This window comes from Arthrobacter sp. CP30, assembly GCF_053470025.1.
The window spans coordinates 1-114909 of record NZ_JBQEMM010000001.1 but is presented as its reverse complement, the minus strand read 5'-3'; the positions used below and the strand labels follow the sequence as shown (position 1 = coordinate 114909).

The following is a 114909-nucleotide window of genomic DNA, read 5'->3' as shown; positions in this document are numbered from 1 at the left end:
CGGGGCGCAAACGGTCAGGTGCCCGCTGTGCTGCGGCGGCCGGTGAGGGTCCCGACGGACTGGACGAGGGACCAGCCCAGCAGCACGAGCCCCGACCCGACCCCCGAGACGACGCCGACGAGGACGGCGTCGCGCGTCGAGAAGGCCAGCACCAGCCCGATCACGCCGAGGGCTGTCATCGCCGTCGCGATCGCGACCAGCTGACGCCGGCCCTCCGGCCACAGCCGCGCCAGCGGGAAGAAGTGCACGCCCACCACCAGGGCGATCCAGCCCAGCGCTGCGGCGGGTTCCACCTGCCGGAGCACGGCGAGGCCACCGAAGAGCGCGAGGGCCTCGATCAGGACCACGAACCAGTAGAACCGGGTGAATCCGGCGGGTCGGGCGCGCCCGGCCCGCCGGAGGTCCTGTGCGGTCCGCAGGAACCCGAGGACCACGACGACGAACGCGGCCACGGCGGCGGCCCTCAGGGTGGTGGCGAGGACGACCGGCAGCCCGGTGGCGTTCACGAGGACGAACACCAGGCCGAACGATGCCCCGATGAGGTGGCCGACGAAGGTGGGGGAGCGGTAGGTCATGTGAAGTCCTGTACTTTCTTCCAGCCGGAATCGACGGCATGCCGGGCTGTGACGGATCGGCGGTCGCGCACGGCGATATCGAGGGCATCGCGCCCGTTCTGGTCCTCGGAGTCGGAGTAGAAGTGCAGGGTCCTGGCCCCCCTGGAGGTCTCCACCGCGACCAGCATCCCGCGGATGCCGAGGGACCTGACCAGCGTGTCCTCGAGTTCGTCGAGCCCGGCCACCGCTCCTGGCGCCGGGAGCCCCTGCTCGTCGGCGTCGAACACCGCGCGGACGGTGGTGTGCAGGTCGAAGCGAGGATGGTCGATCCACCGCAGGGGGCGCAGGACACGCACGGTCACCGGTGCGCCGCTCCCGTGCCGGCCCTGCAGGACGAGCCAACCGGGCTCGGGCAGGGTCCGGGCGAGATCCCGCACGCGTCCGGGCACCTCGGCGGCGGGGATGCTGTCGACGACGTCGTGCACGATGCAGTCCACGCGTCGCACCCAGCGCTCGACGTCGTCCTCGCCCAGCAGCCACTCGAGGAGCAGGACGCACAGTCCGTGCTCGTCGTCCCACTGGCCGGTGAACCCGGGGTGGTGGACCGACAGGATGAAGCCGTCGCCGGCCCGGGTCGCCGCAGCGTGGACGCGCGTGCGGCGCAGGTCGAAGGTCCTGCCGCGATAGGTGATGGTGGAGTCGAGCATGTCCGGCTTCGCGCTCCGGGCGGGGACGAACTCCCAGCGCCTGCCGGCCGGTGGCGATGCGCGGTACCAGCGCTCGGCCACGGGGCGGAGCGCCGCGTCACCGCCGCTCGAGACGCAGAGCGTGTGCTCCGCGTCCGTGCCCGTCCTGGTCTCCCACTCGAGTCCCCTGGCCATCGCCCGGACGCGACGCGTCATGACGTCCACGTAGGCGTCGAAGTCGCCGGCCCGGGTCGCGGTGGTCAGCAGTTCCTCGCCGTCGTCCGCCCACCAGTCCCAGAAGGCGCTGATCGCGTCCCCGCCGGCCCTCCGGCGGCTGAAAATACCCATGTCCCTGCGTCCCCTGGTCGGCGTCCGGGATCGTCCGGCTGCTCCAGCGAATCTACCCGTGTCCGGCGGGTGGCGGGGAGCCGGGCACGGCGTGTTGACCAGCGCGGCCGGTGCCCCGTGTCACCTGAGCGGATGTGCGCCGGGAGCTCCCCGCAGCGCGACGACGGCGAGGAGTCCCGCGGCCAGGCACAGGGCAGCGGCGAACCCGGCGACGCCCGGCCAGCCGTACGACCCGAAGAAGAGACCGCCGACCCAGCCGAGGACGCTCGAACCGGCGTAGTAGCCGGCGTTGTAGAGACCCGCGGCCTGGGCGCGGCCCGCGGTGGCGAGCAGCGGCGTCCACCCGGACGCGACGGAATGTGCGGCGAAGAACCCTCCCGTGAAGACCACGAGCCCGACGACCACGAGCGGGAGCAGGTCCGAGAGCGTCACGGCCAGCCCGACGAGCATCACGGGGAGCGCCGAGAGGAGGACGGGGAGGCGTCCGACACGGACACTGATGCCTCCCGCGAGACGGGACGTCGCGGTGCCGGAGAGGTACGCGAGGAACAGCAGGCTGACCAGCGAGGCGGGGAGCAGGAAGGGCGGAGCCTCCAGCCGGAAAGCCAGGTAGTTGTAGACCGCCACGAACCCGCCCATCAGGAGGAACCCCTGCGCGTAGACCGCCAGCAGGCGGGACGACCGGAGATTCACGAGGACGCGCGCGGCCAGGGACGGTCCCCGACCCCGCAGGACGGGGACGAAACCCCGCGCACGGGGCGCGAGGAGCACGAAGGCCGCCGCGGCAGCGCCGGCCATGGCGCTGACCGCGAGCACCCCCGCCCGCCAGCCGAGAAGATCCCCCACCGGCCCGGCGACCAGCCGGCCCGCGAGTCCGCCGAGCGTGGTTCCCGCGATGTACGTTCCCGCAGCGACGGCGGCATGCATCCGCTGCACCTCCTCGAAGAGGTAGGCGAGCGCCGTCGCAGGCACCCCGCCCAGCATGACCCCCTCGAGGAACCGGAGGACGATCAGCGCCTCGAAGGTCGGCGCCAGCGCGGCCAGGAGACCGAGGACGACGGCGCCACCGATGGCCCACGCCATGGTCCTGCGGCGCCCGGCCCGGTCGGCGACGGCCGACCACGGGATGACGGCGCCGGCGAGGCCGAGGGTCGCCGCCGACACGGTCAGTGCGGCGCCGGCTGCCGACACCCCGAACTCCGCGGCGACGCCGGTGAGCACGGCCTGCAGCGAGTAGAGCTGGGCGAAGGTCGCCAGCCCGGCGAACAGCAGGGCCAGGAGGATCCGCCGGTAGGCGGGGGAGTCCCTGGCGTGGCCCGCCCAGGCCCCATCCGTCATGCGCGACGGTAGGCGAGGTCGAAGACCATCCGTCCGGCCGCGATCGCCTTGTTCTCGAAGCTGGTCAGGGTGCGGCCCTCGAAGCGCGGGGCCCAGCCGCCACGCTCGTCCGTGCCCTCGTTGACGCCGGTGTTCCCGGTGCTCACCGGGTCCCTGCCCGCCCGGACGGGAGCACCGCCCACCACTGCCTCCACGCCGCTCGCCCACACCTGCGTGAGCGGGCTCTCCGGGCCCGTGCGCTCGCCGGCGTGCAGGTTCACGAAGTCCCCGCTCGCCTCCAGGACCTCGCGCATCTGGACGGCGTAGCTGGACCAGTCCGTGGCGAGCCGGAAGACGCCGCCCGGTTCGATGACGCGCGCGGCACGCTCCACGTAGTCCTCCTTCACCAGCCGGCGTTTGTGGTGGCGGGCCTTGTGCCACGGGTCGGGGAAGAAGGTCCACAGTTCCGCGACGGACGACGCCGGGATCATGCCGGTGAAGGCCTCCGCGGCGTTCACCTGCGCGGTCCGCACGTTGGTGAGGCCTCTCTGGCTGATGCGCAGCATGGTCTGGGCGAGCCCGGGACGGTACACCTCGAGGGCGAGGTAGTCGCGATCCGGATCGAGTTCCGCTGCATGCGTGATGGCCTCGCCGAGGCCGGACCCCACCTCGACGACCAGGGGAGCCGAGCGCCCGAAGGCGGCGGCGACGTCGAGCACGAAACCCGGTGCCACCGAGGTGTCGGCGTTCTCGATCCGCGGGACGTCGATGAGGAACGCCGCTGCGAGATCGTCCCATGCCTCGCGGCGCCTGCCCTGCAGGCGGGACCCCCGGCGGACGAAGGACACGGGTTGGGTGCGGTGCGGCTGGTCGGGGTTCTGTTCTCGAGGCTCCATCGCCCCCAAGGCTACCGGCTGCACCTCATACGGCCGGGGTCGGACGCCTCCCGTCCGAGGCCAGCCGGGAGATGGCGAGCTGGGCGTAGATCGCGGCGCCGTCGGCCAGGATGCCGTCGTCGAACACCGCGTACGGCGAGTGGTTGAAGGGCGAGCCGGACGGGTCGGCGCCCGGCGCGACGGCCGAGAGGAAGAGGAAGGAACCGGGTACCGCCTCGAGGATGCGGGAGAAGTCCTCCGAACCGCTCATGGGTTGCGGCATGGTGAGGTACCGGTGGGCGCCGAACAGGGCGCCCACCTGCGCCTCGGCGTGTGCAGTCTCGTCATGGTTCGTGACCGTCACCGGGTATTCGTGGAGGTACTCGATGTCCGCCTCGAGGCCGTGCGCGGCCGCGATGTGCCGGACGAGTCGCGGAGCGGCCTCGGTCATGCGATCACGGTTCGCCGCCGAGTAGGTCCGGACCGTCGCCTCGATCCGCGCCGTCTCCGGGATGATGTTCCGCTGCGTCCCGGCACGCAGCACGCCGACGGACAGCACCACGGGGTCGAACATGTCGAACTGCCGCGTGATCATGACCTGCAGCTGCGTGACGATCTCCGCCGCCACGGTCACCGGGTCCTTCGCCGAATGGGGCGAGGATCCGTGGCCGCCCGCCCCGCGGACGGTGACCAGGAGCCCGTCCGATGCCGACATCAGTGGGCCGCTGCGGCTCGCGAGCACCCCCGTGGGGAGCAGGGAGGACACCACGTGGATGCCGTAGGCGGCGTCGGGCTTCCTGCCGGCTGCGTCGAGGACGCCTTCGCGGATCATGACGCCGGCGCCGTCGTGCCCCTCCTCGCCCGGCTGGAACATGAGCACGACGTCGCCCGGGAGCTCGCTTCGCCGCTCGGCGAGCAGGGTCGCGGCGCCGGCGAGCATCGCGGTGTGCAGGTCGTGGCCGCAGGCGTGCATGGCGCCGTCGACCTCCGAGCTGAAGGGCACGCCCGTGGCCTCCTGCACCGGGAGCGCGTCCATGTCGCCGCGGAGGAGGACCACGGGTGCAGCACCCGCGGCCGCCCGGCCGGCTCCGCCGCGGAGGACGGCGGTGACCGACGTCGTATCCGTCCCGAGGGTGATCTCGTAGGGGAGTCCGTCGAGCGCCTGCAGGACCTTCTCCTGCGTCCGCGGGAGGTCGAGCCCCAGCTCGGGTTCGCGGTGGAGCCGGTGCCGGAGATCGGCGATGTCACCGGAGAGTGCCCGCGCGTCCTCGAGCAGGGTGTCTGGGGACAGGGTCATGGGTTCCTCCTGGCAGGGGCTGCGGCACTGGTGCTCCCACCCTCGCAGATGAGCGCACCGCTGGCGAGACGCCGGCTGCGCGGCTCACCGCGTCGGTGCACCGCCGGGGTATCGCGCCCCCGACGGCACACCGGTCCGGGCTCTCCCGCATCCGGTCGCGGGCACCTGTCAGGTGACCGGGACTTTTCGGGAGAAGAGTTTCTGCAGCAGGATGAAGGCCAGCAGCAGGGCGCCGATCACGATGCGTGTCCACCAGGAGCTGAGGGTGCCCTCGTAGGAGATGAACGTCTGCACGATGCCGAGGATGAGGACGCCAGCGAGGGAGCCGAGCACGTACCCGTAGCCGCCGGTGAGGAGCGTCCCGCCGACCACGACCGCCGCGATCGCGTCCAGTTCGAGCCCCGTGGCCGCGAGACTGTATCCGGAGAGGCTGTAGAAGGAGAAGAGGACGCCGGCGACCGCCGAACACAGCCCGCTGATCCCGTAGACGAGCACCTTCGTGCGGGGTACGGCCAGTCCCATCAGGAGGGCGGAGGATTCTCCGCCGCCGATGGCGTAGACGGTGCGTCCGAACCGGGTCTGGTGCAGGACGTAGAAGGCGAGGGCGACCACGAGGAGTGCGATCACGACGCCCGGGGAGATGAACATCCTTCCGCCGAGGGGGATGCGGGCCTGGGCCATGGCCGTGAAGAAGGGATCGGTGACGGTGATCGAATCGACGCTGATCACGTAGCAGAGACCGCGGGCGAGGAAGAGCCCGGCCAGGGTCACGATGAAGGGCTGGATCTCGAAGACCTGGATGACGAGGCCCATGAGGAGTCCGAAGGTTGCCCCGGTCAGGAGGACCAGCGCGATGACGGCGATCGGGTTCCAGCCCGCCTGCAGGAGGGCTGCGGCGATCATCATGGAGAGGGCGACGACGGACCCGACGGAGAGGTCAATTCCTCCGGTGAGGATCACGAAGGTCATGCCCACGGCGAGGACGATGAGGAACGTGTTGTCGACGAGGAGGTTGAGGAAGACCTGACCGGACAGGAAGCCGGGATACATGACCGCGCCGGCGGCGAACATCGCCAGGAACAGGCCTACGGTCGCCAGGGTGGGGGCGTAGCGCGCCTTGCCTTGGAGCAGGCTGATGCGGGTCCGGTTCAGCGGTGCGGGGGTCCGGGTGACGACGGACATCAGATGGCCACCTTGACGTCGGAGGTCGCGGTGACGGGTCGTCTGCGTTGCTTGAGCAGGGTCCGGGCCCGGCTCGACTGCAGCAGGCACACGATGATCACGACCAGGGCCTTGAACACCAGGGTGACCTCCGGGGGGATGCCGAGCGTGTAGACGGTGGTGGTCAGCGTCTGGATGATGAGTGCTCCGATCAGGGTGCCGACGAGGCTGTACCGACCGCCGGCCAGCGAGGTCCCACCGATCACGACGGCGAGGATGGCGTCCATCTCGATGTAGAGGCCGGCATTGTTGGCGTCCGCGGCCGTCACGTTGGAACTGATCATGAGGCCGGCGATGGCGGCGCACAGTCCGCTGAACACGTAGACCGCCATCGTGATGGTGCGCGCGTTCAGGCCGGCGAGGCGGCTGGCGACCGGATTGATCCCGACGGCCTCGATGAGGGTTCCGAGGGCGGTGCGCCGGGTCAGGAGCCCGGCGGCGAGGAAGGCCGCTGCGGCGATGAGGATGGAGATGGGCAGGCCGAGGACGAAGCCCGCCCCGATCGACTGGTAGGAATCGTTGGACACGGAGATGATCTGCCCGTCGGTGACGAGTTGTGCCAGACCCCGCCCGGCCGTCATCAGGACGAGGGTCGCGATGATGGGCTGGATGCCGACGACGGACACGAGGAACCCGTTCCACAGGCCGAGGACCAGCCCTGCCACCACGGCCAGGGCCACCGCGACCGCTGCGGCCCGCAGCGAGGAGGGGTCCGGGGACGTGTAGATGTAGGTGCAGGAGACGGCGCCCGCGATGGCGGCGACAGCCCCTACCGAGAGATCGATCCCGCGGGACGCGATGACGAGAGTCATCCCGAGGGCGATGAGGATGATCGGTGCTCCGTTGCGGAGGATGTCGATCAGGCTGCCGTACAGGTGGCCGTCCTGAAGGCGGACGGACAGGAAATCGGCGCGGAACACCTGATTCAGGAGGAGCAGGAGGACCAGGGCGAGGACCGGCCAGGTCAGGCGGTGCTTCAGCAGCGCGTTCATGCGGCTGATCCGGCGATGATCGTCATGACGTCTTCCATGGTGACTCCGTCGTTGGGTAGGTCGGCAACCATGCGTCGCTCCTTGAGGACGGCGATGTGGTCGCTCAGGCGCAGCACTTCCTCGAGTTCCGCGGAGATGAAGATGATCGACATGCCATCCCCGGCGAGGGTGCTGATGAGTTTCTGGATCTGCGTCTTGGCGCCGATGTCGATCCCGCGGGTCGGTTCGTCGAGGATGAGGAGCTTCGGGTTCGTGATCAGCCAGCGTGCCAGGAGGACCTTCTGCTGGTTCCCGCCGCTCAGGTTGCGGATCAGTGCGTCCTTGTCGGCGGGTCGGATGTCCAGCGCGCCGATGAACTTCTCGGTCAGCTGATCCTGCTGATGGGCCGGGATCCTCCTCAGCCACCCCTGGCTGGCCTGCATCGCCAGGACGAGATTGTCCCGGACCGAGAGGTCGCCGATCAGCCCCTCCTCCTTGCGGTTCTCGGAGGAGAACGCGATGCCGTGGTCGATGGCGGACCGGGGTGACCTCAGGGTCTGGGCGGTTCCCCTGATGGTGAGCTGTCCCTGGTCCGCGCGATCCGCTCCGAAGAGGAGTCGGGCGGTCTCCGTCCGGCCCGATCCCAGGAGACCGGCCAGACCGAGGATCTGTCCCTTGTACAGGGCGATGTCGACGTTGCCGACGGACCCCTTCCGGCCCAGCTTCTCCGCCAGGAGGAGCGGCACGGCGTCGGTCCTGTCCGGCCGCGTACGGACGTCCGATCGGTCGAGCTCCGTCAGGGCGTCGAGTTCCTTGCCCATCATCTTCGAGATGAGCGACATGCGGGGGAGCTCCCTCGTCATGAACTCACCGACGAGCCTGCCGTTGCGCAGCACCGTCATGCGGTCCGAGATCTCGTACACCTGTTCGAGGAAGTGCGAGACGAAGAGGATGGCGACGCCGTGGTCCCGCAGGGAGCGGATGACCGCGAAGAGCTGCTGCACCTCCTCCGTGTCGAGGCTGGAGGTCGGCTCGTCGAGGATCAGCACCTTCGCATCCACCTGGACCGAGCGGGCGATCGCGACCAGTTGCTGGATGGCGATGGAGTGCGAGGAGAGCACGGATCCGGGATCAAGGTGGCCGAGATTCAGCCGCTCGAGGACGGCCCTGGCCCTGCGGCGCACCTCCTTCCAGTGGATACCTCCCCTGCGGCGCGGTTCCCTGCCGAGGAGGATGTTCTCCTCGATCGAAAGATTCGGGCAGAGATTGACCTCCGGGTACACCGTGCTGATGCGCGCGTCCTGTGCTTCGGCCGGGGCGGCGAATCGATGCTGCTCCCCGAGGACGGTGATGGTCCCGCTGTCGATCGCGTACACGCCGGTCAGGGCCTTGATCAGCGTCGATTTGCCGGCACCGTTCTCTCCCATGAGCGCGTGGACCTCGCCCTGGAACAGTCGGAGATCGACGCCGTCCAGGGCCTTGACCCCCGGGAACTCGATGGAGATGCCGCGCAGGTCCACGACGGGGACGATCTCGTTCATTCAGCTGTCTTTCCCTTGCGGGATGCGGTGGGCGAGGCCCACCGCATCCCTGGTGTCGTCGACGTGTGGGTCCATGTCGTGGTGTCGGAGGCGGTCGGTTCAGTACTCCCGGCTGGCGAGGACTTCCTTCGCCTGTTCCGGTGTGAAGGCCGACTCCTCGGTCACGACCCGCTCGGGCACCTCCTCGCCCGCCACGACCTTCGCGGCGAGGTCCATCAGCTGCTCACCGAGCAGCGGGTTGCACTCGACGATGTAGTTGATCTTCCCGTCGGCCAGTGCGGTCATGCCGTCCTTGACGGCGTCGACGGTGATGATCTTGATGTCCTTTCCGGGTACTTTCCCGGCAGCCTCGATGGCCTCGATCGCGCCGAGCCCCATGTCGTCGTTGTGGGCGTAGACGACGTCGATGTCGGGGGTGTTCTTGAGGAACGCCTCCATGACCTGCTTGCCTCCGCTGCGGGTGAAGTCGCCGGTCTGGGACTGCACGATCGTGAGGTCCGGATCCGCCGCGATCGCAGCCTCGAAACCTTCCTTGCGGTCGATGGCGGGCGCCGCACCCGTGGTGCCCTGCAGCTCGACGATGTTGATGGGGCCGTCGGTCGACGCCGAGTCCTCCACGAGCCAGTCGCCGGCCTTCTTGCCCTCCTCGACGAAGTCCGAGCCGAGGAACGTCTTGTAGAGCGATGTGTCCGAGGAGTCGACTGCGCGATCGGTGAGGATGACGGGGATGCCGGCGTCCTTCGCTTCCTTGAGCACCGTGTCCCAGCCCGATTCGACGACGGGGGAGAAGGCGATGACATCCACCTGCTGCTGGATGTAGGAGCGGATCGCCTTGATCTGGTTCTCCTGCTTCTGCTGGGCATCGGAGAACTTGAGGTCGACGCCGGCCTTCTCGGCGGCGTCCTGCACGGATTTCGTATTGGCGGACCGCCACCCGCTCTCGGCTCCCACCTGTGCGAATCCCATGGTGATGCCGTCACTCGATCCGCCGCCGGCTCCGGTGCCGGCGTCGGTGCCGCCGCCGCAGGCGGTGAGGGCGAGGGTCGTCGCTGCGACGACCGTGACGAAAGTCTTCTTGAGCACTGCTGCCTCCTGGATCTGGGGACCACAGCAAGGGCATCTGCACCTTCATTGCTGCGCGGGGCTCCGTGCCCTGTGGTCGATTGTGAACGCTAACAATTCGACGGTCAAGTGATTTGTGTCACGTTTTGGACTCGTGCCGTCACGGCTCGCCCCTCCATCGATGTAGACCCCTCCAGCCTGTAGGGTCGGGTCAGAAATCGTGGGGCGGACGGAGGAAGGAGGTCCCGTGGCAGCGGCGACGACACCGCGGAGCCCCAGCCTGACCGATGTCGCCTCCCTCGCGGGTGTCTCCCACCAGACCGTGTCGCGGGTGGTCAACCGGAGGCCGAACGTCAGCGACGCCACCCGGCGGAAGGTCCATGCGGCCATCCTCGAGCTCGACTACCGGCCCAACGCTGCCGCCCGGTCACTCGCGACGGGCAGGACCCACTCGATCGGGGTCCTCGCGGGCGAACTCTCGCAGTACGGACCCTCGAGCGTCCTGATGGGGGTCCAGGACGCCGCGCGTCGTGCAGGCTATTTCCTGACCGTGGTCACCCTGAAGGACTACTCCGCGCCGACGGTGGACGAGGCGCTGAGTGATCTGCTCGATCACGGCGTGGAGGGCGTCATCGCGCTCACGCCGCACGTCTCTGCGCTGGAGGTGCTGGCCACGATGCAGTCGGGCATCCCGATGCTGACCGTCGGGGGAGGCGGTCATCGCGGCGGGGACGTGGCCCTGGACCAGGAGAATGCGGCTGCGAGTGCGGTCGAGCATCTCGTTGCGCTCGGACACCGGCGGATCGCGCACCTGGCCGGGCCCGCCGACTGGGTGGATGCGCAGCGGAGGCTCGCAGGCTGGCGGTCGGCGCTCGCGCGCCACGGGCTGGCTGAGGGGCCGCTGATCCACGGTGACTGGAGTGCACGATCGGGCTACGATGCGGGCCTCGGCGTGGAGCTCGGACGACTTCCCACGGCGTTCTTCGTCGGCAACGACCAGATGGCGCTGGGACTGTTGAAGGCCCTCAGGCAGCGCGGCTGTGAGGTGCCGCGCCAGGTGAGCGTGATCGGCTTCGACGACGTTCCCGAGGCCGAGTACTACGAGCCGTCCCTCACCACGCTCCGGCAGGAGTTCCACGATCTCGGTCGCCGCTGTATCGACGAGCTGCTCGGTGTGCAGGCGCTCGGTGCAGGAGGATCGCTCCAGCCCCGGCTGATCGTCCGGTCGAGTACAGGGCCGGTCCGAGCAGGCGACGACGGCGGTGGCCCGGAGCGGGTCCCCATGCAGGGGTGAGCCGGGAGTGCTGATAAACTGGACCTACTTGCCTGCGCACGGCGTACCATCAGCCAGTTCAGCGCGCAGCCTGCGTCGATAGAACGCATTCTTTTGTCCCGCACACAGCTCCCGGAATCGTGAGCGCGGTGGACACTGTCTGACTTTTCTTCGGCGAACCCCTGCGCCAACCGGCGCCGGGGAAGATGAGAAGAAAGTTCGTGTACTTCACATGACTACTTTTGCTGCCCTCGGTGTGCCCAAAGCGCTGGTCGAGAACCTCGCCGCGCAGGGGATCACCGAACCATTCCCCATCCAGGTCAAGTCCCTCCCGGACTCCCTCGCCGGGCGCGATGTCCTCGGACGCGGCCGCACCGGCTCGGGCAAGACCCTGGCCTTCGCCCTCCCCATGGTCTCCCGCCTCGCCGAGCAGGAAGCGGCGTACCGCCGCAAGCCGGGACGACCGCTGGCCCTCGTCCTCGCTCCCACGCGTGAGCTCGCCACCCAGATCAACGCTACCGTCGAGCCGCTCGCGAAGCAGCTCGGCCTCAACACCACCGTCATCTACGGCGGGGTGTCCCAGCAGCGCCAGGAGAAGGCCCTGCGCGCGGGCGTCGACATCGTCATCGCCTGCCCGGGCCGCCTCGAGGACCTGATGCGCCAGCGGCTCATCTCGCTCGAGTCCGTGGAGATCACCATCCTCGACGAGGCGGACCACATGGCCGACCTCGGCTTCCTGCCCGTCGTGAAGAAGCTCCTCGACACCACGCCGAAGGACGGCCAGCGCCTGCTCTTCTCGGCCACGCTCGACAACGGCGTGGACAAGGTGGTCAACCGGTACATGACCAACCCCGTCACCCACTCGGTGGACGACCCGCAGGCCGCGGTCACCACCATGGAGCACCACGTGCTCATGGTCGGCGACCAGACCCAGAAGAAGCAGCTCATCGTGCAGCTCGCCTCGGGTACCGGGCGCCGCCTGCTGTTCATGCGCACCAAGCACCATGCCCGCAAGCTCGCGAAGACCCTGACCGACGCCGGCATCCCGGCCGTCGACCTCCACGGCAACCTGTCGCAGAACGCCCGCGACCGCAACCTCGCGGAGTTCTCCACGGGCGACGTCCGCGTGCTCGTCGCGACCGACGTCGCTGCGCGCGGCGTCCACGTCGACGACGTCGAGCTCGTCGTGCACGTGGACCCGCCCACCGAGCACAAGGCGTACCTGCACCGCTCGGGCAGGACGGCCCGGGCAGGGTCCTCGGGAACGGTGGTCACGATCACCCTGCCCGAGCAGAAGTCCGAGGTCCACAAGCTCATGAAGGCTGCCGGGGTGGATGTCGCGTTCGAGACCGTGCGGGCGACCTCGCCGCTCGTGCTGACCCTCACGGGCGACATCGCCGAGAAGATCGATCCGCGGACGCGTGCGGCCCTCCTCGCCCAGCGCGAGACGGTGCGCGGCGAAGGCACCTCGACCGGCGCGAACGCCGAGCGGAAGCGCGCGCGTCGCGGGTCCGCGTCGCCGTCGGCCGGTGGACGCGGTGGTCGCGGTGGGCGCGGACGCGTCTCCGCCGAGCCGCAGTCGGCCCAGGGCAACCGGGCCGAGCGCCGTAAGGACCAGCCCCAGGCGCCGCGCTTCGGCTCCGATGCCGGTGCAGGGGCCAAGGCCGGGGGCTCGCGCCGCCGTTCGGAGGAGCCCCGTACGGCATCGGAGACGTCGACGCGCAGCCGGCGTCCCGCCTCCGGGCAGCGCGTGGGCGACGCCGTCCGCTGGTCCAGCACGTCCGCGCCCGCCGCGGGCGGCCAGCGCAGCCACGCGCCGTCCTCCGCCCCGCGCGCCGAGGGTGCCCGCCGTCCGGCCGGCTCCCGCAGGGCCAGCGCGCCGGCATCGAACGACCGCCGGACCCGCTAGCACCGGCCGCGCGAGGAGGGACCGTACCCACCGGGTACGGTCCCTCCTGCGTTCCGGGTGAGTGCGCGGCGTACCGTGTGCGGAACAATGGTGGGATGAACGCACTCCTGAACGTCATCTGGCTCCTGTTCGGCGGCATCTGGCTCGCGCTCGGCTACTTCCTCGCGGGGATCGTCTGCTGCCTCCTGATCGTGACCATCCCGTTCGGCATCGCCTCGTTCAGGATCGGCGTCTACGCCCTGTGGCCCTTCGGGCAGACCGTCGTCCACCGGGGCGGCAGGGTCACGGCCGTATCGAGCATCGGCAACGTGATCTGGCTGCTGGTCGCCGGGATCTGGATCGCCATCGGTCATGTGCTCACCGCCATCCCGATGTTCGTCAGCATCATCGGCATCCCCCTCGGGATCGCCAACCTGAAGCTGATCCCGGTGTCCCTCGCACCGCTCGGCAAGGTCATCGTCCCCTCGTCGGGAACCTATCTGCCGACCTACCGCTGATCCTGCGGCGGCGCGACGCCGGACCGATCGACGTGTCAGGTGCGGCGTGACGCGTGCCCTGCGGGACGTGGTCCGCGACGACCGTGCCGTCCATCACCTTCGACGGCCCTGACGTGCGGGTGCTCGTCGAACGACGAAGGGGCCGCTGCGCCGATGGCTGCAGCGGCCCCTGGCCCTGTCCTACTCCGCTCCGCTGACCGCCGAGGATCCGCCGGAGCCGTGCTGGCCGGGCTTGTCGGCGTTCTTGAGGAGATCGCCGAGCAGGCCGATGATGTCCAGCCCGGTGGTGTCCTTGACCATCTGGGTGGTCTGCTGGACGCCGCTCGTGACGTTCTTGCTGAGCTGGCTCGCGCCGTCGGTGGAGACGACGGTCATGGTGTCGATGGCGGACATCGGCGCCGCGATCTCCCGCGCCATCGACGGCAGGACCTCGAGGACCTTCGACAGGATGGCTGCCTGGTTGAACTGCTTGTAGGCCTCGGCCTGGGCCGCGATACCGGCTGCTTCCGCCTTGCCGCGTGCCTCCGTGGACTGCGCCTCGGCAGCACCGCGCGACGCGATGACCGCCGCCTCCGCGCGGCCCTTCGCCTCGTTGATGGCGGCCTCCGCGTTACCGCGCGCGGTGTTCGCGGCGGCGTCCGCCTCTGCCGCGACGCGGTCACCTTCGGCGCTGAGCTTCCGCTTGGCGAGGTCGACGCGTGCTTCGATCTCGGTGGCCTCCGAGGCACGGCGGCGCTCTTCGAGCTTCGCATCGGCCTGCTGGATGAGCCGGTACTTGTCGGCGTCCGCGGGCTTGCGGACCTCGGTGTCGAGCTCGCGCTCGCGCAGTTCCGCACGCCGCAGGGCGACCTGCTGCTCGCGGATGATGACCTGTTCGTTCTGCTCGGCCTGGGCCAGGGGACCGGCGGCGTCCGCACGTGCCTGGCGGGCGTCGGCGGCTTCCTTCAGTTCGGCCCGACGGATGGTCAGCTGCTGCTGCGCCAGGGCGACCTGCTCGTCGGAGATGGCGCGGGCCTGCTCCGATTCCTGCACCGAGCGGGCTTCGGCGATCTTCGCGTTGCGCTCCGCGGATGCGGCCTCGGGGCGCCCGAGGTTCTTCAGGTAGCCGGAGTCGTCGTCGACGGACTGGATCTGGAAGGTGTCGATCTCCAGGCCCTGGTTGTGCATGGAGTGCTCCGCCTCCTCCTTCACGCTCTTGGCGAAGGTGGCGCGGTCGCGGATGATCGACTCGACGGTCAGGGTTCCCACGATCGACCGCAGCGAGCCCGAGAGCGTCTCCTGGGTGTAGTGGTCGATGGCGTCCTGCTGGTTGAGGAAGCGCTGTGCGGCCTTGCGGACCGCGTCGGCGTCCCCGCCGACCTTGACCTGGGCCACGCCGGTGAGGTGCAGCTTGATCCCGTTGAGCGAGATGCCCTCGATGCGGAGGGACACCTGGCGCGACGCGAGCGAGAGCGGGTACGCGCGCTGCGCGAAGGGATTGATGAACACGCGGCCGAAGACGACGCGCTGGCTGTCGACGTCGGGCTGGCCCTTGTTGTCCTTGGACGAGATGATCAGCGCCTGGTCGGGACTGGCGATATGGAGAGCCATTTTCGCGAGGATCGCCACGACGATGAGGACGATGACGAGGACGATGGCGCCGATGACGAACGGTATGAAGGAGAAATCCACTGCGACCCTTTCAACGGTCAACTGCTGGAATTGCGGAAGGCGGGACACGACACCGCCGGGAACCTCAACCTATGCGATGCATGATGCTTCTCTGACCCCCAAGCCGTGAAAGTGGATAAACCGTTACCTGCCCGGGATCAGGACCCCGCGCCGGCCAGGAACGCCTGCATGAGCGGTCCGCCCGAGGTGGATCCGAGCTCGCCCTCCTCGACGAAGACGGCCACGGCGAGGTCGCCCTGGATCGCGACGACCCACGCGTGCGTCCGCGGCGGGGTCTCGCTGCCGAATTCGGCGGTACCCGTCTTGGCCAGGACCGGCTCCCCGGGGACGTCCTGGAGCAGTTGAGCGCCGCCCTGCTCCACGACGGCCGCCATGAGCGTCTTCAGGGTCGCCGATTCGGCGGCGGTGAAGGCGGAGGGCGCGGCCTCTTCGTCGGCGGAGGACGACGGCGGGGTGGCTGGAGGGTCGGACGACGGGGTACCCGACGCCCCGTCCGTCGGCGACACCGCGGCATCGGTCGGGGCGTCGGAGGCGGCCGCATCCGCCGACCCGGGATCGAGCTCCGTCGATTCGCCCTCCGCGAGCAGCGTGGGCGTCACGCGAACCCCGGCGCCGACGGACGCCGCCATGGTGGCGAGCGTCAACGGGGAGACGAGGACCTCGCCCTGGCCGATCATGGCAGCGGCGTGAGCGGTCCCCTCGGCCTCGGTGGGCACGGATCCGAAGAACGCCGGCGTGCCGATGGACGCCTCCACGCCGATCCCGAGGTCCGATGCCGCACTCGCGAGCTCCGCCTGCGTGATCTCGTCCCGCGCCGCGATGAAGCCGGTGTTGCAGGACTGCGCGAAGGTCTCGAGCAGCGGGATGGTCCCGATGAACTGCGCGGGGAACGTCCCCGCGTTGTTGAACCGGCGGCCGTCAACGGTCACCTCCTCGGAGCACTCCGTGGGTGACTCGGGCGTGAAGTCCTGCCGGAGCAGCGCGAGGCTCGTGGCGATCTTGAAGGTGGATCCCGGCGGGTACTGGCCGAGCAGCGCCGTCTGCAGGCCCTCGCTGCCCGGTCCGTTCGCTGCGGCGAGGATCTCGCCCGTGCTGGGCCGGACGGCGACGATCGACGACGCCGAGGGTTCGTCGGCGAGGACGTCCTCCCCGAGGCTCTGGAGGCGCGGATCGAGGGTCGTGGCGAGATCCTCCCCGTCGACGGCGGGCTTCTCGAAGAGCCGCTGCGAGGGGGTGCCGGGTGTCTCCGCCGGCACGGCGTCCACCGCGAGGCCCGGCGTGCCGGCGAGCTGCTCGTTGTGCTGCAGCTGCAGTCCGCCGAGGCCGGTGATGTCGCCTGCCCGGACGGCGCCGTCGGACTGCTCGACGAGCTCCTCCGTGGCCTCGCCGACGCTGCCGAGCAGTTCCCTGGCGAAGGTGCGGGTGGGTGCGAGTTCGAGGGTGTCCGCCTGGCGCAGCGCCCCCGGGACGGCGTCGATCTGCGCGTCGGTGACGGTGCGCGTGGCGTCGTCCCGCAGGACGAGGGCGACGACGAAGGCCTCCGCTCCCGCCTCCGCCACCTGCTGCTCGTAGGTCGCGGGATCGAGCTCCAGCAGGGTGGCGAGGGCCCGGGCCGAGGCCGCCTGCTCCGCCTCCGGTACCTGCAGCTTGTCGATGCCGACGCGGATCACGGGTCGCTGCGTCACGATGACCTCGCCGCCGGCCCCGGTGATGTCGCCGCGGTCACCGGGCACGCTCGTCAGGGTGAGCTTCTCGCCGGGCAGCAGGTCCGGGACGAAGACCCGCGGCTCCCACGCGGCCTGCCACACGTCCTCGACGCGCGTGAGGTCCGCCGTCGTGCTGTAGGTCCAGTCCTCGTCGCTCTCGTCGAGGTCCCACGCGTAGTCGAGGGTCGCCGTCGCGGTGTCCTCGCCCGTCTCCTCGACGCCGGAGACGGAGACCTGCGGTGCTCCCGGGGCGAATCCCTCGGTGATCGCAGCAAGCTGGCCCGTGATCTCGGCGGGCTGCGCGGAGGCGAAGGCGGACTGTGCGACGTCCAGCTGCGCGAGGCCGTCGGCGAGGGTGCGTGCCGCGTCCTCGGCCGTGGGGCGGTCGTCGGTGCAGGCTGCCAGCGTGAGGGCGAGGACTGCGGTCGTCAGGACGGCCGTGGCGCGGTGAAGGTTCCCCATCGGGCCCATTATGTCGGAGAAGCGCGGATGTGCCGTCCCGGACCTGCCGTACCGTCCTCGCGGCGGAGTGGTGGTCGACGCGCGACGGGGGAGCGCCGGGGTCAGCGGACGAAGGCCTCCGGTGCGCTACCTGCGGACGGGATCGGCACCGCGTCACCACGCAGCGCGAGGACGAGGGCCACCGCCGCGGGGACGACGACGAGCGCAGCGGCCAGCGCGAGGGTCACGGCGTCGGGCGCGACGACGGACTGGCCCCGCTGCGCCTGGACGAACAGCGTGACCATCAGTCCGAGATAGGCCGCCGCGGAGACGGCGACGATGTGGCGTTGCCGACGCACCGTCAGCTGCAGTACGCCGCGACCGACCAGCCACGCGAGGACGAGGGCGACGAGGGGGACGGCCTGCAGGGCGTGGAGGCCGACGAAATGGGCGACGCGGCTGTCACCGAACTCGGTCGACCAGCCCAGCAGGGGCAGGCCCGGACCTCCGTCGGTGGCACCGACGGTGTGGCCTCCCGTCACGGGCCCCGTCCCGGTCTGTCCGGGCCGGGGGCCGGTCATGACATATCCGCTCAGGGCGCCGACGGTCATGAGGAGGACGGCCAGCTGGACCGCGAGCCCGAGTCCGCCGTCGAGCCGCCGCCGCGCGAGGACGACGCCGACGATGATGACGCCGATGGAGAAGATGCCGATGCCTGCACCCATGGCGGCCCAGAGGGCGCTGTCCAGCGGTGTCGCGGTGTTGAAGTGGGAGGCCCTGCCGCGTGCGGCCTGGACCACGAGGATGGCCAGCTCGGCGATCAGGGCCCAGCCGAGCACCTCGAGCGCCGCGCGGGTGGGCCGGCCGCGCTCGATCCGCCCGAAGATCCAGAGCATCACGGGCGCGAAGGCGACGAAGGACAGGGCGAACTTGAGCGGCTTGTTCCAGGCGGGGACGCCGGCAACCAGCGTGGGATCGGCCACGGCGAGCACCGCGGCTACGGGCAGGACGACGACGGCGCAGGCGAGCAGGACCACCAGGGCCGGGCTGACCCGCCATCCGGCCCGCAGCAGGGCGGTCGACCTCACGGCGTCACCGGCTCCGGCAGGGCCGCGGTGCGGGTGTCGGTGCTCCGCAGCAGGTGGTGTTCCCGCCACGCCAGGAAGAGGGGGAAGGTGAACGCGATGGCGACGACGAAGCTCAGGGGGACGAGGAGCCAGACGGCCCGTGACATACCGAGCCGTCTGCCCTCGAGCACCATGAACATGCACGCGACGAACGCGACGACGATGACGTCGACGGCGGCCGACGAGGACGCGGCGCTCGCGAACCAGCCCGCCACGTAGTCCTCACCCGCCGCCATGGAGCGGAGGTTGAAGAACCAGGTGCCCGCGCCGCCGATGACGGCGAGGACCAGGTAGGGGGTGCGCATCGAGTCTCCTCAAGTCGGGTGAACACTGTTCACACAGAGTAGGGTGAACAGTGTTCACCACACAACCCCCAGAGAGAGGTTCCTCCTGTGGCGACCACGCCCCTGACCCTGGATGCCCTGGTGGCGACGAGCCGTGCCCTGCTGGTGGAAGGGGGGTCCGATGCGATCGTCGTCCGGGAGGTGGCGCGCCGCCTCGGCGTCACCGCACCCGCGCTGTACCGGTACGTCAGGGGGCGCGACGACCTGCTGACCCTGCTGATCACCGCGTGCACCGACGAGGCCACCGCGGCGTGCCTGGACGCACTCGCGGCCTGCCGACCGGACGACGTCGAGGGCCGGATCCGCGCCGCGACACTGGCCTTCCGCGCGTGGGCGCTGCAGCACCGGCCCGAGTTCGGCCTCGTCTACGGCACTCCACTGATGCACTACGCCGCGCCCGAGGGTGGCCCCACGGTGGATGCGGGGCGGCGCTTCGGCGGTCTGTTCGGGTCGCTCTTCGTCGACGCGCTGGCGGCGGGCCGGCTCCGCACGGTCGACGACGGCGTCCTGTCGCCGGGCGTGCGCGCCTCGCTCGCCGCGACCGCTGCCCGGCTCGACCTGCCCATGCGTCCCGGGGAGGTCCGTCCCTTCATCGTCGGCTGGCACCGGATGCTCGGGATCGTCTCGGTCGAGGTGGCGGGCCATCTGCGCTGGGTGTTCGGCGAGGACGCCTCGGCCTTCGCCGAGGAGCAGATCGAGGAACTCCTCGCCGACCTCCTGGTGCCCGGCGCGACCTGACGGGGAGGCTCGGGTCCCGTTCACCCACGGCGAAGCGTGCGGTGAAACCCCTGCCGGCCGAAGTTGAGTCGAGTACACTCAATGCAGTCCGGGGAACTGTACGACCAGGGGAGGAACCGCGCGTGGACACCAATTTCACCACCAAGAGCCGTGAGGTGCTGTCGGCGGCGGCCATGAACGCCTCCACGGCGGGCAACGCCCAGATCGACGCACCGCACTTCCTCAAGGCGCTCATGGACCAGCGCGACGGCATCGCCGTCGCGCTCCTGAAGGCCGCCGGCGCCGACCCGGACACCATCAGCGTGCAGGCGAGTTCCGCCATCAAGGCCCTGCCGTCGTCGTCCGGCTCCTCCGTCGCGCAGCCGCAGTTCTCCCGCGGCGCGCTGAATGTCGTCAGCGCAGCCCAGCAGGAGGCCGAGACACTCGGGGACCAGTTCGTCTCGACCGAGCACCTCCTCCTCGCCCTCGCCGCCGACGGCGGGGCCGCGGGGTCGATCCTCCGCGGTCTCGGACTCACCCGCGAAGCGCTCGCCTCGGCCCTGCCCGGCGTGCGGGGTGACCGCCGCGTCACCACCCCCGACCCGGAGAACACCTTCCAGGCTCTCGAGAAGTTCGGCGTGGACCTCACGGAGGTGGCCCGGAGCGGCAGGCTGGATCCCGTGATCGGGCGGGACGCCGAGATCCGCCGCGTGGTCCAGGTCCTCAGCCGGCGCACCAAGAACAATCCGGTGCTCATCGGCGAGCCCGGTGTCGGCAAGACCGCCGTCGTCGAGGGCCTCGCCCAGCGCATGGTCGCCGGTGACGTCCCGGAGTCGCTGCGTGGGAAGACCCTCATCAGCCTCGATCTCGGGTCGATGATCGCGGGTGCCAAGTACCGTGGCGAGTTCGAGGAGCGGCTGAAGGCCGTGCTCGACGAGATCCGCTCGTCCGGCGGCCAGGTGGTCACGTTCATCGACGAGCTCCATACCGTCGTCGGTGCCGGTGCGTCCGAGGGCTCCATGGACGCCGGCAACATGCTCAAGCCCATGCTGGCGCGCGGGGAACTGCGCCTCATCGGCGCGACGACGCTCGACGAGTACCGCGAGAACGTCGAGAAGGACCCGGCGCTGGAACGCCGGTTCCAGCAGGTGTATGTCGGCGAGCCGTCCGTGCCCGACACCATCGGGATCCTGCGTGGCCTGAAGCAGCGGTACGAGGCGCACCACAAGGTCTCCATCGCCGACTCCGCCCTGGTCGCGGCGGCCACCCTGTCCCAGCGCTACATCCCGGGCCGGCAGCTCCCCGACAAGGCGATCGACCTCGTCGACGAGGCGGCTTCACGCCTCCGCATGGAGATCGACTCCGCACCCGTGGAGATCGACGAGCTGCGTCGGTCCCTGGAGCGCATGCACATGGAGGAGATGGCCCTCTCCCGGGAGAAGGACGAGGCATCCGCCGAACGGCTCCAGGCGCTGCGCGCCGAGATGGCCGACCGCCAGGAGGAACTGGACGGACTCAATGCGCGGTGGGAGGCCGAGAAGGCAGGTCTCAACCGCGTGGGTGACCTCAAGGCCTCGCTCGACGACCTGCGCTCGCACGCCGACCGTGCCCAGCGGGAAGGCGACCTCGAGACGGCGTCGCGCATCCTGTACGGCGAGATCCCCCGGGTGGAGCGCGAGCTGCGGGAGGCCCAGGCGGCGGAGGAGCAGACGGCGAACACTCCCGATCTCATGGTCGCCGAGGAGGTCTCGGCGAACGACATCGCCGAGGTGATCTCCGCGTGGACGGGAATCCCCGCCGGTCGCATGCTGCAGGGCGAGAGCGAGAAGCTGCTCGCCATGGAGGAGGTCATCGGTGCCCGCCTGATCGGGCAGCGGACGGCTGTCGCGGCGGTCTCCGACGCCGTGCGGCGGGCCCGCGCCGGCGTGTCCGATCCGAACCGGCCCACAGGATCCTTCCTCTTCCTCGGTCCGACCGGCGTCGGCAAGACGGAACTCGCCAAGGCGCTCGCGGACTTCCTGTTCGACAACGAGCGGGCCATGATCCGGATCGACATGTCCGAGTACTCGGAGAAGCACTCCGTCGCGCGGCTGGTCGGCGCACCGCCGGGGTACGTGGGCTACGAGGAGGGCGGCCAGCTCACCGAGGCGGTCCGCCGCCGGCCCTACAGCGTGGTGCTGCTCGACGAGGTGGAGAAGGCCCACCCCGAGGTCTTCGACCTGCTCCTGCAGGTGCTCGATGACGGTCGCCTCACCGATGGTCAGGGCCGCACGGTGGACTTCCGGAACGTGATCCTCGTGCTGACCTCGAACCTGGGGTCGCAGTTCCTCGTGGATCCGTCCCTCGACGATGCCGCGAAGCGGTCGGGCGTGATGGCCTCCGTCAATGCCGCCTTCCGGCCCGAGTTCCTCAACAGGCTCGACGACGTCGTGATCTTCGATCCGCTGGGCCTCGATGAGCTCTCGCGGATCGTCGACCTGCAGGTCCGCGCGCTGGGTGACAGGCTGCGCGACCGTCGGCTCGAGCTCGAGGTCAGTGCCGCCGCGGGAGAATGGCTCGCCCTGACCGGGTTCGATCCGGCGTACGGAGCCCGACCGCTGCGCCGGCTCGTGCAGCGCGAGATCGGCGACCGGCTGGCGCGGGGCATCCTGGCGGGTGAGATCGTCGACGGCGACACCGTCGTCGTGGACCGCCCCGGGGCGGACGCCCTGGACCCGGACGGAGCCGAGGGCCTGGTGGTGCGTGCCGCCCGCTGAGCAGGGCGGAACCGGCCGAGCACGCAGGAGGGGAGGGACCGCAGGGTCCCTCCCCTCCTGCGTGCCGTGCCTAGGGGGCCAGGAGGCTCTGCTCGATCGCGTCGCCGTTCTCCACGACGGCGAAGCAGTCGACGCGCCGGTCCCCGTCCGCCCACGTCTCGGCAGTGGGGGTCGCCCGCAGCAGGGTGACCTGCAGATCGGCCGTGACGACGTCCGGATCGATGTCCTCCGACGCCGAGGCGCACGCAGCCTCCGCGCGGAGGCCGAGCTGGTCCCGCCCGGGGAAGTCGGCGTCCTCCGGGTACTCCTCGGTGGCCACGAGCTGTGCGTTGTGGGGCTCGGTGCACCGGACCAGCACCGCCTCCTCGGTGATCACGGTGAAGTCCGCGAGGCACTCACCCGCCGCGATCGACGACGGGTCCACACGGTCCTCGTCCTCGGACCCGCCGAAGAGGGCCACCAGTACCCACACCAGGAGGCCGAGGAGGACCACTGCGCCGCCGACGAGCAGGAGGAGGGGACGGCCGCCGCGACGTGAGCGTGTACGGTCGCGCTTCGGGTGCCCGTCCGTCCCGCCGTCCGGCGTCGTGGGGATCCAGGCCCTCGCGCCCCGAGCGGACCGGCCGCCGTCCGCTTCTCCCGAGGGCAGCCCGGCGGTGACTCCTGCGGCTCCCGCGTCTCCTGCGGCGGCTGCCGTGCTCACGGACGCAGGATCGGTGCCCGGATAGACGCCCGGATCGCCGAGGCCGACCTCGCCGCCGCGTGGGGCGAAGGCGTAGGGTCCGCCGACGGGATCCGTGTCCAGGGCCGCTTCCGTGCCCTGAGGATCGACCGCCGGCGAGCCTGGAGGCAGTGCTCCCGCGTCGGTGCCTGCGTCGCCGCCCTTTTCGACGTCTTGATCGCTGCCCGGACCGGTGCCCGGTCGGCCAGTCACCGCACCGTCATGTCCCGCGCCGGCCGAGGCCTCCGGCTCGTGGCCGGGACGCCCCGGTACCTGCTCCTCGTCACTCATGGTGGGTCGCTGTCTCCTCGTGGTTCCTTGGCTCGTCGTCGGGGCCCTCCGGCATCGATGTCGACTCTAGCGACAAACCCGCCGCCGTCACGGTCCTCGTCCTCCGCGGGACGCCCGCGGGCTCGTTCGGGGCAGGCCGGGGCATCGTGTCCGCGCCTCGACCGCCCGGCATGGGGGTGTCCTCGAAAGCATGTAACCTATACTTACGACAAATTGACCGAATACTCCGGGGCCTCGCTGCAGCCTTGGGCCTCGCGCCCCAGTGACCACCTCCGGATCGACGCAAAAAGGGGGTCACGCCATGGGGCGCGGCCGTCAAAAGGCAAAAGCTACCAAGCAGGCACGGGACATGAAGTATTTCAGCCCGTCCACTGATTATTCGGCACTGCAGCGAGAGCTCACAGGCCCGGGTAGTCGTGCTTCCACCCGACGTACCGAACCCATCGAGCCGGTCGAGCCTGACTACTCGGAATATGCGGACAAGTACGCCGACGAGGTCGACGACGACGGTGAGGGGAGCGGCACGCGCCGCACCGGCTGACCCGGCTCCGGCATCCATCGGTGAACCGCACACGGCGCATCAGCCCTGACGGGCGATGCGCCGTTCTGTGTGCCCGGAAAGCGACGAAGGGTGGCCTCGCGCTCCGGGCTCCACGCCGCGTCCGCGCACGCCGGTCCGCAAGGCACTGCCGCCGGGCAGACCGGGCGTCCTCGTCAGGCGGGTGAGGCGAGCAGGGGCTGGAAGGCCAGTTCGGCCGCCCCGACGAGGAGCAGCTCCGGCCCCAGTGCCGCGCGGCGGACGTCGACCCGTCCTGCCAGCGATGCCTCGTTCACCGCGTCCTCGAGGCGAGCGCCGGCGAAACCGACGAGTGAACCCAGGAAACCGCCGAGCACGATCAGCTCGGGGTCGAAGATGTTGACGAAGTCGACGAGGGCGACGGCGAGCAGCCCCACCTGCCGTTCCGCTTCGGCGAGGACCTCCTTGCCGGGGTCTCCGGACAGCAGGCGTTCCAGGGCCTCGATGCCTCCCCCGTCTGCTTCTGCAGCCTCCAGCAGGCGTTCCAGCCGCACCTCGGCGTCGAGGCAGCCGGACCGGCCGCAGTGGCAGGGCGATCCGCCCGGGCTGACGAGGGTGTGCCCCAGTTCGCCGCCGTACCCGCGGCTGCCGACCAGTTGCGCGCCGCCGGTCACGATCCCGCCGCCGATGCCACTCGCGCTCCCATTGAGGTAGACGGCATCCGCAACACCGAGGGCGGCGCCGAAGATGCTCTCGGCCAGCGATCCGAGCGAGGCATCGTTCGCCGCCACGGCCGGCAGCGCCAGTGCCGAGCCGAAGGGTCCGGTGAGGTCGGTGTCCCGCCAGCCGAGGTGCGGCGCCACGAGGACGCGGCCGGTCCCGGCATTGACCAGCCCGGGCAGGGCGATCCCCACCCCGAGCAGGCGGTCGAGGCCTGTGAGGACGGGTTCGAGATCGGCCACGATCTCCCCGGTGAGGCGGACGGTGTCGTCGAGGGTGGGCAGGGTGTCGGTCTCCCGCCGGACGCGAGCGTGCACCCGGCCGCCGAGCCCGACGACGCCGACCGTCAGGGCGTCGATGTCCGGATTGACGGCGAGGACGGCGATACCGGGGTTGGCCTCGACGATCGGGCTGGGCCGTCCCACGCGGCCGCCGGTGGGCTCCGTCTCGCGGACCAGGTTCTTCCCGGTCAGGGCGAGGACGAGGGCGCCGACGGTCGATCGGTTGAAACCCGTGCGCCGGGTCAGCTCCGAGCGGGAGAGGGGGCCGTGGCGGTGGACCATCGTCAGGATCTGGGACAGGTTCTGCGCGCGGAGACCCTCGGTACCGTTCAGTGTGCCGGGTGACGACCGCACGTCCTGGCCTCCTTCGCTCCGCAGGAGGCCTCCGCCCACCTGATCAGGCCCCATCGTATCCAGACCCTCGACGGAGCCGCTGCCCGGGTGGCGGTCAGGCGCGCTGCTGGGCGGCCGTCGTAGCCCGTGCCGACCCCTCGGACGGGGCCGCGGTGCTCTGGCGGACCACCAGGCTGGTCGCGAGGTCGAGCCTCAGGTTGTTGGGCCGCTCGCCGTCCCGCAGCCGGAGGACCATCCGCGTGGCCTCCTCCGCCATCTGGATGAGCGGCTGGTGGACGGTGGTCAGGGCCGGGCTGGACCACTGCGCCAGCTGCAGGTCGTCGTACCCGACGATCGAGAGCTCGTCCGGCACGCGGAGGCCGATCTGACGGGCGGCGTCGAGCACGCCGAGCGCCTGCAGGTCGCTGCCCGCGAAGATGGCGGTGGGCGGGTGCGGCCTGCGGAGCAGGGTGAACGCGTGGTCGCGTCCGCCGTCCACGTGGAAGTTGCCGTACCGGATGAAGCCTGGTTCGATCGGCAGGCCGGCCATGCCCATCGCGGACCGGTAGCCGTCGATGCGTGCGAGGGAGCACATCATGTCCTCGGGGCCGCTGATGGTGGCGATCCTCGTGTGGCCCAGATCGATCAGGTGGCGCGTGGCCATCATGCCGCCCGACCAGTTCGCCGACCCGACGGACGGGACGTCGGGGGAGGGGTCGCCCGCGGGATCGATGATGACGAACGGGATGGAGCGGGCTGCCAGCTTGGCCCGATAGTCCTGCGGCAGGTCGGAGAAGACGAGCACGACGCCGGCGGGACGGCGGGCCATCACGCCCTCGATCCACTCCGGGCCGGGGGCGTGCCGCGTCCCTGACTCGGTCAGGACCACGCTCATCCCGTGTTCGCGCGCCACGTTCTCCACCCCGCGGATCAGCTCCAGCGCCCAGGCGCTCTCGAGCTCGTGGAAGACGAGTTCCACCAGGGCGGACTGACTGGCGGACACGAGGCGGCGCCGGTACCCATGCTCCTCGAGGAGCTCCTCAACTTTCGATCGGGTTTTCGAGGAGACGTCGGACCGGCCGTTCAGCACCTTGGAGATGGTGGAGAGGGAGACGCCCGCCGCAGTTGCCAGCTGGGCGAGGGTGACGCGCGGTTCTTCCGCCGGGATCGACATGCGGGACAGCTTACCTCGGCGCCTGAGCGCGATGCAGGCGCCGCCAGGTGCGGAGTATGCCCCGCTGCGGAGAGGATCTCGTGCTGAGGCGTGACCGGCGGAAGCTCTCGGCACCACCTGGCTATCGACGCAGATGTCAAAACTTTCGGACGGCGTTCACCCAGGAACTTCTGACCCTGGCTGTCCCGCAGCGCCGGCGGACGCCGCGGTGGGCCGTCCGGCGCCCCGGTGAACAGGCGCGAATCCCGGCATCCGCGGTGGCGCCCGGTTCCGCCCCCGTGGTTATCTGGCTTCATGACCTCCCACGACGACACCCCGCTGCCGGACGAAGCCCGTCTCCGCGAAAGGGCGGACGCCCTGACACAGCCGGGGCGCTCCTGGGACTCCGACGAGCAGGGCTGGATCCGCGAGAACCTCCGCGAGGCGATCGACCACCTCGTGAGCGAGGGCTACACGGTCCGCGGTGGCCAGGGCCAGGATCCCGAGCTGATCGACCCCGGCGGGTCGGCCGTGGAGACCTGGCGTGAGGACTACCCCTACGACGAGCGCGTCACGCGACAGGCCTACGAGCTGGAGAAGTACCGGTTGCAGATCGAGCTTCTCAAGTTTCAGTACTGGGGGCAGGACCACGACCTGCGGCACGTGATCGTCTTCGAAGGCAGGGATGCCGCGGGCAAGGGCGGCACCATCAAACGGTTCTCCGAGCACCTCAATCCGCGTGCTGCACGGTCCGTGGCGCTGGGCAAGCCGTCGGACCGGGAACAGGGCCAGTGGTACTTCCAGCGCTACGTCCAGCACCTGCCGACCACCGGGGAGATCGTGATGTTCGACCGCTCCTGGTACAACCGGGCGAATGTGGAGCGGGTCATGGGGTTCTGCACGGACGACGAGTACGAGACCTTCATGCAGCAGGTACCCGGATACGAGAAGATGCTGGTGGATTCCGGGATTCATCTCACGAAGTTCTGGTTCTCCGTCACGCGTCGCGAGCAGCGGACCCGCTTCGCCATCCGGCAGATCGACCCCGTGCGCCGGTGGAAGCTGTCCCCCATGGACCTCGCGTCCCTCGATCGCTGGGACGACTACACGGCGGCGAAGGAGGCGATGTTCCTGCGGACGGACACCGATCATGCGCCCTGGATCACGGTACGGTCGAACGACAAGAAGCGCGCGCGGCTCAATGCCATGCGCTACTTCCTGGACCAGTTCGACTACGAGGACAAGGATCCGGACGTGGTGTACGGAGCGGATCCGCTGATCGTCCAGCGCGGCCGCGACGCCGTGGGTGACTAGCGCCCGTGCGGCTGATCCTGATCCGGCACGGCCAGACCCCGAGCAATGTGGTCGGAGCGCTGGACACGGCGTTTCCCGGAGCGCCACTCACGGCCCTCGGCGAAGCGCAGGCCGCGGCTCTTCCGGTGGCCCTGGCCCGTGAGCCGATCGTCGGCATCCATGCCTCGCCCTGCTGCGGACGCAGCTCACCGCGGCACCCCTCGGCGCTGCGCGGTCCCTGTCGGTGCAGGTGGTGCCCGGGCTCGAGGAGATCACGGCGGGCGCCCTGGAGATGCGCGCCGACGCGGTGGCCCGCCAGGAGTGCGCTGCCTGCCTGGTCGGCTGGATGCACGGTGACCTCGACCGGACGCTCCCCGGCGGGGCGGACGGGCACGGCTTCCTCGAACGGTTCGATGCCGCGATAGGTCGCCTCGCCCGGTCATACCGGGACCAGCACACCGTCGCCGTCGTCACCCACGGTGCAGCGATCCGCGTCTACACGGCCATCCGCTCCGGGATGCACGGCGATCGGGCCGCGCAGCTGGACATCCGGAACACGGGCGCCGAAGTTCTCGACGGGTGCCCGACCGTCGGCTGGCACCTGGAGGCATGGCACCCCGAACCGCTCGGTGGCCCGAAGCCGGCGGACCACTCGGCCACCGACGTGACAGGCGAGAGTGCGGAGCAGGTCGCCGAGGAGTCGCCGCACCCCGGCTGAGGCGGGAGGTGCGGGTAGCCTCGCAGGCAACGGCACTGCAAGCATGCCGACGGACCCTTGGCAAGCGGCACTGACGGCCGGATCTCGGCTGCGCTGCGGACAACGCCCTCCTGCGGCTGACGATCGGCGCGCAAGGACGCGCCGAGCGGTCCGTCCGGAGCGTCGTGCGGCTCGAAGGTGCACGGTGGGCAACTTAAGGAGCTTGCGCGGACCAGCACCACTGCGTCACGGTAGTAAGCAGACTGATCATCCCGATCCGGAGCAGGAGCCGGCCGGGCTGGTCATCCCTACTCACCAAGGAGCGCGAGCATCATGTCAACAGCAGAGAACACATCGGGTGCGAGCACCCCGAAGAGCCGGCGGAACGATGTCGTCGCGGCGGAGAAGGAGCAGTTCGGCGGCATCAAGTTCGGGTCGGCGTTCTTCGGGTGGCTGACGGCGATCGGCCTGACCGTCATCCTCAGCGCGTTGGCGACGGCGATCGGCGTCGGCATCGGGGCCTCCACCTCCAGCAGCGCGAACGAGGCGGCCGACCAGGCCCAGCAGAACGCCCAGACCATCGGGATCGTGAGCGGGATCGTCCTCGCCGTGATCCTGTTCATCGCCTACTACTGCGGCGGGTACGTGGCCGGCCGGATGGCCCGGTTCGACGGCGCCAAGCAGGGCCTCGCCGTCTGGCTGTGGGGCATCATCGTCGCGATCGTCCTCGCGATCCTCGCCGCGGTCGCCGGCGACCAGTTCAACGTGCTCTCGAACCTCAACGGTGCGCCCAGCATCCGCTTCGACCGGGACATGCTGACCGCCAGCGGCCTCATCGCCCTGGCCATCGCCCTCCTCGTCCCGCTCGTCGCGGCGATCCTCGGTGGCAAGGCGGGCATGCACTTCCACCGCAAGGTCGACCAGGTCGGTATCGACCACCAGACCCACCGGTAGGCTGCGCGGGCCTCGAGAGCAGAAAGGCACCCCCGGTCGGGGGTGCCTTTCCGCTGTGCGCGGGATGTCAGAACGAGAGCGACGCCAGGGCTGACCGGTACTGCTCGCGGATCACCGGCCGGTGGTCCGACGCACGGTCCTCGAGGGTGGCGACCGGCCAGGCCGGCCGTGCTCCGGCGAGGACCCACGCCGCCTGGACCGCCGCGCCCCGCGCCACGTACTCCCCGGGCGCCGGGATGCGGACGGGCAGGTCGAAGACCTGTGCGGCCACGTCCTGGACCGCTCCGTTCTGGGTGGCGCCGCCGATCAGCAGGAGGTGCCGGGGGACGACGCCGGCTGCGCGGACGGCGTCCAGTGCGTCGGCCAGGCCGCAGAGCATGCCCTCGATGGCCGCACGGGCCATGTTCCCCCGGGTGGCCGAGGCGATGCTCAGGTTGTGGAAGCTCGCCTTGGCCGTCGGCAGGTTGGGTGTGCGCTCACCCTCGAAGTAGGGGACGAGGACGACGCCCCCTGCCCCCGGTCCGGCGCTGCGGGCAAGCTCCGCGAGTCCGTCGTGATCGACCCCCAGCACGTTCGCGACGGACGAGAGGACCCGCGCGGCGTTGAGCGTCGCCACGAGGGGCAGGAACAGCCCGCTGGCATCGGCGAAGCCGGCCACGGTCCCGGACGCGTCCGCCACGGCGTCCGCGGCGACGGCGAAGACCGTGCCACTGGTCCCGAGGGACACGACGACGTCCCCCTCCTCCGCGCCGAGCCCCAGGGCGGCGCCGGCGTTGTCGCCCGCGCCGGGTCCGAGGACGATGCGCCGGTCGGCCGACGCGAGGTGGGCGGCGTGCACCGTCCCAGCTGCAGCGGCAGGTCCCAGCACGCGCGGAAGTACGACGGCGTCCGGGTCCCCGGCGTCCCCGGCCTGCGCCTCGCGGGCCGGGCGGCCCAGCATCTGCTCGAAGAGCGGGAGGTCGTAATCCCCGGTGGTCGGATTCCAGTAGGCGGTGCCGCTCGCGTCCGAGCGGTCGGTCACGAGTTCGTCGAGCACCGGTCCGAGCGGCGACCCACCGTCGGGTCCGAAGCCGCGCAGCCGCCAGGTCAGCCAGTCGTGCGGCAGGGCCACGGCGGCGATGCCCGGGACGACGTCGGGTTCGGCGTCACGGACCCACCGCACCTTCGTGCCGGTGAAGGACGCCACGGGCGCGGACCCGGTGCGGGCCACCAGGTCCGCGAGGCCGAGTTCGCCGATCAGGTCCTCGGCAGCGCCCGCGGACCGGGTGTCGTTCCACAGGAGCGCGTCCCGCAGGACCCTGCCGTCGTGGCCCAGCAGCACCATGCCGTGCTGCTGGCCGGCGATCGCCAGGCCGTCGACGTCGGAGCCGAGGCCGTCCGCCTCCTCCAGTGCGGCGAGCAGTGCCTGCCACCACGCTTCCGGGTCGACCTCCGTGCCCTCCGGGTGGAGGGCACGTCCGGTGCGGACCTCGGCGCCGGTCGCGGTGTCGACGACGACGACCTTGCAGCTCTGCGTCGAGGAGTCGACGCCGGTGACGAGGGCCATGGATCAGCGGGCCCCGAGGAGGTGCTCGATGAAGAGCTGCTGCAGCTTCACGAAGCCGAAGCCCTTGCCGTTGAAGTAGGCGTCGGCGTCGAAGTCCTCGTAGGCGGAGCGGTCGGCGCGCAGGGCCTCGTAGCCCTCCCCGCTGTTCAGCGTGGGTTCGTTGATCTCGGAGACGCGCGAGGCGGACAGTGCGGCCTGCACCTCGGGATCCGCACGGAAGGCCGCGGCGCGTTCCTTGAGCAGGAGGTAGGTCTGCATGTTCGCGGCAGCCGAGTCCCAGACGCCGTCCATGTCCTCGGTGCGGCTCGGCTTGTAGTCGAAGTGGCGGGGGCCGTCGTAGGCAGGGCCGCCGTCGGGCCCGCCGTTCTCGAGCAGATCCACGAGCGAGAAGGCGTTCTGCAGGTCGCCGTGGCCGAACACCAGGTCCTGGTCGAACTTGATGCTCCGCTGGCCGTTGAGGTCGATGTGGAACAGCTTGCCCTGGTAGAGCGCCTGCGCGATCCCGTGCGTGAAGTTCAGGCCGGCCATCTGCTCGTGGCCCGTCTCGGGGTTGATGCCGACGAGCTCGGGGCGCTCGAGGGTCTCGATGAAGGCCATCGCGTGTCCGAGCGTGGGCAGCAGGATGTCGCCGCGCGGCTCGTTGGGCTTCGGCTCGATCGCGAAGCGGATGTCGTAGCCCTTGTCGGTGACGTAGTCGCCGAGCAGGTTGACGGCCTCGCGGTAGCGCTCGAGGGCGCCGCGGATGTCCTTGGCGGCGTCGTACTCGCTGCCCTCGCGTCCACCCCACATCACGAAGGTCTTCGCGCCGAGCTCCGCGGCGAGGTCGATGTTGTCGAGGACCTTGCGCAGGGCGAAGCGGCGGACGCCGCGGTCGTTGCTGGTGAAGCCGCCGTCCTTGAAGACGGGGTGGCTGAAGAGGTTCGTGGTGACCATCGGGACGATCAGGCCCGTGGAGTCGAGGGCGCCCTTCAGGCGGTCGATCTGGCTCCGGCGCTCGTCGGCCGTCGAACCGAAGGGGAAGAGGTCGTCGTCGTGGAAGGTGATGCCGTACGCGCCGAGGTCGCTGAGGCGGTTGACGGCCTCGACGGCGTCGAGGGGCGGGCGGGTCGCGGAGCCGAACTGGTCCTGGGCTTCCCAGCCCACCGTCCAGAGTCCGAAGGAGAATTTGTCGTCGCGGGTGGGCTCGATCGCCATTGAGTGCTCCAGAGGGTGTGTGACGAATATGTTGTCGTTACAAACATATTAGCTTTTCGCCGGGAGTCAAGCAGCAATCCGACGTCAGGTTCCGGGCGCCTGGACGCTGGCGCGCTGGACGAGCCGGGTGGACAGCTCGATGCGGGGGCTCTCCACCGCGTCGCCGCGGATCAACCGGACCAGCGTCCGGGCGGCCAGCGTGCCCATGTCGGAGAGGGGCTGGCGGATGGTCGTCAGGGGAGGGGAGGCCCAGCCGGCTTCGGGCAGGTCGTCGAAGCCCACCACGCTGAGGTCGTCGGGGATGCGCAGTCCCTGCTGCCGTGCGGCCTCGTACACGCCGAGCGCCATCTGGTCGCTCGCCGCGAAGATGGCGCTCGGACGGTCCGGCAGCGCGAGGAGGGCGGTGCCGGCCCTGAAGCCGGAGGCGTAGTCGAAGTCGCCGTCCTGGACGAGGTCCGGGTCCACGGCGATGCCGGCCGCCTCGAGACCGGCGCGGTATCCGTCCAGGCGTGCCCGGCTGCACCAGATCCCCGGGCGCCCCGCCACGAAGCCGATGCGGCGATGATTCTGCTGGATCAGGTATTCCGTGGCGTTCACGGCGCCGGTCCAGTTCGTCGCGCCGATGGTCGGCACCTCCAGGTCGGGCACCCCGGCGGGATCGATCACCACGATCGGAAGGTGAAGCCGCTGCAACTCGGCGTGGAGGAAGGAGTCGAGGTCGGTCGTGACCAGGATGGCTCCGTCGCTGGGCCGGGCGCCCAGCGTGTCGAGCCACTTGCGGGTCGAGTCCGCGCTGCCGCGGCGGTGGATCGCCGAGACGACGACGGAGAGTCCCTCGCTGTTGAGCGCTTCTTCCACCCCGCGGATGATCTCCACCGCCCACGGGCTGTCCAGGTCGTTGAAGACGAGGTCGACCAGCCCGGACGGCGCGGCGACGACGGCACCACGGCGTCGGTAGCCGGACTCACGCAGCAACGCCTCGACGCGTTCGCGGGTGCCGGAGGCGACGTCGGACCTGCCGTTGAGGACGCGGGAGACCGTCGGTACCGAGACGCCTGCAGCGGCTGCGATGGCAGAGATGGTCACCGCGGGTTGGGCATTGTCCTGCACATCGTCCTCCCTGGGAACACCGAAGAGGCATCAGCGCACCCCCGTAGCCATCTTCGACAGCACCCTTGACGTTCCGGGTGCGATGTTCCTAACCTACAGCAACGGTCTTTCCGGAAACTTCCGGAAAATTCTGATCACAGTATCGGTAGCCGCACCTCAGGTACCTCAAAGGAGAGCTCATGCAGGTCCGTTCATCCATCGCCGCCGCAGTCCTCGCGTCGACCATGATCCTTCCCCTGGCACTGCCCGCCCACGCCGCATCCCAGCCCTCACGGTCCCCAGGGATCGAGAAGGGAATGGAGAAGCGGATCGGGAAAGGAGACGACAAGAAGGACACCCTGCGCTGGGTCGCGCCGAAGGACCTCAGGATCGGCACCGCCGTGGCGGGCGGCGGACACCACGAGACGCAGCCCTATCCCGACCCGTTCACCTTCGACCAGGAGTACCGCGGACGCCTCGCGGCCGAGTTCAACTCCGTCTCCCCGGAGAACCAGCTCAAGTGGGAGTTCGTCCACCCGGAACAGGGCACCTACCGGTTCGCCGAGATGGACGCCATCGTGCAGTTCGCCCAGGCCAACAAGCAGGTGGTCCGCGGGCACACCCTCTTCTGGCACAGCCAGAACCCGGAGTGGCTCGAGGAGGGGAACTTCACGAAGGAGGAGCTGCGGGCCATCCTGAAGGACCACATCCAGACCGTGGTCGGGCGCTATGCGGGCAGGATCCAGCAGTGGGACGTCGCCAACGAGATCTTCAACGACAACGGGACCCTGCGCACCACCGACAACATCTGGATCCGCGAGCTGGGTCCGGAGATCATCGCCGACGCGTTCCGCTGGGCGCACGAGGCGGATCCGAAGGCCAGGCTCTTCTTCAACGACTACGGCGTCGAGGGCGTCAACGCGAAGAGCAACGCCTACCTCGAGCTGATCCCGCGCCTGCAGGCCGAGGGCGTACCGGTGGACGGATTCGCCATCCAGGGGCACCTGAGCACGCGCTACGGCTTCCCGGGAGACCTGCAGGCGAATCTGCAGCGTTTCGACGACCTGGGACTGGAGACCGCGATCACGGAGATCGACGTCCGCATGGACGTCGCGGCCGGCACCGAGCCGACCGCCGCGCAGCTCGCCACCCAGGCGGGCTACTACCAGCGGGCCCTCGAGGCCTGCGTGTCGGTCGAGGAATGCAACTCCTTCACCATCTGGGGCTTCACGGACAAGTACTCCTGGGTCCCCGTCTTCTTCACCGGTGAGGGCGAAGCCACCGTCATGGAGGACGACTTCACCCGCAAGCCCGCCTACTACGTACTGCAGGACACGCTCGAGCAGGCGTCCCCGGGACGCGGCAACCGCTAGTCGAGCACTGCGGGGCGGGCGCGGAGGGGGACCGCGCCCGCCCCGCACAGGTATCACCCGCAGCACCCGTGCGTGACCATCGCACCCCCACCGCCGCGTTCCGCGGCTGCTGTCCGGTTCCCGCGGGGGCCGGACGCACGACGAAGGAGAACCATGAGACAACGACGTCTGATCGCAGGCGCCACGGCCTTCGGGCTGATGGCCGGGGCCGGAGCCCTCACGCTCCCGGCCGCGCAGGCCGCCGACCCCGATGAGCCCACCGTGATCCTCAGTGAGGACTTCGAGGACGGCGATCCCGGCCCCCTCGTGCAGAACGGTGCCGCCACCCTGTCCGTCGTCGAGGACGGCGGCGACAAGGCCCTCCTCGTGACCGGCCGTGCCAACGACTACGACGGCATCAAGACGCCTGCGAACCTGCTGCAGGCGGGCGGCACCTACACGTTCTCCGCGCAGCTGAAGCTGGCGTCCGCACCGGGTACGACAGCCTCGGCCCGCTTCGTCGTCGAACCCGCGTACAGCTGGGTCGGCAACACCACCGTCTCGGCCGACGCCTGGACCACGGTCTCCGGCACCTTCACCGCACCCGCCGGCGCCGATCCCGCCACGCTGCGGGCCTACCTCGGCACCGCGGACCTCGGCGCGCCCTACGACTACCTGGTGGACGACGTCGTGATCACCGGCACGGCGGCATCCGCCGACGGCGGCACCTGGCAGCCGACCCCTGACCCCGCCTTCGTCCCGGGCGGTGCGGGCAACCCCACGAGCACGCCCGTCGCCGCTGCGCGCGGCACCGGGAACGCCGTCGCCCTCACCTTCGACGACGGTCCCAATCCGGGGGAGACCAACGCCGTGCTCGATCTCCTCCGGGACAGCGGCATTACCGCGACCTTCTGCATCATCGGCCAGAACGTGCAGGCCGAGGGCGGCGCCGACCTGCTGCGCCGGATCGTCGCCGAGGGGCACACGCTCTGCAACCACGGGACGTCCTATGCGGACATGGGATCGTGGACCCAGGGCCAGGTGGAGACGGACCTCAAGGAGAACCTCCGCATCATCCGCGCCGCCGTCGGCGATCCGGCCCAGCCGGTGCCCTACTTCAGGGCACCGAACGGCAGCTGGGGTGCCACCGGCGAGGTGGCTGCCGCGCTCGGCATGCAGCCGCTCGGGCTCGGCAACGTCATCTTCGACTGGGACGGCAACGATCTCGGCGAGGAGACCCTGACGGCGAACCTCCGCGCAGCCTTCACACCCGGCGCGGTGGTGCTCGCCCACGACGGCGGCGGAGACCGGTCGAACACCGTTGACGCCGTGGCGACGGTCGTGGGCGAGAAGCTGGCCGAGGGCTGGACCTTCACGCTCCCGCAGGGTGGGGCAGCGGCTGCCACGGCGGGGATCACCTCCGGGTTCGAGACCGGCACGGACGGCTGGACCGCCCGGGGCGACGGCGTCTCGGTCACCACCGCGACCGATGCCCGCACCGGGACCGGCAGCCTGCTGGTCACCGGCCGCACGCAGCCCTGGCACGGTGCGGCGCTCGATGTCACGGCGGGCCTTCCCGTCGGCGTCGCCGTCGAGGTGTCGGTGTGGGCGAGGCTCGCGCCCGGGCAGCAGCCGGCCTCCCTCAAGGTCTCGGTGCAGCGCGACAACGGCGGCGGCAGTGCCTACGACGGCGTCGCCGGCGCGGGCGCGTCCGTCACGGCCGACGGCTGGACGGAGCTGAAGGGCACGTACACGCTCGGCGCTGCGGCCGACACGGCGCAGGTCTATGTCGAGGGCCCCCGCCGGGGTCGACTTCCTGCTCGACGACTTCAGCCTGGCACCGTTCGCCGAGACGCCGATCCAGGCGGACGTGCCGGCGCTGAAGGACGTGCTCGGCAGCCAGGGGATCGAGCACGTCGGCGTGGCGATCGACGCGCGCGAGACGGTGGGTGCCGCAGCCGACCTGCTCCGCAAGCACCACAACGCCTTCACCCCCGAGAACGCCGGGAAGCCGGAGAGCGTGCAGCCGGTGGAGGGGCGGTTCACCTTCACCCAGCTGGACCAGCTGCTCGATTTCGCGGACGAGAACGACGTCGAGGTGTACGGGCACGTCCTGGCCTGGCACTCCCAGACCCCGGCCTGGTTCTTCAGGGACGGTGACCGCGACCTCACGAACAGCCCGGCGGACCAGGCGCTGCTGAAGGCGCGCATGGAGGCCCACATCAAGGGGATCGCGGACCACATCGATGCGCGGTATCCCGACGGTGACAGTCCCATCTGGGCCTGGGACGTGGTGAACGAGGTCATCGCGGACGGCGACACGGCCAACCCCCACGACATGCGGGACAGCCGCTGGTTCCAGGTCCTCGGCGAGGGCTTCGTCGACGAGGCCTTCCGCCTCGCCGACCGGTACTTCCCCGACGCGGAGCTGTTCATCAACGACTACAACACGGAGATGCCCGAGAAGCGTGCCGACTACCTCGACCTCATCGGGGCCCTGCAGGCACGGTCCGTCCCGATCGACGGCGTGGGGCACCAGGCCCACGTCGATGTCGCCCGGCCCGTGCAGTGGCTGGAGGATTCCATCGAGGCCATCGAGGCCGTCGAGGCACTCGATCCCACCCTCCTGCAGGCGATCACCGAGCTGGACGTCAACGCTTCCACCGAGAACCAGGGAGCCGACGTCAGCGGTGCTCCGGTGGATCCGTACAGCCCCGCCTTCCGGGACGACGCCGATGCTGCTGCGGAGGTCGGCTACTACTATCGGGACCTGTTCGCGATGCTCACGGACCACGCCGACTCGGTGGAGTCCGTGACGTTCTGGGGCATCAGCAACGCGCGCACCTGGCTGCGGACGTGGCCGATGGCACGCCCCTGGGAGCAGCCCCTTCCGTTCGACGACGACCTGCAGGTCACACCGGCCTACTGGGGCATCGTCGATCCGTCACGGCTGCCGGCCCGCCCGGCCGACGTCCTGCCCCCGCGCATCGCGGTCTCCCCGGACGTCACGGCGGTGTCCAACGGCGCCAGCGGGGCGAAGGTGACCTACGCCCTGCCGTCCGCCATCGACACGCTCGACGGCGTGGTGCCCCTCGACTGCGCACCGGCGTCGGGATCCCGCTTCCGCATCGGCACCACGACGGTCACGTGCACGGCGACGGACGAGGCGGGGAACACCCGGACCAGCTCCTTCGACGTCGTCGTGACGCGCAAGGTGCCCGGGAAGCCCTGAGCCTGCCCGCCCCCGGCACGACGAAGCCCCCGTCCTCCTCGAAGAGGGCGGGGGCTTCGTCGTGAGCCGTGGCCGGCTTTCCGCAGGGTGCGCTTCCTCCCACCGGCGGAGGCCGGTGGGAGGAAGCCTCTCCGCCCAGCGACCGGAGCCGGTCGGTGGGCGGAACGGCGAGGCGGACCGGCCCCGTCGTCGGTGGGCGGAACGGCGAGCCGGACCGCCTGTACCCAGGGATCGGAGCTGGTTGGTGGGTGAAACGGCGAGGCGGAACGCCCTCGCTCGGATGCGCCGTTCCGCAGCGGATCGAGCCACGGACCGGCAGGTGCGTCAGGCGTAGGCGCCGAGCAGCCGCACCGATCCGCCGTCGACGCCCTTGGCTCCCTGCACGTAGTCGGGGCCGTCGGTACTCCCGCTGCCCGCGACCTGCACGCTGCCCATGACCCAGGAGGGCACGCCGGCTGCGCCGAGCTGGGCCAGCGCGGCATCGGCTCCGTCGGCGCCGACGATCGCGACCATCCCGACGCCGAGGTTGAGCGTGCGCTCGAGGTCGGGCAGGGGCACGGAGCCGAGCTGCGAGACCAGCGTGAAGACGGCGGGAAGCTCCCAGGTGGAGCGGTCCACCGTGGCTTCGAGCCCCCGGGGCAACACGCGCGCGAGGTTCGCGGCGAGGCCGCCCCCGGTGACGTGGCTGAACCCGTGCACCTGCGCGTCGTCGTTGCGGGCGAGCGCGAGGCAGTCGGCGGCGTAGATCCGTGTGGGCTCCAGCAGTTCCTCACCGAGGGTGCGGCCGAGCTCGGAGACCTGGCGGTCGAGCGCCCAGCCGGCCTGGTTGATGACCCGGCGGACCAGGGAGTAGCCATTGGAGTGGAGGCCCGAGGACGCCATGCCGATGACGACGTCGCCCGCCCGCACACGCTCCGGGCCCAGGACGCGGTCGGCCTCGACGACTCCGGTCGCCGCACCGGCGACGTCGTACTCGTGCTCACCGAGCAGGCCCGGATGCTCGGCCGTCTCGCCGCCCACCAGCGCGGTGCCGGCGAGGGAGCAGCCGGCCGCGATGCCGCGGACGATATCGGCGATCCGCTCCGGGACCACCTTGCCGCAGGCGATGTAGTCGGTCATGAACAGCGGCTCGGCACCCACCACCACGATGTCGTCCACGACCATGCCCACGAGATCGAACCCGATGGTGTCGTGGATGTCCATGGCCTGCGCGATCGCGACCTTGGTGCCCACGCCGTCCGTCGACGTCGCGAGCAGCGGCCGCGTGTAGGTGAGGAGCCGGGACACGTCGAAGAGCCCGGCGAAGCCGCCCACCCCGCCGATGACCTGCTCGCCGTGCGTGGCCCGCACCGCGTCCTTCATGAGCTCGACGGCGCGGTCACCCGCCTCGACGTCCACTCCGGCACTGGCGTACGTGATGGGGAGGCTCATACCCGTTCCTTCTTGTCTTCGGCGGTCAGGACGGCTTCGAACTCGGCGTCGGGCCCGGGATCGCAGCCGGTGGCGCCGGACTTGTCGGCGGGGTCCAGGCGCTCCAGGAGGTTCTTGCCGAGGCGGTCGCCGTCGGGCAGTTCGATGGGGTAGACCCCCGTGAAGCAGGCGGTGCAGAGGCGCTCCCGGGGCTGCTGCGTGGCGTCGATCATGCCGTCCTCGGAGATGTACGCGAGGCTGTCGGCGCCGATCGAGGCGCTGATCTCGTCGATCGCCGCGCCGTTGGCGATCAGTTCCGCGCGCGAGGCGAAGTCGATGCCGTAGAAGCAGGGCCAGCGCACGGGCGGCGAGGAGATCTTGACGTGGACCTCCGCGGCACCGGCCTCGCGGAGCATGCGGACGACGGCGCGCTGGGTGTTGCCGCGGACGATCGAGTCGTCGACGACGATGATGCGCTTGCCGCGGATGACGGACTCGAGGGCGTTGAGCTTCAGCCGGATGCCGAGCTGGCGCAGCGTCTGGCTGGGCTGGATGAAGGTGCGGCCCACGTAGGCGTTCTTCACGAAACCGTGGGCGAAGGGGATGCCGGACTCCTCGGCGAAGCCGACCGCGGCGGGGGTCCCGGACTCGGGGACGGGGATCACGATGTCTCCCGGGGCGGAGTTCTCGCGCGCCAGCTGCCGGCCCATCTCGACGCGGGACTCGTAGACCGACCGGCCCGCGATCGCGGCGTCGGGCCGCGCGAGGTAGACGTACTCGAAGACGCACCCCGCGGCGGTCGGGGTGGCGAAGCGGCTGCTGCGCACGCCGTCCTCGTCGATGGCGATGAACTCGCCGGGCTCGATCTCGCGGATGTAGCTGGCGCCGACGGTGGCGAGCGCCGCCTGCTCGGAGGCGACCACCCAGCCGCGCTCGAGCCGGCCGAGGACGAGGGGCCGGACGCCGTGGGCATCGCGCGCCGCGTACAGCGTGCCCTCGTCCATGAAGACGAAGCAGAACGCGCCGCGGATGCTCGGCAGGAGCTCCATGGCGGTCTCCTCGAGGGAGCGGCCGTCGTTCCCGCCGAGCAGCGCGGTCACCAGCGCCGTGTCGGTGGTGTTGCCCTGCGCCAGCTCGCCCGCGCGGGGCTTGCCATGACGGTCCAGCACCATCTGGTACAGCTCCGCGGAATTGGTGAGGTTGCCGTTGTGGGCGAGGGCCACGGTGCCGGCGGCGGTGGCGCCCAGGGTGGGCTGGGCATTGGCCCAGTGGGAGGATCCGGTGGTGGAGTACCGGCAGTGCCCGACGGCGATGTGCCCGGTCAGGGTGTTCAGGGTGGACTCGTCGAAGACCTGGGACACCAGGCCCATGTCCTTGTAGACGTTGATCCGCCGGCCGTCGCTGGTCGCGATGCCCGCCGATTCCTGGCCCCGGTGCTGCAGCGCGTACAGACCGTAGTAGGTGAGTTTGGCGACCTCCTCACCGGGCGCCCAGACGCCGAAGACGCCGCAGGCATCCTGGGGTCCTTTTTCGCCGGGGAGAAGATCGTGGGAGAGTTGTCCGTCGCCGCGCACCATGGGCCCATTCTCTCACGGCACGCAATGGCGCCCGCGCGGTGGGAAGGGGGCGTACGGCCTCAGGCGCCGTCGTCGTAGGTGCGCTGGGCGCGTGCCCGTTCCGCCCGCTTGACGCTGCGGCGATCGACGACCAGCACCAGGAGTGCCGCCAGGAGCACCCCCGGCAGGGCGAAGGCGATGGTGAAGAAGCCGAGGATCGATTCGCGCGTCAGCGTGGGATCGACCGGTCCCGTGTAGGCGACGACGAGGGCCGCTAGGAATCCGAGGATCGCCCCGACCGCCATGAAGGGCACGAACTTCGGCGCCCTGCGGACGGTCACCTCACGATAGGCGGGGGAACCGGGTGATGCGGGCGAGTCGGCCGATCCGGGCGAGGCCGTGGTACCGGATGCCCCATCGGGCTGCACGACCGGCGTCGCCTCGCGGTCGGCAGGGCTCGGCTGCCCGTCCGCCGGCACGGCACCGCGGGTCTCGGGCTGCTCTGGGGTGCCGTGCGGCGAGGGGTGCTCGGAGGTCATGCGTCAAGGCTAGCGGGCGTCAGCGCTGCCGCTCGACGAGCTGGTAGCCGGCCTCGTCGAAGACCGTCGTGTAGTCGGTGCCGGGATAGTGCTGCTCCGCGTGGGCCTCGGCGTCGGCCGGCCGGACGGGACCCCAGCTCCAGTCCTCGGCGTCGACGATCAGGTAGTCCGGTGCCGGGTTGGTGTTGCCGAGCCAGTACACCCGGGTGTCCGGGACGAGGTAGGCCATGAGGACCACGCCGGACTCGACCGTCGCGCCGCGGGGGATGAGGTCCATCATGCGGTGCGCCGGGTCCCAGCGCTCCGACTGCCGATAGGTGGCCGGTTCGGCGAGCACGGCGAACTTCTGCGTGGGCAGCAGGACCAGGGCGGCCGCGACGGCGCTGGGGACACCGATGAGCGCGATCGCCCGGACCCATCCGCGCCTGCTCCTGCGCAGCGTGTGCACGGCGTCGACGAGGGCCAGGAACAGGACCGGCATGAGGACGGCGCTGTAGTGCCACTCCGGCCCCCAGTAGCCCTCCTGGCCCGAGGCGAACCTCCACAGCAGGGTGGGGAGCAGGACCAGGCTCAGCGAGGACCGCAGGACCACGAAGCCACCGGCGAGGAGGAGCAGCAGGAGCGTCTCGTGCTTGGGCGCGCCGGACACGAGGTCGATGACGGCGCCGGCGGGATCGGCGATCATCCCGCCGACGTCGATCCGGTCCGAGTAGTCGTACTGGCCCGTCGCGTTCAGTGCGGGCAGGATCAGGCGGACCGAGATGATCAGCCACAGCGCACCCCAGACCGAGAGCCAGAGCCCTGCCGCCGTCCGCAATCGCCACGCGATGACGAGGCCCAGTGCGATCACCGTCAGGCCGAGATCCTCCTTCACGAAGACCAGGGTGCCGCCCCAGAGGACGGCCGGCAGCACGCGTCGCCGCAGCAGCGCCTCGAGGCTGAGGGCGAGGAGCGGCACTGCGACGGCGATCTCGTGGAACTGGGCGGCGACGGCCGACTGCAGGCCCCAGGACAGCGCATAGGCGACGCCCACGGCCATGCCTGCGAGGGGGGAGACGAGGCGCATGCCGGCCCGGGTGACCACGGCGACGGACAGCCCGAACAGGAGGTTCTGCACCATCAGCAGGGTGAGGCCCGACGGCGCCAGGGCGTAGGCCGGCGCGAGGAGCACGAGCAGGGGGTGGAAGTGATCGCCGAGGAGGTTGAACCCCTCGCCCTTGATCGGCACGATCGGGGCGTCGAGGCCCGCGTACGCCTTCGCGAGCTGCGTGAAGATCCCGAGATCCCACGACGGCGCGTCGAGCAGGTTCCACTGGGTGACGGAGAAGACGCTGTAGAGGACGGCGGCGGCCAGGCCGACGAGCCAGGCTCCGGGGGGCTGGCGGCGCACGGCGGAGGCGGCAGCGGTCCGGACGCGGCGGAGCCGGTCCCGGGGGCCGCCCGCTGCCGGTGCGTTCCGTCTGGCGATCGCGCCGGTCGGCGTGGCGCGTCCTGCGGTGGACGCCGTCGTGCGCCGGTCCTGCGTGTCGGGGCCCGGGCCCCCGCCCTGCACGGGGACGTTCATGCCTGGCGCCCGAAGAGCGGCAGCCACGCGCTCAGGTCTGCGCGCTGCCCCGACGCCGCGACCTTCCCGGCGGCGACGGCCTCGGGCCAGGTGACCGTCCCGCCCACGAGGGCCAGCCAGGTAGTGGCGTCGGTCTCGACGACGTTGGGCGGGGTCCCCCGCGTGTGGCGGGGGCCGGCGACGCACTGTGTCACGCCGAACGGCGGCACGCGCACCTCGACGCTGTTGCCGGGCGCCAGCTCGGCGAGCTCCTCGAGCGTGAAGCGCACCGCCGTGGCGAGCTCCGGCCTGCCGCCGGTCCCCGCCGCAACGGAGGCGAGGGCGTCCCGTCCGTCCTCGCCCGTGATGCGTCGCCGTGCCATGGTCCGGGAGCCCTAGTCGAGGAGAGCCATGACCGGGGCCGCGAGGCGCAGGCTGCCGACGGGCCGCCCGCCACCGAAGACCGGCGGGACGACCTTCTCGAGCACCGCGCCGACCTTCTCGGCGTCGATGGCTCCCGAGGCGGCGAAGAGCGTGAGGCCCACCAGGGTTGCGGCGCGGTTGTTACCGTCCAGGACCTTCAGGGCCAGCGATGCGCCTGTTCGCGCTCCGAGGACGAGGACTCCCTCGGCGCCGCTCTTGGCGACGACTCCGAGGTCCTCCATGACCACGGAGTTCTCCATGCCCTCGCCGTGGACCGCCCAGGGGTAGTCGAGCATGGCTGTCGCGATCGTCGCGGCGCGGGCATCGGCGTGCTTGTCCGACGGTGCCCGGGACACCTTCCCGATCCCGCGGGCGAGCCCGGTCAGCGAGACCGCGGCCACGGGAGCGCCGCAGCCGTCCACGCCCCAGGCCGCGACGGACTCCCCGGTGTACTCCTGGATGACCGAGGCCACGGAGCGCTGGAGCGGGTGGGACGGCTCGAGGTAGGTGGAGGTGTCCCAGCCGTTCTCGGTGCAGGCCCACAGGAAGGCCGCGTGCTTGCCCGAGCAGTTGAACGCGATGCGCTGCTTGCCTTTCCCCGCACGGACGAGGTCGTTGCGGGCCTGCTCGTCCTGCGGCCAGTCCTCGGGGCACTGCAGGTGCTCCTCGGTCACCCCGGCGGCGTCGAGCATGGTGCGCACCACGTCCATGTGCTCGTTGCTCGCGACATGGCTCGCGGCGGCGAGGGCCACCTGCGGGCCACGCAGCGGGACGCCCGCCTTCATGCTCGCGAGGGCCTGGAACGGCTTGAGCGTCGACCGCGGGAAGATCGGGCTGGTGATGTCCCCGAGTTCCGTCACCACGGAGCCGTCCGCAGCGAGGACGACGGCGGCACCCACGTGGCGGGATTCGATGAAGCCGTTGCGTTCGAGGACGGCGAAGTCCACGGCGTCAGCCGTAGTGAAGGTGGAGGGCATGATCCCAGTATTCCCTATCGCTCCGGCCGGTCGGCCGAGTCCGGCGGGGCGAACTGCGCCCACCGGAGGGAACGGTTCATCCGGTGGGCGCAGATCGTGTGGAGCGACGTGCTCCTGGCTCATGGGTGCCGGGTGGCCTAGGTGACGGTGAACTGGACCGACTGCCATCCGGACGCGCCGTTCGGTACCGTGTCCGCCCGTTCTTCGGTCTGCAGGCCGTCCACCGCGTCCGTGGCCCGCGCCTTGACGGTGTGCAGCCCCGATTCGAGCGTGAGTTCGTGCGACCACTGCCGCCAGGTGTCCACCGACGCCTCGGCAGCGAGGGTGACTTCCTCCCAGGCGCCGTTGTCGACGGACACCTCGACCTTCGTGATCCCCCGCTGCTGGGACCAGGCGACACCACCGATCATGACGGTGCCGGCCTCGAAGGAGGCGAAGGACTGCGGGACCTCGACGCGCGCCATGGTCTTGATGGGTCCCATCTCGGACCAGCCGCGGTCGGTCCAGTAGGCCGTCCGGTCCGCGAAGCGTGTGACCTCGAGGTCGACGACCCACTTGGTCGCCGAGACGTAGCCGTAGAGGCCGGGGACCACCATGCGGACGGGGAAGCCGTGTTCCACGGGCAGGGGCTCGCCGTTCATGGCGACGGCCAGCATGGCGTCGCGGTCGTCCTGGAGCACGGGCAGGGGAGTGGAGGCACTGAAGCCGTCGGAACTGGTGGAGAGCACCATGTCCGCGCCGTCGAGCGGCCTGGCCCGGGCGAGGACCTCACGGAGCGGGTAGCCGAGCCACTTCGCGTTGCCGGCGAGATAGCCGCCCACAGGATTCGACACGCAGGTGAGGGTGACATGGCGCTCGATCAGGTCGGCGTCGAGGAGGTCCTGGAACGTGAGTTCGAACTCCTCCTCCACCATGCCGTGCACGCGGAGCACCCAGTCGTCGGTGGTCAGCTGGGGCACGCTCAACGCGGTGTCGATCCGGTAGAAGTCGCCGTTCGGGGTGACGAAGGGTGTCACGCCCTCCACGGGTGACTGGACACCGGCCGGAAGTGCGGGTGCGGCGCTCGCGGGTGCGGGGAACTGCAGCCCGTCCCGAACGGCGGCGATGTTGTTGCGTGCGCCGGAGAGCAGCCGTCCGCCGCCGGCCGCCGCAGCGGCGATCACCGCGGTGATGCCGGCTGCGGCGAAGAAGCCGCGGCGCGACGTGCTGCCGGCCGTGCCACCGGTCGTGGGCCGTGCCGCGGTCGCGACGGAACCCCGGGCGCCGTCGTGCTCGGACGAGACCTCGCGGGCCTCCGTCACGGTGACGCCATCGCCCCGCGAGGAGCCCCGGGTGTCGGTCCCGGCCACGTCGGCCCTGCCCGTCGTCGGTGTGGCGGGAGCAGCGGCGTGGCGGAGCCGGGCGATCAGCCAGCGGAGCGCCAGCAGGCCCGCGGCCGTGCCGACCAGCGTGGGGACGGCATCCGGGAGTGAGGCTCCGGCCCGGGTGAGGACGCACGCGATGATGATCGCGCCCATGAAGGCCACGCCGGCGACCCCGAGGGCCCACCTGCGGAAGGCGAGGATACCGAGCACCGCCGCCAGCAGCGTGATGGTGACGCCCATGCCGACCAGCAGCGCCAGCTTGTCATTGGTGCCGAAGGTCTCGATCGCGAAATCCTTCATCCACGGCGGCGTGAAGTCGATGAAGGTGGACCCCATCGCGATGACGGGAGTGGCGCTGGCCCGGAAGAAGGCTCCGACGAGCTCGGCGACACCGAGCACCACGCCGGCCGCGATGATGCCGGCAAGCGCGGCGAGGAGGGAGAGGCCGCGGCGGGGCTTGGTGGAGTTGCTCATGTGAGGTATTCGGAGAGGGCGCTGGACAGTATGGGTAGGCGGGCCTCCCGTAACAGGGGCGACCCAGTGGGTGGGCCCGGACGCCTCCAGTACGCTGTCCTACTGTGAAGGTTCTAGTGCTGGGCCCCGGCGGCCGCGAACATGCCATCGTCCGGGCCTTGCTGGCCGATCCGTTCGTCCGCGAGGTGCATGCGGCTCCCGGCAACGCGGGGATCGCGGCGGACGTGCCCACGCACGACGTCGATGCCGGCTCGCCGGGAGTCGTCGTCGACCTGGCCCGCTCGCTCGGGTCGGACCTCGTGGTGATCGGGCCGGAGGCGCCGCTGGCGGCCGGGGTGGCCGATGCACTGCTCGACGCCGGCATCCCCGTCTTCGGGCCCACGAGGGCCGCGGCACAGCTCGAGGCGTCGAAGGCCTTCGCGAAGCAGGTCATGGCCGCTGCGGGCGTCCCCACCGCCATGGCGCGAGTCGCCGCGACCGACGAGGAGGCCGGCGAGGCGCTCTGCACGTTCGGTGCCCCGTACGTGGTGAAGGACGACGGCCTCGCCGCCGGCAAGGGGGTCGTGGTCACCGACGACCTCGACGAGGCCCGCGCCCACGCGTCCGAGTGCTTCCGTGCAGGCGGCACCGTGGTCATCGAGGAGTACCTCGACGGCCCCGAGGTGTCCCTGTTCGTCCTCTCCGACGGCCGGACCGTCGTCCCGCTCGCTCCGGCGCAGGACTTCAAACGCATCAACGACGGCGACCAGGGCCCGAACACGGGTGGCATGGGTGCCTACTCGCCCCTGGAATGGGTGCCGGCCGGTCTCGTCGACGAGGTCCTGACGCGCGTGGCGCAGCCGGTCATCGACGAGATGGCGCACCGCGGCACGCCCTTCGCGGGTGTCCTCTACGTGGGGCTGGCCCTGACCTCGCGCGGCATGCGCGTGATCGAGTTCAACGCGCGGTTCGGTGACCCCGAGACACAGGCCGTCCTCGCCCGGCTCACCACGCCGCTCGGCGGGGTGCTGCTCGCCGCGGCGAAGGGGACCCTCGACCAGATCGACCCCCTGAACTGGTCGCCGAAGACCGCTGTCGCCGTGGTCCTCGCGTCGGAGAACTACCCGGACACCCCGGTGACCGGTCGCCGCGTCCGCGGGCTGCGGAAGGCCGCGAAGGTCGACGGCGCCCACGTGCTCCACGCCGGCACGGCGGAGCGGGACGGCAAGGTGGTGAGCTCCGGGGGCCGTGTACTCGCCGTCGTCGGACTCGGGGACTCCCTCGAGGACGCGCGCTCCACCGCCTACGAAGGACTCGCACTGATCGATCTCGAGGGCGGGCAGTACCGGACGGACATCGCGCTGAAGGCGGCGCGCGCCGAGGTGTCCGTCACCGGACCGGCGGCGGCGACCGCATGAGCACCTTCGCCCCCGCGCACCCCGAGCTCCCGGGCTGGCGGCACGTCTACTCGGGCAAGGTCCGGGACCTGTACGAGCCCGAGGACGGGCGCGACGACGTCGTCCTGGTGGTCGCGAGCGACCGCATCAGCGCGTACGACCACGTGCTCGCCACGGAGATCCCCGACAAGGGCCGCGTGCTGACGCAGCTGAGCCTCTGGTGGTTCGAGCGGCTCGCGGGGATCCCGAACCATGTCATCGCGTCCGACGCCGCCGGGGGAGTGCCCGCCGCGGTCGAGGGGCGGGCCATGATCTGCCGGAAGCTCGCCATGTACCCCATCGAGTGCATCGCGCGCGGCTACCTCACCGGCAGCGGCCTGCTGGAGTACCGGGCGTCCGGGACGGTGTGCTCGCTGCCGCTGCCCGACGGCCTCGTGGACGGCTCGCGCCTGGAACCCGCGCTCTTCACACCGTCGGCGAAGGCCGAGGTGGGGGAGCACGATGAGAACATCACGTACGACGCCGTCGTCATGACCGTGGGCGACGACGCCGCGGCCGAGCTCCGGACCCTGACGCTCGGGATCTACACGCGGGCCGGGACGATCGCACGGGAGCGGGGGATCATCCTCGCGGACACGAAGGTGGAGTTCGGCCTGGACCCGGCCACCGGCGCCATCACCCTCGGCGACGAGGTCCTGACCCCCGATTCCTCGCGCTTCTGGGACGCTGCCCTGTACGCGCCCGGGCAGGCGCAGCCCTCGTTCGACAAGCAGTTCGTCCGCGACTGGCTGACGTCCGACGACGCCGCCTGGGACCGCTCCGGTGAGCCGCCCGCACTGCCCGCGGACGTCGTCGAGCGCACACGCGCCCGCTACATCGAGGCGTACGAGCGCCTGACGGGCCGCACGTTCGCCTGAGGCTCCTGACGGCGTCGGGCTCCGCGCCGGCTCTCCCCGGGCGACGCGCGCCGTCGTTCACGCTTCTTCCGGCTCCGTGCTGCCCAGGACGGCGTGCCGGTCAACGACACGCCCTCCACCCGCCGAGAGGTGTGGACGAGCGTCCGATCGTTGATGGGTCCGGGATGGTTCCCGGGGACGATGGCCGTGACCCGAGCGTTATGGGTGAGGACCGGCCACAGTTCCAGGACTGCGCCGGCGCCGGCGGCCGTCCCGGCCGTGGTACACGATGATGGCCGTCCACCGGACGGCCAGGACCCAGTCGACACAGCGCGGTGCGGTACACCCCATGGTCCGCCCGCGCAGAACCATCGAGGAGCACCGTGAACACCGATTCCCCCTCCACCCGTTCCCGCCGCCACGGCCTGGCCCGCGCCGCCGTCGCCGTCGTCGCGACCGGCGGCCTGCTGCTGCCCGCTGCCGGCGCCGTCGCCGCGCAGCCCGCGGCCCCACCTGCGAACGCCGCCTCGTCCCGGCAGCAGGGCGCCTTCATCCCGCTGCCCGGTGCGTCCGGTGCGGAAGGGATCGCCGCAGGCAAGGGCTCGACGTTCTACGCGGGCGACCTCGGCGACGGCGACATCTACCGCGGCGACGTCCGGAAGGGGACGGCGGACCTCTTCATCGACGCCCCCGAGGGCAGGGTCGCCGTGGGGCTGAAAGCCGACGTGCGGAACGACCTGCTCTTCGTCTCGGGTGGGCCGACCGGCCAGGCCTACGTGTACGACACCCGCACCGGAGCGCCCGTCGCGGACGTCCAGCTGGCCACGGGCGACGCCTTCATTAACGACGTCACCCTCACGAAGGACGGCGCCTGGTTCACGAACTCACGCAGCGCCGAACTCTACTTCCTCCCCGTCGGACCGAAGGGCGCCCTGGGCGAGGTCGAGACCATCACGCTCACGGGACCCGCCGCGCTCGTAACGCCCGGCTTCAACCTGAACGGCATCACGTCGTTCGACGGCGGTGACACCCTGATCGTGGCGCACTCCGCCAACCAGGCCCTCTACACCGTGGATCCCGCGACGGGCGCGAGCGCTGCCATCACGACGGTCCCCCTGCCGGCCGTGGACGGCATCCTCGCCCAGGGCGACACCGTCTACGCCGTGCAGAACCGGCTCAACCAGGTCAGCCGGATCAGCCTGTCGGAGGACCGCTCAAGCGGCGAGGTGGAGGATGTCATCACGAGTCCGCTCTTCGACGTGCCGACCACCGTGGCACTGTTCGGCAACACGCTGGCCCTCGCCAACGCGAAGTTCGGCGCCGTGGATCCCGACGGGTACGAGGTCGTGACGACCTCCGCGCGCTGATCCGACCCTCGACGCAGAAGGCCCGCCGGGTGACCGGCGGGCCTTCTGCAGATGTTCCTGTGGTCGGGGTGACAGGATTTGAACCTGCGACCTCGTCGTCCCGAACGACGCGCGCTACCAAGCTGCGCCACACCCCGGTGCCACCGGCGGGAGGGAGGACCTCCGGAACGGCAACTGTCCAAGAATAGCCGAGGATCAGCGGCGAGGAAAACCGGGCCCGAAGGCGCCTGCCCGCTCAGACCAGCGAGTCCTTCCACGCGGCGTGCAGGGTGGCGAAGCGCCCCGTGCCGCCGATGAGGTCCGCCGGCGTGCCGTCCTCGACGACCCGCCCGTCGTGCACCACGAGGACGCGGTCGGCGATCGCGACGGTGGAGAGGCGGTGCGCGATGATCAGTGCGGTCCGGTTGCCGAGGAGTTTCTGCAGTCCCTCCTGCACCAGGCGTTCGCTCGGGATGTCGAGTGAGGACGTCGCCTCGTCGAGGATGAGGACCGCCGGGTCGGCGAGGAAGGCGCGGGCGAAGCTGATCAGCTGCCGCTGCCCGGCGGAGACGCGGCCGCCGCGCTTGTTCACATCGGTGTCGAAGCCCTCGGGCAGCTCGAGGATGAACTGTTCGGCTCCGACGGCGCGGGCAGCCGCGATGATCTCCTCGCGCCCGGCCTCGGGCTTGCCGACGGCGATGTTGTCGGCCACCGTACCGCTGAAGAGGAAGGCCTCCTGCGTGACCATGACGACCGCGCGCCGGAGGTCCGCCGGCGCCAGCTCCCGGAGGTCGACGCCGTCGAGGGTCAGCCGGCCCGCCGAGACGTCGTAGAAGCGCGCGATCAGCTTGGCGAGGGTGGATTTCCCGGCACCCGTCTGGCCGACGAGTGCGACCGTCTGCCCGGCCCTGATGGAGAGGTCCAGCGTGGGCAGCACCACAGGGCCGTTGCCGTAGCGGAACTGGACGCCGTGGAAGTCGATGTCCCCCCGCGGGTCCGGCAGCGACACCGGGTTCTTCGGCGGACGGACGGTCGGCACTTCCTCGAGCAGCCCGGACACCTTCTCGAGGGCCGCGGCGGCGGACTGGAACGAGTTGTAGAACATGGCCATCTGGTCCACGGGCTGGAAGAACCGCTTGCTGTAGAGGAGGAGGGCCAGGAGCGCGCCGACCTCGAGCGAGCCGCCGAGCACGCGGAACCCACCGGACACCAGGACGACGGCGACCGTCACGTTGCCGATCAGCACGAGGCCGGGCTGGAAGACGCCGTTGAGGTTGATGGAACGCACGGTGACGGTGCGGTAGTCCTCCGCGAGGTCGTCGTAGCGCTCGGCGTTGACCGTCTCGCGGCGGAAGGCCTTCACGGCGCGGATGCCGGTCATGGTCTCGATGAAGTGCACGATCAGCTTCGCCGACACCACCCGGGACTCCCGGTACGCGATCTGGGAGTGCTTCTGGTACCAGCGGGCCAGGAAGAACATCGGGACCGCGGCCGCGAGGATCAGGAACCCGGTGCGCCAGTCGAGGGCGAAGATGGTGGCTGCGGTGAACAGCATGAAGATGGCACCCGAGGCCAGGGAGCTGATCCCCGAGTCGAGCAGTTCCCGCAGCGCCTCGAGGTCGGAGGTCTGGCGGGAGATGATGCGGCCCGACGTGTACTTCTCGTGGAACTCCAGGCTCAGTCGCTGCGTGTGCCGGAAGACCCGCACCCGGAGATCCAGGAGCATCGACTGGCTGAGCTGCGCGGTGGCCCGGACGTACCCGGCCGTCAGGACGGCGGCGAGGACGGCGGCCAGGAGGTAGGTGCCACCCGCCACCCAGAGCATGAGCGGATCGCCGTCGATCAGGGCCGGCAGGGCCCGGTCGATGCCGAACGCGATGATCGCCGGGCCGGCCACGCGCGCGGCCTGCGAGACGACGACGAGCAGGACGGTCCAGACGAACTGCCGCCGGTTCGGCCGGATGAGCGAGCCGAGCAGGCGGAAGGAGCGGGAGCGCACCGCCTTGCTCTGCGCGCGGTCGAGGAGGACGTCGTCCTCGTTGAGGACGCCGGCGGACGTGGAGCCCGGCTCCGCCGATGTCTCCTGTGCCTTCGGTGTCCGCCGGGGCCCGCGGTCCTTCGGAGCGCCGCCGGGCGTCGTCGTGGTGCGGCTCATGCCAGCGCCTCCTCGTCGTCGGGCACGGTCTGTCCGGTGACCGCGGTGCGTCCGAGCTGCGCGATCTCCTCGTCGTCCAGGCTGGCGATCACGTAGCGGTAGTGGTCGCTGCGCGCGAGCAGTTCCGAGTGTGTCCCGACGTCAGCGATCCGCCCGTCCCGCATGAGCGCGACGCGATCGGCGAGTGCCACCGTGGAGGGCCGGTGCGCGACGATGAGCGTGGTCGTGGAGCGGAGCATCGCGCGGAGGCCCTCCTCCACGCGTTCCTCCGTGGCGACGTCGAGGGCCGACAGCGGATCGTCGAGCACCAGGACCGTCGGCCGGGCCGCGATGGCCCGGGCGAGGGCGATGCGCTGGCGCTGGCCGCCGGAGAGGCTCAGCCCCTCCTCGCCGATGAGCGTGTCGACCCCGTCCGGCAGGTCGTGGGCGAACTGCGCCTGGGCCACATCGAGGGCTTCCGCGAGGATGCGGTCCGCCTCTGCGCCGGTCGCGTCCGAGCCCATGAGGACGTTGTCCCGCACCGAGGTGGAGAACAGGGTGGTGTCCTCGAAGGCGACGGCGACCAGGGTGCGCAGCTCCGTGAGGGTGAGGCTCCGCAGGTCGACGCCGTCGATGGTGATGGATCCGCCGGTCACGTCGTAGAGGCGGGGGACGAGCTGCAGCAGCGTGCTCTTGCCGCACCCGGTCACGCCGACCAGCGCCATGGTCTCGCCCGCGCGCAGGCGCAGGTCGATGCCGTCGAGTACGTCCCCGGCATCGTCCTGCGCGTCGGGGTAGCGGAAGTGCACGGCCTCGAAGACGATCTCCCCCTCCGGGGTGTCGAGGTGGACCGGCTGCTCAGGGTCGGCGATGGTGTTCTCCGACTCCATGACCTCGTAGTGGCGGTCGATCGCGGTCTTGGCCGTGAAGGTCATGGCGAGCAGGGGGCCGATGAACTCCACCGGACCGGCGACGGCCGCAGCCGTGGCGAAGAAGGCCACGAGGGCACCGATGGTCACCTCGCCGTTGGCTGCCAGGGTCACCCCGGCGACGAGCGAGGCCCCGAGCGCGAGTTCCGGTAGAAGGGTGACGATCATGGAGAAGGTGGCGAGCGAGCGGGCCTTGTGGATCTCGGTCCGCCGGAGTTCCTCGGCCTGCTCCTCGAAGTCCTCGAGGGCTTCACGGCTCCTGCCGAACGCCTTGAGGACCCGGATGCCGTGGACGGACTCCTCGACGGTCGTGGCGAGGTCGCCGGCCTGGTCCTGGCTCTTCCGTGACACGCGGCTGTAGGAGGCGCGGAAGCGGTAGCCGTAAATCATGAGGGGGATCGCCGCGGCGACGAAGATCAGGGCGAGGACCCAACTGGTGAAGAACATGATCACCACGCCCATCACCACCGTCAGCGACGTCACGACGAGCATGATCAGCCCGAACGCCATCCAGCGGCGCATGAGGTTGAGATCGCTCATCGCGCGGGAGAGGAGCTGGCCGCTGCCCCAGCGGTCGTGGAATTCGATCGTCAGGTTCTGGAGATGCCGGTAGAAGGACGTGCGCATGTTTGTCTCCACCGTCGTCGCCGGGGTGATGACGAACTGGCGGCGCAGGGCCACGAACGTGGCCTCGAGGACACCGAGGAGCAGGACGACGCCGGAGGCCACCCAGACGGTGCGCGCCGAGCCACCCTCGGCGAGGGCGTCATTGATGAGGACGCGCAGCACCTGGGGGATGGCCAGCGCCATCATGCTCGCACCGAGGGCGCAGAGCAGGCCGAGGACGAGGCGGGGGATGATGGGTCTCACGTGCGGGTACAGCCGTCCGAGCGATTCCCACAGGGTGTTCTGGTTCTTCATGGCCATCTCTTCGGTGATCGATGGTTGTTGGTGTCCCTCAGCAACAATCCTAGGGCAAGCCCGCTGTGACGCCGATCAGGTTCGTGAAGCGCGAAGAACCGGGAAATACCCGCTAGCGGGAACTCCTCGGGGTAAGGGTCAGCAGGACCGCCTCGGGGCGGCAGGCGAAGCGGATCGGAGCGAAGCGCGACGTGCCGATGCCTGCCGAGACATTCAGCGGCACCGTGCGGCCCTCGTGGTCCCACTCCGTGAGGCCCCGGGCCCGCCACGTCGGCAGGTCGCAGTTGCTGACGAGTGCACCGTAGCCGGGCACGCGGACCTGCCCGCCGTGGGTGTGGCCGGCGAGCATGAGGTCCGCGCCACCCGCCGTGAAGTAGTCGAGTACCCGCTGGTACGGCGCGTGCGCCACGGCGACGCGGATGTGCGGGGCCTCGGCGGACGTGCTGCTGCCCGACGGGTAGGGCACGTAGCGGTCACGGTCGAGGTGCGGGTCGTCGACGCCGGTGAAGTCGATGCGCATGTTGCCGAAGCCGATGGACTGCGACCTGTTGGTGAGGTCCACCCAGCCCGCCGCCCCGAACGCACTGAACATGTCGGCCCACGGCAGGTCCTGCGGCGCGGACTCCTTCGGGGCGATCGAGGGACCCGCGAAGTACCGTAGTGGATTCTTGACCACCGGCGCGTAGTAGTCGTTGGACCCGGGGACGAAGACGCCCGGTACACCCAGCAGCGGCTCGAGGGCCTCCAGCAGGGGCCCGACGGCTTTCCGGTGGCTCAGGTTGTCACCGGTGTTGACCACGAGGTCGGGGTTGAGGCGTGCCAGGCCGTGCAGCCAGTCCGCCTTGGATTTCTGTCCCGGCACCATGTGGATGTCCGAGAGGTGCAGGACCCGCAGGGGGGCTGCACCCGGAGGCAGGATCGGCACCGTCTCCTCCCGGACCCCGTACAGGGTCCGTTCGACCGCCGAGGCGTAGGCGAGGGTTGCGGCCGCGGCGGTCAGGGTGAGGCCCGCCGCCCAGCCGAGCGGTGCCCCGCTCCGGGATGTCTGAGTCGATGTCACGCTAGCCGTTTCCTCCGTTACCGGCACCGTTACCGTTGCCGTTGTTGCCGCCGTTGTCGGCCGCTCCTCCAGTGGTACCACCGGTGGTACCACCGGTGCCAGTTCCGCCGGTGTTGGTGCCGGGGGCCCCGGGTCCTCCCGGGCGGACCGGGGAGGTGGGCGTGGTGCCCCGCTGGGGACCGTTGATCATCGACGACGGCGGCGCGGTGAACGGCTTCCCGACGTAGAGTCCGGGGATCTGCTGCATGAAACGCGCCCAGGACGGGGCGGCGATCAGGGACCCGTCGATCTCGGGGTACACCTGGCCGCCGATCTGCAGGCCGCCGAGCGAGGCTTCCTCACCCTCGCCCTGCCAGTTACCGACCCAGGTCGCGGTGACCATGTCCGAGTTGTAGCCCATGAACCACGTCTGCGAACGGGCGTCGTTGGTGCCCGTCTTGCCGGCCATCGGGATGCCGCCGTACTGGAGCGTTGACCCGGAGCCGATCCGCATGACTTCCTGCGTCGCGTAATTGACGCCCCGGGCGACGTCGGCTTCGATCTTCCGCTCGCACGTCACGGGCGGCACTGGATAGCTGGTGCCGTCCACGGCGGTGACCTCCGTCAGCGCCCGCGCTGTACAGACCGTTCCCTCGTTGGCGAATCCGCTGAAAGCCGTGGCCATCGACATCGGGGCGGCCGAGACGGCGCCACCGATCAGCGCCGGCGGGTTGATGCCGGGAGGAGTCGGCGCGCCTTCGCTGCTGTTCGCGTTGTGCACCCCGAGATCGAAGGCGATGTCCCTGATGCGGCACAGGTCCAGCTGCCTGGCGGTCTCCATGGTGATCGTGTTGAGGGACTGGGCGAGCCCGTACAGCACGGTGTACGTGCCGTAGTTCTCGTCGCCGTAGTTCTGCGGCTCGTAGCCCTCGCCGTCGGGCGTGTTGATGACGTAGTTCCCGCCCGGCTCGCAGCTCGCGCGCCAGCGGTCACCCTCGGGGTAGACGCGCTTGCGTCCGTCGATCTGCTGGTTCAGGCTCTTGCCCGCCTCCACCCAGGCCGCCACGGTGAAGGGCTTATAGGTCGAGCCGGGCTGGAACCCGCCGCCGCCGCCGAGGCTCTTCGAGGGGTCTCCGCCGTCGAACTGGTCGACGTTGAAGTTCAGGACCGTGTTGCCCTGGGCCAGCTCGGGGTTGTACCGGGTGTTCTGCGCCATGGACAGGATGTTGCCCGTCTTCGGATCGAGGCTGAGCATCGTGTGGCCGACCTTGCCGTCGGTCGTGTCGGGGTTCGCGGTCTCGTTGACAGCGGTCTGTGCCGCGCCCTGCACGCGCGAATCCAGCGTCGTCTTGATGGTGAGGCCCGATCGGTACAGGACCTTCCGGCGATCCTCCGTCGTCTCGCCGTAGGCGGGATCGTTCAGGATCAGGTGGGTGACGTAGTCGCAGAAGTACGGTGCCTGCGCGGCACCGACGCACCCGCTGAGGGTCGGGGTGATGGCCAGTCCGAGGTCCGTGGCGATGGCCGCGTCGTGCTCCTCCTGCGTGATCTTCCCGCGCGTCAGCATGGCGCCGATCACGATGTTGCGGCGCTGCAGCGCGCCCTCCGGATTGAGCTCCGGGCTGTAGATCGTGGGGCCGTTGACCACACCGGCCAGCAGCGCGCTCTGCTGGATGTTGAGATCCTTCGCATCCACGTTGAAGAAGTACTTCGACGCGGCCTGCACTCCGTAGCTCGTGCCGTTGAACTGGACGATGTTGAGGTACCCCTCGAGGATCTCGTCCTTGGAGAGCTCCTTCTCGACGGCGATGGCGAGCTTCATCTCGCGCAGCTTGTCACCGACGGACTTGCTGCCGTTGAAGACGGCCGTGCCGTCGTTCTGGCGTGCCGTGTCGTTCAGCACGTTGGTGACGAACTGCTGCGTCAGGGTCGAGGCACCGCGCGTCGTGTCACTGGTGAGGTTGCTGGCGATCGCACCGAGGATGCCCTCCATGTCCACGCCGCCGTGGTCGTAGAACCGGTAGTCCTCGATCGCGATCAGCGCATCCTTCATGGACGGCGAGATCTGGTCGAGGGTGACGGGCTGCCGATTCTCCTCGTACAGCGTGGCGATGAGGGACCCGTCGGAGGCCACGATGGTCGTCGGCTGGGCGAGGGCCTCCCGCTCGAGCTCCGCGGGCAGCTCCTCGAAGAACTGGATCGAGGCGGAGGCTCCTGTACCGGCGGCGGCGGCCACGGGGACGAGGAGACCTGCGGCGAGCACGCCGGCCAGCCCGCTGATTCCGAGGAAGGCGACGATCTTGCCGAGAGTGGTAGCCGTGTCGAAGAGGGGTGATTTGCGCGCAGCCATTATTCCAGTTTACAAGCACCCGCTACGCTTTCCCCATGAAGAAATGGGAGTACTCCACGATTCCGCTCATCATCCACGCGACGAAGCAGATCCTCGATCAGTGGGGCGATGATGGCTGGGAGCTCGTGCAGGTGGTTCCCGGGCCGGACGGCAAGGGTCTGGTCGCCTACCTGAAGCGGGAGAAGAACTAGCAGTGGCAGCTCCCGAACCCGTGATTTCCGCGGTCGAGGCGCGTCTCGCGGAGCGCGGCATCACGCTTCCCGGCGTCGTCCCGCCGCTGGCCGCGTACGTTCCCGCCGTCGTGAGCGGCAACCACGTCTACACCTCCGGGCAGCTGCCCATGATTGACGGCAAACTCCCAGCTTCGGGGAAGGTCGGGGCGGCCGATGGCGGGGTCGATGCCGAGACCGCGACAGCCCTCGCGGCGACCTGCGCCGTGAACGCCCTCGCTGCGATCAAGAGCCAGATCGGGGACCTCGACCGCATCACGCGGATCGTGAAGGTGGTGGGCTTCGTGGCCTCCGATCCCTCCTTCACCGGACAGCCCGGTGTCGTCAACGGCGCGTCGGAGCTCCTCGGTTCCGTCCTCGGCGATGCGGGCGTGCACGCACGCTCGGCCGTCGGAGTGTCCGTCCTCCCCCTCGACTCGCCCGTCGAGGTCGAGGTCATCGCGGAGTTCATCTAGGCCGTGGACCGTCTCAGCACCAGGCTCTTCCCTGTTCACCCGGACCAGCGCACCGCGGCACTGAGCTGGATCGAGCACGGCCAGCGCACGCCGCTCAAGGCCCGGCCGGCGTCGTCCGTGGTCCTGCTGCGTGACAGCGCGATCGGCACCGAGACCTACCTGTCCTACCGGCGCGGCCAGTCACCGCTCGGGGTGATCGGGTTCCCCGGCGGGAGCATCGAGGAGTCCGACGACGACGACCTGCCCTGGTACGGCCCGACACCGGCCATGTGGGCGAAGACCCTCGGGCTCGACGACCACCGGGCAGCGCGACGGCACGTCCTCTGCGCGATCCGGGAGCTCTTCGAGGAGACGGGTGTCCTGCTGGCGGGACCCGATGCCTCCTCGCTCGTCGAGGGCACACAGGCCAAGGAGTGGATGAAGGCGCGCGAGGCCATCAACGAGGGCGAGTGCCGCTTCGCGGACATCCTCAGCCGCCGCGGGCTCGGTGTCCGCACCGACCTCATCAAGCCGCTCTCGCACTGGCTCACACCCGACTTCGCGCACCGGCGGTTCGACACCCACTACTTCGCGGCGGCGCAGCCCGTGAACCAGGAGCCGAGCATCCTCGACAGCAAGGGTGTGTGGGGGCAGTGGCGGTGGGCGGCGCAGGAGATCGCCGACCGCGACACCACCCGGCTCGGCGACGAGGTCGGACAGCCGAACACCGTGGGGCACGTCCTCAGCGAGCTGGCGGTCCCGGCGGTCGAGATCATCCTCGAGAAGATCGGGTCAAGCCGGGGCTGCATCGCCTACCTGTCCCACAAGCGACCGGTCAAGGTGTACTACCCGGAGCTCGCAGAGCAGGACGGCGACCTGATGCTCAAGGTCGAGTGCCCGAAACTCACCGAGGGCGGTTCGGTGCAGCGCGGCCGCTGATCCATCCGCACCCGACGGAGGCACCCGCCATCACATGACGAAGGCACCCGCCGTCCGGCGGGTGCCTTCGTCCTTCCCGGGCGGCACCCGGGGCCGCACGGATCAGCGGCTGCGCTGCCGCAGGCGCTGGATGTCGAGGATGACGACGGCGCGGGCCTCGAGGCGCAGCCAGCCGCGCTGCACGAACTCGGCGAGCGCCTTGTTCACCGTCTCGCGGGACGCTCCCACGAGCTGCGCCAGTTCCTCCTGCGTCAGTTCGTGCGCCACGAGGACGCCGTCCGTCGCGGGACGGCCGAAGCGGTCCGCGAGATCGAGCAGGGCCTTCGCCACGCGACCCGGGACATCGGAGAACACGAGGTCCGCGAGGGATTCGTTCGTGCGACGCAGGCGGCGCGCGAGCGCCTGGAGGAGCTGCGCCGAGACCTCGGGGCGCGTCTCCAGCAGCGTGCGCAGGTTCTCGTTCTTGAGCCCGGCGAGGCGTGTCTCCGACACGGCGGTCGCCGTCGCGGTCCGCGGGCTCGGGTCGAACAGCGCCATCTCGCCGAACAGCTCACCCGGACCGAGGATCGCGAGGAGATTCTCGCGGCCGTCCTGGGCCGTGCGGCCGAGCTTGATCTTGCCGGAGACGATGAAGTACAGCTGATCGCCCTGGTCGCCCTCGCGGAAGACCGAGGAACCACGCGGGAGGTCCACCTCGATGAGCTCGTCCGTCAGGGCGGCGAAGACATCGTCTCCCAGTGAGGCGAAGAGGGGCGCCCGGCGCAGTACTTCGATGTCCATGAATTCTCCTGATGCGTCTGTGGTGCGTCGTTCCGCGGCGGTACCCGCTGCCTTCTCCTGACCATCTTGCCGTACGGGAGCAGATGTGACGACTGATACACGCCCCGGGCAGCGCAATCCGCGTCGTCAGGGCGCAGGCGCCCCGGTTCTCCCACGCTCCTCCCATGCTTCGCCGCTAGAATCGCTCGCAGTGCCGGGAGGCCGCCCATGCTCCCGCCGTCCATAGCCAGGGGAGAATGTTCGTGCCGGAAGTCAATCTCGCGGGATTCACCCTCCTCGACCTCGTCCTGGTCGTGGTGCTGCTGGGCTACCTCGTCACGGGTATCCGCAACGGCTTCCTCGTGACGCTCGGCGGGATCGTCGGATTCGTGGCGGGCGCCGTCGCGGCGTTCTTCGCGATCCCCCTCGTGAGTGCCTGGGTTCCGGACAACCCCTGGCGGCTCATCGCCGTCATCGCGACCGTGATCGTCCTCATCATCATCGGCCAGGCCGTCGGCTCGGCGCTCGGCGCCTCGATCCGCAAGTGGTCGGACGTCCCGCCGCTGCGCGTCGTGGACCGCATCCTCGGCGGTGTGGTGAACGTCGTCGTCGCGGCGCTGGTCCTGTCGATGCTCGCCTTCGGCGTAGGGACCCTCGGCGTACCGTTCCTGTCCCAGCAGCTGGCGTCCTCCCAGGTCATCCGGGCGATCGACAGCGCGACACCCGGTCCCGTCCGCACCTGGACGGCGCAGCTCCGCACCATCGCGGTCGACGACGGCATCCCCACCCTCCTCGAGGGCGTCGGCCCGGCCACGCCGGCGGCCGTGCCCGACGCCTCGGTGGACACCCCCCAACTGGCGGCTGCTGCCGCGTCGGTCGTACGGATCACGGGCACCGCGTTCCAGTGCGGCCAGAACCAGACCGGGTCCGGCTTCGTCGTCGCGCCCGATCGCGTGATCACCAATGCGCACGTCGTCGCCGGTGTCGATCAACCGGTGGTGGAGGTACCCGGTGGCGGGGCCCTGCCCGGCAGGGTGGTCCAGCTGGACACGGCCCGGGACATCGCCGTGATCGCCGTGGACGGGCTGCAGGCCGCACCGCTCCCACTCGGCGACGAAGTGGCCGACGGGACGACCGTGGCCTTCGCCGGCTACCCGGCGGGCGGTCCGTACCGGATCCAGCCGGCCAGCGTGCAGAGCCTCTCGCCGGTGCTCGTGAACAACATCTACGGCGCCGATCCCCAGCCGCTGCAGGTCTACAGCCTCGCCGCGAACGTGCAGCAGGGGAATTCGGGTGGCCCGCTGCTGGACATGGACGGCCGGGTCGCAGGGGTGGTCTTCGCGAAGTCGACGGCGGATGCGCCGGTGGGCTACGCGCTGTCCCTCGACGAGCTCCGCCCGATCGCCGAGGGTGCGCCTGGTCTTCAGGACGCCGTCTCCGCCGGTCAGTGCACGCGCGGCTAGGCGCCTACGGGAGCCACTCGATCGACTGGCCGTGGGGCCCGGTGCGTGCCACCGTCCGCCCGTTGTGCTGCAGCACGAACCGCCCGTCCAGTTCCCCCGGCGCGCGCCCCATCGCCCCGTCCACCCCTGCCAGCGTCCCGTAACCCTCGTGCGAGAGCCAGTGCACCGGGCGGTCGCGGGCCTCGGCGAGCCGCAGCATGGTCCCGCGGAACCGGGTCCTGCCCTCCGCGTCGACATAGGCGAGCACGGCGCTGTGGAACACGACGACGACGGCCTCCGGGGGTGCCCGGTCCACGAGCGGCTCGATCTCCTCGGTGAGGTCCCCCCGGACGAGCAGGGGCGGCTCCGACCGGACCACGCCGAGGGCGGCGCGGAGCCGATCGAGCCGGAAGATGTGCTCGGGCCAGACGAGCGCCTCCAGCCAGCGGGCGTCGTCGCCGTCGTGGGCGTCCAGCGGGTTGAGGTCGATACCCGCCCGCCACACCACAGGGGGCAGGCGCTGCGGGAACGGGACCGGACCCGCCGTGGAGCAGTCGAGGGCGGGGACGGAGGACCCGCCCACCGGATCGAGGGCCGGTCCGGGGGAATAGCGGTAGGCGTAGCGGTCCGGGTAGAGGCAGGCACCCGCTGACGCGCCGACCTCGATCAGGGCCAGGGGCCTGCCCTCCACGGCACTGATCGCGGCGAGGGAGGGCAGCAGGACGGCGCACCTCCCCGCCTCGTTGGTCTGCGTGGTGCGCGTCAGCATCACCTGCCGGATCATGGGCCACCGGGCGACGACGAAGGACCGGAAGGTGGCGAAGCCGTCCAGGGGGACCCCGACGAAGCGCGCTGCGCCGAGGAACAGGACAGGCTGGCGGCGGGCCGGAGGGAGCGTGTCGAGCAGCGCGAGCAGTTCCGCGTCATCGCTGATGCCGATGCACCAGTCGTCGTACAGCGGTGAGTAGCCGCGTGCCTCGAGTTCCGCGAAGCGCCGGTAGCGGGCGGACGTCGTCGTTCCTGTCTCCATGGCGTTCCCTTCGGTTTCAGCCACGTTTCGGGGCCGTGACAGGCGCCTGCGCGGCGGCCCGTGATGCCAAATCGTAACCACCGACGCCCGGGAAATACCGTTCGTGGACCTCCCGGAAGTTAGGCTCGTCACACGGATCAGCGCGTTCGCCGCTGTGGTCCCCATGGATACCGGTAGATCCGGTAGGAATCACTCGTTCACCAGGGAGCAACACATGTCCAACCGAGGCACATCCGTGCGCGGCACCGGTTTCGCAAGAAAACGCGCCGTGCTCACTGCAGGATTCTCCGTCGCAGCACTCCTCCTCACCGGCTGCGTGCAGAGCGAGCGCGAGGAGAACACCGGCGCCGAGGGCGAGTCCGCCATCGACTCCACCTTCGTCTTCGCCGCATCGTCCGATCCGAAGTCCCTCGATCCGGCTTTCGCGAGCGACGGCGAGTCCTTCCGCGTCAGCCGCCAGATCTTCGAGGGCCTCGTGGGCGTCGAACCAGGCACCGCCGATCCCGCGCCGCTGCTCGCCGAGTCCTGGGAGACCGCCGAGGACGGACTGTCCACCGTCTTCCAGCTCAAGGAGGGCGTGACCTTCCACGACGGAACGCCGTTCGACGCCGAAGCCGTCTGCTTCAACTTCGACCGCTGGTACAACTGGACCGGCATCCAGCAGGCCGAGACCACCTCCTACTACTACGGATCGCTGTTCCGCGGCTTCGCCGACAGCCCCGAGAACGCGGTCTACGAATCCTGCGAGGCCAATGGCGACAACGAGGTCACCATCAACCTGGCCAAGCCGTTCGCCGGATTCATCGCCGCGCTGTCCCTCCCCGCGTTCGCCATGCAGAGCCCGACGGCGCTCGAGGAGTTCGCGGCCGACGAGATCGGCGGCACGGCCGAGGCCCCGTCGCTGAGCGAGTACGCCCTGGGCCACCCGGTGGGTACGGGTCCCTTCAAGTTCGACTCGTGGGATGTCGGGCAGCAGCTCGAGATCTCGATCTACGACGGCTACTGGGGTGACAAGGGCCAGATCACCAACACGATCTTCCGGATCATCGACGACCCGCAGGCACGCCGCCAGGCGCTCGAGGCCGGGGACATCGACGGCTACGACCTTGTGGCGCCCGCGGACACGCAGTCGCTGAAGGACGCCGGCTACAACATCACGCCGCGCGATCCCTTCACCATCCTCTACCTGGGCATGAACCAGGCGATCCCCGAGCTCGCCGACCCGCAGGTCCGCGAGGCCATCGCGCACGCCATCGACAAGGAGGCGCTGGTCGCCCAGACGCTGCCCGAGGGTACCGAGGTGGCGACGCAGTTCATCCCGGAGGTCGTCGACGGCTACAACCCGGACGTCACCACCTACGAGTACGACCCCGAGCGCGCGAAGGAGCTGCTGGCCGAGGCGGGCTACCCCGACGGCTTCGAGGTCACCTTCAACTACCCGACGAACGTGTCCCGTCCGTACATGCCCACCCCCGAGCAGGTCTTCACCAACCTGCAGGCCCAGCTCAGCGAGGTCGGCATCACGGTCAAGCCCGCTCCCGCCGCCTGGTCGCCCGACTACCTGAACCAGGTCCAGGGCACCCCGGACCACGGCCTGCACCTGCTCGGCTGGACCGGCGACTACAACGACACCGACAACTTCATCGGCGTCTTCTTCGGGCAGGAGAAGCTGGAGTTCGGCTTCGACAACCCCGAGCTGTTCGCGGCCCTCGACGAGGCCCGCGGTGTCAGCGACCGCGAGCAGCAGACGGAGCTCTACAAGGACATCAACGAGCAGATCGCCGAGTACAACCCGGCCATCCCGCTCGCGCACCCCGCTCCGTCGCTGGCCTTCGCTCCCCGCGTCACCTCCTACCCGGCGAGCCCCGTCAATGACGAGGTCTTCACCGAGATCGAGCTGAGCGAGTAGCAGCAGTACCCGTGTGGAGCCGGTCCCTGGTCGGGGCCGGCTCCATCGCGCTGTAGGCCCCCTGTCCGGCTCGCGCCGGTCGACCCGGAAGGATCCCTCGAGTGTTACGCGTCATCGGTAAACGGATAGCCCTGCTCATCCCCACCCTGTTCGGACTGTCCATCCTGCTGTTCCTGTGGGTGCGCAGCCTCCCCGGTGGTCCCGCCACCGCCCTGCTGGGCGAGAAGGCGACCCCCGAGGCGATCGCCCGGGTCAACGAGCTCTACGGCTTCGACCGGCCGCTGCTCACGCAGTACCTGACCTACGTCGGACGCCTGCTGCAGGGCGATTTCGGCGTCTCCATCAACACCGGCCGTCCGGTACTCGAGGAATTCGCCACGCGTTTCCCCGCCACGCTCGAACTGACCGTCGTCGCCCTGATCTTCGCGATCGGCGTCGGAGTGCCCCTCGGCTACTTCGCCGCGCGGTACTACGGCCGGTTCCTCGACCACAGTTCGGTGGTGCTCAGCCTGATCGGCATCACGGTGCCGGTCTTCTTCCTCGCCTTCATCCTGAAGTACATCTTCGCCATCCAGTGGGGCATCCTGCCCCCGGACGGCCGGCAGGACGCACGCATCGATGCGACCCACTACACGCAGTTCTACGTCCTGGACGGCATCCTGACCGGGGAGTACGACGCCGCGTGGGACGCCTTCCTGCACCTGATCCTGCCGGGGCTGGCCCTCGGTACCATCCCGCTCGCCATCATCGTCCGCATCACGCGGGCCTCGGTGCTCGAGGTGCAGAACGCCGACTACGTCCGCACCGCCCGCGCCAAGGGCCTCATGGAGCGCACCATCCGCGGCAGCTTCATCTTGCGGAACGCCATGCTGCCCGTGGTCACGACCATCGGCCTCCAGCTGGGCCTGCTCATCTCGGGGGCGGTCCTCACCGAGACGGTCTTCGCCTTCAACGGCATCGGGCGGTTCCTGCGGGACGCGATCTTCGGCCTGGACTACCCGGTGCTGCAGGGCTTCATCATCTTCATCGCGATCCTCTACGCCCTGATCAACCTGATCGTCGACCTGTCCTACTCCGTCATCGACCCGAGGGTGCGTGTGCAATGAGTACCATCCTGCCTCCCGCCGCCGGCGGTTCAGCAGCCCCGAACGACCCCGCCATCGACACCGGCCGGGGAACCGGCCTGTGGAAGGACGCCTTCCTCCGCCTGCGCCGCAATCCGCAGGCGATCGTGGGCGCCGTCATCATCGGTCTGTTCCTGCTCGTGGCCATCCTCGCGCCGCTCCTCGCCCCCTACGGCGGCGACGAACTGCCGGGCCGCACGTCCATCACCCCGACCACCATCCCCGGGCCGGGCGAGATCGACGGCTTCCCGCTCGGCCTCGACCGCTTCGGCGGTGACGTGCTGAGCAAGCTCATCTGGGGTGCGCAGGCCTCGCTGCTCATCGGCGTCGTCTCCACGGCGCTGGGGCTCGCGGGCGGCATGCTGCTCGGCGTCCTGGCGGGCGGCCTCGGCGGCTGGGTGGACAACGTGATCATGCGCTTCGTCGACATCCTGCTATCCGTGCCGAACCTGCTCCTCGCCGTCAGCATCGCCGCGGTGCTGGGCCAGAGCTCGTACGCGATCATGATCGCCATCGGTGTCTCGCAGATCCCGATCTTCGCGCGGCTCCTGCGCTCCTCGATGCTGTCGCAGCGCGGCGCGGACTACATCCTCGCGGCGCAGACCCTGGGGCTCAGCCGGCGCACCATCACGATGAGCCACCTCCTGCCGAACAGCATGGGCCCGGTCATCGTGCAGGCGACGCTGACGCTCGCGACAGCCGTCATCGACGCGGCCGCACTGTCCTTCCTCGGTCTCGGCGGTGGGCTGCCGCAGGCCGCCGAGTGGGGGCGCATGCTCACCTACGCGCAGGCCGAACTCGCCGTGGCACCGCAGCTCGCCTTCCTGCCCGGCGCCTGCATCGCGATCACGGCGCTCGGCTTCACGCTGCTGGGCGAGTCGCTCCGGGAGGCGCTGGACCCGAAGACGCGGCGCAAGTAGCCGCCGCGTCCCACCCGTGCACGACGACGGCCACCACCTACCCCGGTGGTGGCCGTCGTCGCATCCGCATGCGGGCCAGGCCGACGCAGAGGCGGAGGCAGGTGCGGGGGCCGGGCCGTCCTACCGGGCGTGCTTCTCCAGCCGGTGCGGGTCGATCAGCAGGCCCTCGTCCCAGTGCCCCGTCTCGGCTGCGGCCCGGTAGGTCGCGCGCAGGAACATGAGCAGCGTGGCATCCGGATCGGTGGACGTCCGGACCGCCTCGTAGGGCAGGAGGAACTGGCGGAACTCCTCGCTGTAGAACGTCCCCTCGACGCCGGGCGAGGCGTCCCGGTAGCCCTCCGGCTCCGGGTACGCGTAGGAGTAGAAGGCGCCCTCCTCGCCGCCACCGGCCCAGAAGCCGCAGCTCGAGAGTTCGTGCGAGTACCCCTCCTCCATCACCCAGTCCGCGCAGTTCGGGGCACCGCCGGGATGCGTGGGTGCCGGGCGGCCGGAGAAGCGCGTGCAGGCCAGGTCCATGGCGCCCCAGAAGTAGTGCACGGGGCTGACCTTCCCGAGGAATTCGGCCCGGAAGCGGGTGATGACGCGCTCGGCCTGGATCAACTGCTGCCAGTAGGCGGTGACGGCGGCGGCGTCGTAGGAGGCATTCGTGTGGTCCTCGGGGAAGGGGACCGTGGATTCCACCTCGGTGGGGACGGGCCGGATGGGTGCCTCGACCCCCAGGTCCGCCAGCGCCGTCATGACCCGCTCGTGGAACCGGGCGACCGACTGCGGCTCGAGGGGCACCCTGCGTTCCTCGCCGAGGCTGGTGCGGATCAGTAGGCGGTGGGCGACGACGTCGAACTCGAGGTCGAAGACGCCGGTGCCGTAGGGGATGGAGGAGGTGCCGAGGCCCCGCGGGGTCACGTAGAACGGCACCTGCCACCAGTGGTTCACCAGCGGCGCGTGCGCCATGCGGATCTTGCCGACCACCTGCATCCACATGTGGAGCGTCGCCTGCGTGTCCTTCCAGTCGGCCACGCGCAGCGCGGGCCACCCTTCGGACCATCGCTGTGCGGGGATCACGGTGCGTGTGGTCCCCTCCCTGCCGTCGCGCTCTCCCATGCCGCCCCGTCCGTTGAAGTGATCGTCGTCGTGCAGCCAATCTATTCACTGGCGGCCGTCCGGTACAGGCTCGGGACCACGGGGGCGCGGAACCATCCGGACACCTCCGGCCGGTGCGCGCGGTGATGGCGCGTCCTCCGGTCCCCTGCGTGTCGCGGCGGTCGGTACCGCGCGGAAGGGCGCGCACTGCTTGCTAGGGTGGCAGCGACGGATCCCGGCCGAGGCGGGCCACGTACGCGGTACGCGGTCCTCTCCGGGGATACCCCGGGGCACGCAGACCGACCAGCACAGAGCGCCTCGGGCACCTGACTGCGCTCCGCGCAGCTCAGCGCCCGAACAGGACGACAGGTCGGCCGGGGTCCGTCACGCCGCGCGATCACCGCGGGCGGGTCAGGGGGAGGCCATGGAGCAGGACGACCGATCGCACGACCACGTCCTGCCCGAGGACCACGTCCTGCCCGACCTGGCGCAGGCCGCGGGACGGTCACCCACCCGGCCGGCGGCCGGGTCCCTGGTGCTCGCCCGCACTCCCGCGCCGGGCGTCGCCGCCCTCGCCCGGCTGCTGGCCCACGCCTTCCTCGACGCGCCCGACTGGCGGCGCGAGGACCTCGTCGATGCGGGAGCATACGTTCTCGGGGCACGACGGCGGTGGCTCGGACCGCTCGTGCGGTCGGTCCTGAAGGGTTATCCCCGGAGACCGGCGGGCGCCCCGCGGGAGCTGTCCCGCTGGATCGCCGCGCAACCGGCACTGACCGACGCGGTCGGGAAGGCCGGCGCGAACAGCAGACCCATCGCGCCGTCGCACGTCCTCCCCGCGGCCGCAGCCGCCGACGCGACCACCGCCATCCCGACCGCCCCCACCCCGACGGCCACGACGGTTGTGGCGGCCCCCACGGCCCCGACAGCCGGGGGACCCGGGGCGCACGAGTCCCGGGAGTCCTGCGACCTCACCTGGCTGGCGCGTGAGTTGCGGCTGACGCCCGGCGACCTCGACTGGTTCGCCGACACCCGGCAGTGGAACCGCCGCGCGGTCCCGGTCCTGCAGCACTACCGGTATTCCTGGCGGCAGCGACCGGGCCGGGTACCGCGCCTCCTCGAGGTGCCCGGACCCCGCCTGCGCATCATCCAACGCCGCCTGCTCGACCGCATCCTCGCTCCGCTTCCACTGCATCCGGCGGCGCACGGCTTCGTCCGCGGGCGCAGTGCGCTCACGGGCGCTGCGCTCCACACCGGGGCCGACGTCGTCATCTCCCTCGATCTCACCGCCTTCTTCGCGCACGTCGTACCCGGGCGGATCTTCGGGGCCCTGCGACAGGCGGGCTATCCCGAGGCGACCGCCCATGTGCTGACGGGACTCACTACGCATTCCGTACCCGACGCCGTCTTCCGGTCCATGCCGGACGGCGGCGGGCCGGACGAGCGCTTCGCCCTGCGCCGGGCACTGCGGACAGCGCACCTGCCGCAGGGCGCCCCGTCATCGCCCGCCCTCGCGAACCTCGCGGTGCGGCGCCTCGATGCTCGGCTCACCGGCTACGCCGTAGCAGCGGGCGGGGTCTATACGCGGTATGCCGACGACCTCGCGTTCAGCGGCTCCGCGGACCTCGCGCGTCGGGCGGATGCCTTCGTCCGGGGAGTGGGACGCATCGTCACCGCCGAGGGCCTCGCGGTCAACGCCCGGAAGACGCGGGTGCGCGGCAGCAGCGTCCGCCAGTCGGTGACGGGGATCGTGGTCAATGCGCACCCCAATGTCGCACGGACGGAGTACGACACCCTGAAGGCGATCCTGCACAACTGCGCGCTCCACGGTCCGGAGTCCCAGCGCCGCGGCCGGGCCGAGTTCAGCGACCACCTCGCGGGGCGCATCGCGTGGGTGTCCGCCCTCAACGCGTCACGCGGCGACAAGCTGCGCGACGCGTTCGAGCGGATCAGCTGGTGAGCCGGACTAGGACGCGAGGTCCTCGTCGATGTTGAGCTCGTTGCCGGGGATCGACGCCAGGAGCTTCCGTGTATAGGGGTGGCGGGGGTTCTGGAAGACCTCCTCGGAGCTCGCCGCCTCGACGAGCTCGCCGTCCTTCATGACACAGACGTAGTCGGAGATGAGGCGTACCACCGCGAGGTCGTGCGAGATGAAGAGGTAGCTCAGGCCGAGCTCCGACTGCAGGTCGCCGAGGAGCTTGAGGATCTGGGCCTGCACCAGGACGTCGAGGGCTGACACCGGCTCGTCGCACACGATCAGCTCGGGCTGCAGGGCCAGGGCACGGGCGATCGCGACGCGCTGGCGCTGCCCGCCCGAGAGTTCCGCCGGGTAGCGCCGCAGGGCGTTCTGGGGGAGCGAGACCTGGTCCATCAGCTCGCGGACGCGTGCTGCGCGTTCCTTCCTGGATCCGCGCTTGTAGGCATTCAGCGGCTCCTCGACGATCCGCTCGATGGTGAACATCGGGTTCAGCGAGGAGTACGGGTCCTGGAAGATGGGCTGCACGCGCTGGCGGAAGTCGTTCAGCTGCGCCTTGTCGAGGGTCGCGACATCCATGCCGTCGAACGTCATGGTGCCCGACGTCGGTTCGATCAGCTTGAGCAGCATGCGCGCCGTCGTCGTCTTGCCCGAGCCTGACTCGCCGACGATCGCCACGGTCTGTCCGCGGGGGACGTCCAGGGTGACGTTCTTCGCCGCATAGAAGTCGTCCTTGCTGCCGCGCCGCTTGTAGATCTTCGTGAGGTCGCGGATCTCCACGATGTTCGCGGGAGGGGTGTGCGCCGAGCCGTCCGCGACCGGTGCCGCGGCGGTCGGGCGATCGGCCGACGACGTCGCCGCATGGGCGCCCGTGCTGCCGGCCTCGGCGGCGGGGGCGGACGACGCCTGTTCGCCGCTGGAAGCTGCACCCGGTCCGGCATCGTGCCCTGTCCCGTGCCCCGTCCCGTGCGCTGTCCCGTGCCCGGTTTCGTGTTCCGCCTCGTGCTCCGCGAAGACCGCCTCGGCGAGCTTGAGGCGTGATGCGGCATCGGCCGTGAAGGCTCCCGGCCGCAGGCGGACCGCGGCGACGCTGGGCGCCGCGCGCACCAGGGACTGCGTGTAGGGGTGCTGGGGATCGTTGAGCAGCTGGTCGGCGGGACCTGTCTCGACGACGCGGCCGCGATGCATGACCACGAGTTGCGACGCACGCTCGGCGGCGAGGCCGAGGTCGTGGGTGATCAGGAGCACGGACGTGCCCAGCTGCTCCGTCATCGTCTCGATCTGGTCGAGGATGGTGCGCTGCACCGTGACATCGAGCGCCGAGGTCGGCTCGTCCGCGATGAGCAGGCGCGGCTGGCAGGCGAGGCCGATGGCGATCAGCGCGCGCTGGCGCATGCCGCCGGAGAACTCGTGCGGGTACTGCTTGGCGCGCTCGCCGGCGTCGGGCAGGCCGGCCGCGGAGAGGACGTCGATGACGCGTTGCTTGACGTTCTTCTTCGTCGCCATGCCGTGCACCAGGAGCGTCTCGGCGACCTGCGTGCCGATCTTCGTCACCGGGTTCAGATTGGACATCGGGTCCTGCGGCACGAGGCCGATCGCGCGTCCGCGGATGGAGCGCATCTTCGCCTCGGGCAGCTGCACGAGGTCCTGTCCCTCGAACATGATGCTGCCGGAGGTGACACGGCCGTTGCCGGGCAGCAGGCCGATGCAGGCCATCGCCGTCGTCGACTTGCCGGAGCCGGACTCACCGACGATGGCCAGCGCACTGCCGCGCTTCAGGCTGAAACTGGCGTTCTCGACCGCCTGGACCTCGCCGTGCGTGGTCCGGAAACTGACTGCGAGGTCCCGAACCTCCAGCAGGGGTGCGTCGAGATCCTCGGGCCGGTCGGTCGCGGCGGGGGTGATGTCCGTCATAGCACCATCGTGCCCTATCGACGGGCGTGTTCCCGTCCGGTCGGGGCCGCTCGCCACAACTTTTCGGGAACGATGGACGGACCGGTGCGGTGCGCCTGCTACGCCTCGGCCGCCCGGTGCCCGGTCAGGCGGCGGGCGAGGTGATCGACGGCGAGCCGGTACCCGTCGATGCCCGCCCCCACGATCACGGCGTCGGCCACGCCGGAGATGTACGAGTGGTGCCGGAAGTCCTCGCGCCGGTGCACGTTGCTGATGTGCACCTCGACGACCGGCAGCCCGACGGCGGAGAGCGCGTCCCGCAGCGCGATCGAGGTGTGGGTGAACGCACCGGCATTGATGACGATGCCGTCCGCGGTGCCTCGCGCCGCGTGGATCGCGTCGATGAGTTCGCCCTCGTGGTTGGACTGCATCGCCGTCGTCGTGCAGCCCGCTGCCTGCGCGGCCTCCTCGGCCAGGCGCACGACGTCGTCGAGCGTGGCCGTGCCGTACACGGACGGCTCCCGGGTGCCGAGCAGGTTCAGGTTGGGGCCGTTGATCACGAGGATGCCGGGCGTGTGGTGCGTCATGCCTCCACTATGCCGCATGGCTCCCGGCCGGCACCGGATCGGCGAGCCGCGCGCGCAGGCGGACGGCACCGATCGCACCGGCCACCGTCACCAGGCTCATGGCGGCGAGGACGACGCCGGGGTGCCACCAGGCGCCGTCGGTCGCGATGCCGAAGCGCTGCGTGATCGAGGGTGCGAATCCGGCGACGATCGCGGCGATGCTGTAGGCGAAGGACAGCGCGGTGAACGCCGTCGCCGGCTTGAAGATGTCCGCCATGAGTCCACCGAGGGCGGCCCAGCTCGCCGTCGGCAGGATGCCGCCGAGGATGATGGCGGCGATGTACATCGGTTCGGTGGCGATGCTGATGACCCAGTACAGCGGGAAGGCGATCAACGCCGTTCCGAGGGCCCCGCCGGCGACGACCTTCGCGGACCCGATGCGCATGGCGAGGTAGCCGAACGCCGGGATGGTGCCGAGCTGGAGGATGGACCCGACGAGGGCGGCGTTGAGCACCGTGGCCCGGGAGAGGCCGAGCGTCTCGGTGCCGTAGGCCTGGGTGTAGGTGACCATGAGGAAGTAGGAGCCGATCCCGAGCACCGCGGAGGCGATCGCGACGACGATCGCGACCGGCTGGGACTTCAGGACCTCGAGGAAGGGGATGCGGGGCAGCCGGTGTCCCTCGCTCGCCTGCTTGAAGACCGGGGTCTCGTCGATGGCGAGGCGCAGGTAGATCGCGACGGCGAGGAACGGGAAGGCGAGGAGGAACGGGATGCGCCAGCCCCAGGTGGTCATGACCTCGGGTGCGACGACGGCGAGGACCAGGAAGATGACCGAGATCAGCATGGTGCCGACCGGCGACCCGAGCTGCGGGATCGACGCGTAGAGCGCCCGCTTCCGGGGTTCGGCGTGCTCGGTCGCGATGAGGATGGAGCCGCCCCACTCGCCGCCCAGGGAGAGTCCCTGCAGGAAGCGGAGCGCGGTCAGGATGATGGGCGCCCAGATCCCGATGGCGTTGTAGTCGGGCAGCAGACCCACGGTCCCCGTGGCGAGACCCATCAGCGTGATGGTCCAGATCAGGGTCCGCTTGCGGCCGATCCGGTCACCGAGGTGGCCGAAGAGGATGGCTCCGAGGGGGCGGGCGACGAACCCCATCGCGAAGACCAGGAACGCCGAGAGGGTGCCGGTCAGCGGATCCTGCTCGGTGAAGAAGACGACATTGAACACGAGTGCGGCTGCGGTGCCGAACACGTAGAAGTCGTAGGACTCGAGTGCTGTTCCGACGAACGAGGCGCCGGCGACGCGGCGGGCCATGCGCGGATTCGATGCGGGAGGCTGCTGAAGGGTAGTGGACACGCTGAAATTGTCCTCTCGGCAGTGCCGTGGGGCCACGTTTCAGGACGAACATCACACTGCCGCGGCCCATGGAGCCTACGCGGGCAGGGACCGTCGAACCTGCGCCCCGATGATCGCCCGCCCCGCCGCCACGAGCGCCCCGGTCACGGCGGCGGGGTCCTCCATGAATCCGTGAACCATGGCGCCGTCCCGCAGCATGATGAGTTGGTCCGCGACGAGGTCCGGCTCGTCCGCACCGAGGTCGCGCAGGAGGCCTGCGACGACGCCGTGCAGCCAGGAGCGGTACCGGGCGACGGCGGCCCGCACCGGGTTGCCGGCCGCGGGGTACTCGGCTGCGGCGTTGATGAAGGTGCAGCCCCGGAAGCCCGGACGGCAGGCAGCGCTGCCGTTGGCTTCGGCGACGTGCAGCAGGACCGTGCAGGCGTCGAGCCCGGCCGCACGCTCCTTCGCCACGGCCTGCTGCAGCAGGCCGAGCTGCTGATCGAGGTAGGCGACCACGAGGTGGTCCTTGGAGGGGAAGTGGCGGTAGAAGGTCACCTTGGTGGTACCGGCGTCGGCGATGACGCGATCGGCGCTGACCGAGCGGATGCTCGTGGCGTCGAACAGTGCGGTGGCCGAGGCGAGGATGCGCTCGCGGACGGGCGGCTGGGCGGTCATCGTGCTCCATTCGGGGTTCGGGGCTTCTCCGGCGACGATTTTGTGGACGTAGAGTTACTAGTTAGTCTACAAGGGATGGGCGTCACCCTGGCACCCGGGACGAAAGGATCGACACCATGAGTGCTCTCTACACGGCAGTGGCCACGGCAACGGGCGACGGGCGCAACGGCGAGGCCCGGACCGACGACGGGCAGCTCGCCGTCGACCTGGCCGTCCCGAAGGAGATGGGCGGAGCCGGTGGCGCGACCAACCCCGAGCAGCTCTTCGCCGTCGGGTACGCCGCCTGCTTCCACAGCGCCCTGAAGCTCGTCGCGGGCCGCAGCAAGGCGAAGATTAGCGACACCGCCGTCACGGCCGAGGTCAGCATCAACCCGACGGACGGCGGCGGGTTCCAGCTCGCCGTCGCACTGCACGCCGAGATCGGCGGCGTGGACCAGGAGACGGCAGACTCCCTCGTCGAGCAGGCCCACCAGGTCTGCCCCTACTCGAACGCCACGCGCGGCAACATCGACGTCACGGTGGACGCCACGATCGGCTGATCTGCCCCGATGGACGCAGAAGGCCCCCGCCCGAGGGCGGGGGCCCTCTGCCTGCGCTGCTACTTCCGCAGGGACACGGCGATCTGCTGCATGATCGTCGGGTCCGACAGGGTGGTGGCGTCACCGACCTCGCGACCCTCCGCCACGTCCTTGAGCAGGCGGCGCATGATCTTCCCGCTGCGGGTCTTCGGCAGTTCCGGCACCACCAGGATGTTCCTCGGCTTGGCGATCGGCCCGATCTCCTTGCCCACATGGTTCCGCAGGGTGGTGACGATGTCGTCGTCGTCCTTCGCCGAGCCCCGCAGGATCACGAAGGCGACCACCGCCTCACCCGTCGTCTCGTCGCTCGCGCCGACGACGGCCGCCTCCGCCACCGACGGGTGGCTCACCAGCGCCGATTCGATCTCCGTGGTGGAGAGCCGGTGGCCCGAGATGTTCATGACGTCGTCCACGCGACCGAGGAGCCAGATGTCGCCGTCGGCATCCTTCTTCGCGCCGTCCCCCGCGAAGTACATGGCGTCGAAGCGGGACCAGTAGGTGTCCTTGAAGCGCTGGGGATCGCCCCAGATACCCCGCAGCATCGAGGGCCACGGCTCGCGGATGACGAGGTAGCCGCCGGAGCCGTCGGGTACCGAGGCGCCGAGCTCGTCGACGACATCGATCGCGATGCCGGGGACGGCGACCTGCGCCGAGCCCGGTTTCGTCGCCGTGACACCGGGCATCGGCGCGATCATGTGAGCGCCCGTCTCCGTCTGCCACCAGGTGTCGACGATCGGAGCCTTGCCACCGCCGATGACCTCGCGGTACCACATCCAGGCCTCGGGGTTGATGGGTTCGCCGACGGAACCGAGGACGCGGATGGAGGACAGATCGTACTTCTGGGGGATTTCGCGCCCCCACTTCATGAAGGTGCGGATGGCCGTCGGGGCCGTGTAGAGGATGGTGACGCCGTACTTCTCGACGAGTTCCCACCATCGGCCCTGGTGCGGGGTGTCCGGTGTCCCCTCGTACATCAGCTGCGTCGCGCCGTTGACGAGGGGCGCGTAGGCGACGTAGCTGTGGCCCGTCACCCAGCCGATGTCCGCGGTGCACCAGAAGACATCGGTCTCGGGGCGGAGGTCGAACGTGTTCCGGTGCGTGAAGGCGGTCTGCGCGAGGTAGCCACCGGTCGTGTGGAGGATGCCCTTCGGCTTCCCTGTGGTGCCGGAGGTGTAGAGGATGAACAGCGGGTGCTCGGCGTCGTGGGCCACCGCGGCGTGCTCGTCGGACGCCCCCTCCACGACGTCGTGCCACCAGACGTCGCGCCCCTCGGTCCATTCGACGGGTTCGTTGTTGCGGCGGACCACGACGACGTTCGTGACGGTGTGCCCCTCCTTCTCGAGCGCACCGTCGACCGCGGGCTTGAGGGCACTGGGCTTGCCCCGGCGGTAGGTGCCGTCGGAGGTGACCACGAGTTTCGCCTCGGCATCGTCGATGCGGCTGCGGAGGGCGTCCGCGGAGAACCCGCCGAACACCACGGAATGGACCGCGCCGATGCGCGCGCAGGCGAGCATGGTGACCACGGCCTCCGGGATCATGGGGAGGTACACCGCAACACGGTCGCCCTTCTCGACGCCGAGCGATTCGAAGGCATTGGCAGCTTTCTTCACGTCCCGTGTGAGCTCCGCATAGGTGATGGTCCGGGTGTCTCCGGGCTCGCCCTCGAAGTGGATGGCCACGCGATCGCCGAGCCCGGCCTCGACATGGCGGTCCAGCGCGTTGTAGGCCGCATTGATGGTCCCGCCCACGAACCACTTGGCGAACGGGGCATCGGTCCAATCGAGCGTCTGCGTGAAGTCCGTGTCCCAGGACAGGAGTGCACGGGCCTGGGCCGCCCAGAACTCCGTGCCCTGCTCGCGCGCCTCGTCGTAGAGGGACGGCTGGGCGACGGCGTTCGCGGCGAACTCCGCGCTGGGCGGGAAACGGCGCTCCTCGTGCAGCAGGTTCTCGAAGGCGTCGCCCTGGCGATCGGCGCTCATGTTCTACCCCTTTATGACGTGTCCGGTACAGATTCGATGGAGGAGCCCGGCCGGGGCCGCGAGGAATCGCAGCACGGCGACGTGCTCCACCGGAACACTATCGAGTTCTCCGCTCGCCGTGTGCCCGCGGTCACACGGCCTAGCCGAGATGCGGCGATTGTGCGGTGAGTGGCCAGGACGCTCCGCGCCTCGTCGGTGGAGTTGCCACGGGCCGGTGGCTAGGGTGGACGAAGGTAATCAGCGCCGGTGGTCGGGGGCCGCCGGTGACCAGGGCTACGAACGGGAGAAGACCATGACCGAATCATCCGAGGGGCAGCGCGCCGCCGGTGCGGACACCGGAGGGCCGGCACCCTCGTCCTCGGGGCACGGCTCGGATCCGGGAGTGTCGTCCTCCCCGGTCGGCCCCAGTACAGCGCTCGTCGGTCCCTTCACGCTCCGCGAAACGGTCTTCGGCGGGGGCGTGGCCCTGGTCTTCATCGGTACGCTGCTGCCGTTCATCGACGGCATGGTGCGCTCTGCCACGTTCTGGAACACCGAGCCGCTGTTCTTCATCGGCATCGGCATCCTGATGCCCGTGATCGCGCTGGCACTGCTGGCCGGTCGTCGGCTCGGATCGCACGGGCTCCGGGTGGGATCGCTCTCCGTCGACCAGTTCGCGTCCGTGAGCGCCGTGCTGGCCGCCGCCTTCTTCTTCCTGGAGACCGTCACCGACTTCCGGGCCGGGTCCCTGCTGGCGCTGATCGGAGCCCTCGGCATGCTGGCGGCGACCGTCGTCGGCCCCTTCCTACCCGTGGTGAGGAACGACTTCGAGGACCGGCCGGAGGTTGCGGCCCATCGCACGGCACGTCCCATGACGGCCGCCGGCCCCCGCCCACCCAGGCCGGAGAAGGTAGAGAAGGCAGAGAAGGCAGAGAAGCCTGGAAAGGTGCTGAAGGCCGAGAAGTCGGTAGCCTCCGTGACGACCGGACCGGCCACGGGTGACGCCGGCAGCTCGGCAGCTCCCGGCCGGTCGGGTGCCACCGATCGCGGACGAGCGGGGGATGACATCAATCCGGCTGCGGCTGCCGTCCGGCAGAACGGTGCAGGCCTCTACGGCGCGGGTGGCGCGGGTGTGGTGGGAGCAGGAGCCGCAGCGTCGGGCCAGTCCGGGCTGGAGCGGTCCGCCGCGCAGGCATCCGATCGGGATGCGTCGGCCGAGTCAGGCGCGCACTCCGTCGGTGAGGATGCCGATGAGCGGACGGATGGCCGCTCCGACCGCTCGCCGGAGTCCCGGACGGGCGCCGCGGATCAGACTCGCGCGCACGACGTCGTGCGGGACGAGTCGACGAAGACCTACGGGGCGGCCGACGCAGCACCGGAGGAACGCGCGCGGCAGGAGCCGATCACCGCCACCCGGTCCGCGGATGAGGAACCGGTCGTCGAAGCCTTCTGGTTCGCCGTCGGATCCCCCCGTCCCGTCGTGGACGAACAGTCGGGACGCGAGATTTTCACCCTGCAACCCGGTGACTGGGAAGTGGGCATCGAGGACCGGGGGCACGAATTCCTCGTCCAGGACAAGCGCACGGGCGCCGTCGGTATCCTGCGCGATCTCCGCAACATCGAGCGCGCCCCCCGCGACTGACGCACCGACCGCCACGGCGAGCACGTGGACAGAGACGCACCGCTGGAAGGAAGCCCTATCGTGGCAGGCAGGAAAGTGAAGCTCGAGGAGGAGGCTCCGGTCACCCTCAAGCGCCGTGCTCGGAAGATCAACCGGATCCTCGGTGAGACGTATCCGTACGCGGTCGCCGAACTCGACTTCAGGAACGCTTTCGAACTCCTCGTCGCGACCGTCCTGTCGGCGCAGACCACCGACGTCCGGGTGAACCTGACCACGCCGGCCCTGTTCGAGCGGTATCCGGACGCCAGGACCCTGTCCGAGGCGGACGAGATGGAGCTGCAGGAGATCATTCGCCCCACCGGGTTCTACCGCGCGAAGGCGAACAGCCTCCTGTCCCTGTCCCGCCGCCTCGTCGACGACTACGACGGCGAGGTCCCGCCCTCGCTGGAGGATCTCGTGACGCTGCCCGGAGTGGGCCGCAAGACGGCCAATGTGGTGCTCGGCAACGCGTTCGGCGTTCCGGGCATCACGGTCGACACGCACTTCGGGCGTCTGGCCCGTCGCTTCCGGTGGACGGCATCGGACGATCCGGTGAAGGTCGAGATGGAGGTGGGCGTGCTGTTCGACCGCAAGGACTGGACCATGCTGTCCCACCACGTCGTCTTCCACGGCAGGCGGATCTGCCACGCCAAGAAGCCCGCCTGCGGTGTCTGCCCCGTCGCAGCCCTGTGCCCGTCCTACGGAGAGGGCGAGACGGACCCCGTTAAGGCAGCGAAACTCCTCAAGTACGAGCTCGCACCGGGACGCGAGGACCTCCTGGACCTCATGCGAGCGGGACGCACCCGGGCAGAGCTCCGCGAGGCAGGGCACGGACTGGGTGGCTGAATCATCGACGCCCAGGGGAAGGGGCGCAGCCTCACGGTCGACCGACCGTTGTCGGCTACGACGCTGCGCCCTGTCGGTCGGCCGGCGATGAGCGTCCGCGACGACGTGTCCGTCTGGGTCCGTTCGATGCAGGGCACCGACGCGGCGCTCGTGCGGCCCGACGGCTGGCAGTTCGCCAGGCTCGATCCGGCACGAACCCGTCGTGCGGCCGTCCTGGTCCTGTTCGGCGTGCGACAGGATCGCAGCCCAGCGCCGGCTCCGGGCGACCTCACCCATGACGACCTCGATCTCCTGTTCGTGGTCCGCGCAGGCTCGCTGTCCCATCATCCCGGGCAGGTGGCGTTTCCCGGTGGGACCATCGATCCCGGTGACGTCGACGAGGGCGGCGCAGCGCTCCGTGAGGCGCGGGAGGAGACCGGCCTCGATCCCGAGGGAGTCGCGCTCCTCGGCCCGCTTCCGGAGGTCGGCCTCCCGGTCAGCAACTTCATGGTCACTCCCGTTCTCGCCTGGTGGGAGCGGCAGTCGCCGACCCACGCCGTGGACACTGCGGAATCCGAACTCGTCTTCCGGTGCCCCGTGAGTACCCTGCTCGACCCGGACCGCAGACGGACGGCGTTCCTGGAACGCGACGGCTTCGTCAGCCGTACCCCGGCCTTCGTCACGCCCCACGCCGTGATCTGGGGATTCACGGCGATGCTTCTGGACGCGATCTTCGACGGACTGGGGTGGACCCGCGCGTGGGACCGCTCGCTGGAGATCCCCGCACCGCTGTGAGCCGGCCCGGGTTCTCCCCGAGCGGCACTGTCGAGGGTCTCGCCGGCAGGTAGCGTTCGCCCACGTGCGCCGGCAGGCCCACGAGCCCCTCGACGGTGTCGAGGCGTTCCTTCGTCCTGACCGCAGCGCTCGCGGCCGGGAGCAGCTGTGTCCCGACGCCCTTCGCCCGGACCAGTTCGAGCACGCGTTCCGGAGTGTTCCCCTGGGGCAGTACCGATCGCAGGACCGTCCGGCGGGTGGCGACCGGCAGGAGGCCGAGAGTGAGTGAAGCGGGATTGGAGAGGGCCAGGGAGACCGCCTTCGAATCAACGAACCTGACGGCGGCGGCTCCGACGGGGTGTACGAACCGCACTGCCGGCGCGAGCACCGAGAGTCGGGGGGAGGAGGCGGCATGCCAGGCCGTCACGGACAGGGTCCGTCGCGTCGGACCGACGAGCGAGGACAGGGCGGCCGGCGTTCGTGAGAGCGCATGCAGCCCGGTCGTGAGCCGACCCGCTCCCGGGAGACGTGCCGCGACCGCACCGACGGAGCGGGCCGCCGTGGTGAGCCGTGCCACGACGGCCTGCACCCGGATCACCATCTGCGCAGCCCGAGCCGCTCCGACGAGGGACGTGATCGCCGCCGATCCGCCGAGCGTCACGAAGCTCAGGGCGATGCCGACCCCCGCGAGAGCCGCGCATTCCAGCAGGAAGGAGTGCGTCTCGTCGATGAGTTCTTCGTGTGCGAGGGTGATGGCCTCTGCGAGCGAGCTGCAGGCGCCGGCGATGTCCCGCGCTGCCACCGCGATCTGCCGGCCGGTGTCCTGGATTGCAGCGTTCCTCGTGCGGAACTGCGTCAGGTCCGCCGAGGCGAGCCCTTGCACGGCGTCGCCGGCGACGGCCGCAGAACCGTCCATCCCTCCCTCGATCTGCGCGGCGAGCTCCCTCCATGCGGTGCTCGCGGATCGGAGCGCTTCAGGGTCTCCGGCCGGCCAGAGGACGCCCGCGATCCCCGCGACGATGTCCCAGCCAGGCGGAGGACAGCCCCTATTGCCGTCAGCGGCGGAGGGAAACACCCATGCCGGCCCGTCCGGACGGAACGCGGGCAGGAACGGGGTCATGAGGGCAGAGACACCCATCGACGCGATGTGCTCGGCCTGGAGGTACTTCCCAGCTGCGATGGCGAGAGCGCGCGAGGTGTCCGAGCAGGCGAGTTCGAGCTCGCGGCAGGCATCGGCCGCTTCGGCGGCGGCCGGATCGTACGAGGCAGCCCAGTCGGACCCCAGGGCGTCCCAGCCCGCCATTCCACCGCTCCGTTCGAGGATCCCGCCCAGAACACCGACCGCATCGGAGATCCTGCTGCCCGCCGCCTCGACGAATGCGGACGCCTCCTCCATCCGGTCCGTGTCGATCCTCAGCGCGTGCATCCAACTCACCCTCCCCTGTGTCCGTGCCACCGTACGGGCCGGACGATCTCCTCGGCCGGAAGGGCGGGGCGATGTGGACAACCCGGCGCGGGAGCTACTTGGCGTCCGCGTAGGAGCTGACGATCGCCGTCGTGATCGCGAAGTCGATGGGGATGTCACCGAAGATGAGTCGCGTCGCGGCTCGCGCAGCGTCCTCGAGCACGGCCTGCGCCTCCTCGGCGCGAGCGACGGGGACGTGGAGCATCACCTCGTCGTGGAGGAAGAAGGCGATGCGGCTGCGTGGCTCAGGAAAAGCCGCCGTCGCGATGCGCCGCCGCACCTCCGCCAACCAGCACAGGGCCCATTCGGCAGCGGAGGCCTGCACCACGAAATTACGGGTGAACCGTCCGCGGGCCCGCGCCGCGCTGTCGGCGCGACGCTGTTCCTCCGCCGTCGTCGTCCGCTGCCGCGCGAACCATTCCTCCGACGCGGGAGGGCACCCGCGGCCCAGGTAGCTCGAGACGCCCCCACCCGTCTCGCCGGCCCGCGCCGCGGCCTCGACGACACCGATCGCGCGCGGGTAGGCGCGTGTCAGCTGGGGCATGAGTCTGCCGGACTCGCCGCTCGTGGCCCCGTACATGGCCCCGAGCATGGCCAGCTTCGCCTTCGACCGGTCACCTCCGAAGCCCTGGTCGGCGATGCCCTGGTACAGGTCGCGGCCGCGTGCCGCAGCCGCCAACGCGGAATCACGACCGAGGGCCGCCAGGACCCGGGGTTCGAGCTGCGCGGCATCGGCGACGACGAAGCACTGACCGTCGTCCGGCCGGACGGCGTCACGTACCTGGCGAGGGATCTGCAGCGCCCCACCCCCGCGGGACGCCCACCGACCGGACACCACTCCACCGACGACGTACTCGGGGCGGAAGCGTCCGTCGCGCACCCACGTGTCGAGCCAGATCCACCCGTTCGCCGTGAGGAGACGGGACAGCTTCTTGTACGCCAGGAGCGGTCCGATGGCCGGGTGATGATGCTGCTCCAGCTCCCAGGAGCGGGTTGTCCTCACCTCGATTCCCGCGCGATGCAGCGCCCTCAGCATGTCCTGCGGGGAGTCGGGATTCAGCGCAGGGCTGGCGAGGGCAGTCCGCAGTGCGTCGGCCAGCCGCTCGAGTTCCATCGGCCGCACTCCTTCCCGAGGTCTCGGTCCGAGGGTCCGTTTGAGAAGGTCCTCATGAACGTCCCGCCGCCACGGCAGGCCGGAGTGCTCCATCTCCGCAGCGATCAGTCCGCCCGCGGACTCGGCGGCGATCAGGAGGGAGAGCCTGGTGTGGTCCGTGGTTCCTGCGCTCGCAGCGAGCTGGTTCCGGAACTCTTCGACGACCTCGTCGAGGCGAGGGCCCGTGGGCTCCTGGGGTTGGTCGAACAGCGAATGCTGGTTGGCGGCCACCGGTGGCGGCAGGAGGGTGCGAGGCGGCTCCGTCCCGTCACCGCTCGGCCCGTTCGCCCTCAGCGCGTCGAGGTAGGGTGACGCGCCGGAAGAAGGCGAGTTCGTCAGGATCGTGCGGGTCAGGGCCAGATCCCAACAGCGGTCGACATCCGAACCTGCGCGCAGCAGATCCGGGTACCACTGCCGCGTACTGCTCCAGACCCACCTCGGCCGGCCCGACTCCTCGGTCGCCACGACCGACGGTAGCTCCCGGCGGGAGACCGTTCGGGCCCCGCCGACAAGGGCCCCGCCGACGTCGAGACGCTGCAGCTGGACGTCACCGGGATCAGCGCGCCCGGACGGCTGCGCCACGGCGATGTACATGCCCATATTGTCGGCCGTCCCGGTGTCATTCCTGCAATCCGCAGCCTTTCCGCCTGCTTGTCCACATAGCCGTACCACCGCCCCGCCGCCACCTCATGGAGATCGAGGCTTGGGTCATGACTCAGCAGGGGTGGAAGGTCGATACCGCGCAATGCGGGGTCGTCCTCGCGGGTGGATCGCAGTTCATCAGGGATCAGGTCGCCCGGGCCTGCGCTGCCGCCGGTATCGCTCCGGTCCTCGTGAACGGTCTCGCCGAGGCGCTTCACCTCGACCCCGAGGTACTGCTGTTGGGTGTGGACGCACCCCTCGACCAACTCTCGGCGACGCGTGACGTGATCGTGGTTGCCGCGGCGGACGAGGAGGCCCGTGTGTGGGGGAAGGCGGCCCATCTCGCATCGTCCCGGGTGGTCATCGTGCCGCAGGGCGGCGGGTGGCTGGCCGAACACCTCGGACGTCGCCTCCATCCGGCGACCGGTGGGTCCGTGATCGGATTCACCGGCTCCTCGGGTGGTTGCGGTGTCAGCTCCTTCGCCTTCTGGTGCGCGCGGGCGCTGTCCCGCGAAGGGCACAGGACGCTGCTGGTGGACGGACACCCCGCCGGCGGGGGACTGGAGGTGAGCATCGGCTGGGAGGAACATCCGGGCGTCCGGTGGGAGGACCTGGACGGTATCCGGGGAACGCTCAACGCGGATCAGCTCTCCTCCGCCCTGCCGACGGTCAAGGACCTGTCGGTCCTGTCCCACAGGGCGCCGTCGGGAGACCGGGCCAGAGGGGGACTGCAGGCCACGGCCGAAGCGGGTGGGATCGTCCTTGATGCCGCCCGTGCCGGATTCGACCTCACCCTCGTCGACCTTCCCTCCGGGCACGCCGGCGGCGGCCCGCTGGTGCAGCTGTGCGATGCCCTCGTCCTCCTCGTGCCGTCCCGTCCGCGCGGCATCACGGCGGCCGGTGCCGCCCTCCGCTCCCATGCGGCACTTCCGGTCACCGTCGTGCTGCGAGGCCCCGTCACCGATGGGCTCGATGCATGGTGCGTCGCGGAGATGCTGGGGGTGCCGGGTCCGCTCCCGCTCCTCCCGTCCGTCCGCGGCGCGTCCGCTGCCGAGGTGAGCGGCCGCCAGGCCGACCTCCGTCTGCCGCGGAAGGCGCGGAGAACCGTCGATACGATCTGCCGGGTCCTCAGGGGGCCGGCATGACGCACGGGAGATCGGCGGCGGGCCGGACGCGCCGCGAGATCCGGCGTTCGTCGGAGCAGCCCGGTCGCCGCAGCACGGATGTGTCGGGGTTCCTCCGCCCGGAGCATGGGCACCGCGATGCTGCCCTCGTGGACTCCGTCAGACGGGCGGTGCTGGCCGGCGAGGTGGCCGCGACGGATGCTTCCTTCGCGGGCGCGATCGGGTCCACCGGCAGGTTGCTCGGGTCGGAGGGCGTCCTGACCGCTCTCGATCTCGTCCGGGCCGAGCTCGAGGGTCTCGGACCGCTGGAGCAGTTGGTCGCCGATCCCACGGTCACCGACATCCTCGTGAACGGGCCCGAGGACGTATGGGTCGACGGTCCCGACGGATTACAGCGGATCGGGCGAATCTTCACCGCGGACGCGGAGGTGCGGACGCTGGCCGTCCGGTTGGTCGCGGCCGGGGGGCGGCGTCTTGATGACGGGTGTCCGGCCGTCGACGTCCAGCTCGACGGGTTCCGTGTCCATGCGGTGCTTCCGCCCATCTCGACCGCAGGTACGCTCCTGTCCATCTGGATCCGCAGGCGGCGTGTCCTCACGTTGGAGGAGCTGGTGGCGTCCGGGGGCGTGGCGCCGGTGATGGCGCAGGCCCTGACCCTGATGATGCAGGCGCGGCTGAATTTCCTGATCAGCGGCGCCACGGGTACGGGGAAGACCACCTTGCTCTCCACCCTGCTCGGGCTCGCGTCGCCGCAGGAGAGGTTGGTGCTGGTCGAGGACGCGGCGGAACTCGATCCCGCTCATCCGCACACGGTGGGTCTGCAGGCACGGCACGGGAACCTCGAGGGGGCCGGCGTCCTCGACCTCACCGAACTGGTTCGCCAGGCCCTGAGGATGCGGCCGGACCGCCTGGTCGTCGGGGAGTGCCGTGGCGCCGAGGTCAGGGAGCTCCTGGCCGCGATGAATACGGGTCACGACGGCGGTGGCGGGACCATCCATGCGAATTCCGCGGAGGCCGTACCCGCACGGCTCAGTGCGCTCGCCGCACTGGCGGGTTTGACACCCGAGGCACTCGACCGCCAGGCGGCCAGCGCACTCGACGTCGTGGTGCACGTCGCCCGAGACGGCCGTGGGCGGCACGTCGGGAGCCTGAACCTCCTCCGACTCGAGCGGGCTGCCGGGCTGGTCGTCGACCCCGTCCTCGTCGACGCCGGGCAGGGTTGCTTCCGGTCCGGTGGGTGGGTCGATTTCGCGCGGCGTGTCGGCTGGACCGGTCCTGTGCCGGAGCTCGCGGTCGAAGCCCGGTGTCCGGCCCGCACGGCCCGCACGGTCCCATGACCGGGGCAGCAGTGGCCCTGTTGCTCGTGCTCGCCGTCCTGGTACTCGCGGATCCGGGCAGGCCCGTCCGTCACGGAGGCGCAGTGGCTTCCGCCGGTCGGAGGGCCGTGGGGCGTCGGCCCGGGGTCCTCCGGCTCCGGTCGCGATTCGGGCGCATGCCGGGGTCGGAGTCGGGGTCGGAGTCGGTGGAGGAGCTACCCCTGTTCGTCCGCCAGATGGCCGGCCTGCTCAGGGCGGGGAGACCTCCCGCCGTGCTGTGGATCGATCTGGAGGGTGTGTATGCGAAGGAGGGCACCGGGTTCGCCGCCCGGGCGAGGCCAGTGATCTCAGCGGCACGGCGAGCGTCCGCCTTGGGCCTGAGTGTCCCGGAAACCCTGAGCGACGCCCTCGGTGCCGCACCGCAGGACACCACGGGGGGCTTCCTGACCGAGGCGGTCGGTCGTCTCTGGGGAGATCTTGCGGCATGCCTGGCCGTGGCGGAGAGGAGCGGTGCCCCGCTGGCCACGATCCTGGACCACTACGCCGCCCAGTTGGAGGCCGAGTTCGCGGGGCGGGCCGCGAGGGAGACGGCTCTTGCCGGACCGCGCGCCACGGTCGTCCTCCTGACCTGGCTGCCCGTCGTCGGACTGCTGCTCGGCTTCGCGCTGGGCGTCGATCCGGTGCAGGTGCTGTCCGCCGACCCATGGGGACGGTCAGCTCTCTGCACGGGCGTGCTGCTCATGGTCGTCGCGCGGTGGTGGTCGGGGCGCCTCGTCCGACGAGCGGAATCGACCTCCTGATGGAGGGTGTGCTGACGGCGCTGCTGCTCGCTGCAGGGACGATCCTCCTCTCTCTGCACCCACCTCGGACCAGGCGCGCACCGGTGCCGTCGCGACGCTCCCGCGAGCGGCGGGGTGTGGACGACGCGCCCCTGCTCCTCGACCTGATGGCGGCGATGCTCGACGCGGGGTCCTCGGTCGAGAATGCCCTGGCTGCGGTTGCCTCGGTGGCGGACGTCGACGTCGGTACCCCACTGAGCCGGGTTCATCAGGCACGACGTCTCGGAGCCGCCTGGGACGACGCCTGGGAGATGGCGGTGACGACGAGGACGGAGCCGGGCGGCCGGCCACGCGTTCCCCTGCGTGGAGGGGAGCAGCGCGCCGCAGGGACCGTTGGTGCCGTGCGTCGCGGACTCCAGTTCGCGGTCACGACCGGCGCCCCGTCAGCCGAACTGCTGCGGGCACACGCCCTGCAGATCCGGCGTCGCCGCATCAGCGCAGGAGAGCGGAAGGCAGCGGCGCTCGGGGTGCACCTCGTCCTGCCGCTGGGACTCTGCTCCCTGCCGGCGTTCATCTGCCTCGGCGTCGTTCCCGTGGTCCTCGGTCTCCTGCCGGCGATCTAGGCGGGTCCTCGGTCTCCTACCGGCGCTCTAGGCGGGTCCATCGGCGTGCTCCGTCGGGTCCGCTCATGCCGTGCCCGCTCCATCCGGTCCGGCGATGGCCGGCGGGCCCTGCCCGGTCAGGGTCGTCGACCCCCGTCTGGCCGAGTCCGGCTCGGACGTCAGCCCCCTCGTTGCCGTGACCGTTCGGTCCGGTGGCCGCCCGCTGGCCGTGACCGTTCGGTCCGGTGGCCGCCCGCTGGCCGTGACTGTTCGGTCGGGCCGTGCCCTGTGGATCCGCCGCAGCAGCCCGCCGGCCGACGCGGCGATTGGGCCGGAGCAGGACCTGCTGCGTCATCCGCGACCGGTTATCCACTTAGCGCCTCCGTCCGACCGGGTCATCGGTCGAGCTGGCGAGAGTTGTTCCTGCGACGACCGTCGCGCACCGAGCGTGGGGAAGCCCACGACGAGAAGGAGATGTCATGGTCAACGAACTGCCCACGAGTCGCCCGGAGACTCACCAGAGGACGCTGCACGCCGGGGAGGGACTGCAGGATGATGATCCCGTTCACCCGTCGGGCCCGGTCGCAGGACGCGATCCGCGTGAGGCCGAGCCCTTGGCATCTGCCCACTGCGGGGATGGGTCGAGGATGTTCGTCGTACCGCGCCTCCCTGTCATCCCGCCCTCCGGCCTCGTTGACCGCGACGGACGGGGGCACAGCCACGCGCCGGACGGAGGGACTGTGCTGCACGGAGGGGCCGACGACGCCGGCCGCAACCGGGCTGCCCGGCGTGCTCTCGCGCGGCGCCGCCGCTCCAACGAGCGGATCCTCCGTGACCGCGGGGCCGGCCCGATCGATCGCGAGGCCGGTATGGCGACGGCGGAGTACGCCATCGCGACCCTCGCGGCGGTGGGTTTCGCCGCGCTGCTCGTCGCGGTCCTCTCCAGCGGAGAGATCAAGGGGCTGCTCATGTCCCTCATCACGTCGGCCCTGAACTTCGGCTGATGCGCAGGGATCAGGGCGGATCCGACGGCGGTCACGTCGGGGCGCGGGCTGCTGCCGATGTCGACTCCGCTCGCGGCCCGGCGCGGGTCCTGCAGTCCTTCGACTCCACGAGGGCGCAGGGCCGCGAGTGCTTCGACCGCGGGTCGGTCACCGCCGAGGTCGCCGTCGTGCTGCCCGCCCTGGTCCTCCTCGCAGGTCTGCTGCTCGGCATCGGCCACGTCGGCGTGCTGCAACTGCGCATCGACGAGGCGGCGCGCGCCGGAGCGCGGGAGGCGGTTCGCGGCGAGAGCAGCGACTCCGTGCAGCAGACCGTGCGGAGGCTCGCGGGCGATGGCGCCGTCGCTTCCATCGAATCAAGCGGCGGCTGGACGACGGTACACGTCCGGGCCGAGGTCGTGGGGCCGCTCGTCGACCTGATGGACATCGACCTCATCGCGTCGGCATCCGGTCGGGAGGAGACGAATGGCTAGGTCGACCGGCCCGGGAGCCGGCCCAGATCGGCTCGACCATGAGACGGGCGCCGGGACGGTGCTGATGGCGGGACTGGCGCTACTGGCACTCCTTCTCATCGGATCGGCCGGACTGCTTCTGCAGGCGGCCTCGGCCGCATCGAAAGCGGCGACGGCGGCGGACCTGTCCGCACTGGCCGCGGCGGACACGGCACGCGGGCTCGCGGTCGGTGAGCCCTGCACGGTAGCGGCCGAGGTGGCTGCCAGGCACGGAGCGACGGTGCAGGACTGCACAGTGGAGGCGACCGGCGAGGGAACTGTCACCGTTCGCGTGCGGATCGACCTCGCCGGTGTCCTGCCCGATGCGGTCGGAGCGGCACGCGCGGGCCCGCCACCATGAGGACGTTCATCCGCCCAGGAGGAGGACCCGCGAGGCGGCGGCCGGTCGTCCTGCTGCATGCGACGGTGTCCGCGGAGCCGGCGCGTCACGGGCGCAGCCGGTCCGCTCCTCGGCGCGTGCGCGGGTCAGTGGTTTCCGCCGGCGGGGATGGACCTGCCCGTACCTGCCGTCCGGCCCTCGGAGACAGCGGCGGGTGCAGGCCCCGCCTGCTGCAGGATGAGGGACAGCACGGCCACTGCGCCGCCCTTGCTGAGCGGATTGTTGCGGTTGCCGCACTTCGGCGACTGCACGCAGGACGGGCAGCCGGACGCGCACTCGCAGGCCTCGATCGCATCGCGTGTGGCGGACAGCCATGTCCGGGCGGCCTCGAAACCGCGCTCGGCGAACCCCGCACCGCCGGGATGGCCGTCGTACACGAAGATGGTCGGCTGCCCGGTGTCCGCATGCAGTGCTGTGGACACCCCGCCGATGTCCCAGCGGTCGCTCGAGGCCACCAACGGCAGCAGGCCGATCGCTGCGTGCTCGGCCGCATGGAGAGCGCCGGGCAGCTCCTCCGCGGAGATGCCCTCGGCCTCGAGGAGCTGGGGGCTGATCTCGAACCAGACGCCCTTGGTGAAAAGGTCCCGCGCACCGAGTTCGAGGGGTTCCTCACCCAGGATCTCGTTCGAGGAGAACGCCTTGCGCTGGAAGGAGACCACCTGCGTGGTCACCTTCACGTCGCCGAAGTTGGCGAGCACCCCTCCCCACAACACGCTGATGTCACGTCCGATCACCTCGATCTGCGTGACGTCGCGTGCCTGCGTGTAGTAGTCGGGGTGGGCCCTCGACACCACGGCGCAGTGGTCCTCCTCGTTGAGTTCCTGCACCACGTAGGTCCGTCCCTGGTGGACGTAGACCGCGCCGGGATGAGCCTGGTAGTGGCTCTGCGGGGAATCCATCGTCCCGAGCAGCGCGCCGGACTCCTCCTCCACGATGTTGATGGGTCCGCCGCCGTCGGCCCGCAGATTGACCATCGCCGCCGCGCTCTGGGGATGCGTCCAGAACCACCCGGCTGGACGGCGGCGCAGGAAGCCCTGCTCGCACAGCGTGCTGAGGAGTTCACCGGTGGTGGGACCGAAGAGGTCGAGGTCCTCGTCCGTCAGGGGAAGCTCCGCGGCGGCGGCGCAGAGGTGCGGGCCGAGGACGTACGGGTTCGAGGGATCGAACACCGTGGCTTCGACGGCGAGGTCGAACACGGCCTCCGGGTGATGGACCAGGTAGGTGTCCAGGGGATCATCGCTCGCGACGAAGGCGGCGATGGCATCCTGACCCGATCGTCCGGCCCTGCCGATCTGCTGCATCAGCGAGGCGCGGGTACCGGGCCACCCCGCGACGAGCACCGCATCCAGGCCGGAAATGTCGATGCCGAGCTCCAGCGCGGACGTGCTGGCCACGCCGAGGAGCTCGCCGCTGCGGAGGGCGGATTCGAGGGCACGCCGCTCCTCCGGCAGGTAGCCCGAGCGGTACGCGGCGATGCGGTGGGGCAGGCTGGGGTCCACGTCCTCGAGCATGCGGCGCGATGTCTGGGCGATGCTCTCCGCTCCCCGTCTGGACTTGATGAAGGCGATGGTCCTCACCCGGGCGGCGACGAGATTGGCCAGCAGGTCGGAGGTCTCCGCGATGACGGTCCTCCGGGTGGCCGCTCCGTTCTCGCCCCTGGCGCCGGTGAGTTGCGGCTCCCAGAAGGCGACCGTCGTCGAGCCGTGCGGGGAACTGTCCCGGTCGACGGCGCGCACGGGTGCCCCGATCAGCCTGCCGAAGGACGCCGCGGGCTCGGCCGAGGTGGCCGACGCCCCGATGAACACGGGATGCGCCCCGTAGCTCGCGCAGATCCGCCGCAGTCTCCGCAGCAGATTGGCGACGTGGGAGCCGAAGACACCGCGGTAGCTGTGCGCCTCGTCGATGATCACGTACTTCAGCCGCCGGAAGAACCTCGCCCACCAGGTGTGGTTCGGGAGGATCCCGTAGTGGAGCATGTCGGGGTTCGCGAGGACCAGGTTCGCATGGTCGCGGATCCAGCGGCGCGCCCCCGACTCGGTATCGCCGTCGTAGGTCTCGGCGCGCACGGTCGGCAGCTTGAGAGCGTTGATGGCGGACAGCTGGTCCGCGGCCAGCGCCTTCGTCGGGGCCAGGTACAGCGCCACCGAGCCGTTGGGCGCGAGCGTGGCGCGGTTCGCCAGTTCGCTGCGGTGGATCTCGTCGAGCACCGGCAACTGGTAGCACAGGGATTTCCCGGAGGCCGTCCCGGTCGCGATGATGGTGTGCTCCCCACCGTGGGCCGACGTCGCCCCCTCGACCTGGTGCCGCCAGGGCTCACGGACGCCGCGAGCCCCGAAGGCCTCGACGACGTCGGTGTGGGCCCAGTCAGGCCACGGAGCATACTCCGCCTCGCGCGCCGGGATCTCCCGCACATGGAGGAGTTGCTCGGGGTCGGTTCCACCCCCGAGCAGGGGGATCAGGGGGTTCGGCGGCGCCACCCGGCAATTCTCCCATCGGGGCGGGCGCAGCGACGGGTCGGAGGGGGTTTATCCTCTGACGACGAACACGTCCGCCAGGTGCTGCCACCCGAGGAACTCGTACAGGGCGCGGCCGTCCGCGGACGCCATGAGGAGCCCGGTCCTGACATCGTCCTCGAGGACCCCGGCGGTCAGGGCCCGCATCACGTAGCTGCCGAGTCCGCGGCGCCGGAAGTCCTCCTCGGTGACGATGCGGTCGTACACCGCGTAGTCATCGATCACCGAGACCGACCCTCGCGCGGCGACGGCGTCGCCGGACCGAACGGTCACGCGCCGGCAGGCGCCCTCGCTGTCCCGTTCGAGCGTGAATTCGTCGCCCGGCGGTCGCGGGTCCTCGACGTCCTGTCCGTGCATGTCCGCGCTCATCAGCGACTGCTGCCGATCGGTCACCCGCAGTCCGGCGGATTCCGCCTCGTCGATCAACTCCCGCATCCGGTTCGTGACGACCGTGAGGATGCGCCGCGGGTCATCCTTCGTCTCGGCCGCGAGCTCCCTGAAGCGTTCAGCGGTGGGCTCGAAGAGGAAGTGCTCCGTCTGGTCCTGCTGGTCGGTCAGGAGCACGGAGGTGCTGCGCGCGTCCCGGTGCGCGTCGTACCCGCGGCACGCGGACCATCCGGCGATCCAGGTCTGGAGGAGTTCTTCGTCTGCATGTACGCCCATGTGCTGAACCATAGTTCTCGGCGGCGGCTAATCACAGGGACGGGCGCGAGGGTGACCGTTTTGAGACGCAAAGTAGGCTTTAAGTCGTGTCGATGAACCGTATTGCCCTGTATTACGCCTTTGCGCCGCTCCCCGATCCCGACGCCATCAGACTCTGGCAGCGCGCACTCTGCGAGAAGTGGGGGCTGCGGGGCCGGATCCTGATCTCGAAGGACGGCATCAACGGCACCGTCGGTGGGGACATCGCCGCGGTCAAACAGTACGTGAAGACCACCCGCGAGTATCCCGCGTTCAAGGGCATGGACATCAAGTGGTCCGACGGCGGCGCAGCGGACTTCCCCCGGCTCAGCGTGAAGGTCAGGGACGAGATCGTCTCCTTCGGGGCGCCGGGCGAGCTCCGCGTGGACCGCGACGGGGTGGTGGGAGGCGGCGCGCACCTCGCACCCGAGGAGCTCCATGCCCTGGTCGACGCCAAGAAGGCGGCGGGGGAGGAGGTCGTGTTCTTCGACGGGCGCAACGCCCTCGAGGCGCAGATCGGCCGGTTCAGGAACGCGATCGTCCCCGACGTGCGGACGACCCACGACTTCGTCCGCGAGCTCGACTCCGGCAAGTACGACGACCTCAAGGACAAGCCGGTGGTCACCTACTGCACGGGTGGCATCCGCTGCGAGGTCCTGTCCAGCCTCATGATCAATCGCGGCTTCCAGGAGGTGTACCAGCTCGACGGCGGGATCGTCCGCTACGGCGAGAAGTACCGCGACGGGGGACTCTGGGAGGGTTCGCTGTACGTGTTCGACAAGCGCATGCACCTCGAATTCAGTGACGACGCCGTCACCCTCGGCAGGTGTGTGCGGTGTGCTGCGCCCACCAGCACCTTCCAGAACTGCTCCAATCAGGAGTGCCGGAACCTCACCCTGTACTGCGCAGGCTGCGCCGCGGACGCCGTCACCCTGCGCTGCCCGCAGGGCTGCGAGGCCGACGAGTCCGAAGCGACGGCAGCGGGTGCCGCCTGATGCGCGGGCGTGAGGATGCGGTCAGGTCGAGCGACGCCGACGACGTCGAGGCTGCCTCGGCTCGGGCGGGCAGCGCGTGGCCGGAGTTCGACGCCGATGTCGCGACTGCGCCGTCGAGCCAGGACCCCGCACTGCTCGTCGCGCTCGCTGCCGACCTCGAGGCGCTCGACTACACGGTCGACGGCGTCGGAGCCCTGCTGGGCACGGCCGCCTACGCGGCCCTCGCCCGGGGACAGCTGGCTCCGGCACTCCTGCAGGCCAGGAGGCTGCTGGGGAGTCCGGCGCGCGAACCCCTGATCCTGACGTCATCGCAGCGCGTCGACGGCGGCGAGCATCCCCGCTCCGAGCCGGTGAGAGCCGTCCCTGTGCTGCTGTGGCTCCTCGGGGACGCCGTGGACGGCACCGCGATCGATGCCGCCTTCCCCCGGACAGGACGAGCGGGGCTCCTCCGGCTCCGGCTGGTCGAGGAGGGGCAGCCGGTCGAGGAGGGCGGGTCCGCCGGCACCGGCGGTTCCGCCGAGTCATGGGCGGACCCTGCAGCCGACACGGGGACGTCGCCCGGGCCCGGCATGGCGCAGGGCATCCGGGCCGCCGTGGAACTGCGTCCCTACGGCTCCGACGTGGGCGGGGACCTGTGGGTCGCGAGCGACCTCGGCTCCGAGCAGCGTCCCGGGCCTCTCCGCCACGACCACGTCCTCGGGATCGGCGGGGCGTCGCTGACCCTGGCACAGACCGTGATGCGGACGCCGGTGGGCCGCGCTCTCGATCTCGGGACGGGTTGCGGCATCCAGGCCTTCCATCTGCTGTCCCATGCCCGGCACGTCACCGCCACGGACATCTCGGACCGGGCGCTCGCGTTCGCCCGCTTCAACCTCCTGCTGAACGGGCCCGTGCTCGGGGTCGATCCGGAGCAGCCGGGGGACCGGATCACCCTCCGGCTCGGGAGCCTCCTCGAGCCCGTGGCGGGCGAGCACTTCGATCTCGTGGTCTCGAACCCGCCCTTCGTCATCACGCCGCGCACCGGTCCGCAGGAGGAGTCCTACACCTACCGCGACGGCGGCCTGGCAGGGGACGCCATCGTGGAGACGCTGGTCCGCGAGCTTCCCGGGGTGCTCGCGCCGGGCGGCGCCGCCCAGCTGCTCGGCAACTGGGAGATCACGGAGGGAACCCCGTGGGACCGGCGGATCCGTTCCTTCGTCCCGGCCGGCGTCGATGCCTGGGTGATCCAGCGCGAGCAGCTCACCCCGGTGCAGTACGCCGAGACCTGGCTGCGCGACGCCGCGGAGAACCGGGACCGGGCGGCGTACCTCGGCAGTTTCGCCGCGTACCTCGCGGACTTCTCCTCGCGGAACGTCGAGGCCGTCGGATTCGGTTCCGTCTGGCTGAGACGCCCTGCCGGGGAGGACGCACTCGTCCGGGTCGTGCTCGAGGAGATCACGCACGAGATCGAGCAGCCCATCGGCCCGCACCTGGCCGCCGCCGTCGGACGCGCGGACTGGCTCTCCGCGCGGACCGAGCAGTCGGCGTCGGGCCTCGGCATCGCGGACGAGTTCCTCCTCGTGGCCGATGACGTCACCGAGGAACGGCACCAGCGCCCGGGCGCAGAGCACCCCGGCGTCATCCTGCTGCGCCAGGGGGCGGGTCTCCGGCGGACGTCGCTCCTCAGCACGGAACTCGCGGGCTTCGCCTCGGCGTGCGACGGCGACCTCACGGCGGGGCAGATCGCGGGGGCTCTCGCGATGCTCCTCGAGCGGCCGGATCCCGCGTTCAGCACCGGGCTGCTGGTCGATGTCGAGCAGCTGATCCGGGAGGGGTTCCTGATTCCGGGGGCCTGAAACCAGCCGTTACCCTTGTGCAGGTACGCATGACGCATACTGTGTGGTGAGGCCCAGCAGGGGGTTCCGGACCGTGAACCCGCGAACCTGCCGAGGTATCGCACCCGTATATATAGGAGAGAAGTGCCGACCAAGGCCACGGACAACAAGCACGGCAAGAAGCTCGTCATCGTCGAGTCCCCGAGCAAGATCAAGAGCATCTCGGGGTATCTCGGTGAGGGTTTCCAGGTCGCGGCGTCCATGGGGCACATCCGTGATCTCCCCCAGCCGTCGGATCTGCCGGCGGAGCTCAAGAAGTCCTCGGTGGGCAAGTTCGCCGTCGATCTCGACAAGGATTTCGAGCCGTACTACGTCGTCTCCCCGGAAAAGCGGAAGACCGTCGCCGAGCTGAAGGCGGCCCTGAAGGACGCCGACGAGCTCTATCTCGCCACCGACGCCGACCGCGAGGGCGAGGCCATCGCGTGGCACCTGCTGCAGGTCCTGAAGCCGAAGGTCCCCGTGTACCGCCTGACCTTCGGCGAAATCACCAAGGAGGCCGTCACCCGCGCGCTCGGTGAACTGCGCGAGGTCGACATCCCGATGGTGGACGCCCAGGAGACGCGGCGCATCCTCGACCGGCTCTACGGCTATGAGATCTCGCCCGTCCTGTGGCGCAAGGTGGCCCGCGGGCTCTCGGCCGGACGCGTGCAGTCCGTCGCCACACGCCTCGTCGTCGAGCGCGAACGGGAGCGCATGGCGTTCCGCGCCGCGTCCTACTGGGACCTGACCGGCACGTTCACGCCCGAGGACTCCTCGAAGGGCAGCGCATTCCCCGCGAAGCTGGTCGCCGTCGACGGCAGCCGGATCGCCTCCGGCAAGGACTTCACCGACCGTGGCGAGCTCAAGTCATCGGCCGTGGCACGCCTCGACGAGGACTCCGCACGGTCGCTGGTGGCCGGCCTCGAGTCGGCGACGTTCGCGATCCGCTCGGTGGAGACCAAGCCCTACACGCGGCGTCCCGCCGCCCCGTTCACGACGTCGACCCTGCAGCAGGAAGCCGCGCGCAAGCTGCGCTTCAGCTCGAAGGTGACCATGCAGGTGGCGCAGCGCCTGTACGAGAACGGCTACATCACCTACATGCGTACGGATTCATCCTCGCTCTCGGACCAGGCCATCAATGCGGCGCGCCGGCAGGCCTCGGAGCTGTACGGACCCGAGTACGTGCCCGAGGCACGGCGCGTCTACAAGGGCAAGGCCAAGAATGCACAGGAGGCACACGAGGCGATCCGCCCCGCCGGTGACTCCTTCCGCACGCCCGCCCAGGTGGCGCAGTCCCTGCGCGGCGACGAGTTCCGCCTCTACGAGCTGATCTGGAAGCGCACCGTCGCCTCGCAGATGGCCGATGCCAAGGGGTCGACGGCGTCGCTGCGCCTCGGCGCGACGAGCGCGGACGGCAGGGACGCAGAATTCGCGGCGTCCGGCACCGTCATCACCTTCCGCGGCTTCATGGCCGCCTACGAGGAGGGGCGCGACGCCGACCGCGCCGAGGACGGCGCCGACGACGACGCGCAGGGGACCCGCCTGCCGAACGTCGCCAAGGGTGACGCGCTCGGGGCGAAGGCCATCGAGGCCGTAGGCCACGAGACGTCCCCGCCCCCGCGCTACACCGAGGCCTCCCTGGTGAAGGTCCTCGACGAGCGCGGTATCGGCCGCCCGTCAACCTACGCGGCGACCATGTCCACCATCATGGACCGCGGCTACGTCCGGACACGCGGCCAGGCGCTGGTACCGAGCTGGATCGCGTTCTCCGTGGTGCGCCTGCTCGAGGAGCACTTCAACGACTACGTGGACTACGACTTCACAGCGGAGCTCGAGGAGGACCTCGACCGCATCTCGCGCGGCGAGGCCGGCCGCGTCGAATGGCTGAACCGCTTCTACTACGGCGATCGCAAGGAGACGGGCCTCCACACGATCGTCAACGACCTCGGCGAGATCGACGCACGGCGCATCAACTCGGTGGAGATCGCGGACGGCATCACGCTGCGCGTCGGCAAGTTCGGCCCCTACCTCGAGAAGCCGCTCCCCGCGGACGCGCCCGAGGGGACGGAGCCGCAGCGTGCCAACGTGCCCGAGGACCTCGCTCCGGACGAGCTGACGGCGGAGAAGGCCATCGAACTGATGGAGGCTCCGACGTCGCAGGAGCGGGAGCTCGGGAAGGATCCCGAGACGGGGCGTACCATCGTGGCCCGCGACGGGCGCTACGGACCCTACGTGATCGAGCTGATCCCGGAGGTGACGGCCGAGGAACTCGCGAGCCAGCCCGTGGAGTACTACAAGAACGGCAAGCCCAAGCCGCCCAAGAAGCCAGCGAAGGTCAAGCCGCGCACGGGATCGCTGTTCAAGTCCATGTCCATGGACACCGTGACGCTCGAGGACGCCCTCAAGCTCATGAACCTGCCGCGCGTGCTCGGCACGGACGAGGAGGGCAAGGAGCTCACCGTGCAGAACGGCCGCTTCGGGCCGTACCTGAAGAAGGGCAGCGATTCCCGGTCGATCGGCTCGGAGGAGGAGATCTTCACGATCACCCTCGAGCAGGCGCTGGAGATCTACAAGCAGCCCAAGCAGCGTGGCGGCCGCACGGTCACCCCGCCGCTCGCGGAGTTCGGTGACGACCCGGTGAGCGAGAAGCCGATCGTCGTGAAGGACGGGCGCTTCGGTCCGTACGTGACCGACGGCGTCACCAACATCACCGTGCCGGGATCGATGGCCATCGAGGAGCTCACGCGCGAGCAGGCGATCGACATGCTCGCCGAGAAGCGCGCCAAGGGTCCGGCGCCGAAGAAGACGACCCGGCGGGCACCCGCCAAACGCAAGGTCGGGGCGGGCAAGTAGCCGCGGCACTGCGGACACGGACAATGGTGGGGGCTGAGCTGGGAGCGCGGGAACAATGCGGCTAGGTGTGCTGGACATAGGGTCGAACACGGTCCATCTTCTCCTCGTGGACGCCCACCCGGGCGGCAGGCCCGTCCCGTTCGCGTCCCACAAGAAGCCCCTGCAGCTCGTCGCCTACCTCGACGAGCGCGGGAGCATCTCCCGTGAGGGCCAGGACGAGCTCGTGGGGTTCGTGCAGGAGGCACGCGCCTTCGCGGACCGGCACGACGCCGAGGACTTCCTCGCGTTCTGCACCTCCGCCATCCGGGAGGCCGGCAACGGCCGCGAGGTGCTGGCGCGGGTCCGCGCGGAGACCGGCGTCGACCTCCAGGAACTCTCCGGTGACCAGGAGGCTGCGGTCACCTTCCAGGCCGTGCGCCGCTGGTACGGCTGGGGTGCGGAGTCGATCCTCAACCTGGACATCGGTGGAGGGTCCTTCGAACTGGCGATGGGCACGGACGAGCTGCCCGAGGTCGCGCTGTCCGTCCCGCTGGGCGCGGGCAGGCTGACCCGCGACTGGCTGCAGGGTGATCCTCCGTCGGCCAAGAGCGTCAAGGAGCTGCGCCGCTACATCAGGTCCACCCTCCGCGAGGCCGTGCCGCAGTTCGCCCATCTCGGACGGCCGCACCTGGTCGCGGGGACCTCGAAGACCTTCCGGTCCCTCGCGCGGATCGCCGGCGCTGCGCCGTCGGCTGCTGGTCCTTTCGTCCGCCGCGAACTGCGCCGGGAGGACCTCACCCTCTGGACCAAGCGGCTCGCCGCCATGAGCGCGAAGGATCGGACCAACCTCGACGGCGTCTCGGAGCTCCGCGCGCCCCAGGTGCTCGCCGGCGCGCTCGTCGCCGAGTGCGCCCTGGAACTGTTCGAGGTGCCCTCCATGGACATCTGCCCCTGGGCGCTGCGTGAAGGGCTGCTCCTGCGACGGTTCGACGCCAAGATGTTCGAGGCCGAGGAGCCGCTGCCCGGTGCGGGCGTGGGCCACGCCCAGCTCGACTCGACGCGGCGCGTCCCGCTGTCCCGGGGGGCCTGACGTGGCCTTCACGCCGGATGCACGTCCCGCCATCCCCGTGGCACTCTCCAGCGCCTCGGTCTACCCGCTCGCGGTGCATGACGCCTTCGCCCTGGCGCAGGATCTCGGGTACGACGGCGTCGAGGTCATGGTGACGAACAACTCGGTGAGCCAGGACCCGGACCAGCTGGGGGTCCTCAGCGAGCGCTACGAGATGCCCATCCTGGCGATCCACGCGCCGACGCTCCTGCTCACGCAGCAGGTGTGGGGCAAGGCCTGGACGAAGATCGAGCTCTCCGCGGCCATGGCCGCGGAAGTGGGCGCGAAGACCGTGGTCACGCATCCGCCGTTCCGCTGGCAGACGGGGTATGCCGAGGGGTTCCCCGAGGGTATCCGGCGGGTGGCGGCGGAGTACGGTGTGGAGATCGCGGTCGAGAACATGTATCCCTGGAAGGTCCGTGGCCGCGAGGCGAAGGCCTACCTGCCGCACTGGAATCCCGTGCCGGAGCCCTACGACCGCATCACCTGGGACTTCTCCCACGCTGCGATCGCCGGGATGGACTCGTACGAGGAGATCCGGGGGCTGGGGGACCGGCTCGCCCACGTGCACCTGACGGACGGGACACCGAACGGCAAGGACGAGCACCTGCTGCCGGGCCAGGGCCAGCAGCGGTGCGCCGAAGCGCTGGAACATCTCGCCGCCGGTGCCTGGAACGGCGTGGTGGCGGTCGAGGTCAGTACGCGACGCGCCCGAGGTGCGGGCGAACGGGAGGAATGGCTCGCCGAGACCCTCCGGTTCGCGCGCGAGCATCTCGTCAGCTGACGCTGCACGACCCTTTCGCCGACCGACGGACTGCCCGTTCGTGGTGAGGACGAGGGGAGGATGGCGACGATGCGACCGGGCACCTGCGGGTTAAAAGGAATGGCGCCGGTGGACTGTCCAGATGTTGGGGGAATCATCTGTTGCCACCGACGCCGGACCGGATCAGGAATTCCGGTCCTCATCACTCGCACCCTTATGAGGTACCAGTAACACTAGGACCCGTCCTTGTGCTGCAACGGCAAGGACGCTGGGAGTAGGCTGTGAGCCCCTCGTGGCAGGATGACTGCATGACTGCCGACACCTCACAGCGCATCGCCTTCCTCGGCTGCGGATCCATGAACGAGTCCATCCTGGCCGGCCTCCTGGCTGCCGGCACCGACCCCGCAGGCGTCACCGCCACGGTCCGCCGATCGGCGCGGGCGGAGGAGCTCCGCGCACGGCACGGCGTCACGGTCCTCGCCACGGGTGACGATGACGGCGCCAATGCCGCCGCGGCGCGCGGGGCCGACGTCGTCATCCTGGGCGTGAAGCCCGTGGGAATCGTCCCGCTCGCCCGCGAGATCGCCGCGGTGCTGAAGCCGACCGCCGTCGTCGTCAGTGTCGCGGCCGCGGTGTCGCTCGCCATGATCGAGGCCGCCCTGTCCGAGGGCCAGGCCGTGGTCCGCTCGATGCCGAACACGCCGTCGAGGCTCGGCAGGGGCGTGCTCTCGATCTCCGCGGGGTCTGCGGCGACGCCGGAGCACCTGGGCAGGGTGCGGGAGCTCCTGGCCGCTGCCGGTACCGTGGTGGAGATCCCCGAGTCCCAGGTGGACGCCCTCTCGGCCGTCAGCGGTTCCGGCCCGGCCTACGCCTTCTACCTCGCCGAGGCCATGGCGGCGGCGGGAGTCGAGCTCGGACTCGACGCGGACCTGTCGGCGCTGATCGCCCGGGAGACCGTGGCCGGGGCGGGGTTCATGCTGGCCGAGGAGGACGCCGACGCCGCAGCACTGAGGCGCGGCGTCACGAGCCCCAACGGCACCACGCAGAGTGCCATCGAGACGTTCGAGGCGATGGGGCTGCCGTCGATCATCGCGAGCGGGGCGCGGGCGGCGACGGCACGCGCCGCCGAGATCACGCGCGAACTGGCTGCTCCTGCGTCGTCCTGACCGGACGCAGGGACCAGACCGCCAGCAGGGCCACCGGCACGACGACGCCGAGGCCGGCGAAGACCGCCAGCGGCAGCGGCCCCTGGCCGGACACGGTGCCCGTGAGGGTCAGGGTGACGGTGATGGAGGAGAACATCGTGACCGGCACGAGCACCGCGAGCAGGATCCGCGTCACGACGCGCGTCACTCCCGCCCGCGAACGTGCGAACACGAGACCCACCGGGAACAGCAGGGCGATCCACACCCAGTGGTGGAACCAGGAGATGGGCGAGATCGCCAGCATCACGACGGCGTTCGCGGTGATTGCGCGCAGCCGGTCGCCGTCGTCGTCGGCACGCCGGATGGCGCGGTAGCCGACCACGATCACGGCGAGCGACGCAAGGAGCCAGAGCGGGCGTTGGAGGCCGTCGGGAAGGCCGGACTGCATGACGACCGAGTTGAGCGACACGTTGTAGAGGTCCGCGGTGTCACCCACGCGGGAGGCGTCGAAGAGCGCCCCCAGCCAGAAGATCGCCGAGTCGCGGGGTGCCACCAGCCAGGCGACCGCGACCGTGGAGCCGAAGGAGGCGGCGAGCCAGGCGAGCGAGCGCCAGTCGCGGCGGGCCAGGAACACCAGGCCGAAGGCGAGCGGCGTCAGCTTGATCCCCGCGGCGATGCCGATCAGGACCCCCGAGGGAAGCCGCGTGGAGCGCAGCAGGTCGGCGAGGACCAGCACCATCAGGAGTGCGTTGACCTGCCCGAAACCGAGGCCCTCCCGCCACGGTCCGCTGATGCCGATCATGAGTACCACCGCCGGAAGGGCCAGGGGCGGCCGACTCCAGGACACACCGGAGGAGCGCAGGTACCGTACGACGACGACCGACACCACCACGAGGCAGATGCAGGAGAGCCCGGTGACGAGTGCCAGGGCGAATGCCTCGGGGACGAGTGCCACGGGGATGAGGAGGAGCGCCGCAAAGGGCGGGTAGGTGAAGGGCAGCCCGCGCGTGTCCGTCTGGACCAGCGCGTCGTCGTACAGCTCCTTGTCCCCCGCGCGGCCCAGCAGGGCGAGCGCACCCTCCCGGTACACCGTGAGGTCCAGGCCATGGATCTGCGCGGCGAGGACGACGACGGCGAGCACCAGGGCGCAGGCGGCAGCGTTGAGCGCGGCCACCCTGCCGGACGCCGCCGGCGCCGCCGGGGTCTGGAGTGCCGGCACCCTACGGCCGGCCGGCGAAGCGCTCGAGCAGGTCAACGTGCCCCGAGACGATCAGCATGTCCCGGCCCGAGACCTTCGTGTCCGGGCGGGCGTAGGTGAAGTCCTCGCCCGGCGACTTCACCCCGACCACGGTGACGCCGTACTTGGAGCGCACCGCCGATTCCGCGAGCGTGAAGCCCTGGGTCTCCTTCGGCGGATACATCTTCACGATCGCGAAGCCGTCGTCGAACTCGATGAAGTCCAGCATCCGTCCGCCCACGAGGTGCGCTGCGCGTTGCCCGGCGTCGGCCTCGGGGTAGATGACATGGTTCGCGCCGATACGCTTCAGGATCTTGCCGTGCGAGGGGGTGATCGCCTTGACCCACAGGTGATCGATTCCGAGGTCCACGAGGTTCGCGGCGATGAGCACGCTCGACTCGATCGACGTGCCCACCCCGACCACGGCCGCCGAGAACTCCTGGGCGCCGAGCTGGCGCAGCGAATCGATGTTCGTGGCATCCGCCTCCACGACGTGCGTGAGGATGCTCGCGAACTTCTGCACGAGCTGCGGATCCCGCTCGATGGCGAGGACCTCGCGCCCCTGGCGGACCAGTTGCTCGGCGGTCGCCGCGCCGAACCGGCCGAGGCCGATCACGAGGACGGGGGCGTTGTGGGCGGGTCTCTCAGCCAATGATCGGCCTCTCGTCGGGGTAGCGGTAGAGCGTGCTGCGTTGCCTCAGCGCCAGGGCTGAGGCGAGCGTGATGGTTCCCATGCGCCCGGCGAACATCAGGGCGGACAGGACGTACTTGCCGGCGGGCGGGAGTTCGGCACTGAGGTTCGTGCTGAGGCCGCAGGTCGCGAACGCGGAGATGACCTCGAACACCACCTTGTCCAGGGGCTCGTCCGTCATGCTGAGGATCAATGCACTGCCGATCAGCACCAGGGTGGCGCCCATGAAGATCACGGAGATGGCCACCCGCATGGCGCCCGAGGGGATGGTGCGGCCCCAGGCCCTCACGTCGCTGTCCCCGCGGGCCTCTGCGACGATCGCGAGGAACATGACGGCGATGGTGGTCACCTTGATACCGCCCGCGGTCGAGGCCGAGCCGCCACCGGCGAACATGAGGGCATCGGTGAGGAGCATCGTGGTGGACGTCATGTCGTTCTGGTCCACGAGGTTGAAGCCGCCGGACCGCGTCATCACCGAGGCGAACAGGGCGTGGATCGTCTTGTCGGCGACGCTCAGGTCCGAGATGGTGCGTTCGTTCTCCCACTCGAGGAAGCCCCAGGCGAAGGTGCCCGCGACGAGCAGGATCAGGGAGACGGAGACGGTCAGCTTCGCGTGCAGCGTCCACTTGCGGAAACGGTGCCGCACCTGGACGAGCACCATCACCACAGGGAAGCCGAGACTGCCGAGGAACACGCCGACCATCAGGGGCGTGAGGATCCAGAGGTCGGTCTCGTACGGCACCAGCCCGTCACTGTGCGGGGTGAAGCCGGCGTTGTTGAAGGCGGAGATGGAGTAGAAGACGCCGTGCCAGACCGCCTGCCACCACGGCTCGCCGAGGATCACGAACCGGGGGATCAGCACGATGGCGAGGACGATCTCGATCAGCACGGAGGTGGTGATGACGATCCGCAGCAGGGTGCCGATCTCGCCGAGCCGGCTGGCGTTGTTGAGCGCCTCCTGGGCCAGGAGCTTCCCGCGCACCCCGAGCCGCTTGCTCACGATCAGCGCGAGGAGCGACGCGAGGGTCAGGGTGCCGAGGCCGCCGATGAAGATGCCGAGGAGGATCACCAGCTGCCCGAAGAAGGACCAGTGGGTGGCGGTCGAGACGACGGTGAGGCCGGTGACGCAGACGGCGGACACCGCGGTGAAGAACGCGTCGTGCAGTGCCGTGACCTCTCCGGTCGCCGAGGACATCGGCAGGCTCAGCAGCGCGGTGAACATGAGGATGACCGCTGTGAAGATGAAGAGCGCCAGCCGGGCGGGGGAGCTGTTCGCGAAGGAGTCGACGAAGTCGCGGACCGAGGCCAGCAGCCTGACGTACCCGCGTCGATCGTCCTTCAGCCACCGTGGCTGTTGACTTACCATTGACGTCCGCTCTGCCCCGTGTGCCGGTCCTTCCGCCGAAGCGGCTGCCCCTTATTCTCCCCTGCAGTAGTAAAGCATCTCACTCCGGACCGTCGTGGGGAGATCAGGCATCGCGTACCCTTGCAGGGATGTCTACGCACACCGGTCCGGCGGTACCCCTGCAGGTCGCCTGGGACGAGGCGATGCTGGCCTACGACTTCGGCCTGCAGCACCCCATGAACCCTGAGCGGCTGCACCTGACGGCCCGGCTCCTGGGTGACTCCGGGCTGCTCGACCTCGACGGCGTCCGCGTGGTCGCCCCCTCCGTCGCCTCCGACGAGGACCTCGCGACGGTCCACAGCGACGACTACATCCGTGCCGTCCGCGACCTGAGTGGCAATCCCGACCGATCGGACCCGGCTCACGGGATCGGCACCGAGGACAACCCCGCGTTCAGCGGCATGCACGAGGCCAGCGCACGGCTCGCCGGCGGGTCCCTGGATGCCGCCGACGCACTCATGAGCGGTCGCGCCGTCCGTGCCGTCAACTTCGGTGGCGGGATGCACCATGCGGCACGGTCCCGGGCCAGCGGCTTCTGCATCTACAACGACGCCGCCGCCTCCATCCGGCGACTGCTCGACCGCGGAGCGCAGCGCGTCCTCTACATCGACGTCGACGCCCACCACGGGGACGGCACCGAGAGCATCTTCTGGGACGATCCCCGGGTCCTGACGATCTCCCTCCATGAGACCGGGATGAGCCTGTTCCCGGGTACGGGATTCGCGAACGAGATCGGCGGGCCGGGCGCGGAGGGGTCCGCAGTGAACGTCGCACTGCCGACGACGGCCGGAGACGCCGCTCTCCTGCGGGCCTTCCACGCGGTGGTCCCACAGCTTGCCGGGGCCTTCGCTCCGGACGTGGTCGTCAGCCAGCACGGCTGCGATTCCCACCGCGAGGATCCCCTGACGAACCTGAGGGTCAGCGTCGACGCCCAGCACATCCTCATGCTGGCGGTCAGGGACCTGGCGGACCGGCTCTGCGGGGGTCGCTGGATCGCGACCGGCGGGGGCGGGTACGCGCTCGCCAGCGTGGTCCCGCGGTCATGGACGCTCCTCGTCGCGGTCGCTGCGGGGGCTCCGATGGGCCCGGCGACACCCGTCCCTGCGGCGTGGCGGGACTACGTGCTCGAACGGCACGGCGTCGATGCGCCACGCCTCATGGGTGACGGCGCCGATACGTGGTGGCGCTCCTGGGAGATCGGCTACGACCCCGACGACGAGCTGGACCGCACCGTCATGGCGACGCGCAAGGCCGTCTTCCCCCTCCACGGGCTGGACCCCTGGTTCGACTGACCATCGCGCGGCAGGATGCCGCCCGACGTATATATCGCTAGGGTGGGCGAATGGGTATCGATGATGTTTTCGCTGTCATCGCCGAGAGCACGCGCAGGCAGATCCTCGAGCATCTGCGCGACGGCGACAAAGCGGTGGGGGAGCTCGTGATCGAGCTGCACGTGAGCCAGCCGACCGTCTCGAAGCATCTCAAGGTCCTCCGGGAGGCGGGACTGGTGTCCATGCGGGCCCAGGGGCAGAAGCGGTTCTACTCGCTCGACACCGCTCCACTGGGCCTCGTGAGGGAGTGGCTCGACGGCGTGGAGCCACGACCGCTCGCCGAGGCGCAGGCGCCGACGGTGGAGGACCTCGTCGAGACGCTCGGCACGCAGCCGGGGCAGGGCCGGGCCGGCGAGGGCCGGGTGCAGGACGCCGTGCTGGCCGCCGCGGTCCTCGCCGGACCGGATCCCCTCGCCGAGGCGGACGGTTCGAGGGCACAGCTCGGCCGGACCATGGGGCGTGCGGCGGAGCGGGCTGCCGATCTCCTGTCGCAGCTCCGGCGGCGTCGCGATCCGTCCTCGTAGCACCGGCCGGTCGCGCCGCCCTTCGAGGCCGGAGAACGGCCGGTTCGAGGAGGCGGGTACAGGCTCCGGGGCGCCCTTTCACTTTGGTCACATCAGCCACTACAGTGATCCCCTAGGCGGATAATCCTTATGCTTCAAGGCGACACGCCGATCAGTCGCTCAGGGGTGTCTTTCTCGATGCCGGTCTCAGGGTGAGTTATGACCTCCATGCAAAGGAATAGTGGTGAGATGGCAGACGGGATTAACTTCTCGGATGTGCAGTTCTTGACGGTCGCGGAGGTCGCCGACCTCATGCGAGTGTCGAAGATGACCGTGTACCGGCTCGTGCACGCTGGTGACCTGCCCGCCGTGCAGTTCGGTCGCTCGTACCGCGTTCCGGAGTCGGCCGTCCAGGAATTCCTCCAGCGCGCGCAGGTGGACGGCCAGTCCGAGAGCGCCTGAGCCGCCGTCGCCGGGCCGGGCCGTCCTGACCCTCCACCAAACGGATGTACCCTATTAAGGAGCGTTTTCGGCGGCCACAGGTCCGTCCGAGTCAGTGCATCACCCGGGCGATTGCCACCAGGTACACGCCTTTCGTCAGCCCCGGTACCGACTCCTGGCACGTCGCCGGAGAGCGGGACCGGCACCACAACAGTCTGTGAGGACTCTATGGGTTCAGTAATCAAGAAGCGCCGCAAGCGTATGGCCAAGAAGAAGCACCGCAAGCTGCTGCGCAAGACGCGCCACCAGCGCCGCAACAAGAAGTAGACAGCCCGGCCCAGCGCCGAGGTCTGCCGAACGGCCCGGAATCCCGCCTTCGTGGTGTGGGTGCCGGGCCGTCGTCGTACCCGGGGACCATCAGGACCGACCACCGTAGCCGGAGACTGCAGGCCGGCCCCAGGAGACGGGGCGGGATCGCCGGCCACCACCCACCGGAGACCGGAGCCCGGGCGGTGCCCACCCCGCGGAGACGGCGACCTGTGAGCCGCCGCGCGTCAGCGGTTCCGGAAGCGGGAGAAGCTCCGCCAGAGACCGTAGACCGATCCCGCAATCGTCGCCGCCCGCAGCCCGAGCGTCGCGGCGCGGCGTCCGCTCCGGAAGTCGTAGACGGGCCAGTTGTTCGCGCGGGCGTGACGGCGCAGCCTGCCGTCCGGGTTGATGGCCACGGGATGGCCGACGGCGGTCAGCAGCGGGATGTCGTTGTAGGAGTCGCTGTATCCCCAGCAGCGCGAGAGGTCGAGGTTCTCCCGTGCCGCGAGGTCGAGGACGGCGACGGCTTTCGCGGGTCCGTGGAGGAACTCGCCCACCAGCTTCCCCGTGTACAGGCCGTCGGCCACTTCGCCGACGGTCCCGAGGGCGCCGGTCAGGCCCAGTCTGCTCGAGATGACCGCTGCCACTTCGACCGGGGTCCCCGTGACGAGCCAGACCTGGCGGTTCGAGGACAGGTGGTGTTCGGTGAGGGCGCGCGCGCCGGGCCAGATCTTGGAGGCGATCATCTCGTCGTACACCTCCTCGCCGAGCGCGAGGATGTCCTCGTGGGCGATGCCGATGGCGAAGGCGAGGGCGGCGTCCCGCACCGAGTTGACGTCCGTCATGGTCTCGCCGCGCATGATGAAACGGAGCTGCTTCCATGCGAGGCCGGCGGCGAAGCGCAGGGTGAACGCCTTGCGCTGGTACATCTTCCGGCCGACGTGGAAGAGGCTCGCACCGCGCATCAGCGTGTTGTCTACGTCGAAGAAGGCGGCCTCGCCCTGGACGGTCGCCGGAGGCCTTGGCATGGGCTGCGTGCCCCGAGCGGCGTCCGGCATGCTCCGAGTGTAGTTCGTCGTCCCGCTGCCCCTGCCGTCACCCGGCAGTACGGTGGAGTGATGGAAGCATCGGCGGAGATCCCCGCGACCGGCATCGTCCTCCTGACCCGTCCGGCATGCCATCTCTGCGAGGAGGCCCGGCTCGTCGTGGCCCGCGTCGTGCAGGAGCTGGGGCTCGAGTGGCAGGAGGTCTCCGTCACGGAGGCTCCCACGGCAGGAGCCCGCTTCGCGGAGGAACTGCCGGTGCTGTTCATCGACGGGGTGCAGCGGGATTTCTGGTCCATCGACGAGGCGAGGCTGCGGAGGCTGCTCTCCGGCGGGTGAGGCGGCGACGAACCGCCCCCGCCGAGCTCCTCCGGAGCTCCGACGAGCCACGGCCGGAATGTCCGGGGAGTGTCGGCCGACGGTGGGCTTGGTGGCCCTGCGCGCTCGGCATAAAGTGGTGATACGTCCGCCCCGCCGTCGAGGGTCCAGGATCCGCCGTCCTCCGCCGGGATGCGGCGGCGCAAGCAACGGAGCCGCACACTGTGACACCACCGGACATGCCAGGCCTCCACCCCGTGGGTGATCCGGTGCGCCATATCCCTCCCGCCTCGGTGGCGCGCCTCACCATCTACCTGAGGGCGCTCAACAGCCTGCTCGGCGAGGGGATCGAGCGCGTCTCCTCGGAGGAGCTCGCGGACGCCGCGGGGGTCAACTCGCCGATGCTCCGCAAGGACCTGTCCTACCTCGGCTCCTACGGCACGCGCGGCGTCGGCTACGACGTGCAGTATCTCAACCGCCAGATCTCCATCGCCCTGGGGCTGACGCTCGACTGGCGGGTGGCCATCATCGGCGCCGGCAACCTCGGCCGGGCGCTGGCCGGTTACTCGGGCTTCGTCTCGCGCGGCTTCGAGATCGTGGCGCTGTTCGACGCCGATCAGCTCGTCGTCGGATCGGAGGTCGGCTATCTCCGGGTCAGTGCCGTGGACGACCTCGAGACGGTTCTGGAGCGGACCCGCACCAACATGGCCGTGCTCTCCGTGCCCGGGCCGGTCGCCCAGGAACTGTGCGACCGGCTGGTCGCGGCGGGTATCTCCAGCATCCTGAGCTTCGCCCCGGTGGTGCTGCAGGTCCCTCCGCACGTGCAGCTGCGCAAGGTCGACATGTCCACCGAGCTGCAGATCCTCGCCTACCACGCACAGAGGGCGCAGGAGCCGGACCTCGGTCCGATCTCCCGCGCCCAGTAGCCGGCGGTCGTGCGGGGTCAGTACCCCAGCCGCTGCGGCGCGAAGTAGGGGCGCGCGGGCTTCAGGTAGGTCATGACGACGCCGGCCACGCCGAGCAGCATGACGAGGAGGCCGAGCGCCGTCGAGATCACGGGCGTCTCGGGGACGACGGTCCCGCTGGCCTCCGCGGCCTGGTTGATGATCGGCAGGAGCAGGAGCGACCCGACGGTGGACACCACGTTCAGCGCTGCCAGGACGGTCGCGGTGATGCGGGCCCAGTTCTGGCCCCGGCGGATGAACAGCGCCAGGACCACGTAGACGGCCGCGAACACCACGGCGAAGACCAGCCTGATCCCGACCCCGAACGAGCCGCCGGCCATCTCGGGAATGTCGATCAGCAGCGCCGAGGTGATCGAGGAGACGAGGTAGGCGACCCCGGCGGCCAGGACGAGGTAGTACGCCCGGACGACCTCCCTCGGAGCAGGGCCCTTCCCGGGTGCGTCCGAGCCGCCCGCGCTCTTGCCGGAGGTCGGGTAGGCGTAGCTCGAGGGTTGGGCAGGCTGGTAGCCGCTGGGCCCCGAGCTGTTCTGCTGCCCGTACTGCTGCCCGGCGGGGCGGCCGTCCTGGCTCGCGCCTCCGGGCGGGTTCCAGCCCTGCGCGTTGTTCCCCGGGCCCTGGTCGTTGTGTGGCGTACTCATCGCGGCGTCCTCCGTGTGCAGTGCGTGGCTGTCCTGGATCCGCAGGATCGGCGCCGGTGCCCCCATGGACGTCCCCGCCGCCGGTGCGGTCTTCCGTCAGCCTAGTAGTTCCCCCGCGAGGGTGACAGGCCGACGGCGTCCGATCCGGGCGCGGACGGCGGGCTCCTCACCCGGGCTCGCCCCGTCCGCGACGTCCACCGCAGGAAGCCTGTGGGACGCCGACGGCCGGCGTCGTCGGGGGACGACGCCGGCCGTCAAGCGGTGCGGCGGGGGAGGAGGGTCGGGTCAGACCGTCGCGGCGACGGGAGCGACGAACTCCGCTTCGATGCTGATGGTCACCTTGTCACCGACGAGGACGCCGCCGGCTTCGAGCGCGGCGTTCCAGGTCAGGCCGAAGTCCTTGCGGGAGATGGTCGTGGACGCCGAGACGCCGGCGCGGGTGGTGCCGAAGGGATCGACGGCGACGCCGTTGAAGTCGGCCTCCAGGACCACGGACTTGGTGATGCCGCGGATGGTGAGGTCACCGGTGATGGTGTAGCTCTCGCCCGAGCCGGCGTGCGACGTCGAGACGAAGGTCATCTCCGGGAACTGCTCGACGTCGAAGAAGTCGGCGCTCTTGACGTGGCCGTCGCGGTTCTCGTCGCCCGAGCTGAAGGAGGCGGTCTTGATGGTGACGGTGATGGCGGAGTCCTCGAGGGAGGAGCCGACGGCGAGGGAGGCGTCGACATCCTTGAAGGAGCCTCGGACCTTGCTGATGCCGGCGTGGCGGACACTGAAGCCGACCTCGCTGTGCGCGGGGTCGAAGGACCAGGTGCCGGAGGTGAGGCCTGTGGGAACGGTCATGATGATCTCCTGGAGAAGAGGGATGGCGAATGCTTACGAGATGGAAAAGCATGCGTATGCATGTTTTATTCCACACATCGCTCAAATCTTCAACCAACTGATCACGAGAGCGCCCTGCGCCTCCTCGTCGGCGATTGGCCGTGACACGGTGGCATGCGGGAAACTGGGGGCATGCAGAGATCAACCGTCCACCTGGTACGCCATGGTGAGGTCCACAATCCGGAGGGCGTCCTCTACGGCAGGCTCCCCGAGTTCCACCTCTCCGAGCTCGGGCGGCGCATGGCGTCCCAGATGGCCGGTCACTTCGCGCAGCGACGGGACGACGGCGCGAACATCGTCCTGCTGGTGGCCTCTCCCCTGACCCGTGCGCAGGAGACGGCGCAGCCCGTCGCCGAGGCCCTCGATCTCGAGATCTCCACGGACGAGCGCATCATCGAGGCGGACAACCGCTTCGAGGGGATGTCGAGGATCAAGAGCCGCCTCCGCCAGCCCCGGTACTGGCCGCTGCTCGTCAACCCGTTCCGTCCGTCCTGGGGCGAGCCGTACAGCGAGCAGGCGGAGCGGGTCATGAGGGGCGTGCAGGACGCACGGCGCCGCGCCGTCGAGCTGGGCGGTGCGTCCGAGGCCCCGGCCGAGGCCATCCTGGTGAGCCACCAGCTGCCCATCTGGGTCACGCGACTCGCGGCCGAGCGCCGTCGTCTCTGGCACGATCCGCGCCAGCGCGAGTGCACGCTGACCTCGGTGACCTCGATCGACTTCGAGGGTGACGTCATCCGGCGGGTCCGGTACGCCGAGCCCTGCGCGGACCTCCTACCCGGTGCCGCGAATGTCCCCGGGGCGTAATAGAATTACTACACGTCGTAGAAATCAACGGAAGAAGCCGTGACCACACTCGTCCGCTCCACCAGGCGTCACCTGCTGCTCAGGCTGGGTGTGGCGCTGGCCTTCACCGTGCCGGTCTCCCTGGTGGTGACCTCGTGCGATGCGGACGATCCCCTGGCCCAGCAGGCCGATGCGGGAGACGGCAAGAACTACATCGCCGGAGACGGCTCCGTCACGGAGTACGACCCGACGGTCCGGGGCGAGCCCGTCGCCATCGACGGCACCCTCTTCGACGGGACGGCGGTCTCCAGTTCCGACTGGGCAGGCCAGGTCGCCGTCCTCAACTTCTGGTACGCCTCGTGCGCGCCCTGTCGCGAGGAGGCACCCGACCTCGTCTCGCTGCACGACGAGTACGCGCCGCAGGGCGCGGTCTTCCACGGGGTGAACATCCGCGACGAGCAGGCGACCGCCGAGGCCTTCGAGCGCAGTTTCGACATCCCGTACGAGAGCTTCGACGACAAGGACGGCGGCGTCCTGCTGGACATGACGCAGTACGTCCCCCCGCAGGCCGTGCCGACCACCCTGGTTCTCGACAAGGAGGGGCGCGTGTCCGCACGCATCCTCGGCCTCGCGGACCGCAGCACGTTGAAGGCACTGATCACCGATGCGCTCGCGGAGTAGCGCCGTGCGCGCACCGCGCCGATGATCACCTCGATGGTCCTGCCCGCGGCCGGTCACCTCTCCACCTCCGTTCCCCTCGTCGCGGGGAACGCGTTCGCCGATGCCGTGCTCAGCGGGTCCATGCTCCTCGCGCTGCCGGTCGCCCTGCTGGCCGGGCTCGTCTCCTTCGCCTCACCCTGCGTCCTTCCGCTCGTCCCCGGCTACCTCGGCTACGTCACGGGTCTCACCGGGGTGGACCTCGAGAAGCAGCGGCGCGGCCGGATGGTCGCCGGGATCGGACTGTTCGTGCTCGGGTTCTCCGTCGTGTTCATGGCCTACGGGGCGCTCTTCGGCCAGCTCGGGGCCTTCCTGCGCGTCTCCCAAGGCTGGCTCATCCAGGTGTTCGGCGTCGTCGTGATCCTCCTGGGCGTCGTCTTCATGGGCGGGTTGTCCTGGTTCCAGCGCGAGAGCCGCGTGCACGCGAAGGTGCCCGCCGGCCTGCTGGGAGCCCCGCTGCTCGGCGTGACGTTCGGGCTCGGGTGGGCGCCGTGCATCGGCCCCACGCTCGGGGCGGTCCAGCTCCTGGCCATCTCGGGCAATGACGCGACGGCGCTCAAGGGTGCCCTGCTGACCTTCGTCTACTGCCTCGGACTCGGGCTCCCGTTCCTCCTGATCGCACTCGGCGTCCGGCGCGGCATGGGCGCACTCGCGTTCTTCCGCAGGCACCGCCTGCTGCTGCAGCGCACCGGAGGCGGCATGCTCGTGCTCGTCGGCGTGCTGATGGTGACGGGTCTCTGGAACACCTGGATCACCCGGCTGCAGGACCTGGTGATCGGGAATGTGGTGCTGCCGATATGACGACCCCACGCGCCGGTAACAGCCACGAGGACGAAGCACGGACGGGAAGGGCACTGTGAAGCAGGACATCTCCGAGGACACGAGGGGCACGGCCGGCAGCGGCCGGTCCGACGTCGTCCTGCCCTCCCTCGGCTTCCTCGGCACCCTGCGGTGGGCCTGGACGCAGCTGACGAGCATGCGCACCGCGCTGTTCCTCCTCCTGTTCCTCGCCGTCGCGGCGGTGCCCGGTTCGCTCTTCCCGCAGCGCCCCGCGAATCCCGCGGTCGTCACGCAGTACATCCAGAACAATCCGGACACGGGCCCGGTGCTGGACTGGTTCCAGCTCTTCGACGTCTACTCGTCCGTCTGGTTCTCCGCGATCTACCTCCTGCTCTTCATCTCGCTCATCGGTTGCGTGGTCCCCCGGGCACGGGCGCACTTCAGGGCTGTGCGCTCCACGCCCCCGAGGACGCCCAAACGGCTCTCGCGACTGCCCGTCTACGGCACGCTCGAGGTCCCCGCCCATCGGGCACGCGCGGCCGGGCTCACGCCGTCGTCCGCTGCCGAGGAGGCCGCAGCCCTGCTGAAGAAGCGCGGATACCGGGTGGACGTGCGCGACGCCGGCACGGACCGACCCTCGGTGGGTGCGGAGCGCGGACTCGCGAAGGAGTTCGGCAACCTCGTCTTCCACACCTCGCTGATCGGCGTGCTCGTCTCCGTGGCGGTCGGAGGGCTGTTCGGCTACAACGGCCAAAAGGTGATCGTCGAGGGCGACAGCTTCGTCAACACCCTGATCGGGTACGACAGCTTCAACCCCGGATCGAACTTCTCCGACGACCGGCTCGATCCCTTCTCGATCCGCCTCGACTCCTTCGACGTACGCTTCGACCGCGAGCAGACCAGCCACTACGGCCAGCCCCTGGACTTCACGGCGAACATCACCACGCAGGAGGGGCCGGGCGCCGACGAGGAGCCACAGGTCCTCAAGGTCAATGCGCCGGTGACCATCGGCGGCACCAACGTCTACCTGGTGGGCAACGGGTATGCGCCGGTCGTGACGGTGCGCGACGGCGAGGGCAACATCGCCTCCGAGGGGCCCGTCGTCTCCGTACCGTCGGACGGTCTCTACACCTCGCTGATCGTCATCAAGGCGCCCGACGCGAAGCCGGACCAGCTCGGCTTCGTCGGATTCTTCCTCCCCACCGCCTTCGTCGACGAGCAGGGCGTCTCCTTCTCGAGGGATCCTGATCCCTTCAACCCGCAGCTGAACCTCAACTCCTACTACGGGGACCTGGGGCTCGACGACGGCACCCCCGAGAACGTCTACGTCCTCGACACCGAGAACCTGACCGAGCTCAACAGCCGCACCAACGACGACGGCGGGATCGTGCTCGGGGTCGGCCAGACCTACGACCTGCCCGAGGGCAAGGGCTCGGTCACCTTCGACGGACTGAAGCGCTACGTGGCGCTGGACATCCACCACGACCCGGGGGAGGTCGGAGCACTCGTCTTCTCGACGCTCGCGCTGCTGGGCCTGACGGCGTCCCTGTTCATCGGCCGGCGCAGGCTCTGGGTCCGAACGGGCGAGCATCCCGACGGGCGCATCATGCTCGAGTACGGCCTGCTCGCCCGCGGCGAGGACCACCGACTGCCTGCCGAAGGCAAGGCCGTCGAGAAGCTGCTGGCCGACCGCTGGCTGGCACCCGAGGGTGCCGCGGAGGAAGATACATTGCAGGAGGCCGGGACATCGGCAGCCGGCACGGGGAATTCGCACCACACGACGAAGGACAACTGATGCCACAACCAGTCAACGCCGAGCTCGGGCAAATCAGCGAGCTCCTCATGCTGCTGGCCTCCATCGCCTATGTGGTGGCCCTGATCTTCTTCGTGCTGGACCTCGTCCGGTCCAGCACGACCATCGGCACGATCGAGTCGCGGCTCGCGCGCCAGCAGGGTGCGCCCGAGCGTGCACTCGCCGGCGTCGGGGCACGGGGCGGGGGGTCGGCAGCGGGGTCCACGCCGGCGGCCCGCTCGACCGCGGACGACTCCATGGACTACGGCGCGGGCCCCCGGCGCGGCACGGCAAGGATCGCCGTGTCGCTGACGATCCTCGCGGCCGTGATCCACGGCGCCGCCGTCGTGAGCCGTGGTGTCGCCGCGAACCGCGTGCCCTGGGGCAACATGTACGAGTTCTGCACCACGGGTGCCTTCCTCGTCGCGGCCATCTTCCTCATCACCCTCACCCGCAAGGACCTCCGCTTCGTGGGCTCCTTCGTGGTGGGCCTCGTCGTGATCATGCTGTGCGCGGCAACGGTCGGGTTCCCCACGCCCGTCGCCCGCCTGATCCCGGCCCTGCAGAGCTACTGGCTGATCGTGCACGTCTCCATCGCCGTCGCCTCCTCGGCCCTGTTCACCATAACCTTCGCGATGTCCGTGCTGCAGCTCCTGCAGACCAGCCGGGAGGCGAAGCTGCTCGCGGGCAAGGTCGACACCGCGAAGTTCCTCCGCCTGGTGCCCTCGGCCCTCAGCCTCGAGAATCTGTCCTACCGCCTGAACGCCATCGCGTTCGTCGGCTGGACCTTCACCCTCATGGCCGGCGCCATCTGGGCGGAGCAGGCCTGGGGCCGTTACTGGGGCTGGGACACCAAGGAGGTCTGGACCTTCGTGATCTGGACCGTCTACGCCGGGTACCTGCACGCTCGCGCCACCAGGGGCTGGACGGGTACGCGCGCCGCCTGGCTCTCGATCGTCGGGTACCTCTGCATCGTCTTCAACTTCACGATCGTGAACATCTACTTCTCGGGCCTGCACAGCTACTCCGGCGTCTAGGAGCAGCCTGCCCCACGACGAAGCCCCGCGGTCCCGACCGCGGGGCTTCATCGTGGGGCAGGCTGCTCCTAGACGCCGGAGTAGCTGTGCAGGCCCGAGAAGTAGAT

The 114909-nt window shown here is 70.2% G+C and carries 97 protein-coding genes, 1 tRNA gene and 2 pseudogenes; 51 read left to right on the top strand and 49 right to left on the bottom strand.

Going from position 1 to position 114909, the window contains the following annotated elements; genetic code table 11:
* Window positions 1-14: 14 nt before the first annotated feature.
* The 9 genes from ACTIMO_RS00500 to ACTIMO_RS00460 form a co-directional block, all read right to left on the bottom strand.
* On the bottom strand, window positions 15-575 hold the full coding sequence (locus ACTIMO_RS00500) for a hypothetical protein (RefSeq protein ID WP_055767316.1): 561 nt from the start codon (window positions 573-575) through the stop codon (window positions 15-17).
* A complete protein-coding gene (locus ACTIMO_RS00495) occupies window positions 572-1588 on the bottom strand; it encodes a hypothetical protein (RefSeq protein ID WP_448181122.1) in 1017 nt (338 codons plus the stop codon). The genes ACTIMO_RS00500 and ACTIMO_RS00495 overlap by 4 nt, the downstream gene beginning before the upstream one ends.
* A gap of 120 nt (window positions 1589-1708) precedes the next feature.
* Window positions 1709-2926: an MFS transporter gene (locus tag ACTIMO_RS00490; RefSeq protein ID WP_448181121.1), complete on the bottom strand. Its 1218-nt coding sequence runs from the start codon at window positions 2924-2926 to the stop codon at window positions 1709-1711.
* Window positions 2923-3801 (bottom strand): tRNA (guanosine(46)-N7)-methyltransferase TrmB, encoded by an 879-nt coding sequence (gene trmB, locus ACTIMO_RS00485; protein ID WP_055767325.1) that lies wholly within the window; start codon window positions 3799-3801, stop codon window positions 2923-2925. The genes ACTIMO_RS00490 and trmB overlap by 4 nt, the downstream gene beginning before the upstream one ends.
* Before the next feature lie 25 nt (window positions 3802-3826).
* Window positions 3827-5077: a M20 metallopeptidase family protein gene (locus ACTIMO_RS00480; protein ID WP_422390641.1), complete on the bottom strand. Its 1251-nt coding sequence runs from the start codon at window positions 5075-5077 to the stop codon at window positions 3827-3829.
* Window positions 5078-5245: 168 nt separating this feature from the next.
* The gene (yjfF, locus tag ACTIMO_RS00475; protein WP_448181120.1) at window positions 5246-6259 is read right to left on the bottom strand and encodes a galactofuranose ABC transporter, permease protein YjfF; all 1014 of its coding nucleotides are present in this window, start codon (window positions 6257-6259) and stop codon (window positions 5246-5248) included.
* Window positions 6259-7290, bottom strand: coding sequence for an ABC transporter permease (locus ACTIMO_RS00470; protein ID WP_448181119.1), 1032 nt, complete (start codon window positions 7288-7290; stop codon window positions 6259-6261). Before ACTIMO_RS00470 ends, yjfF begins: the two co-directional genes overlap by 1 nt.
* Entirely contained in the window at window positions 7287-8810 is a 1524-nt protein-coding gene (locus tag ACTIMO_RS00465) for a sugar ABC transporter ATP-binding protein (RefSeq protein ID WP_448181118.1), read from the bottom strand. Before ACTIMO_RS00465 ends, ACTIMO_RS00470 begins: the two co-directional genes overlap by 4 nt.
* Before the next feature lie 99 nt (window positions 8811-8909).
* Entirely contained in the window at window positions 8910-9893 is a 984-nt protein-coding gene (locus ACTIMO_RS00460) for an ABC transporter substrate-binding protein (RefSeq protein ID WP_448181117.1), read from the bottom strand.
* A 226-nt stretch (window positions 9894-10119) separates the two neighbouring features.
* Here ACTIMO_RS00460 and ACTIMO_RS00455 point away from each other — a divergent pair, with 226 nt between their 5' ends.
* From ACTIMO_RS00455 to ACTIMO_RS00445, 3 genes are all read left to right on the top strand, one after another.
* Complete coding sequence (locus ACTIMO_RS00455) at window positions 10120-11166, top strand: LacI family DNA-binding transcriptional regulator (RefSeq protein WP_448181116.1); 1047 nt, start codon at window positions 10120-10122, stop codon at window positions 11164-11166.
* A gap of 211 nt (window positions 11167-11377) precedes the next feature.
* A complete protein-coding gene (locus ACTIMO_RS00450) occupies window positions 11378-13054 on the top strand; it encodes a DEAD/DEAH box helicase (protein ID WP_055767348.1) in 1677 nt (558 codons plus the stop codon).
* Between the two features lie 95 nt (window positions 13055-13149).
* Window positions 13150-13551 carry a YccF domain-containing protein gene (locus ACTIMO_RS00445; RefSeq protein WP_422390637.1) on the top strand — a complete coding sequence of 134 codons (402 nt, stop codon included), beginning with the start codon at window positions 13150-13152 and terminating at the stop codon, window positions 13549-13551.
* Window positions 13552-13731: 180 nt separating this feature from the next.
* Here ACTIMO_RS00445 and ACTIMO_RS00440 read toward each other — a convergent pair whose 3' ends face one another.
* The 4 genes from ACTIMO_RS00440 to ACTIMO_RS00425 form a co-directional block, all read right to left on the bottom strand.
* On the bottom strand, window positions 13732-15222 hold the full coding sequence (locus ACTIMO_RS00440; RefSeq protein ID WP_055767355.1) for a flotillin family protein: 1491 nt from the start codon (window positions 15220-15222) through the stop codon (window positions 13732-13734).
* Between the two features lie 137 nt (window positions 15223-15359).
* Window positions 15360-17390, bottom strand: a complete 2031-nt coding sequence (locus tag ACTIMO_RS00435; protein WP_448181115.1) for a penicillin-binding transpeptidase domain-containing protein — start codon at window positions 17388-17390, stop codon at window positions 15360-15362.
* A 101-nt stretch (window positions 17391-17491) separates the two neighbouring features.
* Window positions 17492-18457 (bottom strand): hypothetical protein, encoded by a 966-nt coding sequence (locus ACTIMO_RS00430; RefSeq protein WP_448181114.1) that lies wholly within the window; start codon window positions 18455-18457, stop codon window positions 17492-17494.
* Window positions 18454-18801, bottom strand: a complete 348-nt coding sequence (locus ACTIMO_RS00425; RefSeq protein WP_055767365.1) for a DUF2834 domain-containing protein — start codon at window positions 18799-18801, stop codon at window positions 18454-18456. The genes ACTIMO_RS00430 and ACTIMO_RS00425 overlap by 4 nt, the downstream gene beginning before the upstream one ends.
* 87 nt (window positions 18802-18888) lie before the next feature.
* Between ACTIMO_RS00425 and ACTIMO_RS00420 the strand changes: the two genes are divergently transcribed.
* Together ACTIMO_RS00420 and clpB are read left to right on the top strand one after the other, a co-directional pair.
* Window positions 18889-19578: a TetR/AcrR family transcriptional regulator gene (locus ACTIMO_RS00420; protein ID WP_448181113.1), complete on the top strand. Its 690-nt coding sequence runs from the start codon at window positions 18889-18891 to the stop codon at window positions 19576-19578.
* A 122-nt stretch (window positions 19579-19700) separates the two neighbouring features.
* Window positions 19701-22313, top strand: a complete 2613-nt coding sequence (gene clpB, locus ACTIMO_RS00415) for an ATP-dependent chaperone ClpB (protein WP_448181112.1) — start codon at window positions 19701-19703, stop codon at window positions 22311-22313.
* Window positions 22314-22383: 70 nt separating this feature from the next.
* On the opposite strand, the gene ACTIMO_RS00410 is transcribed toward clpB, so the two are convergent.
* Complete coding sequence (locus ACTIMO_RS00410; RefSeq protein ID WP_448181111.1) at window positions 22384-23325, bottom strand: septum formation family protein; 942 nt, start codon at window positions 23323-23325, stop codon at window positions 22384-22386.
* A 301-nt stretch (window positions 23326-23626) separates the two neighbouring features.
* On the opposite strand from ACTIMO_RS00410, the gene ACTIMO_RS00405 reads away from it, so the two are divergent.
* Window positions 23627-23866: a DUF3073 domain-containing protein gene (locus ACTIMO_RS00405; RefSeq protein ID WP_055767377.1), complete on the top strand. Its 240-nt coding sequence runs from the start codon at window positions 23627-23629 to the stop codon at window positions 23864-23866.
* A 173-nt stretch (window positions 23867-24039) separates the two neighbouring features.
* Here ACTIMO_RS00405 and ACTIMO_RS00400 read toward each other — a convergent pair whose 3' ends face one another.
* Together ACTIMO_RS00400 and ACTIMO_RS00395 are read right to left on the bottom strand one after the other, a co-directional pair.
* On the bottom strand, window positions 24040-25197 hold the full coding sequence (locus ACTIMO_RS00400; protein WP_448181110.1) for an ROK family protein: 1158 nt from the start codon (window positions 25195-25197) through the stop codon (window positions 24040-24042).
* Between the two features lie 94 nt (window positions 25198-25291).
* Window positions 25292-26350, bottom strand: a complete 1059-nt coding sequence (locus ACTIMO_RS00395) for a LacI family DNA-binding transcriptional regulator (RefSeq protein WP_448181109.1) — start codon at window positions 26348-26350, stop codon at window positions 25292-25294.
* 294 nt (window positions 26351-26644) lie between these two features.
* Between ACTIMO_RS00395 and ppk2 the strand changes: the two genes are divergently transcribed.
* The 3 genes and pseudogenes from ppk2 (at window position 26645) to ACTIMO_RS00380 (ending at window position 29273) form a co-directional block, all read left to right on the top strand.
* Window positions 26645-27643, top strand: a complete 999-nt coding sequence (gene ppk2, locus ACTIMO_RS00390; protein ID WP_422390628.1) for a polyphosphate kinase 2 — start codon at window positions 26645-26647, stop codon at window positions 27641-27643.
* Between the two features lie 5 nt (window positions 27644-27648).
* A pseudogene (locus tag ACTIMO_RS00385) lies at window positions 27649-28340 on the top strand (histidine phosphatase family protein).
* Between the two features lie 312 nt (window positions 28341-28652).
* Window positions 28653-29273 (top strand): hypothetical protein, encoded by a 621-nt coding sequence (locus ACTIMO_RS00380; protein WP_448181108.1) that lies wholly within the window; start codon window positions 28653-28655, stop codon window positions 29271-29273.
* Between the two features lie 67 nt (window positions 29274-29340).
* Here the strand turns inward: ACTIMO_RS00380 and ACTIMO_RS00375 are convergent, their stop codons facing one another.
* From ACTIMO_RS00375 to ACTIMO_RS00365, 3 genes are all read right to left on the bottom strand, one after another.
* Window positions 29341-30819, bottom strand: a complete 1479-nt coding sequence (locus ACTIMO_RS00375) for a xylulokinase (protein WP_448181107.1) — start codon at window positions 30817-30819, stop codon at window positions 29341-29343.
* Between the two features lie 3 nt (window positions 30820-30822).
* Window positions 30823-32013: a xylose isomerase gene (gene xylA, locus ACTIMO_RS00370; protein WP_448181106.1), complete on the bottom strand. Its 1191-nt coding sequence runs from the start codon at window positions 32011-32013 to the stop codon at window positions 30823-30825.
* An 84-nt stretch (window positions 32014-32097) separates the two neighbouring features.
* Window positions 32098-33099: a LacI family DNA-binding transcriptional regulator gene (locus ACTIMO_RS00365; protein WP_235498652.1), complete on the bottom strand. Its 1002-nt coding sequence runs from the start codon at window positions 33097-33099 to the stop codon at window positions 32098-32100.
* A gap of 203 nt (window positions 33100-33302) precedes the next feature.
* Here ACTIMO_RS00365 and ACTIMO_RS00360 point away from each other — a divergent pair, with 203 nt between their 5' ends.
* The 3 genes and pseudogenes from ACTIMO_RS00360 (at window position 33303) to ACTIMO_RS00350 (ending at window position 37686) form a co-directional block, all read left to right on the top strand.
* A complete protein-coding gene (locus ACTIMO_RS00360) occupies window positions 33303-34475 on the top strand; it encodes an endo-1,4-beta-xylanase (protein WP_055767395.1) in 1173 nt (390 codons plus the stop codon).
* Between the two features lie 153 nt (window positions 34476-34628).
* Window positions 34629-36194 (top strand): annotated as a pseudogene (locus ACTIMO_RS00355) (carbohydrate binding domain-containing protein); the annotation flags it as partial.
* A gap of 46 nt (window positions 36195-36240) precedes the next feature.
* Complete coding sequence (locus ACTIMO_RS00350; RefSeq protein WP_448181105.1) at window positions 36241-37686, top strand: endo-1,4-beta-xylanase; 1446 nt, start codon at window positions 36241-36243, stop codon at window positions 37684-37686.
* Between the two features lie 324 nt (window positions 37687-38010).
* Here ACTIMO_RS00350 and purM read toward each other — a convergent pair whose 3' ends face one another.
* The 7 genes from purM to ACTIMO_RS00315 form a co-directional block, all read right to left on the bottom strand.
* Complete coding sequence (gene purM / locus ACTIMO_RS00345; RefSeq protein ID WP_055767397.1) at window positions 38011-39117, bottom strand: phosphoribosylformylglycinamidine cyclo-ligase; 1107 nt, start codon at window positions 39115-39117, stop codon at window positions 38011-38013.
* Window positions 39114-40673, bottom strand: coding sequence for an amidophosphoribosyltransferase (gene purF, locus ACTIMO_RS00340; RefSeq protein WP_055767400.1), 1560 nt, complete (start codon window positions 40671-40673; stop codon window positions 39114-39116). The genes purM and purF overlap by 4 nt, the downstream gene beginning before the upstream one ends.
* A gap of 59 nt (window positions 40674-40732) precedes the next feature.
* Window positions 40733-41191, bottom strand: a complete 459-nt coding sequence (locus tag ACTIMO_RS00335; protein ID WP_235498653.1) for a hypothetical protein — start codon at window positions 41189-41191, stop codon at window positions 40733-40735.
* Between the two features lie 19 nt (window positions 41192-41210).
* Window positions 41211-42755, bottom strand: coding sequence for a DUF2079 domain-containing protein (locus ACTIMO_RS00330; protein WP_448181104.1), 1545 nt, complete (start codon window positions 42753-42755; stop codon window positions 41211-41213).
* Entirely contained in the window at window positions 42752-43117 is a 366-nt protein-coding gene (locus ACTIMO_RS00325; protein WP_448181103.1) for a sterol carrier family protein, read from the bottom strand. Before ACTIMO_RS00325 ends, ACTIMO_RS00330 begins: the two co-directional genes overlap by 4 nt.
* Before the next feature lie 12 nt (window positions 43118-43129).
* On the bottom strand, window positions 43130-44134 hold the full coding sequence (locus ACTIMO_RS00320; RefSeq protein WP_448181102.1) for an asparaginase: 1005 nt from the start codon (window positions 44132-44134) through the stop codon (window positions 43130-43132).
* A gap of 137 nt (window positions 44135-44271) precedes the next feature.
* Entirely contained in the window at window positions 44272-45972 is a 1701-nt protein-coding gene (locus ACTIMO_RS00315) for a molybdopterin-dependent oxidoreductase (protein WP_422390619.1), read from the bottom strand.
* Between the two features lie 104 nt (window positions 45973-46076).
* Between ACTIMO_RS00315 and purD the strand changes: the two genes are divergently transcribed.
* From purD to ACTIMO_RS00300, 3 genes are all read left to right on the top strand, one after another.
* Window positions 46077-47369, top strand: a complete 1293-nt coding sequence (gene purD / locus ACTIMO_RS00310; protein ID WP_055767413.1) for a phosphoribosylamine--glycine ligase — start codon at window positions 46077-46079, stop codon at window positions 47367-47369.
* Window positions 47366-48265, top strand: a complete 900-nt coding sequence (locus ACTIMO_RS00305) for a phosphoribosylaminoimidazolesuccinocarboxamide synthase (RefSeq protein WP_448181101.1) — start codon at window positions 47366-47368, stop codon at window positions 48263-48265. Before purD ends, ACTIMO_RS00305 begins: the two co-directional genes overlap by 4 nt.
* A 362-nt stretch (window positions 48266-48627) precedes the next feature.
* Window positions 48628-49611 carry a hypothetical protein gene (locus ACTIMO_RS00300; RefSeq protein WP_448181100.1) on the top strand — a complete coding sequence of 328 codons (984 nt, stop codon included), beginning with the start codon at window positions 48628-48630 and terminating at the stop codon, window positions 49609-49611.
* Window positions 49612-49671: 60 nt separating this feature from the next.
* Here the strand turns inward: ACTIMO_RS00300 and ACTIMO_RS00295 are convergent.
* The 5 genes from ACTIMO_RS00295 to ACTIMO_RS00275 form a co-directional block, all read right to left on the bottom strand.
* Window positions 49672-49748 (bottom strand) — tRNA-Pro (locus ACTIMO_RS00295).
* 98 nt (window positions 49749-49846) lie between these two features.
* Window positions 49847-51745 carry an ABC transporter ATP-binding protein gene (locus tag ACTIMO_RS00290; protein ID WP_448181099.1) on the bottom strand — a complete coding sequence of 633 codons (1899 nt, stop codon included), beginning with the start codon at window positions 51743-51745 and terminating at the stop codon, window positions 49847-49849.
* Window positions 51742-53574 (bottom strand): ABC transporter ATP-binding protein, encoded by a 1833-nt coding sequence (locus ACTIMO_RS00285; RefSeq protein ID WP_448181098.1) that lies wholly within the window; start codon window positions 53572-53574, stop codon window positions 51742-51744. Before ACTIMO_RS00285 ends, ACTIMO_RS00290 begins: the two co-directional genes overlap by 4 nt.
* A gap of 112 nt (window positions 53575-53686) precedes the next feature.
* Window positions 53687-54634, bottom strand: coding sequence for a metallophosphoesterase (locus tag ACTIMO_RS00280; RefSeq protein ID WP_157365736.1), 948 nt, complete (start codon window positions 54632-54634; stop codon window positions 53687-53689).
* A gap of 1 nt (window position 54635) precedes the next feature.
* The gene (locus tag ACTIMO_RS00275; RefSeq protein WP_448181097.1) at window positions 54636-56963 is read right to left on the bottom strand and encodes a transglycosylase domain-containing protein; all 2328 of its coding nucleotides are present in this window, start codon (window positions 56961-56963) and stop codon (window positions 54636-54638) included.
* A gap of 35 nt (window positions 56964-56998) precedes the next feature.
* On the opposite strand from ACTIMO_RS00275, the gene ACTIMO_RS00270 reads away from it, so the two are divergent.
* From ACTIMO_RS00270 to ACTIMO_RS00260, 3 genes are read left to right on the top strand one after another with little or no spacing between them, the layout of a single operon-like run.
* Window positions 56999-57154, top strand: coding sequence for a DUF4177 domain-containing protein (locus tag ACTIMO_RS00270; protein ID WP_152812776.1), 156 nt, complete (start codon window positions 56999-57001; stop codon window positions 57152-57154).
* Between the two features lie 2 nt (window positions 57155-57156).
* Window positions 57157-57648, top strand: coding sequence for a RidA family protein (locus tag ACTIMO_RS00265; RefSeq protein WP_055767425.1), 492 nt, complete (start codon window positions 57157-57159; stop codon window positions 57646-57648).
* A gap of 3 nt (window positions 57649-57651) precedes the next feature.
* Window positions 57652-58566, top strand: a complete 915-nt coding sequence (locus tag ACTIMO_RS00260) for an NUDIX hydrolase (RefSeq protein ID WP_055767428.1) — start codon at window positions 57652-57654, stop codon at window positions 58564-58566.
* A 102-nt stretch (window positions 58567-58668) separates the two neighbouring features.
* On the opposite strand, the gene ACTIMO_RS00255 is transcribed toward ACTIMO_RS00260, so the two are convergent.
* Window positions 58669-59346, bottom strand: a complete 678-nt coding sequence (locus ACTIMO_RS00255; RefSeq protein WP_055767432.1) for a Crp/Fnr family transcriptional regulator — start codon at window positions 59344-59346, stop codon at window positions 58669-58671.
* 236 nt (window positions 59347-59582) lie between these two features.
* On the opposite strand from ACTIMO_RS00255, the gene ACTIMO_RS00250 reads away from it, so the two are divergent.
* Window positions 59583-60788 carry a MarP family serine protease gene (locus ACTIMO_RS00250; protein WP_055767435.1) on the top strand — a complete coding sequence of 402 codons (1206 nt, stop codon included), beginning with the start codon at window positions 59583-59585 and terminating at the stop codon, window positions 60786-60788.
* Between the two features lie 4 nt (window positions 60789-60792).
* On the opposite strand, the gene ACTIMO_RS00245 is transcribed toward ACTIMO_RS00250, so the two are convergent.
* A complete protein-coding gene (locus ACTIMO_RS00245; RefSeq protein ID WP_448181096.1) occupies window positions 60793-61797 on the bottom strand; it encodes a DUF2332 domain-containing protein in 1005 nt (334 codons plus the stop codon).
* Window positions 61798-62011: 214 nt separating this feature from the next.
* Here ACTIMO_RS00245 and ACTIMO_RS00240 point away from each other — a divergent pair, with 214 nt between their 5' ends.
* The 3 genes from ACTIMO_RS00240 to ACTIMO_RS00230 all read left to right on the top strand — a co-directional run bounded on the left by ACTIMO_RS00240 (window position 62012) and on the right by ACTIMO_RS00230 (window position 65750).
* Entirely contained in the window at window positions 62012-63706 is a 1695-nt protein-coding gene (locus ACTIMO_RS00240; RefSeq protein ID WP_448181095.1) for an ABC transporter substrate-binding protein, read from the top strand.
* 101 nt (window positions 63707-63807) lie between these two features.
* The gene (locus ACTIMO_RS00235) at window positions 63808-64812 is read left to right on the top strand and encodes an ABC transporter permease (RefSeq protein WP_055767444.1); all 1005 of its coding nucleotides are present in this window, start codon (window positions 63808-63810) and stop codon (window positions 64810-64812) included.
* Window positions 64809-65750, top strand: a complete 942-nt coding sequence (locus tag ACTIMO_RS00230) for an ABC transporter permease (protein WP_055767447.1) — start codon at window positions 64809-64811, stop codon at window positions 65748-65750. Before ACTIMO_RS00235 ends, ACTIMO_RS00230 begins: the two co-directional genes overlap by 4 nt.
* A 120-nt stretch (window positions 65751-65870) precedes the next feature.
* Here ACTIMO_RS00230 and ACTIMO_RS00225 read toward each other — a convergent pair whose 3' ends face one another.
* Entirely contained in the window at window positions 65871-66851 is a 981-nt protein-coding gene (locus ACTIMO_RS00225) for a DUF5996 family protein (RefSeq protein ID WP_448181094.1), read from the bottom strand.
* Window positions 66852-67254: 403 nt separating this feature from the next.
* Here ACTIMO_RS00225 and ACTIMO_RS00220 point away from each other — a divergent pair, with 403 nt between their 5' ends.
* On the top strand, window positions 67255-68787 hold the full coding sequence (locus ACTIMO_RS00220; protein ID WP_448181093.1) for a reverse transcriptase family protein: 1533 nt from the start codon (window positions 67255-67257) through the stop codon (window positions 68785-68787).
* A gap of 6 nt (window positions 68788-68793) precedes the next feature.
* Here the strand turns inward: ACTIMO_RS00220 and ACTIMO_RS00215 are convergent, their stop codons facing one another.
* From ACTIMO_RS00215 to ACTIMO_RS00200, 4 genes are all read right to left on the bottom strand, one after another.
* Entirely contained in the window at window positions 68794-70716 is a 1923-nt protein-coding gene (locus ACTIMO_RS00215; protein WP_448181092.1) for a dipeptide ABC transporter ATP-binding protein, read from the bottom strand.
* Between the two features lie 98 nt (window positions 70717-70814).
* Entirely contained in the window at window positions 70815-71282 is a 468-nt protein-coding gene (gene aroQ, locus ACTIMO_RS00210; protein WP_448181091.1) for a type II 3-dehydroquinate dehydratase, read from the bottom strand.
* 7 nt (window positions 71283-71289) lie between these two features.
* Window positions 71290-72615 carry an MFS transporter gene (locus tag ACTIMO_RS00205; protein ID WP_448181090.1) on the bottom strand — a complete coding sequence of 442 codons (1326 nt, stop codon included), beginning with the start codon at window positions 72613-72615 and terminating at the stop codon, window positions 71290-71292.
* 75 nt (window positions 72616-72690) lie between these two features.
* Window positions 72691-73272 (bottom strand): TetR/AcrR family transcriptional regulator, encoded by a 582-nt coding sequence (locus tag ACTIMO_RS00200; RefSeq protein WP_055767457.1) that lies wholly within the window; start codon window positions 73270-73272, stop codon window positions 72691-72693.
* Window positions 73273-73388: 116 nt separating this feature from the next.
* On the opposite strand from ACTIMO_RS00200, the gene ACTIMO_RS00195 reads away from it, so the two are divergent.
* Complete coding sequence (locus ACTIMO_RS00195) at window positions 73389-73811, top strand: organic hydroperoxide resistance protein (RefSeq protein ID WP_055767462.1); 423 nt, start codon at window positions 73389-73391, stop codon at window positions 73809-73811.
* 59 nt (window positions 73812-73870) lie between these two features.
* On the opposite strand, the gene acs is transcribed toward ACTIMO_RS00195, so the two are convergent.
* The gene (gene acs / locus ACTIMO_RS00190; protein WP_448181089.1) at window positions 73871-75829 is read right to left on the bottom strand and encodes an acetate--CoA ligase; all 1959 of its coding nucleotides are present in this window, start codon (window positions 75827-75829) and stop codon (window positions 73871-73873) included.
* A gap of 292 nt (window positions 75830-76121) precedes the next feature.
* On the opposite strand from acs, the gene ACTIMO_RS00185 reads away from it, so the two are divergent.
* The 3 genes from ACTIMO_RS00185 to ACTIMO_RS00175 all read left to right on the top strand — a co-directional run bounded on the left by ACTIMO_RS00185 (window position 76122) and on the right by ACTIMO_RS00175 (window position 79088).
* Entirely contained in the window at window positions 76122-77450 is a 1329-nt protein-coding gene (locus tag ACTIMO_RS00185) for a hypothetical protein (protein ID WP_448181088.1), read from the top strand.
* Window positions 77451-77510: 60 nt separating this feature from the next.
* Window positions 77511-78314, top strand: a complete 804-nt coding sequence (nth, locus tag ACTIMO_RS00180; RefSeq protein WP_448181087.1) for an endonuclease III — start codon at window positions 77511-77513, stop codon at window positions 78312-78314.
* Window positions 78315-78401: 87 nt separating this feature from the next.
* Window positions 78402-79088, top strand: coding sequence for an NUDIX hydrolase (locus tag ACTIMO_RS00175; protein WP_082471227.1), 687 nt, complete (start codon window positions 78402-78404; stop codon window positions 79086-79088).
* Here ACTIMO_RS00175 and ACTIMO_RS00170 read toward each other — a convergent pair.
* Window positions 79000-80493, bottom strand: a complete 1494-nt coding sequence (locus ACTIMO_RS00170; protein WP_448181474.1) for a WXG100-like domain-containing protein — start codon at window positions 80491-80493, stop codon at window positions 79000-79002. The genes ACTIMO_RS00175 and ACTIMO_RS00170 overlap by 89 nt on opposite strands.
* A 94-nt stretch (window positions 80494-80587) precedes the next feature.
* A complete protein-coding gene (locus tag ACTIMO_RS00165) occupies window positions 80588-82279 on the bottom strand; it encodes a bifunctional 3'-5' exonuclease/DNA polymerase (RefSeq protein ID WP_448181086.1) in 1692 nt (563 codons plus the stop codon).
* A 116-nt stretch (window positions 82280-82395) separates the two neighbouring features.
* Here ACTIMO_RS00165 and ssd point away from each other — a divergent pair, with 116 nt between their 5' ends.
* The 7 genes from ssd (at window position 82396) to ACTIMO_RS00130 (ending at window position 88001) form a co-directional block, all read left to right on the top strand.
* Window positions 82396-83472, top strand: coding sequence for a septum site-determining protein Ssd (gene ssd / locus ACTIMO_RS00160; RefSeq protein WP_448181085.1), 1077 nt, complete (start codon window positions 82396-82398; stop codon window positions 83470-83472).
* On the top strand, window positions 83469-84788 hold the full coding sequence (locus ACTIMO_RS00155; RefSeq protein WP_448181084.1) for a TadA family conjugal transfer-associated ATPase: 1320 nt from the start codon (window positions 83469-83471) through the stop codon (window positions 84786-84788). The genes ssd and ACTIMO_RS00155 overlap by 4 nt, the downstream gene beginning before the upstream one ends.
* Window positions 84785-85567, top strand: coding sequence for a type II secretion system F family protein (locus ACTIMO_RS00150; RefSeq protein WP_448181083.1), 783 nt, complete (start codon window positions 84785-84787; stop codon window positions 85565-85567). Before ACTIMO_RS00155 ends, ACTIMO_RS00150 begins: the two co-directional genes overlap by 4 nt.
* Window positions 85567-86169 (top strand): type II secretion system F family protein, encoded by a 603-nt coding sequence (locus ACTIMO_RS00145; protein ID WP_448181082.1) that lies wholly within the window; start codon window positions 85567-85569, stop codon window positions 86167-86169. Before ACTIMO_RS00150 ends, ACTIMO_RS00145 begins: the two co-directional genes overlap by 1 nt.
* A gap of 719 nt (window positions 86170-86888) precedes the next feature.
* A complete protein-coding gene (locus tag ACTIMO_RS00140; RefSeq protein WP_055767484.1) occupies window positions 86889-87152 on the top strand; it encodes a DUF4244 domain-containing protein in 264 nt (87 codons plus the stop codon).
* Entirely contained in the window at window positions 87152-87622 is a 471-nt protein-coding gene (locus ACTIMO_RS00135) for a TadE family type IV pilus minor pilin (protein WP_448181081.1), read from the top strand. The genes ACTIMO_RS00140 and ACTIMO_RS00135 overlap by 1 nt, the downstream gene beginning before the upstream one ends.
* Window positions 87615-88001: an Rv3654c family TadE-like protein gene (locus ACTIMO_RS00130; RefSeq protein ID WP_082471231.1), complete on the top strand. Its 387-nt coding sequence runs from the start codon at window positions 87615-87617 to the stop codon at window positions 87999-88001. The genes ACTIMO_RS00135 and ACTIMO_RS00130 overlap by 8 nt, the downstream gene beginning before the upstream one ends.
* A gap of 125 nt (window positions 88002-88126) precedes the next feature.
* Here ACTIMO_RS00130 and ACTIMO_RS00125 read toward each other — a convergent pair whose 3' ends face one another.
* Together ACTIMO_RS00125 and ACTIMO_RS00120 are read right to left on the bottom strand one after the other, a co-directional pair.
* Window positions 88127-90517, bottom strand: a complete 2391-nt coding sequence (locus tag ACTIMO_RS00125; RefSeq protein WP_055767491.1) for a DEAD/DEAH box helicase — start codon at window positions 90515-90517, stop codon at window positions 88127-88129.
* A 48-nt stretch (window positions 90518-90565) separates the two neighbouring features.
* Window positions 90566-91216 carry a GNAT family N-acetyltransferase gene (locus tag ACTIMO_RS00120; RefSeq protein WP_055767494.1) on the bottom strand — a complete coding sequence of 217 codons (651 nt, stop codon included), beginning with the start codon at window positions 91214-91216 and terminating at the stop codon, window positions 90566-90568.
* An 86-nt stretch (window positions 91217-91302) separates the two neighbouring features.
* Here ACTIMO_RS00120 and trhO point away from each other — a divergent pair, with 86 nt between their 5' ends.
* The 6 genes from trhO (at window position 91303) to proC (ending at window position 99951) form a co-directional block, all read left to right on the top strand.
* Entirely contained in the window at window positions 91303-92229 is a 927-nt protein-coding gene (gene trhO, locus ACTIMO_RS00115) for an oxygen-dependent tRNA uridine(34) hydroxylase TrhO (RefSeq protein WP_448181080.1), read from the top strand.
* A complete protein-coding gene (locus tag ACTIMO_RS00110) occupies window positions 92229-94064 on the top strand; it encodes a DUF7059 domain-containing protein (RefSeq protein ID WP_448181079.1) in 1836 nt (611 codons plus the stop codon). The genes trhO and ACTIMO_RS00110 overlap by 1 nt, the downstream gene beginning before the upstream one ends.
* Before the next feature lie 123 nt (window positions 94065-94187).
* Window positions 94188-96935, top strand: a complete 2748-nt coding sequence (topA, locus tag ACTIMO_RS00105) for a type I DNA topoisomerase (RefSeq protein WP_448181078.1) — start codon at window positions 94188-94190, stop codon at window positions 96933-96935.
* A 55-nt stretch (window positions 96936-96990) separates the two neighbouring features.
* Window positions 96991-98004 (top strand): Ppx/GppA phosphatase family protein, encoded by a 1014-nt coding sequence (locus ACTIMO_RS00100; protein ID WP_422390587.1) that lies wholly within the window; start codon window positions 96991-96993, stop codon window positions 98002-98004.
* 1 nt (window position 98005) lies between these two features.
* Window positions 98006-98806: a sugar phosphate isomerase/epimerase family protein gene (locus tag ACTIMO_RS00095; protein ID WP_422390586.1), complete on the top strand. Its 801-nt coding sequence runs from the start codon at window positions 98006-98008 to the stop codon at window positions 98804-98806.
* Window positions 98807-99093: 287 nt separating this feature from the next.
* Window positions 99094-99951 carry a pyrroline-5-carboxylate reductase gene (proC, locus tag ACTIMO_RS00090; protein WP_422390585.1) on the top strand — a complete coding sequence of 286 codons (858 nt, stop codon included), beginning with the start codon at window positions 99094-99096 and terminating at the stop codon, window positions 99949-99951.
* Here proC and ACTIMO_RS00085 read toward each other — a convergent pair.
* From ACTIMO_RS00085 to ACTIMO_RS00075, 3 genes are read right to left on the bottom strand one after another with little or no spacing between them, the layout of a single operon-like run.
* The gene (locus ACTIMO_RS00085; protein ID WP_448181077.1) at window positions 99917-101149 is read right to left on the bottom strand and encodes a glycosyltransferase 87 family protein; all 1233 of its coding nucleotides are present in this window, start codon (window positions 101147-101149) and stop codon (window positions 99917-99919) included. The genes proC and ACTIMO_RS00085 overlap by 35 nt on opposite strands.
* Window position 101150: 1 nt before the next feature.
* Entirely contained in the window at window positions 101151-101819 is a 669-nt protein-coding gene (locus tag ACTIMO_RS00080) for a potassium channel family protein (protein ID WP_055767514.1), read from the bottom strand.
* Window positions 101812-103224, bottom strand: a complete 1413-nt coding sequence (locus ACTIMO_RS00075; RefSeq protein WP_448181076.1) for a TrkH family potassium uptake protein — start codon at window positions 103222-103224, stop codon at window positions 101812-101814. The genes ACTIMO_RS00080 and ACTIMO_RS00075 overlap by 8 nt, the downstream gene beginning before the upstream one ends.
* A gap of 128 nt (window positions 103225-103352) precedes the next feature.
* Here ACTIMO_RS00075 and ACTIMO_RS00070 point away from each other — a divergent pair, with 128 nt between their 5' ends.
* The 4 genes from ACTIMO_RS00070 (at window position 103353) to ACTIMO_RS00055 (ending at window position 105865) form a co-directional block, all read left to right on the top strand.
* A complete protein-coding gene (locus ACTIMO_RS00070) occupies window positions 103353-104555 on the top strand; it encodes an acetoin utilization protein AcuC (RefSeq protein WP_055767522.1) in 1203 nt (400 codons plus the stop codon).
* A gap of 50 nt (window positions 104556-104605) precedes the next feature.
* Entirely contained in the window at window positions 104606-105118 is a 513-nt protein-coding gene (locus ACTIMO_RS00065) for an ArsR/SmtB family transcription factor (protein ID WP_055767526.1), read from the top strand.
* 228 nt (window positions 105119-105346) lie between these two features.
* A complete protein-coding gene (locus ACTIMO_RS00060; protein WP_055767529.1) occupies window positions 105347-105559 on the top strand; it encodes a helix-turn-helix domain-containing protein in 213 nt (70 codons plus the stop codon).
* Window positions 105560-105766: 207 nt separating this feature from the next.
* Window positions 105767-105865: a 30S ribosomal protein bS22 gene (locus ACTIMO_RS00055; protein ID WP_003792170.1), complete on the top strand. Its 99-nt coding sequence runs from the start codon at window positions 105767-105769 to the stop codon at window positions 105863-105865.
* Between the two features lie 227 nt (window positions 105866-106092).
* Here the strand turns inward: ACTIMO_RS00055 and ACTIMO_RS00050 are convergent, their stop codons facing one another.
* A complete protein-coding gene (locus tag ACTIMO_RS00050; protein WP_055767531.1) occupies window positions 106093-106905 on the bottom strand; it encodes an HAD family hydrolase in 813 nt (270 codons plus the stop codon).
* 60 nt (window positions 106906-106965) lie between these two features.
* On the opposite strand from ACTIMO_RS00050, the gene ACTIMO_RS00045 reads away from it, so the two are divergent.
* Together ACTIMO_RS00045 and ACTIMO_RS00040 are read left to right on the top strand one after the other, a co-directional pair.
* Complete coding sequence (locus ACTIMO_RS00045; protein ID WP_422390582.1) at window positions 106966-107229, top strand: glutaredoxin family protein; 264 nt, start codon at window positions 106966-106968, stop codon at window positions 107227-107229.
* A gap of 218 nt (window positions 107230-107447) precedes the next feature.
* Complete coding sequence (locus ACTIMO_RS00040; protein WP_055767534.1) at window positions 107448-108134, top strand: redox-sensing transcriptional repressor Rex; 687 nt, start codon at window positions 107448-107450, stop codon at window positions 108132-108134.
* A 17-nt stretch (window positions 108135-108151) separates the two neighbouring features.
* On the opposite strand, the gene ACTIMO_RS00035 is transcribed toward ACTIMO_RS00040, so the two are convergent.
* Window positions 108152-108811 carry a hypothetical protein gene (locus tag ACTIMO_RS00035; RefSeq protein ID WP_448181075.1) on the bottom strand — a complete coding sequence of 220 codons (660 nt, stop codon included), beginning with the start codon at window positions 108809-108811 and terminating at the stop codon, window positions 108152-108154.
* Window positions 108812-109096: 285 nt separating this feature from the next.
* A complete protein-coding gene (locus tag ACTIMO_RS00030; protein WP_152812704.1) occupies window positions 109097-109654 on the bottom strand; it encodes a YceI family protein in 558 nt (185 codons plus the stop codon).
* Between the two features lie 171 nt (window positions 109655-109825).
* Between ACTIMO_RS00030 and ACTIMO_RS00025 the strand changes: the two genes are divergently transcribed.
* The 5 genes from ACTIMO_RS00025 to ccsB are packed head-to-tail and all read left to right on the top strand — an operon-like array spanning window position 109826 to window position 114802.
* Complete coding sequence (locus ACTIMO_RS00025) at window positions 109826-110497, top strand: histidine phosphatase family protein (RefSeq protein WP_152812702.1); 672 nt, start codon at window positions 109826-109828, stop codon at window positions 110495-110497.
* 39 nt (window positions 110498-110536) lie between these two features.
* Complete coding sequence (locus ACTIMO_RS00020) at window positions 110537-111157, top strand: TlpA family protein disulfide reductase (RefSeq protein WP_448181074.1); 621 nt, start codon at window positions 110537-110539, stop codon at window positions 111155-111157.
* Window positions 111158-111190: 33 nt separating this feature from the next.
* Window positions 111191-111994, top strand: a complete 804-nt coding sequence (locus ACTIMO_RS00015; RefSeq protein ID WP_055769176.1) for a cytochrome c biogenesis CcdA family protein — start codon at window positions 111191-111193, stop codon at window positions 111992-111994.
* Between the two features lie 55 nt (window positions 111995-112049).
* Window positions 112050-113768 carry a cytochrome c biogenesis protein ResB gene (gene resB / locus ACTIMO_RS00010; protein ID WP_448181073.1) on the top strand — a complete coding sequence of 573 codons (1719 nt, stop codon included), beginning with the start codon at window positions 112050-112052 and terminating at the stop codon, window positions 113766-113768.
* Window positions 113768-114802 carry a c-type cytochrome biogenesis protein CcsB gene (ccsB, locus tag ACTIMO_RS00005; RefSeq protein WP_448181072.1) on the top strand — a complete coding sequence of 345 codons (1035 nt, stop codon included), beginning with the start codon at window positions 113768-113770 and terminating at the stop codon, window positions 114800-114802. Before resB ends, ccsB begins: the two co-directional genes overlap by 1 nt.
* Window positions 114803-114909 lie beyond the last annotated feature (107 nt).

Coding starts and splice junctions, on each gene's coding strand:
- ACTIMO_RS00500 (WP_055767316.1), bottom strand. CDS start 575: ATGACCTACCGCTCCCCCACCTTCGTCGGCCACCTCATCGGGGCATCG.
- ACTIMO_RS00495 (WP_448181122.1), bottom strand. CDS start 1,588: ATGGGTATTTTCAGCCGCCGGAGGGCCGGCGGGGACGCGATCAGCGCC.
- ACTIMO_RS00490 (WP_448181121.1), bottom strand. CDS start 2,926: ATGACGGATGGGGCCTGGGCGGGCCACGCCAGGGACTCCCCCGCCTAC.
- trmB (WP_055767325.1), bottom strand. CDS start 3,801: ATGGAGCCTCGAGAACAGAACCCCGACCAGCCGCACCGCACCCAACCC.
- ACTIMO_RS00480 (WP_422390641.1), bottom strand. CDS start 5,077: ATGACCCTGTCCCCAGACACCCTGCTCGAGGACGCGCGGGCACTCTCC.
- yjfF (WP_448181120.1), bottom strand. CDS start 6,259: ATGTCCGTCGTCACCCGGACCCCCGCACCGCTGAACCGGACCCGCATC.
- ACTIMO_RS00470 (WP_448181119.1), bottom strand. CDS start 7,290: ATGAACGCGCTGCTGAAGCACCGCCTGACCTGGCCGGTCCTCGCCCTG.
- ACTIMO_RS00465 (WP_448181118.1), bottom strand. CDS start 8,810: ATGAACGAGATCGTCCCCGTCGTGGACCTGCGCGGCATCTCCATCGAG.
- ACTIMO_RS00450 (WP_055767348.1), top strand. CDS start 11,378: ATGACTACTTTTGCTGCCCTCGGTGTGCCCAAAGCGCTGGTCGAGAAC.
- ACTIMO_RS00445 (WP_422390637.1), top strand. CDS start 13,150: ATGAACGCACTCCTGAACGTCATCTGGCTCCTGTTCGGCGGCATCTGG.
- ACTIMO_RS00435 (WP_448181115.1), bottom strand. CDS start 17,390: ATGGGGAACCTTCACCGCGCCACGGCCGTCCTGACGACCGCAGTCCTC.
- ACTIMO_RS00425 (WP_055767365.1), bottom strand. CDS start 18,801: ATGCGCACCCCCTACCTGGTCCTCGCCGTCATCGGCGGCGCGGGCACC.
- ACTIMO_RS00410 (WP_448181111.1), bottom strand. CDS start 23,325: ATGAGTGACGAGGAGCAGGTACCGGGGCGTCCCGGCCACGAGCCGGAG.
- ACTIMO_RS00405 (WP_055767377.1), top strand. CDS start 23,627: ATGGGGCGCGGCCGTCAAAAGGCAAAAGCTACCAAGCAGGCACGGGAC.
- ACTIMO_RS00395 (WP_448181109.1), bottom strand. CDS start 26,350: ATGTCGATCCCGGCGGAAGAACCGCGCGTCACCCTCGCCCAGCTGGCA.
- ppk2 (WP_422390628.1), top strand. CDS start 26,645: ATGACCTCCCACGACGACACCCCGCTGCCGGACGAAGCCCGTCTCCGC.
- ACTIMO_RS00380 (WP_448181108.1), top strand. CDS start 28,653: ATGTCAACAGCAGAGAACACATCGGGTGCGAGCACCCCGAAGAGCCGG.
- ACTIMO_RS00375 (WP_448181107.1), bottom strand. CDS start 30,819: ATGGCCCTCGTCACCGGCGTCGACTCCTCGACGCAGAGCTGCAAGGTC.
- xylA (WP_448181106.1), bottom strand. CDS start 32,013: ATGGCGATCGAGCCCACCCGCGACGACAAATTCTCCTTCGGACTCTGG.
- ACTIMO_RS00360 (WP_055767395.1), top strand. CDS start 33,303: ATGCAGGTCCGTTCATCCATCGCCGCCGCAGTCCTCGCGTCGACCATG.
- ACTIMO_RS00350 (WP_448181105.1), top strand. CDS start 36,241: ATGTCGAGGGCCCCCGCCGGGGTCGACTTCCTGCTCGACGACTTCAGC.
- purM (WP_055767397.1), bottom strand. CDS start 39,117: ATGAGCCTCCCCATCACGTACGCCAGTGCCGGAGTGGACGTCGAGGCG.
- purF (WP_055767400.1), bottom strand. CDS start 40,673: ATGGTGCGCGGCGACGGACAACTCTCCCACGATCTTCTCCCCGGCGAA.
- ACTIMO_RS00335 (WP_235498653.1), bottom strand. CDS start 41,191: ATGACCTCCGAGCACCCCTCGCCGCACGGCACCCCAGAGCAGCCCGAG.
- ACTIMO_RS00330 (WP_448181104.1), bottom strand. CDS start 42,755: ATGAACGTCCCCGTGCAGGGCGGGGGCCCGGGCCCCGACACGCAGGAC.
- ACTIMO_RS00325 (WP_448181103.1), bottom strand. CDS start 43,117: ATGGCACGGCGACGCATCACGGGCGAGGACGGACGGGACGCCCTCGCC.
- ACTIMO_RS00320 (WP_448181102.1), bottom strand. CDS start 44,134: ATGCCCTCCACCTTCACTACGGCTGACGCCGTGGACTTCGCCGTCCTC.
- ACTIMO_RS00315 (WP_422390619.1), bottom strand. CDS start 45,972: ATGAGCAACTCCACCAAGCCCCGCCGCGGCCTCTCCCTCCTCGCCGCG.
- ACTIMO_RS00305 (WP_448181101.1), top strand. CDS start 47,366: ATGAGCACCTTCGCCCCCGCGCACCCCGAGCTCCCGGGCTGGCGGCAC.
- ACTIMO_RS00290 (WP_448181099.1), bottom strand. CDS start 51,745: ATGAGCCGCACCACGACGACGCCCGGCGGCGCTCCGAAGGACCGCGGG.
- ACTIMO_RS00285 (WP_448181098.1), bottom strand. CDS start 53,574: ATGAAGAACCAGAACACCCTGTGGGAATCGCTCGGACGGCTGTACCCG.
- ACTIMO_RS00275 (WP_448181097.1), bottom strand. CDS start 56,963: ATGGCTGCGCGCAAATCACCCCTCTTCGACACGGCTACCACTCTCGGC.
- ACTIMO_RS00270 (WP_152812776.1), top strand. CDS start 56,999: ATGAAGAAATGGGAGTACTCCACGATTCCGCTCATCATCCACGCGACG.
- ACTIMO_RS00255 (WP_055767432.1), bottom strand. CDS start 59,346: ATGGACATCGAAGTACTGCGCCGGGCGCCCCTCTTCGCCTCACTGGGA.
- ACTIMO_RS00250 (WP_055767435.1), top strand. CDS start 59,583: ATGTTCGTGCCGGAAGTCAATCTCGCGGGATTCACCCTCCTCGACCTC.
- ACTIMO_RS00245 (WP_448181096.1), bottom strand. CDS start 61,797: ATGGAGACAGGAACGACGACGTCCGCCCGCTACCGGCGCTTCGCGGAA.
- ACTIMO_RS00240 (WP_448181095.1), top strand. CDS start 62,012: ATGTCCAACCGAGGCACATCCGTGCGCGGCACCGGTTTCGCAAGAAAA.
- ACTIMO_RS00230 (WP_055767447.1), top strand. CDS start 64,809: ATGAGTACCATCCTGCCTCCCGCCGCCGGCGGTTCAGCAGCCCCGAAC.
- ACTIMO_RS00225 (WP_448181094.1), bottom strand. CDS start 66,851: ATGGGAGAGCGCGACGGCAGGGAGGGGACCACACGCACCGTGATCCCC.
- ACTIMO_RS00220 (WP_448181093.1), top strand. CDS start 67,255: ATGGAGCAGGACGACCGATCGCACGACCACGTCCTGCCCGAGGACCAC.
- ACTIMO_RS00215 (WP_448181092.1), bottom strand. CDS start 70,716: ATGACGGACATCACCCCCGCCGCGACCGACCGGCCCGAGGATCTCGAC.
- aroQ (WP_448181091.1), bottom strand. CDS start 71,282: ATGACGCACCACACGCCCGGCATCCTCGTGATCAACGGCCCCAACCTG.
- ACTIMO_RS00200 (WP_055767457.1), bottom strand. CDS start 73,272: ATGACCGCCCAGCCGCCCGTCCGCGAGCGCATCCTCGCCTCGGCCACC.
- ACTIMO_RS00195 (WP_055767462.1), top strand. CDS start 73,389: ATGAGTGCTCTCTACACGGCAGTGGCCACGGCAACGGGCGACGGGCGC.
- acs (WP_448181089.1), bottom strand. CDS start 75,829: ATGAGCGCCGATCGCCAGGGCGACGCCTTCGAGAACCTGCTGCACGAG.
- ACTIMO_RS00185 (WP_448181088.1), top strand. CDS start 76,122: ATGACCGAATCATCCGAGGGGCAGCGCGCCGCCGGTGCGGACACCGGA.
- ACTIMO_RS00175 (WP_082471227.1), top strand. CDS start 78,402: ATGAGCGTCCGCGACGACGTGTCCGTCTGGGTCCGTTCGATGCAGGGC.
- ACTIMO_RS00170 (WP_448181474.1), bottom strand. CDS start 80,493: ATGCACGCGCTGAGGATCGACACGGACCGGATGGAGGAGGCGTCCGCA.
- ACTIMO_RS00165 (WP_448181086.1), bottom strand. CDS start 82,279: ATGTACATCGCCGTGGCGCAGCCGTCCGGGCGCGCTGATCCCGGTGAC.
- ssd (WP_448181085.1), top strand. CDS start 82,396: ATGACTCAGCAGGGGTGGAAGGTCGATACCGCGCAATGCGGGGTCGTC.
- ACTIMO_RS00155 (WP_448181084.1), top strand. CDS start 83,469: ATGACGCACGGGAGATCGGCGGCGGGCCGGACGCGCCGCGAGATCCGG.
- ACTIMO_RS00150 (WP_448181083.1), top strand. CDS start 84,785: ATGACCGGGGCAGCAGTGGCCCTGTTGCTCGTGCTCGCCGTCCTGGTA.
- ACTIMO_RS00145 (WP_448181082.1), top strand. CDS start 85,567: ATGGAGGGTGTGCTGACGGCGCTGCTGCTCGCTGCAGGGACGATCCTC.
- ACTIMO_RS00135 (WP_448181081.1), top strand. CDS start 87,152: ATGCGCAGGGATCAGGGCGGATCCGACGGCGGTCACGTCGGGGCGCGG.
- ACTIMO_RS00130 (WP_082471231.1), top strand. CDS start 87,615: ATGGCTAGGTCGACCGGCCCGGGAGCCGGCCCAGATCGGCTCGACCAT.
- ACTIMO_RS00120 (WP_055767494.1), bottom strand. CDS start 91,216: ATGGGCGTACATGCAGACGAAGAACTCCTCCAGACCTGGATCGCCGGA.
- ACTIMO_RS00110 (WP_448181079.1), top strand. CDS start 92,229: ATGCGCGGGCGTGAGGATGCGGTCAGGTCGAGCGACGCCGACGACGTC.
- ACTIMO_RS00100 (WP_422390587.1), top strand. CDS start 96,991: ATGCGGCTAGGTGTGCTGGACATAGGGTCGAACACGGTCCATCTTCTC.
- proC (WP_422390585.1), top strand. CDS start 99,094: ATGACTGCCGACACCTCACAGCGCATCGCCTTCCTCGGCTGCGGATCC.
- ACTIMO_RS00075 (WP_448181076.1), bottom strand. CDS start 103,224: ATGGTAAGTCAACAGCCACGGTGGCTGAAGGACGATCGACGCGGGTAC.
- ACTIMO_RS00070 (WP_055767522.1), top strand. CDS start 103,353: ATGTCTACGCACACCGGTCCGGCGGTACCCCTGCAGGTCGCCTGGGAC.
- ACTIMO_RS00065 (WP_055767526.1), top strand. CDS start 104,606: ATGGGTATCGATGATGTTTTCGCTGTCATCGCCGAGAGCACGCGCAGG.
- ACTIMO_RS00060 (WP_055767529.1), top strand. CDS start 105,347: ATGGCAGACGGGATTAACTTCTCGGATGTGCAGTTCTTGACGGTCGCG.
- ACTIMO_RS00055 (WP_003792170.1), top strand. CDS start 105,767: ATGGGTTCAGTAATCAAGAAGCGCCGCAAGCGTATGGCCAAGAAGAAG.
- ACTIMO_RS00050 (WP_055767531.1), bottom strand. CDS start 106,905: ATGCCGGACGCCGCTCGGGGCACGCAGCCCATGCCAAGGCCTCCGGCG.
- ACTIMO_RS00045 (WP_422390582.1), top strand. CDS start 106,966: ATGGAAGCATCGGCGGAGATCCCCGCGACCGGCATCGTCCTCCTGACC.
- ACTIMO_RS00040 (WP_055767534.1), top strand. CDS start 107,448: ATGCCAGGCCTCCACCCCGTGGGTGATCCGGTGCGCCATATCCCTCCC.
- ACTIMO_RS00035 (WP_448181075.1), bottom strand. CDS start 108,811: ATGAGTACGCCACACAACGACCAGGGCCCGGGGAACAACGCGCAGGGC.
- ACTIMO_RS00030 (WP_152812704.1), bottom strand. CDS start 109,654: ATGACCGTTCCCACAGGCCTCACCTCCGGCACCTGGTCCTTCGACCCC.
- ACTIMO_RS00025 (WP_152812702.1), top strand. CDS start 109,826: ATGCAGAGATCAACCGTCCACCTGGTACGCCATGGTGAGGTCCACAAT.
- ACTIMO_RS00015 (WP_055769176.1), top strand. CDS start 111,191: ATGGTCCTGCCCGCGGCCGGTCACCTCTCCACCTCCGTTCCCCTCGTC.
- ccsB (WP_448181072.1), top strand. CDS start 113,768: ATGCCACAACCAGTCAACGCCGAGCTCGGGCAAATCAGCGAGCTCCTC.